The sequence below is a fragment of the Streptomyces sp. RPA4-2 genome, from assembly GCF_012273515.2.
Lineage (GTDB): Bacteria > Actinomycetota > Actinomycetes > Streptomycetales > Streptomycetaceae > Streptomyces > Streptomyces kaempferi.
Genome location: NZ_CP050975.2, coordinates 1,663,473 through 1,776,738, shown reverse-complemented (window position 1 = coordinate 1,776,738; position 113,266 = coordinate 1,663,473). Strand labels below are relative to the sequence as shown.

Sequence of the window (113,266 nt, the reverse complement as noted above, 5' to 3'; positions counted from 1 at the left end):
GGAGCCATCACTTCGAGGTGGACCGGCAGCCCTTCCGAAGCCTTCGCCAGCGCCGTCAGCTGCGTGCGCAGCACGTCGGGGTGGTCGAGCAACGTACGCAGACCCCGCACTCCCAGCGCCGGGTTCGGCTCGTCGGCAGGAGTCAGGAACTCGAGCGGCTTGTCCGCGCCCGCGTCCAGCACACGCACCACGACACGTCCCTCGGGGAACGCCTCGAGCACCTGCCGGTACGCCTCGACCTGCTTCACCTCCGAGGGCGCCTGCTTGCTGTCGTCCAGGAAGAGGAACTCGGTACGGAACAGACCGACACCTTCGGCTCCGGCCTCCACAGCGGCCGGCACGTCGGACGGTCCACCGACGTTGGCCAGCAGCGGCACCTTGTGCCCGTCGGAGGTGGCGCCGGGACCGGTCGACACGGACAGTGCCGCCTTGCGCTCCGCGGCCGCGGCTTGCAGCTGTGCCTTCTTCTCTGCGCTCGGCTCCACGAAGATCTCACCGCTGCTGCCGTCCACGGCGATCACGGTGCCCTCGGCGAGTTCGCCGGCGCCGGGCAGCGCGACCACGGCGGGTACGCCGAGCGCCCGCGCCAGGATCGCGCTGTGGCTGGTCGGCCCGCCCTCCTCGGTGACGAAGCCGAGCACGAGGGTGGGGTCGAGCAGCGCCGTGTCCGCGGGGGCGAGGTCACGGGCGATGAGAACGTAGGGCTCGTCACTGTCCGGTACACCCGGCATGGGCACGCCGAGCAGCCGCGCGACGATACGGTTCCGCACGTCGTCGAGGTCGGCCACACGGCCGGCGAGGTACTCACCGGCACCCGCCAACAGAGCCCGGTACGAGGCGAATGCGTCGTAGACCGCGCGCTCGGCCGTGCTGCCGACGGCGATCCGCCGGTCGACGTCCGCCATCAATTCGGGGTCCTGGGCCATCATGGCCTGCGCCTCGAGCACGTGCTGGGCCTCGCCACCCGCCAGATTGCCGCGCGCAATCAGGTCGGCCGCCACCGCCTCGACGGCCTTGCGGGCGCGCCCCTGTTCGCGCTCCGCGTCCTCCGCGGGGATCTGCTTGGCAGGCGGTTCGAGGACCGCCGTTCCCATGTGCCGAACCTCGCCGATCGCCACACCGTGGCTCACGCCGACGCCTCGCAGCGTTGTCTCCATCTCACCCGTCTCCGATAGTGCGGCGGGTCCCGCCGCCGCGGTGGTTGTGCGATGTGCCGTCGAGGACGGCACGGAGGTCACTGCCAGGCGAAGAGAGTGTCGCCGGACTTCACGTCGCCGTCCTCGCGGACCTCGGAGAGGGAATCGGCCGTGGCCTCGAGCGCCACGACCGGGCAGATCGGCGACTTGCCGGCCTGCTCCACGGCAGCCGGGTTCCAGCGCAACACGGCCTGACCGCGCGTGACGGTGTCTCCCTTGTTGACGAGCAGCTCGAAGCCCTCGCCGTTGAGCTGCACGGTGTCGATGCCCAGGTGCGTGAGCACGCCGTGACCCTGTTCGTCGACGACGACGAAGGCGTGCGGGTGGAGGGAGACAATTACTCCGTCCACGGGAGCGACAGCCTCCGAGGGCTCACGCACGGGATCGATCGCCGTGCCGGGGCCGACCATCGCCCCGGAGAACACGGGATCCGGTACCGCGGCGAGTCCGATGGCGCGTCCTGCAAGAGGGGACGTAACGGTGGTCATGGGAAGCCTCCCAGAGGTGGAGATTCATGAGGGGCCGTCACTGCCTGTCCGGGACGGCGCACTGTTTGAGCAGGGTATGTCATATGAAGTGCCGGTTCTGCACGAGAGGTTCCGGTTGACAGACGTAGAGCACGGCGCAAACGATTTGCGCCCGCTCCGAGGCCCCCTGTACAGTCGTACTCCTGCTTGAGGCTGAGCGGCGCGTCCAAGCGTCGTTGCCTGGCAGCACCCAACTTGTCAGATCCTATCTCGGGGTCTCCTTCTGCATGTCTGCAGGAGGGTGGTCAGAGAGACGGAAAATCACTGATAGAGTTTGGAACCGCCGGAAAGGGAAACGCGAGAGCGGAAACCTGGAAAGCACCGAGGAAATCGGATACGGAAACGGTCTGATAGAGTCGGAAACGCAAGACCGAAGGGAAGCGCCCGGAGGAAAGCCCGAGAGGGTGAGTACAAAGGAAGCGTCCGTTCCTTGAGAACTCAACAGCGTGCCAAAAATCAACGCCAGATATGTTGATACCCCGTCTCCGGCCGATCGGCCGGGACGAGGTTCCTTTGAAAAAGTCCTGCCCCTTGGGGTAGGCGCACAGCGAGGACGCTGTGAACCGGGAGGATTATTCCTCTTCCTTGTTCCGCTCTCGTGGTGTCGTCCCGATTACGGGAAAACATTCACGGAGAGTTTGATCCTGGCTCAGGACGAACGCTGGCGGCGTGCTTAACACATGCAAGTCGAACGATGAAGCCCTTCGGGGTGGATTAGTGGCGAACGGGTGAGTAACACGTGGGCAATCTGCCCTTCACTCTGGGACAAGCCCTGGAAACGGGGTCTAATACCGGATAATACCTGCCTGGGCATCTGGGTGGGTTGAAAGCTCCGGCGGTGAAGGATGAGCCCGCGGCCTATCAGCTTGTTGGTGAGGTAGTGGCTCACCAAGGCGACGACGGGTAGCCGGCCTGAGAGGGCGACCGGCCACACTGGGACTGAGACACGGCCCAGACTCCTACGGGAGGCAGCAGTGGGGAATATTGCACAATGGGCGAAAGCCTGATGCAGCGACGCCGCGTGAGGGATGACGGCCTTCGGGTTGTAAACCTCTTTCAGCAGGGAAGAAGCGAAAGTGACGGTACCTGCAGAAGAAGCGCCGGCTAACTACGTGCCAGCAGCCGCGGTAATACGTAGGGCGCAAGCGTTGTCCGGAATTATTGGGCGTAAAGAGCTCGTAGGCGGCTTGTCACGTCGGTGTGAAAGCCCGGGGCTTAACCCCGGGTCTGCATTCGATACGGGCTAGCTAGAGTGTGGTAGGGGAGATCGGAATTCCTGGTGTAGCGGTGAAATGCGCAGATATCAGGAGGAACACCGGTGGCGAAGGCGGATCTCTGGGCCATTACTGACGCTGAGGAGCGAAAGCGTGGGGAGCGAACAGGATTAGATACCCTGGTAGTCCACGCCGTAAACGGTGGGAACTAGGTGTTGGCGACATTCCACGTCGTCGGTGCCGCAGCTAACGCATTAAGTTCCCCGCCTGGGGAGTACGGCCGCAAGGCTAAAACTCAAAGGAATTGACGGGGGCCCGCACAAGCAGCGGAGCATGTGGCTTAATTCGACGCAACGCGAAGAACCTTACCAAGGCTTGACATACACCGGAAACGGCCAGAGATGGTCGCCCCCTTGTGGTCGGTGTACAGGTGGTGCATGGCTGTCGTCAGCTCGTGTCGTGAGATGTTGGGTTAAGTCCCGCAACGAGCGCAACCCTTGTTCTGTGTTGCCAGCATGCCCTTCGGGGTGATGGGGACTCACAGGAGACTGCCGGGGTCAACTCGGAGGAAGGTGGGGACGACGTCAAGTCATCATGCCCCTTATGTCTTGGGCTGCACACGTGCTACAATGGCAGGTACAATGAGCTGCGAAGCCGTGAGGCGGAGCGAATCTCAAAAAGCCTGTCTCAGTTCGGATTGGGGTCTGCAACTCGACCCCATGAAGTCGGAGTTGCTAGTAATCGCAGATCAGCATTGCTGCGGTGAATACGTTCCCGGGCCTTGTACACACCGCCCGTCACGTCACGAAAGTCGGTAACACCCGAAGCCGGTGGCCCAACCCCTTGTGGGAGGGAGCTGTCGAAGGTGGGACTGGCGATTGGGACGAAGTCGTAACAAGGTAGCCGTACCGGAAGGTGCGGCTGGATCACCTCCTTTCTAAGGAGCATCTAGGCTGCCAGGCTTGCCTGGTGGTCCAGGGCCATTACGTCGGCAAACGTTCGACGATGGTTGCTCATGGGTGGAACGTTGATTATTCGGCCGGTTTCACGGGTCGGAGGCTTGCGAGTACTGCTCTGAGAGGAGCGTGGAAAGCATGATCTCCGGACGGGATCTGGTCGGGCACGCTGTTGGGTGTCTGAAGGTACGGCCGATCGTTGGCTGCCTTCAGTGCCGGCCCCAGTGAACTCCGGTGTGAACCGGGGGTGATGGGTGGTTGGTCGTTGTTTGAGAACTGCACAGTGGACGCGAGCATCTGTGGCCAAGTTTTTAAGGGCGCACGGTGGATGCCTTGGCACCAGGAACCGATGAAGGACGTGGGAGGCCACGATAGTCCCCGGGGAGTCGTCAACCAGGCTTTGATCCGGGGGTTTCCGAATGGGGAAACCCGGCAGTCGTCATGGGCTGTCACCCTTGCCTGAACACATAGGGCAAGTGGAGGGAACGCGGGGAAGTGAAACATCTCAGTACCCGCAGGAAGAGAAAACAACCGTGATTCCGGGAGTAGTGGCGAGCGAAACTGGATGAGGCCAAACCATATACGTGTGAGACCCGGCAGGGGTTGCGTATGTGGGGTTGTGGGATTTCTCTTTCACGGTCTGCCGGCCGTGAGACGAGTCAGAAACCGTTGATGTAGGCGAAGGACATGCGAAAGGTCCGGCGTAGAGGGTAAGACCCCCGTAGTCGAAACATCAACGGCTCGTTTGAGAAACACCCAAGTAGCACGGGGCCCGAGAAATCCCGTGTGAATCTGGCGGGACCACCCGCTAAGCCTAAATATTCCCTGGTGACCGATAGCGGATAGTACCGTGAGGGAATGGTGAAAAGTACCGCGGGAGCGGAGTGAAATAGTACCTGAAACCGTGTGCCTACAAGCCGTGGGAGCGTCGGATATGTGCTTGCACATATCTCGTGACTGCGTGCCTTTTGAAGAATGAGCCTGCGAGTTTGCGGTGTGTTGCGAGGTTAACCCGTGTGGGGAAGCCGTAGCGAAAGCGAGTCCGAATAGGGCGATTTAGTAGCGCGCTCAAGACCCGAAGCGGAGTGATCTAGCCATGGGCAGGTTGAAGCGGCTGTAAGAGGTCGTGGAGGACCGAACCCACCAGGGTTGAAAACCTGGGGGATGACCTGTGGTTAGGGGTGAAAGGCCAATCAAACTCCGTGATAGCTGGTTCTCCCCGAAATGCATTTAGGTGCAGCGTCGTGTGTTTCTTGCCGGAGGTAGAGCACTGGATAGGCGATGGGCCCTACCGGGTTACTGACCTTAGCCAAACTCCGAATGCCGGTAAGTGAGAGCGCGGCAGTGAGACTGTGGGGGATAAGCTCCATGGTCGAGAGGAAACAGCCCAGAGCATCGACTAAGGCCCCTAAGCGTACGCTAAGTGGGAAAGGATGTGGAGTCGCACAGACAACCAGGAGGTTGGCTTAGAAGCAGCCACCCTTGAAAGAGTGCGTAATAGCTCACTGGTCTAGTGATTCCGCGCCGACAATGTAGCGGGGCTCAAGCGTACCGCCGAAGTCGTGTCATTGCAGCAATAGGGCCAACGCCCGCTGTGATGGGTAGGGGAGCGTCGTGTGCCGGGTGAAGCCGCGCCGGAAGGCAGTGGTGGACGGTTCACGAGTGAGAATGCAGGCATGAGTAGCGATACACACGTGAGAAACGTGTGCGCCGATTGACTAAGGGTTCCTGGGTCAAGCTGATCTGCCCAGGGTAAGTCGGGACCTAAGGCGAGGCCGACAGGCGTAGTCGATGGATAACCGGTTGATATTCCGGTACCCGCTGTGAAGCGTCAAACATTGAACCAGGCGATGCTAAGTCCGTGAAGCCGCCCCGGAGCCTTCGGGCAAAGGGGAGTGGTGGAGCCGACGGACCAGACCTGTAGTAGGTGAGTGATGGGGTGACGCAGGAAGGTAGTCCATCCCGGGCGGTGGTTGTCCCGGGGTAAGGGTGTAGGCCGTGTGATAGGTAAATCCGTCGCACATCAAGGCTGAGACCTGATGCCGAGCCGATTGTGGTGAAGTGGATGATCCTATGCTGTCGAGAAAAGCCTCTAGCGAGTTTCATGGCGGCCCGTACCCTAATCCGACTCAGGTGGTCAGGTAGAGAATACCGAGGCGTTCGGGTGAACTATGGTTAAGGAACTCGGCAAAATGCCCCCGTAACTTCGGGAGAAGGGGGGCCATCACTGGTGATCCGATTTACTCGGTGAGCTGGGGGTGGCCGCAGAGACCAGCGAGAAGCGACTGTTTACTAAAAACACAGGTCCGTGCGAAGCCGTAAGGCGATGTATACGGACTGACGCCTGCCCGGTGCTGGAACGTTAAGGGGACCGGTTAGTCACTCTTCGGGGTGGCGAAGCTGAGAACTTAAGCGCCAGTAAACGGCGGTGGTAACTATAACCATCCTAAGGTAGCGAAATTCCTTGTCGGGTAAGTTCCGACCTGCACGAATGGCGTAACGACTTCTCGACTGTCTCAACCATAGGCCCGGTGAAATTGCACTACGAGTAAAGATGCTCGTTTCGCGCAGCAGGACGGAAAGACCCCGGGACCTTTACTACAGTTTGATATTGGTGTTCGGTTCGGCTTGTGTAGGATAGCTGGGAGACTTTGAAGTCATGGCGCCAGCCATGGTGGAGTCGTCGTTGAAATACCAGTCTGGTCGTGCTGGATGTCTAACCTGGGTCCGTGATCCGGATCAGGGACAGTGTCTGATGGGTAGTTTAACTGGGGCGGTTGCCTCCTAAAGAGTAACGGAGGCGCCCAAAGGTTCCCTCAGCCTGGTTGGTAATCAGGTGTTGAGTGTAAGTGCACAAGGGAGCTTGACTGTGAGACCGACGGGTCGAGCAGGGACGAAAGTCGGGACTAGTGATCCGGCGGTGGCTTGTGGAAGCGCCGTCGCTCAACGGATAAAAGGTACCCCGGGGATAACAGGCTGATCTTCCCCAAGAGTCCATATCGACGGGATGGTTTGGCACCTCGATGTCGGCTCGTCGCATCCTGGGGCTGGAGTCGGTCCCAAGGGTTGGGCTGTTCGCCCATTAAAGCGGTACGCGAGCTGGGTTTAGAACGTCGTGAGACAGTTCGGTCCCTATCCGCTGTGCGCGTAGGAATATTGAGAAGGGCTGTCCCTAGTACGAGAGGACCGGGACGGACGAACCTCTGGTGTGCCAGTTGTCCTGCCAAGGGCATGGCTGGTTGGCTACGTTCGGGAGGGATAACCGCTGAAAGCATCTAAGCGGGAAGCCTGCTTCGAGATGAGTATTCCCACCCCCTTTGAGGGGTTAAGGCTCCCAGTAGACGACTGGGTTGATAGGCCGGATCTGGAAGGCGGGCAACCGCTGGAGGTGACCGGTACTAATAGGCCGAGGGCTTGTCCTCAGTTGCTCGCGTCCACTGTGTTGGTTCTGAAACCACGAACAACCGTCGTAGCTATGCCACGGCTCCGGTTGAAAGTTTCATAGTGTTTCGGTGGTCATAGCGTGAGGGAAACGCCCGGTTACATTCCGAACCCGGAAGCTAAGCCTCACAGCGCCGATGGTACTGCAGGGGGGACCCTGTGGGAGAGTAGGACGCCGCCGAACAAATTTTAGAGCTCCGGCTCTCAGGCATTATGCCTGAGAGCCGGAGCTTTTTTGTTTTCCGGGCTTTCCGAGCCGCCCGGCATGGTTGGTTTTCGGCGGGGCGACACCCGCCGCGTCGCGCTGTCAGGGCTGCGGGTAAGGTCAGGGGGCATCGTTGGCACATTTCCCACAGGAGGCCCCCGGGTGGAGGTCCAGGAGACTCGCGTTCAGACGGACCGGGTCCTCACCATCCCGAACATCCTCAGCATGGCACGCCTGGTAGGCGTACCCATCTTCCTGTGGCTGATCCTCAGGCCCGAGTTCGGAGGCCCCAAGAGCGACGGCTGGGCGCTGCTCGTGTTGATGCTGAGCGGCATCAGCGACTATCTCGACGGGAAGCTCGCACGCCGCTGGAACCAGATCAGCAGCCTCGGCCGGCTGCTGGATCCCGCGGCCGACCGCCTCTACATCCTGTCGACTCTCGTGGGCCTCACCTGGCGCGAGATTCTGCCGATCTGGCTGACCGCGGCGCTTGTCGCGCGTGAACTGGTGCTGCTGGTCATGGTGGGCATCCTCCGGCGCCACGGCTATCCGCCGCCGCAGGTGAACTTCCTGGGGAAGGCCGCCACCTTCAACCTGATGTACGCCTTCCCGTTGTTGCTGCTCAGCGACGGACACGGATGGCTCGCGTCCTTCGGTGCGATTTTCGGATGGGCGTTCGCCGGGTGGGGTACAACCCTGTACTGGTGGGCAGGAGTCCTGTACGTGGTGCAGGTCCGCCGGCTTGTCCGGGCGGACACCACGGCCGATTGAGCTCGGCCCGCAGGGGCAGTTGAAGCGCCCCGATGGCCCGCGCTCGAAAACTGCGGGACAATCTGGACGGGTGAAGTCGGCTAGTCCGTCGTCTCTTAAAGGAGGACGCTTCCGACATGAAGGCCGTAGTGATGGCCGGAGGCGAAGGTACTCGCCTTCGTCCCATGACCTCAAGCATGCCCAAGCCGCTCCTGCCCGTGGCGAATCGCCCGATCATGGAGCACGTGCTCAGGCTGCTCAAAAGGCATGGGCTCAACGAGACCGTCGTGACTGTTCAGTTCTTGGCCTCTTTGGTCAAGAACTACTTCGGTGACGGCGAGGAGCTCGGCATGGAGCTCACCTATGCCAATGAGGAGAAGCCACTCGGTACTGCCGGTAGCGTCAAGAACGCCGAGGAGGCGTTGAAGGACGACACCTTCCTGGTGATCTCCGGCGATGCCCTGACCGACTTCGATCTCACCGATCTCATCAATTTCCACAAGGAAAAGGGTGCGCTGGTCACCGTCTGCCTGACGCGTGTCCCCAACCCCCTCGAATTCGGCATCACCATCGTGGACGAAGAGGGCAAGGTCGAGCGCTTCCTGGAGAAGCCGACCTGGGGTCAGGTCTTCTCGGACACCGTGAACACGGGTATCTACGTCATGGAGCCCGAAGTCTTCGACTACGTCGAGGCGGATGTCTCGGTCGACTGGTCGGGCGACGTCTTCCCTCAGCTGATGAAGGAAGGAAAGCCTGTCTTCGGATACATCGCCGAGGGCTACTGGGAGGACGTGGGCACCCACGAGAGCTACGTGAAGGCGCAGGCCGACGTCCTGGAGGGCAAGGTCGACGTCGAGATCGACGGCTTCGAGATCTCCCCGGGCGTATGGGTCGCCGAGGGCGCCGAAGTGCACCCCGACGCCGTGCTGCGCGGCCCGCTCTACATCGGGGACTACGCGAAGGTCGAGGCGGACGCCGAAATCCGCGAACACACGGTCATCGGGTCCAACGTCGTCGTCAAGAGCGGTGCCTTCCTGCACAGAGCCGTCGTGCACGACAACGTGTACGTCGGCCAGCACAGCAACCTTCGGGGCTGTGTCATCGGCAAGAACACCGACATCATGCGGGCCGCCCGCATCGAGGACGGCGCCGTCATCGGCGACGAATGCCTCGTCGGTGAAGAATCGATCATTCAGGGAAACGTACGCGTCTACCCGTTCAAGACCATCGAGGCCGGCGCCTTCGTCAACACCTCGGTGATCTGGGAGTCGCGCGGTCAGGCGCACCTCTTCGGAGCACGCGGTGTGTCCGGCATCCTGAACGTGGAGATCACTCCGGAGTTGGCGGTGCGCCTCGCCGGGGCGTACGCGACGACTCTCAAGAAGGGCTCCACGGTCACCACGGCCCGTGACCACTCCCGAGGCGCGCGGGCGCTGAAAAGGGCGGTCATCTCGGCGTTGCAGGCCAGCGCCATCGACGTACGCGACCTGGAGAACGTACCGCTGCCGGTGGCCAGGCAGCAGACGGCGCGAGGCAGTGCGGGCGGGATCATGATCCGCACGACGCCCGGGGTGCCGGACTCCGTCGACATCATGTTCTTCGACGGGGAGGGCGCCGACCTGTCGCAGGGTGGACAGCGGAAGCTCGACCGGGTGTTCGCGCGACAGGAGTACCGGCGCGCGTTCCCGGGTGAGATCGGGGATCTGTACTTCCCGGCCAGCGTCTTCGACTCGTACACGGGTTCGCTGCTCAGGAATGTGGACACGACGGGTATCGCCGAGTCCGGGCTGAAGGTGGTGGTGGACGCCTCGAACGGCAGTGCCGGTCTGGTGCTTCCCAGCCTCCTGGGCAAGCTCGGTGTCGACTCCCTGACCATCAACCCCGGTCTGGACGAGTCCAGGCCGACGGAGACCGCCGACACACGGCGGGCCGGACTGGTGCGGCTCGGCGAGATCGTCGCGTCCGCGCGGGCCGCGTTCGGCGTGCGCTTCGACCCGGTGGGCGAGCGGCTCTCGCTGGTCGACGAGAAGGGGCGGATCGTCGAGGACGACCGGGCTCTCCTCGTGATGCTCGACCTGGTGGCCGCGGAGCGGCGCAGTGGGCGTGTGGCGTTGCCGGTGACCACCACGCGGATCGCCGAGCAGGTGGCGGCCTACCACGGGACGCAGGTGGAGTGGACGACCACGTCCCCGGACGACCTGACCCGGGTCGGACGGGACGAGTCGACGATCTTCGGTGGTGACGGCCGCGGCGGCTTCATCATTCCGGAGTTCAGCAGTGTGTTCGACGGCGCGGCCGCTTTCGTACGCCTCATCGGGCTGGTGGCGCGGACGCAGCTCACGCTCAGCCAGATCGACGCGCGGATTCCGCGGGCGCATGTCCTCAAGCGGGACCTCGCGACTCCTTGGGCGGTCAAGGGGCTCGTGATGCGCCGGGTCGTGGAGGAGGCGGGGGACCGGTTCGTGGACACCACCGACGGTGTTCGGGTCGTGGAGACCGACGGGCGCTGGGTGATGGTGCTGCCCGACCCCGCCGAGGCCGTGACGCATCTGTGGGCCGAGGGCCCCGACGTCGCGTCGGCGGAGGCCCTGCTCGACGAGTGGGCGGCCGTCGTGGACAGCGCCGGTCGCTAGCGCCGCGACAGGCGACGTTCGCCCCCACGCGCGAACGTCGGCTGTCCCGGGACCTGCACGCGTGCGTGCCGGACAGGTGTCCCCAAGGGGGCCTGTCCGGTACGCGGGTGGGGCCATTCGGAGGTAGCACCCACGACGTGCGACGATGTGCGGCATGCCGCAGCAGCCCCCCGTTCGGAGCACACCTCCGCGCCCCTCGCGCCCGGACGCCTCCATGTCGCTGCTCACCAACGTCATGGACCACAGCCTCGACGACGGATACGCCGAGGCGGCCGCCCGCAAGAAGACCGAGGGCGCCGGCGGCATGCCGAAGACGGTACGGGCGAAGCTCGGTCTCGCCGCCGGTCTCGTGCTCGCCGCCCTGGTCGTGACCGTGGGAGCGGCCAACGCGCGGATCGCCGCGCCGGTCGTGGCCAAGGAGCGCCAGGAGCTCATCGACCGGATCCAGCGCGAGACCTCGTCCGCGGACAAACTCGAGGGCAGTGTCGACACCCTGCGCGACGACGTGAGCGCCCGGCAGCGCGAGGCACTGAAGAAGCAGGGCGGCGGCGACCAGGCCGACCTGGTCGGCATCCTGTCGGGTGCCGTCGCGGTGCACGGCCCCGGCGTGAAGCTGGTCGTGAACGACGCCAAGGAAGCCACCCAGGGCGGCGACGGTGATCCGCGGGAGACCGATGGCTTCTCGGACACCGGCCGGGTCCGCGACCGCGACATGCAGCGGGTCGTCAACGGGCTCTGGGAGTCCGGCGCGGAGGCCGTGTCGATCAACGGACAGCGGCTGACGGCGCTCTCGGCGATCCGGGCCGCGGGAGACGCGATACTGGTCGACAACAAGCCGCTGGTACCGCCCTACACGGTGCTCGCGGTGGGCGACGGCGAGCGGCTCAGCACCAGGTTCCAGAACAGTGCCGACGGGCTGTATCTTCACGCCCTTCAGGAGAACTACGGCATCCGGACCAGCATCTCCGTCGACGACGACGTCCGGTTGTCCGCCGCACCAAGTGTGATCGTACGTACAGCACAGCCGAGCACAGAGAAGGGCACATCGTGATCGCCGTACTGGGCCTCGTCGTGGGAGTCGTGGCCGGATTGTTGGTCCGGCCCGAGGTTCCGGTGATCGTGGAACCCTACCTTCCGATCGCCGTCGTGGCGGCGCTCGACGCCGTCTTCGGAGGCTTGCGCGCGATGCTCGACGGCATCTTCGACGACAAGGTCTTCGTGGTCTCGTTCCTGTCGAACGTGGTCGTCGCCGCGCTGATCGTCTTCCTGGGCGACAAGTTGGGCGTCGGTGCCCAGCTCTCCACCGGGGTCGTGGTCGTCCTCGGTATCCGTATCTTCTCCAACGCCGCGGCGATCCGTCGGCACGTGTTCCGGGCGTGAGGCCGATGAGCAACGAGGGTGAGACCCCCGACAACCGGCTGCGCCGGGAACTTCCCGAAGAGGTTCCGGCCGCCGCCGAGAGTTCCGCGCCCCGGCAGGACGGAACGCCCCCGCCGGACGACACGAACGCCGTCCCGGCGCTGACCGGCCGCCAGCGGCTGGTGAAGGGGGTGTGGCCGCCCAGAGTGTCCCGTGCGCAACTCATCGTCGCGGTGCTGCTGTTCGGCCTCGGCTTCGGTCTGGCCGTCCAGGTGGCGTCCAACAGCGACAGCGGCAGCGCACTGCGTGGCGCACGTCAAGAAGATCTCGTACGTATCCTCGATGAACTCGACAACCGGACTCAGCGTCTTGAGGACGAGAAGCAGGGTCTCGAGGATCAGCGCACCGAGCTGGAGAACAGCTCGAACCAGGCTGCCGAGGCGCGCAAGCAGACGGCCGAGAAGGAGAAGCAACTCGGCATTCTGGCGGGCACGGTGGCGGCGCAGGGACCCGGCATCACGCTGACCATCGACGATACGAAGGGGACGGTCAAGGCGGACATGCTGCTTGACGCGATCCAGGAGCTGCGCGCCGCCGGCGCGGAGGCGATTCAGGTGAACGGTGTGCGCGTCGTCGCCAGCACCTATCTGAGCGACTCCGGCAAGGGTGTGAGCGTGGACGGGAACAAGATCACCCAGCCCTATCGTTTCAAGGTCATCGGCAAACCGCAGGACCTCGAGCCGGCGCTCAACATTCCCGGAGGCGTGGTGCAGACTCTGGAGAAGGAGCAGGCCACCGTCACGGTGGAGCGCGCGACGAAGATCGTTGTGGACGCCTTGCGGGCCGCGAAGCTGCCTGACTACGCTCGGTCCTCCTCCCAGTGAGCCGGGGGCGCATGGGGGTGGTGCGGCGAGGGCATGAGGTTGCGGGGGGTCGGCGCACCGAATGGGTGGTGCGTGGTGGAAACTGTCTGGTGGATACGGACGTTGTGAGGATGTCCGGGTCGACCGGTGTGTGCAATCAGGGTTCGTCCTGCCCCACGGGCGGGTCTGTTTCGGTCAAGGGGAATCGCCCGTGAAGTTGTTTGCGAAGTTGTTCGGCAAGAGCGCACGCGAGGGCGGCGACAACGCCCGGCACCGTGCACCACGCCATGGAGACGTGGAGGGCCAGGGTGGCGAGCGCCCGCTGTTCCGGGACCAGGTGGCTGGTCCGGGCGGCGACATTTCCGGTGGTCAGGGCGCGCCGTCTGTTGACCCTGCCCAGTCCGGCCGCATAGGTTTCGGGGAACCGTCAGCCTCAAGTACGGGTGGAGGGTTCGCCGCCGACCCGTACGCGTCTCATGTCCCTGGGGGGCAGCCGCGGCAGGAGGATCCGATGTCGGCCCTGGTGTGTACGAGGTGCGGTAACCGCAACGCGGAAAACAGCCGCTTCTGTTCGAACTGCGGTGCGCCGCTGCGGCCCGGGGCGGTCCCGGAGCGCCCGTCCGAGACGACGTCGACGATCTCCATCTCTGGCCTCGAGGCCTACGACGCCGAGGTCACCGGTCAGACGCAGATGCCCACGCTCTCCCCGGAGGCGCAGGCCGCCGTCGACGCACTGCCGCTCGGCTCGGCGCTCCTGGTGGTCCGCCGCGGTCCGAACTCGGGCAGCCGCTTCCTCCTGGACGGTGAGCTGACCACGGCCGGGCGCCATCCGCAGAGCGACATCTTCCTCGACGACGTGACCGTGTCGCGCCGGCATGTGGAGTTCCGTCGCGCCGCGGACGGTTCGTTCACGGTCGCCGACGTGGGCAGCCTGAACGGTACGTACGTCAACCGGGAGCGGATCGACTCGGTTCCGCTGTCGAACGGCGACGAGGTGCAGATCGGTAAGTACCGGCTGGTCTTCTACGCGAGCCAGCGAGGTATCTGACCCTTCCCCAGACTCCGTCCGGGGGGACCCCCAGGAAGGTCCATGCTTCGAACACCGAGCGGCGGTGCCGGCAGCGGTACCGCCGCAACGGACAGTGGGCTGATGAGTATCGGCGCGGTGCTGAACGCGCTGCGGGACGAGTTCCCCGAGGTCACCATCTCCAAGATCCGGTTCCTGGAGTCGGAGGGGCTCATCGAGCCTCGGCGGACACCCTCGGGGTATCGCAAGTTCAGCGCGGACGACGTCGAGCGCCTCGGGCACGTCCTGAGGATGCAGCGGGACCACTATCTTCCACTGAAGGTCATCCGCGAGCATCTGGACGCCCTGGAGCGGGGCGAGCCCGTACGGCTGCCGTCCCTGGGGCGTCAGCGCGACGGGGGTGACGGGGAGCCGCTGGAGCCCGACGCGCCCGCGGCGGTCCGGGTGGGCCGTTCGGAGCTGCTGGCCGCCGCCGAGATCGGCGAGCAGGAGCTCCAGGAGTGGGAGTCGTACGGGCTCATCGCCCCACTGGCGGAGGGGACGTACGACGCCGAGGCGGTGACGGTCGCCGCGCTCGTCGTCGAGCTGGGGCGGTTCGGTATCGAGCCGCGCCATCTGCGGGCGATGAAGGCCGCGGCCGAACGGGACGCGGGGCTGGTGGACCAGGTGGTGGCCCCGCTGAGGCGCCACCGCAATCCGCAGACGAGGGCGCACGCGGAGGCGCGTACGAAGGAGCTGGCGGGGCTCACGGTGAGGCTGCACGCCGCACTGGTGCAGACCGCGCTGGGCGTAAGGCTGCCCTGACCTCGGGGCCCTGCCGGCTGTCCGGATCGGCCACCCGTCCTGTGCTCGACTACCCAAACGTCCCGGGCACGGCCTAGGGTTGCTGTGTGAACGAGCTCGATGTCGTAGGTGTCCGGGTCGAAATGCCCTCCAACCAACCGATCGTGCTCCTGCGTGAAGTGGGAGGCGATCGCTACCTCCCCATCTGGATCGGACCGGGGGAGGCGACGGCGATCGCCTTCGCCCAGCAGGGCATGGCCCCCGCACGACCGCTGACCCACGACCTGTTCAAGGACGTGCTGGAAGCCGTCGGCCAGGAGCTCACCGAGGTGCGCATCACCGATCTGCGCGAGGGGGTCTTCTACGCGGAGCTGGTGTTCGCCAGCGGGGTCGAGGTCAGCGCCCGTCCGTCCGATGCCATAGCGCTGGCGCTGCGCACCGGAACGCCGATCTACGGCAGTGACGGGGTGCTCGACGACGCGGGGATCGCGATTCCGGACGAGCAGGAGGACGAGGTGGAGAAGTTCCGGGAGTTCCTCGACCAGATCTCTCCCGAGGACTTCGGGACCAACAGCCAGTGAGGGGCCGGGCGTCCCCGGCGGGCGTCCGGACACCCGTTCCCCGCAGCTGTGCCGCGTCACGGGATCGGAGTACTCCCGGCGGCAATTGCCCGTGGCGACTGTGGCGCGCTGCGGCTCACTCCGAGAGCATTCGGCTAGCCTTTCCCCGCGGTGGGACACGGGAAACCACTCCTTGGGTGATTATCACTCGGCGTGCCGAGTGTGGCGATCGTTGACGCACCCCTGGTGACTGCCTACCGTCGAGAAGGCAGGTCAAGGACGGAGGTCGGCGTGAGAAGCAGCGGCGACGGTACGGCTGGGGGTGCCCCCGGACGCGGTCTGGGGGAGAGCGGCCCGTACCCTCCCCCAAGCTCTCGGCTCGGCTCGAGCAGGGGGTACCCCCATCACGACAGCGCGGCCGACCATGTTCCACAGCGGCCGACAGCGGTGCCGGGCGAGGGCGGGACGGACGCCGAGGAGATCGGCTACCGAGGGCCCACGGCGTGTGCCGCCGCGGGCATCACCTACCGGCAGCTCGACTACTGGGCCAGGACGGGGCTGGTCGAGCCGAGCGTGCGGCCCGCCTACGGGTCGGGGACGCAGCGGTTGTACAGCTTCCGGGACGTGGTGGTCCTGAAGATCGTGAAGCGCTTCCTCGACACGGGTGTGTCGCTGCAGAACATCCGCACCACGGTCCAGCACCTCAGGGAGCGTGGCTTCCGGGACCTGGAGCGGATGACGCTGATGAGCGACGGCGCGACCGTCTACGAGTGTTCCTCGCCCGACGAGGTCCACGCCCTGCTCCAGGGCGGCCAGGGCGTTTTCGGGATCGCCGTCGGCGTGGTGTGGCGGGACGTCGAGAACGCCCTCTCACAGCTGCACGGGGAGCGGGTGGACACGGGCGAGACGCTCGTCGGCCACAACCCCGCGGACGAGCTGGCACGACGGCGCAACCGCGCGGTCTGACGGGCGGCGGCGCGATCCGACGGTCCGCGCGGCCTGGAGGGCCGTGCGGACCGGCGTCGTGGCGCGGTCCGGAATGGGGGTCCGACTCGGCGGACGGCGCGGTTCGGCCCTACGGCCGGAGTCCGGGGGCGATGTCAGTGGCGTAGGGCAGCATCGGGGGTGTGAGAAACGCGCCCACGATCCTGCATCTCGACATGGATGCCTTCTTCGCCTCGGCGGAGCAGGCATCCAAGCCGAGCCTGCGGGGGAAGGCCGTCGTCGTGGGCGGCCTCGGGCTGCGCGGCGTGGTCGCCACCGCCTCGTACGAGGCCCGTGTCTTCGGGGTGCACTCGGCGATGCCGATGGCCCAGGCGCGCAGGCTCGCGCCGAACGCCGCGTATCTCGTGCCGCGTTTCGAGCTCTACCGGGAGATCAGTGACCAGGTGATGGGGCTGCTGCGGACGCTGTCCCCCCTGGTGGAGCCGCTGAGCCTGGACGAGGCGTTCGTCGACCTGGAGGCCGGGGGAACCGCCTGGGACGACGCCTCGGCGCGGCTGGCCGGGGTGAAGCTGCGCGCGGACATCAGGGCTGTCACGGGCCTGACCGGATCCGTGGGGCTCGCGGCCTCCAAGATGCTCGCCAAGATCGCCTCCGAGCAGGCCAAACCCGACGGCCTGGTGGTGATCGAGCCGGGGACGGAGCGCGCGCTGCTCGGGCCGATGCCGGTGCGGACCCTGCCGGGCGTGGGGCCTGCCACCGGGGACCATCTGCGACGGGGCGGGATCAACACGGTCGACGAGATCGCCGAGGCGGGCGAGGACGAGCTCGTACGGCTGCTGGGCAAGGCCCACGGGCACGCGCTGTACGCGATGGCGCTGGCGCGCGACGAGCGGCCCGTGGTGGCCGAGCGGGAGACGAAGTCCGTGTCGGTCGAGGACACCTATGACGTGGACATCCATGACCGGGTGCGGGTCGGGCTCGAGGTGCAGCGGCTCGCCGACCGGTGTGTGCAGCGGCTGCGCAGGGCGGGGTTGTCGGGACGGACCATCGTGCTGAAGGTGCGCAGGTACGACTTCTCGACGCTGACCCGGTCCGAGACGCTCCGGGGGCCCACGGACGACCCCGCGGTCGTACAAGAGGCGGCCGGGCGGCTCCTGGAAGCGGTGGACACGACGGGGGGTGTTCGCCTGCTGGGCGTCGGTGTGTCAGGGCTCGCCGACTACACGCAGGAGGACCTCTTCGCGCAGGCCCAGGCCCAGGCCACGGCGCAGGCCCGGGCCGCTGTGGAGGAGACGGCGGCGCAGGAGCATTCCGATGGGCAGGGGGAGGAGGGGGCGGAGGAGCCGGCCGCCGAACAGGTGCCGGCGGCCGAGCGGCGCTGGCCCGCGGGGCACGACGTGCACCATGCCGAGTACGGGCACGGGTGGGTGCAGGGCAGTGGGCTGGGGAGGGTGACGGTGCGTTTCGAGACGCCCGACTCGGAACCGGGGCGGGTGCGGACGTTCCGTACGGACGACCGGGCCTTGGAGCCCGCGGACCCGCTGCCGTTGGTGCCCCGAAGACCCGAGGATTCGACCGGTGTGTCCGCCGGTGCGCCCGGGAGGGCCTGAGCCCCGTCCGGGCCGGCCGACACAGGAAGGGCTGGGCACCGGAGGCCGTGCGGATGACAGCAAGGGCTGGGCAGGGCACCGGAGGCCGTGCGGGCCGGCCGGTCGCCTGGTTCGCCGTATCCCGGACGCGTTCTCCCGCGCCTCCGCCAGGTTGTCTCAGGTCTCGTCCGTTCCCGCCAGACGGCCGAAGTCGCGGTCCGGCGGGAGGCCCGGGGGCGTCACGTCGAGACCGTAGTGGTGGTAGAGCTGGAGCTCCTGCTCCGGAGAGAGGTGGCGGCCCACGCCGAAGTCGGGGGCGTCCTTGATCAGGGCGCGGTCGAAGGGGACGCGCAGACTGCCCTCGACGAGTTCGCTGGGCTCCAGGGGCACGAAGGCGTCCCTGCTGAACAGGCCCGTACGTATGGCGGCCCACTCCGGTATGCCGGTCGCGTCGTCCAGATAGACCTCGTCGACCGTGCCGATCTTGGCGCCATTGCGGTCGAGCGCCTTGCGGCCGATCAGATTGCGCGGATCGATGTCGGTCTGCACTGGCCCTCCACTCGATTGCAACTCATCCGTAGGCACTACGAAAGAGCACATTCGTGACGGTGGCCACTCGAAAGCCCGTGCGTTGTTCACGCTGGTACCCTGGCAAACGGCTGCTGATCCCGTGCGGGAGAGTCCTCCAGACACCATCGGAGGCGCCGAAGGAGCAAATCCTCCCCGGAATCTCTCAGGCTCACGTACCGCACGGACGAGGTCACTCTGGAAAGCAGGGCGGGGCTGACGCCTTCCGCTCTCACCGACGGTGAAAGCCGGGTCGCAGCGGGCGGGCGGGCCGGTGAAGCTCTCAGGTCAGATGACAGAGGGGGAGGCCGTCGGGGCACCCGCGCCGTGGTGCCCCTCGAAGGTCGTGTGTGACCAGGAGGCCTCCGCAATGACCGCCCATCGCATTCCGCTCTCCGAGCTCGAGCAGGGAATCCCCTTCGAGCAGCGCCACATCGGGCCCGCCCCGGAAGCACGGGCCAAGATGCTCGCGCAGGTCGGGTACGGCTCGCTGGACGAGCTGACGGCCGCCGCCGTGCCGGACGTGATCAAGAACGCCGAGGCGCTCGAGCTCCCGGGCGCGCGCACCGAGGCCGAGGTCCTGGCCGAGCTGCGCTCCCTCGCGGACCGCAATCAGGTCCTCGACCCGATGATCGGCCTCGGTTACTACGGCACCTTCACGCCGCCGGTGATCCTCCGCAACGTCATGGAGAACCCGGCCTGGTACACCGCCTACACGCCCTACCAGCCGGAGATCTCCCAGGGCCGCCTGGAGGCGCTGCTCAACTTCCAGACCGTGGTCGCCGAGCTGACCGGACTGCCCACCTCCGGCGCCTCGCTGCTGGACGAGGGCACCGCAGCCGCCGAGGCGATGGCGCTGTCCCGGCGCATGGGCAAGAACAAGAAGGGCCTCTTCCTGATCGACGCGGACGCCCTGCCGCAGACCGTCGCCGTCATCGAGACCCGCGCCGAGCCCACCGGCGTCGAGGTCGTCGTCGCCGACCTGAGCGAGGGCATCCCGGCCGCGATCGCCGAGCGCGAGATCAACGGCGTGCTCGTCCAGTACCCGGGCGCCTCCGGTGCCGTACGCGACCTCAGGCCCGTCATCGAGCAGGCGCACGAGCTCGGCGCGGTCGTCACCGTCGCGGCCGACCTGCTCGCCCTGACCCTGCTCACCTCGCCCGGCGAGCTCGGCGCCGACATCGCGGTCGGCACGACCCAGCGGTTCGGCGTCCCGATGGGCTTCGGCGGTCCGCACGCCGGATACATGGCGGTGCGCGAGAAGTTCGCGCGCAGCCTGCCCGGCCGGCTGGTCGGCGTCTCCGTCGACGCGGACGGACACAAGGCGTACCGGCTCGCCCTGCAGACGCGCGAGCAGCACATCCGCCGTGAGAAGGCGACCAGCAACATCTGCACCGCGCAGGTGCTGCTCGCCGTGATGGCGGGCATGTACGCGGTCTACCACGGGCCGGACGGGCTGAGGACGATCGCCCGCCGCACCCACCGCTACGCCACGCTCCTCGCCGAGGGGCTGAGGGCCGGCGGCACCGAGGTCGTGCACGGCGCGTACTTCGACACGCTGACCGTCCGGGTGCCGGGCCGGGCCGCCGACATCGTGACGGGCGCGCGCGACCAGGGCGTCAACCTCCACCTCGTCGACGCCGACCACGTGTCGATCGCCTGTGACGAGACCACCGCGCGCAGGCAACTGGGCGCCGTATGGGCCGCGTTCGGCATCGAGAGCGACATCGAGGCGCTGGACGCGAGCACCGAGGACACGCTTCCCGAGGCGCTGCTGCGCACCGACGACTACCTCACGCACCCGGTGTTCCACCAGTACCGCTCCGAGACCGCGATGCTGCGCTACCTGCGCCGGCTCTCCGACCGTGACTACGCGCTGGACCGCGGCATGATCCCGCTGGGTTCCTGCACCATGAAGCTCAACGCGACCACCGAGATGGAGCCGGTCACCTGGCCCGAGTTCGGCCAGCTGCACCCCTTCGTACCCGCCGAGCAGGCGCAGGGCTACCTCACGCTCATCGAGGAGCTGGAGACGCGGCTCGCCGAGGTCACCGGATACGACAAGGTGTCGCTCCAGCCCAACGCCGGTTCGCAGGGCGAGCTGGCCGGTCTGCTCGCCGTCCGCGGCTACCACCGGGCCAACGGGGACGAGCAGCGCACCATCTGCCTGATCCCGTCCTCCGCGCACGGCACGAACGCCGCGAGCGCCGTGATGGCCGGCATGAAGGTCGTCGTCGTGAAGACCGCCGAGGACGGCGAGATCGACATCACGGACCTGCGTGCCAAGATCGAGCAGCACCGCGACGAGCTGGCCGTGCTGATGATCACGTACCCCTCGACGCACGGTGTGTTCGAGGAGCATGTCGCCGACATCTGCGCCCAGGTGCACGAGGCGGGCGGGCAGGTGTACGTCGACGGCGCCAACCTCAACGCGCTGGTGGGCCTCGCCAAGCCGGGCCACTTCGGCGGTGACGTCTCGCACCTCAACCTGCACAAGACGTTCTGCATCCCGCACGGCGGCGGCGGTCCGGGCGTCGGCCCGGTAGGTGTGCGCGCGCACCTGGCGCCGTACCTGCCGAACCACCCGCTGCAGCCCGCCGCCGGTCCCGAGACCGGTGTCGGCCCGATCTCGGCCGCACCCTGGGGCTCCGCGGGCATCCTGCCCATCTCGTGGGCCTACGTCCGGCTGATGGGCGGCGAGGGCCTCAAGCGGGCCACGCAGGTCGCCGTGCTGTCGGCGAACTACATCGCCAAGCGTCTGGAGCCGCACTACCCGGTGCTGTACACCGGCCCCGGCGGGCTCGTCGCCCACGAGTGCATCATCGACCTGCGTCCGCTGACGAAGGCGACCGGCGTCAGCGTCGACGACGTCGCCAAGCGGCTCATCGACTACGGCTTCCACGCGCCCACCATGTCCTTCCCGGTCGCGGGCACGCTGATGATCGAGCCGACCGAGTCCGAGGACCTCGTCGAGATCGACCGGTTCTGCGACGCGATGATCGCCATCCGCGCGGAGATCGAGAAGGTCGGTTCGGGCGACTGGCCGGTGGAGGACAACCCGCTGTGCGGCGCGCCGCACACCGCCGCCGCGCTCGGCGGTGAGTGGAAGCACGCGTACACGCGTGAGGAGGCGGTCTTCCCGGCGGGTGTCGCGGCCGCGGACAAGTACTGGCCGCCGGTGCGCCGGATCGACCAGGCGTACGGCGACCGGAACCTCGTCTGCTCCTGCCCGCCGCTGGACGCCTACGAGGACTGAGGCCGGGGAGGGCCGGCGGGCAGGCCCGGTGACGTGAGGGCCCGCCCGGTGACGTGAGGGATCGGAAGAGGGGACGTGCCCCGGCAAGAGCCGGGGCACGTCCCCTCTTCCGCATATCCGTGCTCGGCCCCTTTTCGGGGTGCGGGGGCCGGTGACGAGCCCTGGGACAGGGCGGCGGCCGGCATTACCGGTCGCCTGGAGCCGCTTTCGTCGGCCGTACCTCCCGGCGCCGTCAGCGGGCGACGGCGAGCCACGGCATCGGATCGGTGTACGCGCCGTCGACGAGCACCTCGAAGTGCAGGTGCGGGCCCGTCGACAGGCCCGTGGAACCGACGAACCCGACCGCGGTTCCGGTCTCGACGCTCTGACCGGCCGTGACCAGCAGGGACGACATGTGGCTGTAGGTGGTCTCCAGCCGCCTGCCGCCGATCGTGCCGTGATCGATCACGACGCGGTTGCCGTACGCCTTGGTCATTCCCGCGAACACGACCTGCCCCTGCCGTGCGGCGGACACCGGCGCGTTCCGGGGAGCGGCGAAGTCGACGCCCGTGTGCAGTTTGGTGACGCCCGTGAGGGGGTGTTTGCGTGATCCGAAGGGGGAGCTGATCACCAGGGTGGTCACCGGTGGGGCCAGTACCCCGCTCGCCTTGCCGGTGCCGGGTTTCGCGTTCTCCTCATGGTCGAAGGTCCTGTACCGCGCCGACAGGTCCTTGACCTCGGTGAGATACGTCCGCGCCGTCGCCGGTACGCGTCCCGCCCGCGTCACGGAGTCCGTGCCCACCGTGTAGGCGGCCAGGGTGAGGTCGAGGAGGTCGCCCGACACGGTGCCACGGGTCCTGAGCCGGGTGACGTCCTCGGCGAGAGCGCAGTCCTGCCGGGCGAGCGCCATGATGGCGTCCACCGGGTCGCGCGGCGAGGACTTCCCGTTGCCGTCGGCGTCCTTGCCCCAGGTCCGCCACTGGCTCTTGGTGAACCCGGCGATCCCCACCGTGCCCGAGAGTGTGGCTGGGTCGGTGTTCCATCCGGAACTCCGGTCGATCTGGGCGGCGAGGACGGACGGTTTCAGGAGGGAGCAGGTCCTGGCCGCCTCGCGCAGCCATGGGACGTACGAGGCGTCGACACGGTCCGTCGCGCTGCTGCCCGCGGTCGCCGGGTGCGCGTCCGAGTCCTCCGACCAGGGCGAGGGCAGACGGCCCGTCGCGGCCATGACCCCCGCGAAGCCCAGCACGACGGTCAGCCCTGGCAGGGCCAGCAGGGTGAACGGTCCGGGGCGGCGACGGCGGCGCGTGTGCTCGGGGCGCTCGTCCGACGGCGCCGGGTCCACCGCGTCGACCCCGACGGGCTCCACGCCGACCGGCTGCGCGCCCGTCAGAGGTGCGTCCGGCGTCGGATCGTTCGGCGGTCCCTCGCGCGCCGCGGGATCCTCCTGGGCCGTGCGGTCACCGGGCGTCGGGTGGTGCCGCCCACGATCGGGGGAGTGCAGGAGTCCCATGACCGCCTTGCTCGCTTCGGGGGAGGTCCGTAGAGGTGAACCGGATGCCGTCGGGGCCGGGTCCGGCAACGGTTCCCCGGACGCCCGGAGGCTCACGAAGGGACGCTAGCGTTTCGTCCGCGGGACTTCAGGAGGTGGAGAGGCAGAGGGGAATGTCCGTTCGGGCAGACCGTAGTAGGCAGGTAGGCAGGTAGGCAGGTAGGCGGGCGGGTATGGGGGTGTTGCGCCGAGTGGGGAGTCGGGGTCGGAGGGTCCTCGGGAAGTTACGCGGAGTGATCACGTGCGGACATGCGTCGGGGCCGGTGCGGAGAGTGTCTCTCCGGCCGGCCCCTCGTTCTGTCCGGGCTGGCGCCCGTGGTGCGTGCGGCTCAGGCGGCCGTCATCACGTGCTCGCTGCCCAGCGGGCGGTGCGGCGCGATGATCTGGCCGTCCGGCAGGAGCTCACCGGTGTCCTCGAAGAGCAGAACGCCGTTGCACAGCAGGCTCCATCCCTGTTCCGGGTGGTGCGCCACGAGACGCGCGGACTCCCGGTCGGCTGATTCGGCTGACGGACAGGGTGGCTGGTGCTGGCACATGGATGGGATCTTTCGCTGGGTTGAGAGGTGTGTGCTGGTCGTGGTGTCTGATTCGCGGCTCGAACTGCTCATGGCCGCCCCCCGTGGTGTGTGTTTGGAACCCAGTGTTGCCCTACGGGCGTCAATCCGCAGGGATTTGGCAGCAGCGCTCCTCACAGGTTGGAGACGCGTCACCCTCGCGGACGGTTCATCGCAACCGCACGGTCCCTTCGGGGGGTTCGCGGTGGTCGGATGGGGCTAGTCCGGCGCGGTCAGGGGCGCGTTTCCCCTCGTACGAGCAGGGATGGGCCCGAACGAGCGGGCCGGTTCGGAGCCGGTTCCGATCCGGTTCCGAGCCGGTTCACGCGAGTCCTGGCGGGCCACCCGCGCGGCGCGACGACGTGCCCCGCGGCCGGAGGAACGGCTGCGGGGCACATGGACGGGTGCGGGTGACCGGGTGCGGGTGGCTATGCGGGGGAGCTGAGCAGCGGGGCGGCGGTCAGACGGTGGGTGAGGACCGGCAGGAACTCGGCGACGCGGTGCGGGCGGTGGGCGGCGATACCGGGCGGCGCGGGCGCCAGTGGCACCAGGAGGTCGGTGGCGGCCGGGTGACCGGTGGCGCCGTCGGCGGCGCAGTCCCCGTGCAGCCAGAGGGTGAGCATGTAGAGCTCGGGCACCGACAGCAGGCGTGCCTGGAACGACTGCTTCATGTTCTCGGCCTGGCGCAGGGCGCGCTCGGTGGCGGTGATGTAGGGGCCTTCGAAGAAGTGCGAGAAGGCCCAGCCGTCCGGGGTGAGCATGGTGTCGGCCGCGGCCACCGAGCGCTCGCCGCAGCGGATCAGGAAACGCCACGCGACGAGTCGTGTGGCGGACGGGCCGGCCGGATCGCTCCGGTCCAGGACGTGTACGGGCAGCGGGAGTTCGGGGTGACCGGCCCTCGGCCATCCGCAGGGTCGGGGTGCGGGCCTCGCGGACTGCGGTGGGGGAACCGAGTGCCGTGAGAACGGTGCGCAGGGCGGGCGCGGGAGCCGGGGGTACGTGCAGCGGCATGGTGGGTCGCCTCTCATTCGACAGGCACAGTGGCGCGAGGGGGCGGGGGCGGACGGCGCTGTCAGCTCTCGGGGTCGGAGGGGCGGGGGTCTGGATCTGCCGACGGGGGTGTCGCCTGCCGCGTGTCACCTCGACGGCAGGACCTGGGACCGCGAGCGCCAACTCTCTGCCTCGTTTGCGGAGTTTATACGACAGGTGTTCAGACGGTGTTTCGTCTAGTCGGTCCGAATATGAAGAGCAAGGCGGTATTCGGTCGACGAAAGGAGAGGTTCATCCCGGTTCCACGGCGATGTGCGACGATGACCTCGGAATACTCCACGCGAGCGGTCGGCCGATTCTCGTCGGCGTTTTTCACGAGATCATGTCAGGCTGAAAACAGGCCGTGGTCCATGCCTCGTGAATGTGCCGCTGGACACCTGCTCACAGCGTAGCGGCCGACGGCGCCCTCCAAGGCGTTATCGATCGGCTTGCCTGGGCATCATCCACCGGGACGGCGGGGGCCCGAGGATCGGCCCGCCCTTCGAGGAGGGACACTTCGATGGGAGAGAAGGTCGTGGCAGGGTCGTTCGACCTGTCCGATCGCCAGCGCTACCGCGGCAAGCTCCGGGAGTGTCTGGCGGGGCTGGCGCGACTGCTGGAGGAGAAGCGGTTCGATCGCCCGAAGAATCTCATGGGCCTGGAGATCGAGCTGAATCTCGCCGGACCCGACGGCATGCCCAGGATGATGAATGCGCAAGTACTCGAAAGGATTGCGAGTCACGATTTCCAAACAGAACTTGCCATGTTCAATCTGGAAGTCAACATAGCTCCACATCGATTGGCCGGCAGGGTATTCGACCAGCTCGCCGAGGAGCTAGGTACTTCACTGGCATATGCGCACCGGAAAGCCGCCGAGGTCGATGCCGGAATCGTGATGATCGGGATTCTGCCGACGATCGACCGTGACGACCTGGTGTCGTCGAACCTGTCGGACGGCGACCGCTACACCCTGCTCAACGACCAGATCGTGGCCGCCCGCGGTGAGGACTTCGTGCTCGACATCGAGGGCGTGGAGCATCTGGTGTGCACGTCGAAGTCCATCGCGCCCGAAGCCGCCTGCACCTCGGTGCAGTTGCACCTCCAGGTCACCCCGGCACGCTTCGCGGACGTGTGGAACGCGGCGCAGGCGGTGGCCGCCGCGCAGGTCGTGGTCGGCGCCAACTCGCCCTTCCTGTTCGGCCGTGAGCTGTGGCGCGAGTCGCGGCCGCCGCTGTTCCAGCAGTCCACCGACACCCGGCCGCCCGAACTGCAGGCCCAGGGGGTGCGGCCGCGCACCTGGTTCGGCGAGCGGTGGGTCTCGTCGGCGTACGACCTCTTCGAGGAGAACCTGCGGTTCTTCCCGCCCCTGCTGCCGATCTGCGACGACGAGGACCCTCTCGAGGTCCTCGACGCCGGAGGCGTTCCCAAGCTCGCCGAACTCGTCCTGCACAACGGCACGGTGTACCGCTGGAACCGGCCCGTGTACGGCATCGCCGACGGGGTCCCGCATCTGCGCGTGGAGAACCGTGTGCTGCCCGCGGGGCCCAGCGTCACCGATGTCGTCGCCAACGCGGCCTTCTACTACGGGCTCGTCCGCGCCCTCGCCGAGGAGGCGCGGCCGGTGTGGACACGGCTGCCGTTCGCGTCCGCCGCCGCGAACTTCGACGCCGCCTGCCGCCACGGCATCGACGCGCGCCTGGAGTGGCCGCGACGGGGCCGGTACGGGGGCGTCGCGGAGGTGGACGCGGTCCACCTGATCCGTGACGAACTGCTGCCGCTCGCCGCCGTGGGACTGGACGCCTGGGGGGTGGAGCCCGTCGACCGCGACTTCTACCTCGGGGTGATCGAGGACCGGTGCCGGCTGCGCGTCAATGGGGCGACCTGGCAGGCGGCCACCTTCCACCAGGCCCTGGAGAAGGGACTGGGCCGGGACGCCGCGCTGGCCGCGACCACCCGGCGCTACGGCGAGTTGATGCACCTCGGGGAGCCGGTGCACACCTGGCCGGTGGGGCTGCCGGAGCCCGTACCCCTCGGGTGAGCACCGCCCGGGTCCCGGCCGTGGGTGTGACCACCGCTCCGGGTGTGAGTACCCCCGGCCGCGGGTGTGAGCGCCGCGTCGGCCTCGCCGCAGGCGTGGGTGCCGTCCTCAGCCCCGGCTGCGGGCGGCCGCTCGCACGATGGCCCTGAGGATCACCGAGTGGATCTGCGAGGGATCGCTGACCTCCTGGCCGGAGCCGCCGGTCGCCTTGGCGATCTCCTCGACCTCCGCCTTGTCCGCGTCCGGGCCCACCGCGATGGCGATCAGCGGCACCGGGTGCCGCGGGTCGGCGAGCTGCCGCAGCCGGGAGACGAGAGCGGCGCGCGAGATGCTTCCCGGGTCCTCGTTGACACCGTCGGTCAGCAGGACCAGCGCGTTGAACCTGCCCTTCGCGTAGCCGGAGGTGACCGCCTTGTACGCGGCGAGGGTGGTGTCGTACAGGCCCGTCGCCCCGTTCGGCACGGGCTTCAGGGCGTTGAAGGCCCCCGCCAGTCTCGCCCGCTGGGCGTTGCCGCCCTCCCGGTCACCGAGGCGCTGCGTCGGCACGAGCACCCGGTAGTCGCGGTCGCCGTCGAGCCGGGTGGAGAACTTCCACAGCCCGATCTCGTCCTCCGTGGTGAAGGTGGCGAGCGCTTGGAGCAGGGCCGCCTTGGTGACGTCCATACGGGTCCGGCCGGTGCCCGGCACCGGCTGCGACATGGACGCGGAGGCGTCGACGACGGCGGTGATCCGGGCGCTCTGTACCGTGATCGTCCACGTGCCCAGCGCCTCTTCGACCGCCTTCTCCGGGAGGGGTTCGGTCGCGGCGCGGTCGAAGGGCTGCGGGGCACGGCCGCCGGCCTTGGCGACCAGCGCGCCGGACACCTCGTCGTCGTCCGTGCGGAACCCGGACCGCTGAAGGATCCGCCGCCCCTCCGGCTCGCCCGAGAGCGTCATGAAGCGCAGCGCGGCCCGGCTCTCGTCGGTGCTCAGCCGCGGCCGGTCGACGAGGGCGAAGGGGTAGTCGAGCCGCGGTGATCCGTCCTTGGGATAGAACAGGTCGAGCCCGAGCCCGCGGCCGGACGAGGAGTTGTGAACGAACGCCGACTGCTCGGAGAGGAACAGCGCCTGGTTGCGCCTCGGGTCGCTCCGCTCGGCACCGGAGGCGTCGCGGGGGAGGGTGTCGAGGACCTGGCGGTCGCTGTCGGACGTGCGCGGCGAGAGCGTCTTGGCCAGCGCCGCGGCCCGGATGCCGCCGCCCTCGGTCCCGTCCGCCGTTCCGCTGAGCCGGGTCAGCGCGAGCAGGCCGGTCGCGCTGCGCGCCGGGTCGGCCGCGCCCAGCCTGAACCGGTCGTCCCGCATCGAGGCGTCGGCCAGTTCGGCCCAGGTGTACGTCTTGGCGGGCCACCCGAGCGACGTGGCGGCGGACGGGACCATCGCGACACCGACCGGTGAGGACGCGACGTTGCCCGCCTTGGTGACCTGGAGCGCCCCGCTGCGTGTGGTGACCCCGTCCACCCACACGTCGGAGTCCGGCACCCACGCCTGGAAGCCGGCCCTCTTGCCCGACCCCAGCGACTGGGCGACCTGGTACGACTCGCGGGCGGTCACGGTGACGTCGATGCAGCGCCCGTCGGACGTGATGTCGCGCTCTCGGGCATGGTCGGCGAGCGCCTTCAGAGCGGGCGCCACGTCGGGTGACGCGGCGACCGTGATGTGCACGGCGCTGTCCCGGCAGGACGAACCGATGGCGAACAGGCCGCCGTTGACCGCGGCCGCCGCGCCCGCGGCGACCGTCACCACCAGTGCCGTCGCGAGGGCCACCGTGCGGCGGCGCGGGCGCGGACGGGGGTCGGCCGTGCCCGCCCCGGACTGGTGGGGCAAGCTGTGACGTCCCATGACGGTGGTGCCCTCCGTGGGTGAGCCGGTGCCGCGAGGCAGACGTATGAAAGCCGGGAGAGGGCGAAAAGGGGAGGCACGCCCGTACGGCGTCCGTCCCCCAACGGCCTGTCGCGCACGATCTTCGCAACTTCTTTCGAGACCCTAGCGGGGCGAAGATGGGGATGAGGCGGGATTACTCAACTGGAGGCGGGAGTGCAGGTGGAGGCGGGGTCACCGGCCGGTTCTTTTCCTGGGGAGCGGCTGACGCGAAGGATTTTCCGGGACGAGACACTGCTCGTCCTGGGGCTCTCGCTCGGGGCCAGCGGGGTGTCCGCGCTGATCAGCTTTGTCGGATCGGTCACCAAACCGGGTGGTCTCAAGGACCAGGCCGCCACGCTGAACGCCTCGGCCGCGCCGGGCCGGCCCTGGCTGGATCTGGCGTGGCAGCTGTTCGGCATCGCGTCGGCCCTGGTGCCGGTCGCGCTGGTCGCGCACCTGCTGCTGCGGGAGGGTCAGGGGCTGCGCGTGATCGGGTTCGACCGCACGCGGCCCTGGCCCGACCTCGGACGCGGGGCCGCCGTCGCGGCGGTGATCGGCAGCACGGGCATCGCCTTCTATCTGCTGGCGCGCGGGTTCGGCGCCAACCTCACGGTCGTGCCGGAGGCGCTGCCCGACGTGTGGTGGAAGTACCCGGTGCTGATCCTGTCAGCCGTGCAGAACGCCGTGCTGGAAGAGGTCATCGTCGTCGGCTATCTGCTGCGCCGGCTGGGCCAGTTGGGCTGGACTCCGGGCACCGCCCTGGTCGCGAGCGCGGTGCTGCGCGGCTCGTACCACCTCTACCAGGGCATCGGCGGCTTCGTCGGCAACATGGTGATGGGCGTCGTCTTCGTCTACCTGTACCGGCGGTGGGGCCGGGTCGGGCCCCTCGTGGTCGCGCACTCGCTGCTCGACATCGGGGCGTTCGTCGGGTACGCGGTGTTGGCGGGGAAGGTGGGGTGGCTGCCCACGGCGTGATCGCCCCGCCGCCGGGCGCCTCGCCGCCGAGCGCGCCGGCGTGCCGCGACGGCTCAGTCCGTACGTTCGTACGCCGCCGTCCGTCCGCCGTCACACGAGCAGCTCGCCCTCGATGACCGTGACCGCGCTGCCGGTCAGGAGGGTACGGTCCCCGCGCAGCCCGGTGCGGACGAGACCGGAGCGCGCGGAGGCCTGCAGACCGGTCAGGTCGGGGCGGCCGAGACGCTCGGACCAGTAGGGCGCGAGGGCCGTGTGGGCGCTGCCGGTGACCGGGTCCTCGTCGATGCCGATGTTCGGGAAGAAACACCGCGAGACGAAGTCGTAGCCCCGGGCGGGGTCCGTCGAGCGGGCCGTCGCGATGATGCCGCGCTCGGAGTACCGGGCCAGGGCCCCGAGGTCGGGAGCCAGCCCGCGCACCGTCTTCTCGTCGGCGACCTCGATCAGCAGGTCTCCGGTGTTCGGGCCCGTGTCGAAGGCCGTGAGCGGCTCGGCGCCGAGCGCCTCCGCGACGCCGTCGGGTACGCCGACGGGGGTCAGCGGCGCGGTCGGGAAGTCCAGTGTGAGGGTGCCGTCCTCCTGGGGCGTGGCGTGGAGTACGCCGCTGTGGGTGGCGAACCGCACCGGTCCCGTGTGGGTGCCCGTCGTGCGCAGGACGTGTGCGGTGGCCAGGGTCGCGTGCCCGCACATCGCGACCTCGCTCGCGGGAGTGAACCAGCGCAGCGCCCAGTCGGCGTCACCGCCCTCGGGCAAGGGGTGCGCGAACGCCGTCTCCGCGTGGTTGACCTCCAGAGCCACGTTCCGCAGCCAGTCGTCCTCGGGGAAGCCGTCGGGGCCGAGGAGGAGGACCCCGGCCGGGTTGCCTGAGAAGGGGCGATCGGTGAAGGCGTCGACGATTCGAATCCGCATGTCCCGACGCTAGCGGCCCCAGGGAGCCGGGGGACAAGGCCAATTCCGGGGTTCTGGCCCGCTTTCGGGCCGCCCCTCGCGGGTTCCCAGCCGTCTCGCCCTGATACCGGCGCGCCTCGCCCGGGTTCCGGCCCCCGCGTGCGGGTTCCAGCCCGTCTCGCCCGGGTTCCGGCGCTCTGGCCCCGCCGGCCGTCGCTCCCGCGTCGTGACCCCGGCCCCCTTCGACCCGGCTGTACGCGGCAGGCGGCTTCCTTCCACCGAGTCTTCGGCAGGCCCGGCATCCGAGAGCCGCCCGGCATCCGGCATCCGAGGGTTGCCCGGCATCCGGCATCCGAGGGTTGCCCGGCCTCCGAGGGTTGCTCAGCGAGCTGTTCCGATATATCGTTGACGCATCGCGACCGATCAACGAAAGATGGGTCGATCAACGGAAAGACGGATGGAGTGATGGCGATGCGTTCCGAAGGACAGGAATTCGGATTCGAACGTGGACACGGCCGGCACGGCGGACCCGGCCCGCGGGGCAGGGGCCGCTTCGAGGGGCGGCGCGGGGCTTTCGGGCCCTTCGGCCCCGGTGGTCCCGGCGGCTTCGGCGGACCGGGCTTCGGCCCGGGCCCCTGGGGTGGCGGGCGCGGAGGCCGGGGCGGCCCCCGGGGCAGGGCGCGGCGCGGTGACGTACGCGCGTCGATCCTGGCGCTGCTCAAGGACCGGCCCATGCACGGCTACGAGATGATCCAGGAGATCGCCGAGCGCAGTGGCGGGGCGTGGAAGCCCAGCCCTGGTTCGGTCTACCCGACCCTCCAGTTGCTGGAGGACGAAGGTCTCATCACGAACACGGCCGAGGGCGGCAAGAAGCTGTTCTCGCTCACCGAGGAAGGCCGCGGCGCGGCCGAGGAGGGGCCCGACGCTCCCTGGGAAGAGGCCGGGCGCGGAGTCGACTGGGAGACGCTGCACGAGATCCGGCAGGCCGGCTTCGGCCTCATGGAGGCCTTCGGTCAGGTCTGGAAGACCGGCAGCAAGGACCAGCGCGACAAGGCCCTGGCGGTCATCAACGAAGCCCGTAAGAAGCTGTACCTGATCCTCGCCGACGAGGACTGACGGGCATGCTGTGGTACCTGACGGCGCCCCGTGGAAGTGTCTTCGCGGGGCGCCTTTCCGCCTACGGCGGCTGGGTGCGGGCCTCGGCGCAGGTGCGGGACTCAGGTCACCAGTCCGCCCAGCTTGCGCAACGACTCGTTGAGGGCGGCCGTCGCCGAGTCCTTGAGCTTGCCGGCCATCAGCGAGACGGCGGCGCCGATGAACTCCCCGTCGATGCGCACCGAGGTGGCGTCGCCGTCGGGGGTCAGCGTGTAGCGGGTGGCGACGGTGACGGCCATCGGTCCCTTTCCGCGGATGGCCAGGACGCGGGCGGGCTCCAGTTCCTCGATGGTCCAGCCGACCTCGGCCGGGAACCCCATGAGCTTCATGTTCTCCTCGAACGTCCCGCCCACCTCGAGTGAGGCGGGGCCGCCCTTGGGGAAGCTGGTGTGGGTCGAGTTCCACTCGCCGTACGAGGAGAAGTCCGTGAGCTGCGCCCACACCTTCTCGGCCGGTGCCTCGATGCGTGCTTCCGCGCTGACTTCGGCCATGCGGCCACCCCTTCGTGTCGGGCGCTGCGCTCGGCGCAGCTACGGTGTCGCGGAAGGTAGCCGCAGGCCCTGGAAGATTCAAGACTGATGAACCGTCAGGAATTGCGGTGTCGGGAAGGCCCGGCGGCCGGGGGAGCGGCGGTGGACCGGGGCCGGTCACTCGTCCGTGGCGCGGTCGCGTGCGGGGCGCGACGCAAGGCGGCGCGCGCCCGGGGGAGAAATCCGTGCGAAGTCATCCCTGAGGAGGAGAACTCGCTCGCGCCTGCCCACCCTGTGTGGGACGTGGAAATGCTGCCCTCCGGGGATGACCCGGATCCCGGGGGCTGATGGGGTGGGAGATGTGCCACCCCGTATCCCCTCGCAGTCGGCCGCCGAGAGCGGTCCCCACCGTACGGAACTCGAGGCCGGGCTCAGTGACGAGCTCGCCTCGGTGGTCTCCGCCGCGCGCAGACGGGCGCTGCGGGACGGGGACCGGCAGATCGACACGGCCCACCTGCTGCACTCGCTGTTGGAGTCCGACCAGGGGGTGCGCGCCGTCTTCGACGGTGCCCCACAGGTCGCCCGGCTGCTCGGCTATCTCGTCCAGCGCAGCATCGGCTACGGGCTGCGCTGGCAGAGCGCCGTGGAGGACTCGGGTGCCGTGCCGGTGGTGGTCGAGGCGGGCTGGTCCCCGGTGGCGGCGGGTGCCATGGAGGGCGCGTGCGCACGCGCCGGACTGCGCGGTGAGGCGCGGGCCCGCTGTCTCGACCTGCTCGCCGCGATCGTCGCCGATCCGCAGGCGCGGGCCGTCGAGGTACTCCGGCGCGCGGGCGCGGACGCCAGAGTGCTGCTCCCGCGGATCGAGAGCGCGCTGCGCAATGAATGCGCGGACGAATGTGCGGACGAATGCGCGGGCGAACAGGCAGACGGGTCCGCAGGCAGGTCCGCAGGCGGGTACCGGACGGTCCCGGGCGCGGAGTCCAGCCGATGAGACAGGAGTCATCGGGGGTGACGCTCATGTCGTCGCCTGTCATCATGTGCCGGTGCATACGTCTCAGGGCAGTCAGGGCAATCGTGGAAAGGGCGTCGGCCTGGGCCTCGCCCTCGTGTCGGCGGTCGCCTTCGGCGGATCGGGTGTCGCGGCGAAACCGCTGATCGAGGCAGGTCTGGACCCGCTCCACGTGGTGTGGCTGAGGGTCACGGGCGCCGCTTTGGTGATGCTGCCGCTGGCCGTACGCCATCGCGCGCTGCTTCGGCGGCGTCCCGCGCTGCTGGCCGGGTTCGGTCTGCTCGCCGTGGCCGGTGTCCAGGCCTGCTACTTCGCGGCGATCTCCCGCATACCCGTCGGCGTCGCCCTGCTCGTCGAGTACCTCGCGCCGGCGCTCGTGCTCGGCTGGGTGCGGTTCGTGCAGCGCAGGCCCGTGACGCGTGCCGCGGCACTCGGTGTCGTCCTCGCGGCGGGCGGACTCGCCTGTGTCGTCGAGGTGTGGTCCGGGCTCGGCTTCGACGCCCTCGGGCTGCTGCTCGCGCTGGGCGCCGCCTGCTGCCAGGTCGGCTACTTCGTACTGTCCGACCAGGGCAGCGACGCGGGGGACGAGGCACCGGACCCGCTCGGCGTCATCGCGTACGGACTGCTCGTCGGCTCGCTCCTGCTGACGCTCGTCGCACGGCCCTGGACGATGGACTGGTCGGTCCTCGGCGGCGGCGCGGACATGAACGGGACGTCCGTTCCGGCCGCCCTGCTCCTGGGCTGGATCGTGCTGATCGCGACCGTCGTCGCGTACGTCACCGGCGTGCTCTCCGTGCGCAGGCTCTCCCCGCAGGTCGCGGGCGTCGTGGCCTGTCTGGAGGCGGTCATCGCCACCGTGCTCGCCTGGGTCCTGCTCGGTGAGCACCTGTCCGCTCCGCAGATCGTCGGCGGTGCCGTCGTGCTGGCCGGCGCCTTCATCGCGCAGTCGTCGGCGCCGGTGAAACCTTCGGAGGGGCCGTTCCTGGGCGGTGCGGCCGGTGTCGAAGCGGGCGATCCCGCAAGGGAGTTGTCCGCCCGGGGCGGCACGGCCCAGGTCCGGAGCTGACGGACGTCACGGACGGGTCGGACGGGTCGGATTCCCGGCCTCGTCCCTCGCTGTTCCTCGCTACCGGGCCGTCAGGTAGTCGGGGACGTCGATGCCGGGGGCGAGGTCGGCGGCGGGGATCGGGGTGCCGTGTCCCTTGGTGACGGGAACGACGCCGGTCCAGTGGGGGAGGGCCAGGTCCTCGGGGTCGTCGTTCGGGCCGCCGGTGCGCAGCTTGGCGGAGACCTCGCGCAGGTCGAGGCCGATCACCGCGGTGGCGGCCAGTTCCTTGGCGTTGGCCGCGCGGGAGTCGCAGGAGCGGCCGGGGACGACCTGGTCGACCAGTGCGTCCAGGGCCTCCCGCTTCTCGTCCGGATCCGTCACCTGGTGGGCGATGCCGTGCACCACCACGGAGCGGTAGTTGATCGAGTGGTGGAAGGCGGACCGGGCCAGGACCAGTCCGTCGACATGGGTGACGGTCACACAGACCGGCAGACCGGGGTCGGTCCCGCCGGCCATCCGCAGGGGCCGCGAGCCCGTCGACCCGTGCAGGTAGAGGCGTCGGCCGACCCGCGCGTAGAGGGTGGGCAGCACCACCGGCGCGCCGTCCCGGACGAAGCCGAGGTGGCAGACGTAGCCCTCGTCGAGTATCGCGTGGACCAGTTCGTGGTCGTACGCGGCGCGCTCCTTGGAACGCGTGGGGACGGTGCGGCCGGTCGGGGTGTAGGCGGCGGCCCGCGCCGTCTCTGGCTGTGTGCTCGTCTCCGACATTGCGCTCCCCATTGCACTAGTGCATAATCTTCTTTGTGCTAGGAGAGTATCCGATCGAAGGGCGCCGCGCAGCCGACATCGCGTCGAGCGTCGAGCGTGCGGTGGGCGCCGGAGCGCTCGAACCGGGACAGCCACTGCCCCCGATGCGGGAGTTGGCCGCGCGGCTGGGGGTGAATCCCAATACCGTGGCCGCCGCGTACCGCGTGCTGCGGGAACGCGGGGTGATCGAGACGGATGGCCGCCGAGGCAGCCGTGTCCGCTCCAAGCCCGTCACCACGGGGCGCGAGTACATCCGGGTCGAGGTGCCGGACGGTGTACGGAACCTGGTGGACGGCAACCCGGACCGCGCTCTGCTGCCCGGCCTCGCGGAGGCGTTCGCCGCGGCGGCGGGACAGTCGGACCGGGACCCCGTGCTGTACGGGGACGCCGCCGTGGAACCGGAACTGTGGCGGCTCGCACGCGCCGATCTCGACGCGGACGGGGTGCCGGAGGGTCCCGTCGTCGTCACGTCCGGGTCCCTCGACGGCATCGAGCGCGTCCTGGCGGCCCATCTCAAGCCGGGTGACGCCGTCGCCGTGGAGGACCCGGGGTGGGGCAGCGTGTTCGATCTCGCGCCGGCGCTGGGACTGCGCACGGTCCCGGTGCGCGTCGACGACGAGGGCCCGCTGCCCGACGACGTACGACGTGCGCTGGAGGGGGGCGCCCGCGCGCTGATCGTCACGGACCGGGCGCAGAACCCGACCGGCGCCGCCGTGACCGCCACACGCGCGCGTGCCCTGCGTTCCGTGCTGGCGCGGTACCCGCGCACCCTGCTCGTCGAGGACGACCACGGACACCGGATCGTCGATCTGCCCCTGCATCCGCTGGCCGGAGTGACCGACCACTGGGCCCTGGTGCGCTCCGTCGCCAAGGCGTACGGCCCCGACCTGCGGCTCGCCGTGCTCACGGGGGACGCCGTCACCATGGACCGTGTGCACGGGCGGCAGCGGCTCGGCCCCGGCTGGGTGAGCCGGCTGCTGCAGCGGGCGGTCGCACATCTGTGGGCGAGCGGTGCGGTGGAAGTGCCGGCGGTGGCGGCCGCGTACGGGCGGCGCCGGGACGCACTGATCACCGCGCTCGCGGAGCGTGGCATCGAGGCCCACGGGCGCAGCGGGATGAACGTCTGGATTCCCGTCCCGGACGAGACCGGAGCGGTCGCGCGGCTGCTGCACGCGGGCTGGGCGGTCGCGCCGGGGGCACGCTTCCGGATGAGCGCGCCGCCCGGCATCCGGATCACCGTCTCGACGCTCACGCCGGACGACATCGGACCGTTGGCGGACGCCGTCGCCTCCGCCGCGGGTCCCGCGCCCGCCCGCCGTTACGTGTGAGTCATCGACGGCTCCTGGTCCGGGTGAGCGCCGCGCCGGCCAGGACGATCACCGCGCCGACCGGTGTCGACCAGGTCAGCGACTCGCCGAGGACGGCGACCCCCGCCGCGGTGGCGATGACCGGGATGAAGTACGTGACCATCTGCGCGGTGGTCGGGCCCACCTCGGCGACCAGGCCGTACTGGACGAGGACGGCCAAGCCCGTGCCGAGGGCGCCCAGGGCGGCCGTGGCCAGCAGCGGGACGAGCGGGAAGTGGCTCGGCACGGTGGTGAACAGCGGGGTGACCAGGGCCAGTTGGGCGGTGGCCAGGAGCAGCTGGGCGCCGGTCATGGACAGGTGCGAGTGGTCGGAGCCGGCCAGGGTGCGACGGACGTATATCCAGCCGACCGGGTAGCTCAGCGAGGCCAGCAGGGCCATCGCCGTACCCGTGGCGTCCAGGCCGTGGAAACCCTGCCAGGCGCCCAGGACCGTCAGGACGCCGAGGAAGCCGAGGCCCAGACCCGCGACTCTGCGCCGGGTCGGCCGGTCCTCGGACAGGGCGACCATGGACAGGCCCATGCCCCACAGGGGCGAGGTCGCGTTGCAGATACCCGCGAGCGTGGAGGGGATCGTCAGCTCCGCGTAGGCGAAGAGCGAGAACGGCAGCGCGTTCAACAGGAGGGCCGCGACCGCGAGATGTCCCCAGGTGCGGGCTCCGCGCGGCAGCCGCTCCCGCTTCACCGCCATCGCGGCCGCGAGCACCGCGGTTCCGAACACCAGCCGCCCGAGGGTGACCTGGAACGGCGCGTAGCTCTCCGTGCCGACCTTGATGAGCAGGAAGCTGAACCCCCAGATGAGCGAGAGCGCGCCGAAGCGGATCCGCCAGTCGAGCGCGGCGCGGCGGCTCGGCCCGTGGTCGGTGGACGCACGGGCGGCGGAGGCCTGGGAGGCGGAGGCTTAAGCTCCGTGGGGATCGGCTCGGCGGGGACCGGCTCGGGGGAAGTCGATTCAGGGGCGGTCGATTCTGGGGCGGTCGGTTCGGGGGAGGGGGTGCCCGGTGCGGCGACGGTGGTCATGGTCGTAACGATGAAGCAGAACGATCTCGTAGCACAAGCGAGATTTCTCGACCGGTATCTCGTAGCATTGCTTACATGTTGAATCTGGAGCGCCTGCGCACCCTCGACGCCCTGGCCCGGCACGGCTCGGTGAGCGGCGCGGCTGACGGGCTGCACGTGACGACCTCGGCCGTCTCCCAGCAGATGTCCAAGCTGGAGCGCGAGGTGGGGCAGCAGCTGCTCGCCAAGAACGGGCGAGGCGTGAGGCTCACGGACGCGGGCCGGCTCCTCGCCGACCACGCGGCGCGCATCCTCTCGCAGGTCGAACTCGCCCAGTCCGACCTGGAGGCACAGCGCGGCCAGGTCGTCGGCGAGCTGCGGCTCTCGGCGTTCCCGACCGCCGCCCGCGGGCTGTTCCCCACCGCGCTCGCCGCACTGCGCGCCGACCACCCCGGGCTGCGGGTGCGCTCGTGCGAGCTGGAGCCGGAGGCCGGGGTCGCGGGAGTGGTGCGCGGCGACCTCGACCTGGCGGTGGTGCTCGACTGGTACAACAAGCCGATGCCGCTGCCCGACGGCCTGGTGAAGGCGTCGATCCTCGACGACCCGGCCGAGGTGGCGATGCCGGTCGGCCACCGGCTCGCTGACCGCGCGGAGGTCGACCTGGCCGAGTTCGCCGAGGACGAGTGGATCACCTGGGGCGAGGGCGAGTTCTGCCACGAGTGGCTGATGTTCACGCTGCGCTCCAAGGGCGTCGAGCCACACGTCGGCCATCGCGCCGCCGAGACGCACACCCAGCTCAGCATGGTCGCCGCGGGGCTCGGCGTCTGCATCGCGCCGGTGCTCGGGCGTCGTCCGATGGCGGAGGGGGTCGTCACGGTGCCGCTGCGCCAGCGTGTACGGCGCCATGTGTACGTCGTCTGGCGGGCGGACGCCGACCGCCGCCCGTCGATCAGGGCGGCGGTGGAGGCACTGCGGGCGGCCGGGGAAGGGGTCCACTGACCCGACCCTCCTGTCCTTGGCGCCGCGCCCGGCCGACCTGAGCGACTTGGCCGACCGGTGTGACGCCTGGTTCACCTGACCGACTTGGCCAACCGGTGTGACGCCTGGTCGACCTGACCGACCGGTGGCGCACCGGCCTGCGTGCCGCCGCCCCGCGTTTCTACAGCGGCGGCAGCTTCCGGAAGTCCCAGGAGGCGATCGCCGTCGGAGTCAGCCGCGCCCACGCGTGGCGGCCGTCGTGCGGCATCTCCTCCAGACCGAAGTTCTTGCGGGCGAACAGGGTCTCCGGGACGTCGAGTTCGGCGCGGAGCTCCCCGGTGCGCGGGACCTCGCCCACGAACTCCACCGTCCCGGACAGCTCGACGCCCCGCAACTGGTCGTACTCCTCCCCGGAGTCGACCACCACCGCGACCCGCGGGTCACGCCGCAACTGGGCCCACCGCTTGCTGCGGACCACGGAGTAGAGCCACAACGAGGTGCCGTCCCAGGCGAACCAGAGGGCGCTCACATGCGGGACGCCGTCCTGCGACACCGTCGCGACGCGGCACGTGCGCTGGGTGGTGAGGAACTCGTCCAGTTCGCCGGGAGTCATCATGATCTTCCGACCCCTGCGCTGAGTGACGGTCATACGGTCACCTCTTCTTCCACGTCGGCCTGGTACGTCGACAGAGATCCTCTGACGTTGCGTCAGAAAAAGCATGAGGCGTCTTCCGTCCCCACGCAATGGTCGTTACGCTCCCCCGCCCCGACCCTCGACGACAAGGGGGAACCGTGCCGTCGTACGAACAGCTCCGTGAACTCCTCGATCCCGCCACCACCGTGCTGCTCACCGTCGAGTGCCAGCAGGGCGTGGTGGGTCCTGGCAGCGCACTGCCCGAACTCGCCGACGAGGCCCGCTCCTCCGGGGCGTTGGCGCAGGTGGCCCGGCTGGTGTCCGCGGCCCATGAGGGCGGGGTGCAGGTGATCCACGCGGTCGCGGAGCGGCGCGCCGACGGGCGCGGCGCCAACCGCAACGCCCGGCTCTTCCGCGCCGCCGAACGGCTTCCCGTGCGCCAGCTGCCGGGGACGGCGGCGGTCCGGGTCGCCGCCCCGATCGAGGTCGCCGAGGAGGACCTCGTCGTACGCCGTCTGCACGGGCTGTCGCCGATCGCGGGGACGGATGTCGACGCGCTGCTGCGCAACCTGGGCTGCCGCACCCTCGTGGTGACCGGTGTCTCCGCCAACGTCGCCGTCCCGAATGCCGTGTTCGATGCCGTGAACCGCGGCTACACCGTCGTGGTGCCCGCGGACGCCATCGCGGGAGTGCCCTCCGACTACACCCCCGCGATGATCCGCAACACGCTCGCCCTCGTCGCCACCGTCACCACCACCGAAGACGTGCTGGCCTGTTTCGCGCGACCGCGCCGCTGACGCCCGCCGGGGTCACGCGAGCTTGATCGAGTCCCCGTCCACGCTGATGTCGGCGGCCGCCAGGGCCTGCGTCGCGGGCCCCTTCTTCACGCTGCCGTCCGTGGCGGAGAACTGGCTGTTGTGGCAGGGGCAGGTGATCACGCCGTTCGAGATGTCCTTCACGGCGCAGCCCTGGTGGGTGCACTTGGACGAGAAGGCCTTGAAGGTGCCCGCCGTCGGCTGCGTGACCACCACGCCCTGGTCGGCGAAGACCTTGCCGCCGCCCTCCGGGATGTCGGCGGTCTTGGCGAGGACCGTGCCGCCCGCGTTCCTGGCCGCGCCGTTGTCGCCGCCGCCCGAACTGCCGCTGCTCGCGCTGGAGGAGGAGACGGAGGACTTGTCCTCCGACCCGCACGCGGTCAGCGCGACGGCGAGTCCCGCCGCGCCGACCGCCGCCACGACGGTGCGGCGTGCCGGGGCCGGGGCGGGGTGAAGCGATTCGCTGGTCATGCTGACTTTCCCTCCGATGGATGTGATGGGTTGATCCGTACAGAAGTACGCTCCACCGCCGTGACCTGTTCAGGGGGTGGCGACTTCTTGACCTGATCGACAGCGGGCCGACAGCTTGTCCGCCCGCTGTCGACAGCCTGCCCCACCGCTGAGATCCTGCGGCACGGCACGCCGACAGGGCCGCGTGACGAGCCCCTGGTGCGTGCTCCCTGGTGCGTGCTGGAATTCGCGTTCGAGCTTCGTGAAACTTCCGTGCCCGTTGCCCGCGCCGGTGTGCGGGCCGATCAAAAGGGTCCCATTCCGTTCCGGGTGATGAAGTGGAATTCGGATAGTGGAATTCTGATATTCGAGTCCTCATCATTCGGGGGGCGGCGTGAAATCCCTTCGGCGCTGCTGTCGGCCCGGCAGGGTCGGGCGGTGACTGCGGTTGCCCCGGATCTCGGTGAGCGGTATTTTTGCATGAGAATGTTTAAACCCTCTCGCGATCAGGCGCGACTTGGCTCGCCGAACCTGTTTGTCGGCTCGTGCGCAAGCCCCTTCGATATTCGAATCCTGAAGGAACGGCAAGCATATGAAAGCCCGTCACTTCATGATGTCCGGCAGGAAAACAGGGGTGGCCGCCGTCGCCGTCCTCGCCGGGCTGGCCGTGGTTCCGGCCCATGCGCCCCATGGCCCCGTCGGTACCATCCCCGGCAGTAAGCCGACCGTGGTGCTCGTGCACGGGGCCTTCGCCGACGGCAGCAGCTGGAACGGGGTGGTGGAGCGTCTCCAGCGCGACGGCTACCAGGTCATCGCTCCGGCCAATCCGTTGCGCGGCATGCCCCAGGACTCGACGTACCTGAACAGCCTCCTGAAGTCCGTCAAGGGCCCGATCGTCCTCGTGGGCCACTCCTACGGCGGCGAAGCGATATCACAGGCCGCGGAGGGCGTGGACCAGGTCAAGGCGCTCGTCTACGTCGATGCGATCATGCCCGACAAAGGTGAGTCCTTTTCCAGCCTGTCCGCCAAATTCCCGCCGACCAAGATCACGGGTTCGTTCCGACAGGTTCCGTTCCGCAATGGCGACGGCAGTACCGGTACGGACGTGTACATTCGAGCCGACAAGATCCGGTCCGTTTTCGCTCAGGACCTCCCCGAGAGGCAGACCAGGATCATGGCGGCCACGCAACGCCCCCTCGCACTGTCGGCGTTCACGGACAAAGTCGGCGCTGTGGCGTGGCGGGAAAAGCCTGTCTATGTACTCGTCGGAAAGCAGGACCGGGCCATCGATCCCCGTCTCGAACGCTTTGAGGCGAAGCGTTCCCACGCGCGCAGGACATGGGAGATCGATTCCTCCCACGTCTCCCTCGTCTCTCACCCGCAGGCCGTCGCGGGCCTGATCGTCGCCGCCGCCGACGACTACCTCCGCCAACAGGCGAACCGGAGTTCGACAGAGCCGAAGATCCCGTGACTCCTTCGACAGTGACGGACTGAATTCGATCAGTGGCGTACTCGCCGCGGACGACGGACCCGGCCGTGCCGACGTGGCCGCCACCTACCGCACGTCCCGCCGAACCCCCATGTGACCACTTCTGCCCGACGCCCGTCCGGCCCGGTTCCCGGTCCTCGGGGCGGGTCCTCGGGCCGGTCCTGGAGGGAGGAACCGATGACCGGTGCCGGACTGTCCTCCGCGCGCCTGAGCAGCGAGCACCTGGCGGACGTCGTGTCCCTGGTGGACGACGAGCAGTGGGAACTGCCGTCCGCCTGTGCGGGCTGGCGCGTCATCGACGTGATCGCCCACCTGGGGGCCCTCGCCCACGAAGCGGTCGAACCCCCGCCCCGGACCCCACCCTGCCCAAGAACCGCGAGCGCTACCACGACCTGCGGGTCGACGAGCGCCGCGGCTGGAGCCACGCCGAAGTCGTGGACGAGTGGCGCGACTTCACCCCCAGGCAGCTGGAGATCCTGGAGTCGGCCCAGGAGCCCGCGCGAGCCGGGCAGCCGGTCGAGGTGCCGGGCCTGGGGACCTACCCGCGACATCTCCTGGCGAACACCGTGGCGTTCAACGTCCTGTGCCACCTGCGCCACGACATGCTCGCCCCGGACGGTCCGCTCCCGTTCGCCGTGCCCGAGGAGACCGACGGCCTGGTCGCACCCGCCGTCGCGTTCATGCTCGCCGGCCTGCCCCAGATGCAGGGGCCCGAACTCGCCGCCACCGTGGCCGAACCCCTCGTCCTCGACCTGACGGGACCGGGCGCCACCACCGTCACCGTCCTCCCCGCCGCCCGGCAGGACGGACCCCTGACCGTGCGACCGGGGGCCCTTGGCGCCACCAGGATCAGCAGCACGGCATCCGACTTCATCGCATGGGGCACCACCCGCACACCCTGGCGCGACCATTGCCGCATCACCGGAGACACGTTCGCCGCGACGCCGTTCCTCGACTGCCTCGACATCATCTGAGCGCGTACACCCGGGCGCCCCGCCGGAGATCAGCGCGCACACCCGGACGGCCCGCTGGAGATCAGCGGGCGTCCGCGGTGCCCACTCAGTCGAAGACGACGACCTGCCGCCCGACGATCTCGCCGCGCCCCAGGGCCTCCAGGTTCTCGTTGACGTCCTCGAGCGCGACCTTGGTGACGTTGTGCTTGACCAGGCCCGCTTCGGAGAGGGAGAGCACCTCGACGAGGTCTGTGGTTGCCCCAGAAGGAACCGAGATAGGACAGCTCCGTCCCCACGAAGGGGAACTGGTTGTGCTCCACACGGTGGCTCATGAGGCCGACGGCCGCCAGCGCGCCCTCGGGGCCCAGCAGGTCGAACCCCATCGAGATGGACGCCTCGCCGCCGACGCAGTCCAGGATGGCGTCGATCGTCCTGCGGCCCGTGAGCCCCTCCAGTTCGTCCTGGACGGCCTCGGTGGACTTGTCCCTGACGTTGACCCCGTGGTCCGCGCCGTTCTCCTTCGCCACGTCCAGCTTGCTGTCCGTGCGCGCGAGGGCCACCACGGTCGCTCCGCTTCCGAGCAGCTTCGCGTACTGGACCGCGTAGCTGCCCAGACCGCCGATGCCCGTGACGGCGACGGTGCGGGCGGGTCCGAGCTTGCCCGCGTCCCGCAGCTTCCTCATTCCCCGGTACGGGGTCATGCCCGCGTCGGTCATGGGAGCGAGGAGTTCGGGCGTCCTCGCGGCCTCCTCCGAGACCGGAACGGCGTGCCGGTACTGCACGGTCATGTACTCGGCGAAGCCTCCCGGAGGGCCGAAGCCCACCCACCTGCCGTTGCCGCTGCACAGCTGTTCGTTGCCCTCGCGGCACTGACGGCATGTGCCGTCACCCCAGCTGGGGTTGACCACGACCATGTCCCCCTCCGAGTAGCCGACCGATTCCGGTACGCCGCTGCCCAGTCCCGCCACCCGGCCTGTGACCTCGTGGCCCGGGATGTAGGGAAAATCCACGGGGAACGGGCCCTTGAAGTAGCCGTCGACGAGCTGGTAGTCGCTTCGGCACATGCCGGTCGCGGCGACCTTCAGCAGAATCTCGTCCGGCGCGGGTTCGGGTACGGGAACCTCTTCGATCCGGAGGGGCTCGTTGTACCCGTGCATCCGGGCTGCTCGCATCCGCATGGGTGGCCTCGCTTCCGCCGGCGGACAAGGGGGCGGGTGCGCGTGACGGGACCCGGATTCCGTCGCCGGTCATCGCGGCCGCCGCTTCCGGCATCACCAGGTTCCTGCGCCTGTCCCGCCCGCGCATCCGGAACCCACCGCGCGGACGCCCGCGCGGTGGTCCGGCCACCGGTGGGAGCCTACGGTTGATCGGTGGGAGTGCTGCGCTGGACGGAGTGGCCGCGGACCCGGGACGCGGGTCTCGCCGCGGCGCGGCGTTCGGCGCGGGTCACCGTGGTGGCGTGCGCCGGGTTCTACGCCGCGCGGTACGGGCTGGGAGACCGGACCGTCGCGATCTACGCCCTGTTCGGTGCTGTCGCGGCGGGCGGGCTGTCGTCGGTGCCGGGGACGCCGCGTCAGCGGGCGCGGACGCTGCTCGTGGTGCTGCCGCTCGCGATGGCGTTGGTGACGCTCGGTACGTGGCTGGCGGTGTACGGGTGGGCGGCGGCCCTGGGGATGCTCGTCGTGGGGTTCCTGGTGACGTACAGCGGGGTCGGCGGCCCGAAAATGGTCGGGCTGGCCAACGGGCTGCAGCTGTTCTACATCCTTCCGTGTTTCCCGCCCTACGCCCCGTCGACGCTCGGGTTGCGGCTCGCGGGCCTGGCGGCCGGAGTGCTGCTCATGGCCGCGGCGGAGGTGTGGCTCTGGCCGGCGCCGTGCCCGGGCCGGTACGAGGACCGGCTCGCACGGGCGGGACGGGTGGCGGCCGACGCGCTGCACGGGCTGGCGGCGGATCCACCCCGGCGCTCCGATCCGGCGTCGTTGCTGGAGGCGTCGCAGGCGCTGCGCATGAGCCAGGTGCCGCCTGACGAACGTCCCGTGTCGGCGTCGGCGCGGGACCGGGCGCTGTCCGAGGGCGCCGGGCACATGCGGCATCTCCTGGCGCAGACGCGGCAGTTGGCCGAGTCGTTGGAGAGGGGGGCGGCCCCGCCCGGACCGGCCGCGCAGGGGTTGCTGATGGCCTCGGCCGCAGCCTGCGAAGACGCCGCACGGGCTCTGAGCGGGAAGGCGCCGCCGCCGACGCGGTCGTGGTGCCGGGCGGCGGTCCGTGCGTTCGAGTCGTATCGTGTGCGGCCGCGCGAGGCGGGCACGTACTCCGCCACGACGGTGCGTGACGGTGCGATCGCCCTGGACATCACGCACACGGCGGATCTGGTGGTGACAGCGGCCCGGATCGCGCTGGGCGCCCCCGTGCCGGCCGGGACGGCGTCGCCGGAGGTGCACGGCGCGTTCTGGTACGCGGGCAGGTCGACCGCGGAGCTGTACTACTGGCGGGTGCGCGCGCATCTGACTCCGCGGTCGGTGTGCTTCCAGAACGCGGTGCGCACCGCGGTGGCGCTGTCGGCGGTGCGGCTGGTGGTGGGCGAGCTGAGCCTGGCACACGGATTCTGGGCGCTGCTCACGACGTTGACCGTGATGCGTACGAGCGCCGCCGACACCCGCACCGCTCTGCGGCCCGCGTTGCGCGGGACGCTCGCGGGGGCGGTCGTGGCCGCGCTGATCCTGCACTTCGCCGTGGACGCGCCGGTGGTGTACGCGGTGATGCTTCCGCCCTGCATGTTCCTGGCGTTCGCATCGGGCTCCGTGCTGGGGCCGGGCTGGGGGCAGGCGTTCTTCACCCTGACCGTGGCGGCCGCCTTTTCGCAGGTGGCCCGCAGCGGGCCCGAGTTGGCGGCCGCGCGGGTGCTGGACGTGCTGGCCGGTGCGTTCATCGGGGCCTTCGTCGGGCTGCTCGCGTGGCCGCACGGCGGCACGGGCGAGTTGCGGCGGGCCTGCGCGGGCGTGCTCGACCAGGGCACCCGCGCGGTCACCGATGTCACCGACACCATCACCGAGGGTGCGCGGGTGACCGACGCCCTGCCCGGGGCGAGGCTCGCCCAGCGGATCGCGGAGGCGAGTTACGCGGAGTTCGCCATCGAGCGGCACGTACGGCGGCCGGAAGGGGTGGCCTCGGACACCGACTTCCAGGTGATCATGCTGGTGGGCAACCGGGTCATCACGATGGGCCAGATCCTGCTGGACAACTGCCCGCCGGGCGCGCTGGCCGCGTGGCCGCTGAGCGCCGCGCACCTGCGCGACGCCGCTCACCGACTACGGCTCAGTACGCTGGAGTTCAGCCACGACCTGCGCTCGGGACAGGGCCGGCCCGCTCCCGTGGACGGCGCCACCGACGACGCGCCGGCCGACAGCACGGTGATCCGCGACGTCTGTGCCGCCTCCGCGGGCCGGGACCCCGACCCCCTGCTGTACTACGCGGTGGACGCGGCCATCTGGCTCGCGAGTCTGCAGCGGGCGATCGGCGCGGCTCGCACGCCACGAGCGGCGACGGGAACGACGACGTCGCCCTGGAGTGAGGGATTGTCATGATCAAACCCTTTGGTCCGTACGACTTCATGCCGCCGATCAGGACCTTCACGTTGACCTCGGAGTCCGTCGCCGACGGCGAGCCACTGGCCCGTGCGCAGGTGAGCGGCATCCTGGGAGCGGGCGGATCGGCATCTCGCCGCAGCTGAGCTGGTCCGGCTTTCCCGAGGAGACACGAAGTTTCACGGTCGCGATGTTCGACCCCGACGTGCCCACCGCCTCGGGCTTCTGGCACTGGGCCGTCGCCAACCTTCCCGCCTCCGTGACCGGCCTTCCGGCCGGGGCGGGAGACGGTGGCGATCTGCCCGGCGGCGCGGTGACCCTGACCAACGACGCCGGCCACAGGAGGTACCTCGGGCCGGCGACACCGCCGGGCAACGGCCCGGACCGCTACTTCCTCGTGGTCCATGCCGTCGACGTGGAAGAACTGGAGGTGTCGGAGGCGACGGCCCCCGCCCTCATGGACTTCCTCCTGTTCACCCACGCGATCGCGCGGGCAACCATGCGCGGCACCTACGAGCGGTGACCGGACGGGGCACTCCGCTTCCCGGAGGACGCGGGCCTGACCGTAGATTGGTACGGCCAGAGAACGAGGGAGCCGGGAACATTGCTCAAAGAAGTCGCCGCCACCCGCTACATCACCCCGCTGCGTGAGGGCGGTTCGCTGCCGGGGCTCGTCGAGGCCGACGATCTCGGGACGTATGTCATGAAGTTCACCGGCGCGGGGCAGGGGCGCAAGACGCTCGTCGCGGAGGTCGTCTGCGGTGAACTCGCCCGTCGGCTGGGCCTGCGCGTCCCCGGACTGGTGACGATCGGCCTCGACCCGGTCCTGGGGCTCGGCGAACCCGACCAGGAGGTCCAGGAACTGCTCAAGTCGAGCGGTGGGCTGAACCTCGGCATGGACTTCCTCTCGCGCGCCGTCGGCTTCGACTCCCTCGCCTTCGAGGTGAGTGCGCGGGAGGCCGGGCGCGTCGTCTGGTTCGACGCGCTGGTCAACAACGTCGACCGCTCCTGGCGCAACCCCAACCTGCTGATGTGGCACGGCGAGCTGTGGCTCATCGACCACGGCGCCACCATGATCTGGCACCACCACTGGCCCGGTGCCCGAGCCTCCGCCGCCAAGCCGTACGACGCCTCCGACCACGCGCTCGCGCCCTTCGGCCCGGACATCGCCTCGGCCGCGGCCGAGCTGGCGCCGCTGGTGACCGCGGAACTGCTCGCCGAGGTGACCGCCGCGATCCCGGAGGAGTGGCTGGCGAACGAGCCGGGCTTCGAGTCCACCGAGGCGCTGCGGCGCGCCTACGCGGAGCCGCTCCTCGCCCGCGCCGCCGTCATCCACGAGCGGGTCAGGGGCATCGAGGGCCCCGAAGCCGGGGCGGCCCGCACGAGCGGCGAGGGTCCCGGTGGCGGCGAAGGAGTCAAGGGCACCAGGGTCACCGAGGGGGACGCGTGAGCGAGCGGGACGTCTTCGAGTACGCGCTGCTGCGGGTGGTGCCGCGCGTCGAACGCGGTGAGTGCTTCAACGCGGGCGTACTGGTGTACTGCCGCGCCAAGTCCTTCGTGGCGGCGCGCACCCATCTGGATGAGACGAAACTGCGGGTACTGGACCCGGAGGCCGACGTGGCGGGCGTACGGGCCGCGCTGCGCGCCGTGGAAGGAGTCTGCGCGGGTGGGAAAGCGGCAGGTCAGGCCGCGGGGGACGATGCGGGCCGGCGTTTTCGCTGGCTGATCGCGCCGCGCTCGACGGTGCTGCAGCCAGGGCCCGTGCACACGGGGCTCACCGCCGATCCGGAGGCGGAGACGGAGCGGTTGCTCGCGCTGCTGGTCAGGTAATGGATCACACCCGCGCCGTGTGCCGTTGACACCGGGTGCCAGGGCTTCTAGCGTCACGTCTGCTGAAGGTACTAAGCGGTCGCTCACCGGACGGGCGTACCGTGTGAGCCGCAGGACATGTCAGGCCGCAGGGCTTTTCAAGGGCGAGGAGAACCAGCAATGTCCACCACTGAGCAGCGCGTCGCCGTAGTCACCGGTGCCGCGCGCGGCATCGGCGCCGCGACCGCCGTACGACTGGCCGCCGAGGGCCGCGCCGTCGCGGTGATCGACCTCGACGAGGCCGCGTGCAAGGACACCGTGGAGAAGATCACCTCCGCCGGCGGCAAGGCCATCGCGGTCGGCTGCGACGTCTCCGACGAGGCCCAGGTCGAGTCCGCGATCGCGCGGATCGCCGAGGAGCTCGGCGCGCCGACGATCCTGGTGAACAACGCGGGCGTGCTCCGCGACAACCTGCTGTTCAAGATGGCCGCGTCCGACTGGGACACCGTCATGAACGTGCACCTGCGCGGTGCCTTCCTGATGGCCAAGGCCTGTCAGAAGTACATGGTGGAAGCGAAGTTCGGCCGGATCGTCAACCTGTCGTCCTCCTCCGCTCTCGGCAATCGCGGCCAGGCCAACTACTCCGCCGCCAAGGCCGGTCTCCAGGGCCTGACCAAGACGCTCGCCATCGAACTCGGCAAGTTCGGCGTCACCGCGAACGCCGTCGCCCCCGGCTTCATCGCCACCGACATGACCGCCGCCACGGCCGCCCGCGTCGGCATGGGCTTCGAGGACTTCCAGGCCGCCGCCGCCACCCAGATCCCCGTGCAGCGCGTCGGCAACCCCGACGACATCGCCAACGCCATCGCCTTCTTCACCGGCGAGGCCGCCGGATTCGTCTCCGGCCAGGTGCTGTACGTGGCCGGCGGACCGCTCAACTAAGGCCGGGGACACAGACATGACCGCACTTCCCGAACTCTCCGGCAAGGTCGCCCTCGTCACCGGCGCGAGCCGTGGCATCGGCTACGGCGTCGCGGAGGCCCTCATCGCCCGCGGTGACCGCGTGTGCATCACCGGCCGCAACGAGGACGCTCTCAAGGAGGCCGTCGAGACACTCGGTGCCGACCGCGTCATCGGTGTCGCGGGCAAGGCGCACGACGAGGCCCACCAGGCCGTCGCCGTCGAGCGCACCATGGAGGCCTTCGGCCGCGTCGACTACCTGGTCAACAACGCGGGCACGAACCCGGTGTTCGGCCCCATGGCCGACCTGGACCTCAATGTGGCGCGCAAGGTCTTCGAGACCAACGTCGTCTCGGCGCTCGGCTTCGCCCAGCTGACCTGGAAGGCCTGGCAGAGCGAGAACGGCGGCGCGATCGTCAACATCGCGTCCGTCGCCGGCATCTCTCCCTCGCCGTTCATCGGCGCGTACGGCATGAGCAAGGCCGCCATGATCAACCTGACCGTGCAGCTGGCGCACGAGTTCGCGCCCAAGGTGCGGGTCAACGCGATCGCGCCCGCCGTCGTCAAGACCAAGTTCGCGCAGGCTCTGTACGAGGGCCGTGAGGCGGAGGCGGCCGCGTCCTACCCGCTCGGCCGGCTCGGCGTGCCCTCCGACATCGGAGGCGCCGCCGCGTTCCTCACCTCGGCACAGTCGGACTGGATCACCGGGCAGACGCTCGTGGTCGACGGCGGCATCTTCCTGAACGCCGGCGTGGGCTGACGGACGCCTCGTCGCTGCCGCGGACGGACCCGCGCGGCGCCCGCGTCCAGGTGCCACGGACGCCCGCCGTCGTGCCCGCGCGGTCACCGACGCGTTGATCAAGTGCCCCGCCGGGACCATGGGTTCCCGGCGGGGCATCGCCGTACGATCCGCCGGCCCTCGGTGAGGGCGGGGCGAGGCCCGGGGAACGGACTGGGGTCAGCGGCCTTCCCAGTGGGGTGAGCGCTTTTCGGCGAAGGCGTGGGCGCCTTCCTGCGCGTCGTGGGACGCGAGGACCGGTGCGACGAGCCGGTCCTGCTGGCGGAACGCCTCCTGGTCGCCGTACGCGGTCCGCTCGTTGACCGCGCGTTTGACGGCAGCGATGGACAGCGGCGCGTTGCGCGCGATGCGGCGAGCCACCTCCACGGCCTTGGCGAGCGCGTGGCCGGAGGGGGTGAGGTGGTTGACGAGGCCGAGTTGATGAGCCCGTTCGGCGGGCAGGGGATCGCCGGTGAGTAGGACCTCGACGGCGATGTTGCGGGGGATGCGTTCGGGCAGGCGCACGATGCCCCCTTCAGGGGGGACCAGGCCGACCGTCACCTCGGTGAGACCGAAGGTGGCGTCCTGGGCCGCGACGATCATGTCGCAGGCGAGGGCCATCTCGGTGCCGCCGCCCAGCGCCCAGCCCTCGACGGCGGCGATGAGGGGGGTGTGGAGTCGGGTCCGGGTGAGTCCCGCGAAGCCCCGCCCGGGGATGATCGGGGTGTCTCCGGCCGCGTACGCCTTGAGGTCCATGCCCGCGCTGAAGGTGCCGCCGGCCCCGGTGAGCACACCGACCAGCAGGTCGTCGCGGGCGTCGAGCCGGTCGAAGGCATCGGCCAGGGCCCGCGCGGTGGCGCCGTCGACAGCGTTGCGTACCCTCGGCCGGTCCATCGTGATCACGAGGACCGCGTCGAGCTCCTCGGTGTGCACGGTGGGAGTGTCGGCCGGGGTGCCGGTGGTGGGTTCGGTGTTCATGTCGGATGTCCCTTGTCTCACCGCCCGTGCCGGGCGGTCGACCGTTGACGGCCCGGGGCGCTCGTGGCGAACCTCCCGGGACCGCGATGGCGGCGCCGGCCGTCCACAGCCGGGCGCAACACGCCCTAGGGCTCCTCGGCGGGAACCAGGGCATGGGCGATCCCGGTGAGGTTGCCCTGCACGATGAGGATCTCCCGGCGGTTCGACCCGTCGAGGTCCGCCGCGTAGACGGTCCCGGCCATGTCGGTGACGAACAGGCGGCCGTCGTCGAGATCGAGAGCGATGCCGATGCCCTCCATCAGGTGCGTCCACAGGATCTCGGGCTCCCGCCGCCCGCCGGGCGGATCCACCGGTGTGCGGTTCACGGAGTTGCCCCGCGGCGGATCCCCGCGGTCGGTCCAGTACAGCGTGCGCTCCGTCAGGTCCAACTGCAGGTCGATCGGCTCCGGGAGCCCCTGGAGCAGCACCTCGACGTCGCTCCGGCCGTCAGCGGATTCGCCTGCGGGCAGATCGATGCCGGCCCGGAGGATCTTCCCCAGTCCCGCGTCGCTCGGTCCCTTCTGCGACCAGTACAGGTGGCCGGCGTCGGGATCCACGGCGACTCCGACGCACCATCTGGTCTCATCGCGGCGGTCGCTGTCCGTCCGTCCCGTCCGGACGAGTGTCTCGATGTTCGTGCCGTCGAGGTCGCAGCGCATGACGCGCATCCCTTCGCGGTCACCCCAGTACAGCTTGCGGCCGACGGCTTCGAGGTGCAGTTGTTTCGGCGTGTGCGTGCCGCCGTCGGGAACGATCGTCGTCCGGTTGCCTCCGTCCAGGTCGACACGCTCGATCGAGCCGTCGTCGAGTGGCGGGGAACCCATGTTCGTCCAGTAGATGTGCCCCGCCTCGGCGTCGACGGCGACACCGTCGGGGAACCTGCATCCCGAGACGAGGAACCGCTTGTCGGTGCCGTCGGGGTTCACCGAGAACACGCGACCGCCACCGCTGATTTCGAGCACGAACAGTCTCTGCCGCCGCTCCGTCACGGTTCCTCCTCCCGGGCGAGGGCCCGCTGCCCCCGGGCCGGCCGGTGCCCCAGGGGTGACCTGTGCCCCAGGGGTGACCTGTGCCGTCTCATGCCGGCCGGCCGGTAGTGTCGTCGCGTGGGCCGGATCCCCGTACGGCCAGCAGGCTGAGCAGCAACGCGTCACGCCGGGCGGCCAGTTCGCCGACGGAGTGGCCGTCCGCCTCCTCCAGGACCCCGCCGACGATCTTCTCCTTGAGTTCGGGCGTGAGTTCCGGGTCGCCCAGTTCGTGCCACATCCCGGCCATCCCCGGCATGAGGGTCTCCATGAAGTGCTGGATGCCGCCCTCGCCTCCGCCGAGATGCCACAGCAGGTTGGGGCCCATCACACCCCACCTGAGTCCTGGGCCCCAGGACACCGCGTCGTCGGAGTCCGCGACGTCCAGCACCCCTTGATCGATCAGGTGGACGACCTCGCGGTACAAAGCGGCCTGGAGGCGGTTGGCGACGTGTCCAGGGAGCTCCTTCTTGAGATGGATCGGCTTCTTGCCGATCGCCGTGTAGAAGGACATGGCGTCCCGGACGGTCTCCGGGGCGGTCTTCGTTCCGCCGACGACCTCGACGAGCGGGATGATGTGCGGGGGGTTGAAGGGATGCCCGATGAGGGTGCGCTGCGGATTCCGGCACTCGGCCTGGATGACGCTCATCGTGATGCCCGACGAGCTCGACGCGATGATCGCGTCCGGCGGCGTCGCGTCGTCGATGTCGGCGAACAGCCTGACCTTCAGCTCCGGGCGCTCCGGCGCGTTCTCCTGGACGAAATCGGCGTCCGCGACGGCCTCTCGCATGTCGGTGGTGAATCGGAGACGGTCGGGTGAGGTTCCGGGTTCGGCGCCGAGCGCGGCCGCCGCGTCCCATGCTTCGGCCACGTACGCCCTGAGCGCCTCCTCCGCGGCGGGGGCGGGGTCGGTCGCCGTGACCTCGAAGCCCCGGGCGAGATAGTGCGTCGCCCAGCTCGCACCGATGGTGCCGGTGCCGACGATCGCTACGCGATGGACGGGTCCGTGTGCGTTCATGGCTCCTCGTTGCTCTTGGTCGCTCCTCGTCGCACCTGAGGTGCCGGGCGGGCCGGGGACGGCGCGGGCCGCGCGGGCGACGACGGTGCGCGGACGGACCGGCTGTACGGCCCGGCCTGTCGGCCGGGCCGCTTAGAAGCACCCGCCCCGCCACGCCAGGTCGGGGGAGAAGCTAGGTGAGACGGCTCTATTCCAGGGTGCGGCGCCTGCTCGCCCGGGGCATCTCGGGGACCGCCGAGGGGCTGTGGCCGAGCGGTTCTCGGAGGCCCCGCGGATCGTCGTCGACGATCATGATGACGGGCGAGCCGAGGCGCGGGACCAGCCCGGTGGCGGGGTGGAGGCGGAAGCGGTGACGGTGGCGGGAAGGGACCGGGGCCAGCGGCCGCGGGGACGGGATCCGCCGGGTGACAGCGGAGGATCCGCTGGTGGCAAGGGGTACGGGGCCGGGTGTCAGTGGTCGCCTGTAGGTTCTGAGGCCTGGAAGTGACCGTACATCGGAGGAAGTTGACGTGACCGACACCGCCATGCTGCCCGAGTCCTGGCGCGGCGTCCTGGGCGACGAACTGCAGCAGCCCTACTTCAAGGAACTCACCGAGTTCGTCGAGGAGGAGCGAGCCAAGGGTCCCGTCTACCCTCCGCGCGAAGAGGTCTTCGCCGCGCTGGACGCGACACCGTACGAGCGGGTGAAGGTGCTGGTCCTCGGCCAGGACCCGTACCACGGCGAGGGCCAGGGACACGGCCTGTGTTTCTCGGTGCGCCCCGGAGTGAGGACTCCGCCCTCCCTGCGGAACATCTACAAGGAGATGAAGGAGGAGCTCGGCACCCCGATCCCGGACAACGGCTATCTGATGCCGTGGGCCGAGCAGGGCGTCCTGCTGCTCAACGCGGTGCTGACCGTGCGCTCCGGTGAGGCCAACTCCCACAAGGGCAAGGGCTGGGAGAGGTTCACGGACGCGGTGATCCGCTCCGTGGCCGACCGGCCCGACCCGGCGGTCTTCGTACTCTGGGGGAACTACGCGCAGAAGAAGCTCCCGCTCATCGACGAGGACCGGCACATCGTGGTGAAGGGCGCGCACCCCTCGCCGCTCTCCGCCAAGAAGTTCTTCGGCTCCCGGCCGTTCACACAGATCAACGAGGCCGTGGCGCAGCAGGGCCATGACCCGATCGACTGGCGGATTCCGGACCTCGGCTGACCCGGGGGTGGGGGACGGCTGGGCCGGGCGGGGGCCAGGTCCTGCCCTCCCCGGCCCGGTCCGGCGGCGTACGGGGGCGCCTGAGCCGGTTTGGCAGTGGCTGCGGTTAGCGTCGGAAGCGACAGTGACGAGCCTGGAGGACGCGGTGGCGGAGCAGCAGGAGCAGACGGCGCCGGACGCCATGATGACCCGGATCGGCCAGGCCGTCATGCTGCACCACGGAGGCGACCGCGAGGAGGCCAGGGGCCGTTTCCTGGACCTCTGGTCGGAGATCGGCGAGGACGGTGACCCGCTGCACCGCTGCACCCTGGCGCACTACATGGCGGACACCCAGGACGACCCCTCGGACGAGCTGGCGTGGGATCTGCGCGCCCTGTCGGCGGCCGACGAACTCGGGGACGACAGGGTCGCGGAGCACCACCAGTCGCTCGCGGTCCGGGCGTTCTACCCGTCGCTGCACCTGAACCTGGCGGCCGACTACGTGAAACTCGGCCGCTCCGACGCAGCCCGCAGCCATCTGCGCCGGGCCCGCGGCGCGGTCGGTTTCCTCGGCGACGACCGCTACGGAGACGGGGTACGCGCGGCGATCGGCCGACTGGAGCTGAGGCTCGACGGGGACGGACCGTCGGAGGGGTCACCGGGGAGGGCCCCGGCCGGTTCGGCGGGCCGGGAGGGGGAGACGCTGGGGCCGCCGAGACAGCGGCCCTGAGGGCTGTCCCGTACTCCCCGCCGGATCAGCGCGTGGCACCGGACGCGGGTGTGCCGCGAGGCGGAGGGCCGGAGGGGCGATGCGACGTCCTCGTACGGGGCGTGTCCGGGCGGTCCGGGACCTCGAGGCCCCGGGCGAGGCGCCGGGCGGGTCAATGCCCGTACGTTCCCTTGCAGATGACCGCCTCGGGGCTGCCTGGCTTCCAGCCGCCGTACTTCCTGCCGAGGGCGCACACGTCCTGGGCCTTCGGTGGCTTCGTCGCAGGGGGGTGGTGCGGCGGCGTGGTGGGCAGGTCGGTGCGGCTTCGGCCTGGGGTGCGGCGCGCCGGGGGCGTGACGTGGGGGTGCGCCTGCGGTGCGGGCTGCGCGGGCGGAGCGGGGTGAGGCCGCGCCGTCGTACGGGACGATCCCGGTGAAGGCTCCCGTGACGGCCCGACGAGTTCCAGCGCCTCCCGCGCCGGAGCCTGCACGACGCGCTCACCGGCCGTGCCGTCCGGACGCGGCGACGGCAGGGCGGGAGCGGGGAGCGGGCCGGGAGCGGATGGCCGCTGGACGGTCACACAGCCGGCTAGGGCGGTGACCGCCACGGTGACCAGGAGCGTCGCGGCCGTCGTCGTCGTTCGATACACGCGGGCAACTCTGCTGTGTCCGGACGGCTTTGGGGAGCCGGCGAGCGCAGGATGCCCCGCACGGGTGATCCTTCCGCTCCTCCGGCGGGTGCCGGCGGACACAGGATGACCCGCGGCCGCCGGCTCGTACCGTCCCCCGCCATGTGCCGCACCGGACCGAGCAGCGGCGCTCGGACGGCTCGAACGAGGCGGGTCCGGGCCGCGCGTCGAAGCCGGGCACGGGGTCCGGCACCGCCGGACGGGGGCCGCCGTGACGCCCGTATGCTTCCGACCAGGCCAGCATCGGCGAACGAAGGAGACCTCGTGAAGGTCGGCTGCATCGGACTCGGCGACATCGCGCAGAAGGCGTATCTGCCGGTGCTCGGGGTTCAGCCGGGGGTCGAGCTGCATCTGCAGACCCGGACGCCCGCGACGCTCGCCCGGGTCGCGGACAGCCTCCGCCTTCCGCAGGGGCAGCGGCACACCGACCTGACGGAGCTGCTGGCCCAGGATCTCGACGCGGCCTTCGTGCACGCGGCCACCGTGGCGCACCCCGAGATCGTCGCGCGGCTCCTGGAAGCGGGCGTACCGACGTTCGTCGACAAGCCGCTCGCCTACGAACTCTCCGCGTCGCAGGAGCTGGTCCGGCTCGCGGAGGAACGCGACGTCAGCCTCGCCGTCGGCTTCAACCGGCGCCACGCACCCGGGTACGCGCAGTGCCTCGAACATCCGCGTGAGCTGATCCTGATGCAGAAGAACCGCACAGGGCTGCCCGAGGTGCCGCGCACGATGATCCTCGACGACTTCATCCACGTCGTGGACACCCTGCGGTTCCTGGTGCCGGGGCCGGTCGACGACGTGACGGTGCGGGCCCGTGTCGAGGGCGGACTGCTCCACCACGTCGTACTCCAGCTCGCGGGCGACGGCTTCACGGCGCTCGGTGTGATGAACCGGCTCAGCGGCTCGGCCGAGGAGATCCTCGAGGTCTCCGGCCAGGACACCAAGCGTCAGGTGCTCAACCTCGCCGAGGTGATCGACCACAAGGGCCAGCCCAGCGTGCGACGGCGCGGGGACTGGGTGCCGGTGGCCCGCCAGCGCGGCATAGAGCAGGGCGTGCTCGTCTTCCTCGACGCCGTACGCGCGGGCAAGGTGCTCAGCGCCCAGGACGCACTGGCGACTCATGAACTGTGCGAGCGGGTGGTGCGAGCGGTCCAGGAGCGGTCCGCCGCAGCCTGAGCGCGCGGACGCCCTCGGTGGCGCACAGGGCCGCCAGTACCAGCAGCGCCACGTGCACCGGCCAGTCGCCGAACCGGACGTACGGGGTGACCCCCCGCGCCAGCGGCACCTCGTACACCGCCGCCTCGCTCGCGTCCGTGCCGAGCCAGGAGCCGAGCCGCTCGCCGCTCGGCCCGTAGACGGCGGACACACCGGTCAGGGTCGCGTGCACCATCGGACGGCCGGTCTCGGCGGCCCGCAGCGCGGCCAGCGAGGCATGCTGCTCGGGCGCCCAGCTGTCCTGGAACGACGAGGTCGACGACTGGGCGAGCAGCACTTCGGCTCCGTCCTGCGCGAGATGCCGGCTCATGTCCGGGAACGCCGTCTCGAAGCAGATCATCGGTCCGACCCGCAGTCCGTGCCCGGCGTCCATCACCACCTGCTCGGTGCCGCGCCTGCGGTCCTCGCCCGCCGCCTTGCCGACCGAGGTCGCCCAGCCGAGAAGGGAACGCGCCGGTATGTACTCACCGAAGGGGACGAGACGCATCTTGTCGTAGCGGGCGCCGGTCGGTCCGTGCGGTCCCACCAGCACCGAACTCTTGTATATCCCCGGCCGGTCGGAGCGCCGCGCGTCGACGTTCACGAGGATGTCGGCGCCGGTCTCGCGGGACAGCGCGGTGATCCGGTCCGCCAGGTCGGGGCGGCCGGCCAGGTCGACGCCGACGCTGCTCTCGCCCCAGACGACGAGGTCGACGTGGCGTCCGGCGAGCGTGCGGGTGAGCGCCTCCTCGCGTGCGAAGCGCTTCTCCGCGCCGGCTCCGGCACCGCCGCCCATGACGCCGGGCTGTACGACGGCGACGCGCACCTGGCCGTCGGTGTCCGGGCGCGGGGACCAGACCCAGGCCGCCGAGGTGGCGGCGGCGGTGGCGACGAGTCCGGTGACGGCGGTGGCGACGGCCGGCCTGCGCGACCGGCGCACGGCCATCAGGACCGCGACGGCGACGTTGACGGCCACCACCAGGAAGCTCAGCAGCCACACCCCGCCGACCGAGGCGAGCCGCAGCGCGGGCGTCACCTGCCACTGGCTCGACCCGAGCAGACCCCACGGTCCACCCAATCCCTGCCAGGACCGGACGAGTTCGACACCCAGCCAGCTCGACGGCAGCACCACGAGCGCGGCTCCGACCTGCCCGGCCGAGGGCACACCGCCGAGGAACCGTCGTACCAGCCAGCCCCAGGGCGCCCACAGCGTCCCGAGCAGTCCCGCGATGACGACCGTGAAGACATTGAGGCTCGGCAGCAGCCAGTGGTGCACGGCCAGCATGAAACCCAGGCCGCCGAACCAGCCGTCGTACGCGGCGCGTTTGCCCGTCGGGGCGGTGCGGGCCAGCAGGATCCAAGGCACGAGGGCGACGTAGGCGAACCACCACCACGACGGGGCGGGGAAGGCGAACACCGGCAGCGCACCCGCCGGCGCGGCGACGATCGCCCGCCGCCAGGGAGAGGTGAGCCAGCGGTCGAACCTCGTCATGGGCGCCTCCCTCCCCGGTGGTCCCTCCAGTGTGCGCTGCGGGGACGATCTCCGACAGGGGGCGTCCGGTCAGGTGACGGCGGGTTCCTGACGCGGCTGCGGCATGCGGCGCCATTTCTCCTGGACGACCACCTCGCGCAGACGCCAGCCGAGGTCCGTACGCACCAGCGCGAAGGCGTACCGCCCGCCGCACACGAAGTCCGGTGCGGTGGATCCGTCGTCGTCGCCCGCGAAGCGCATCGGATTGATGTAGTCGGCCTGCACCCGGGCGGTGTCGCCCCTGTCCTGGTCCAGTACGCCGAACCGCAGGCGTCGGTTGACGATCAGATGCTGGCGCATGGGGAACAGCTCCATGCTCCGCGCGAGCCACCCCGCGACCTGGCCGGCGTCCCCCTCGATACCGCCGGCGGAGCGGTAGTCCGCGCGGCCGTCCGGCGCGAACAGCCGCCGGTAGGCCTCCCAGTCGCCGTCGTCGACCGCCACCGCGTACTCGGTGACGAGTCCGTCCACTGCGAACCGGTCCATCAGGGTCGCGAGCTCCACACGCTGCGTCATCGGCTCAGTGTTGGCCACGGGGCCTGCGCAGCCAAGGGGCGTGCAGCGACATTCGTCGCCCGGACCGTGAGGTGTCCGGGGCGGGCCTCGCGATCTACCGCGGGAGCCGCTCCGCCGGCGTCATGACGTGCTGTCGGACGAGTGCGTAGGACTTCAGACGGTCGGTCAGCGCGTAGACGGGTGTCACCAGCATGAGTTCGTCCGCGCCGGTCGCGTCCGCCAGGTCCGTCAGGTGCGCCGCGACGGTGTCGGGTGTGCCGTGTGCCTGGTGGATGCGGAAGGCCGTCAGGGCCCGCGCCTCCTGGGGGGTGAAGGAGTGGGCGGCTGCCTGCTCGGGCGTGGGGAAGGGGATGTCGCCCTGCCCTTTGAGCAGTCCGGCCTTGACGACATCCATCGGGCCCGAGAGCCGGGCGGCCTCCTCCCGCGTCTCGGCGCACACCGTCTCCACGCAGACCAGCACGCGGGGGCGGTCGCACCAGCGGGAGGGGGAGAAGTGCTCCCGGTAGTGGTGGAGCGCGGCGAGGGTGTTGTCGGGACGGATGTGATGGGCGAAGGCGATCGGCAGCCCGAGTTCCGCCGCGAGCGTGGCACCGGCCGTGCTCGAGGACAGCAGCCACGGCTCCGGGAGCGGGTCGAGCGCGACCTCCTCCACCAGGAACCGCAGGGTCTCCGACACGTCGTCGCGGTACTCGTCGTCCGTCGTCGGTCCCGCCCCACGCCGCAGGGCCCGCGCCGTGGACTCGTCGAAGGTGCCCGGACCGCGGCCGATGCCCAGGTCGATCCGGCCCGCGTGCAGTGCGGCCAGCGTGCCGAACTGCTCCGCGAGCATGATCGGAGCGTGGTTGGGGGCGAGGACGCCACCGGATCCGAGACGGATGGACGAGGTGGACGCGGCCGTGTGGGCGGTCAGGACGACGGGCGGGAACGCTCCGATGGCGGGGGAGTGATGGTGCTCGGCGTACCAGAGCCGCTGGTATCCGAGGTCTTCGATCCGCCGGGCGAACTCGGTGGTGTCGCGTAACGTGTCCGCGGCCGGGGCGCCCGCTTGGACCATGGCTACTTCCAGCGCGCTGAGCGGCACAGTGATCATCCGCCCAGTATAGAAAGCGGTCACGTGCGGCCACCGGCCCCGGCCGGCGTCCGCCCCGGGCCCGCCGGGGCCGAACGGGCGCCGGGGGCGGCCGCGTTCGTACGCGGCCGCCCCGTGGCTCGGGTGAGGTGCGGGACCTGGACGTCGGGTACGGACGACCGGTCCTGACCCCGGATCAGACGGCCGGTACCGGGTAGGTCGGGTACTCGACCCCGGAGACGTGCTGGACGACCCGGATGACCTGGCAGGAGTAGCCGAACTCGTTGTCGTACCAGAGGTAGAGGATCGCGTTGTCCCCGTCGACCTTGGTGGCGCCGGCGTCGACGATCGAGGCGTGGCGTGAACCGATGAAGTCGCTCGACACCGCGTCGGGGGCGGTGGTGAAGTCGATCTGACGCTTGAGCGGCGAGGTCAGCGACACCTCGCGGAGGTGGTCGAGGACCTCCTCGCGGGTGGTCTCGCGGCCCAGCCGCAGGCTGAGGATGGCGATCGAGACGTCCGGCACCGGGACTCGGATCGAGCTGCCGGTGATCGGGGCCTTGAGGTCGGGCAGGGCCTTGGCGACGGCGGAGGCGGCCCCCGTCTCGGTGATGACCATGTTGAGCGGCGCGGAGCGGCCCCGGCGGTCGGAGCTGTGGTAATTGTCCAGCAGGTTCTGGTCGTTGGTGAACGAGTGGACGGTCTCCACATGACCGCGCAGGACGCCGTACTCGTCGGCCATCGCCTTCAGCGGCGGGACGATCGCGTTGGTGGTACAGGAGGCGCAGGACAGGATCTGCTCGTCCGGCTTGATCGTGTCGTGGTTGACGCCGTGCACGATGTTGGGGACGTCGCCCTTGCCGGGCGCGGTGAGCACCACCTTGTCGATCCCGGGGCGCAGGTGCTTCGAGAGTCCCTCGCGGTCACGCCACTTGCCGGTGTTGTCGATGAGGATGGCGTCCTTGATGCCGTACGCCGTGTAGTCGACCTCGCTCGGGTCGCCGGCGTAGATCACCTTGATCGCGTTGCCGTTGGCGATGATCGTGCTGTTCGCCTCGTCGACGGTGATCGTGCCCTGGAACTGGCCGTGGATGGAGTCGCGGCGCAGCAGCGAGGCGCGCTTGACGATGTCCTGTTCCCCGCCCTGGCGGACGACGACGGCGCGCAGCCGCAGTCCGTTGCCGGAGCCGGCCTTCTCGATCAGCAGGCGGGCGACGAGCCTGCCGATGCGGCCGAAACCGTAGAGGACGACGTCGCGCGGCTCGCGGCGCTCGATCTTGTCCGCGCCCGTGGCGCCGGCGACGGCCCTGGCGGTGAACTCCTGTACGGAGAGCCCGAGGTCGTCGCTCCGGTACGTCGCGGCGAGCATGCCGAGGTCGATCTGGGAGGGCCCGAGATCGAGCGTGGTCAGCGCCTGGAGGAACGGCAGTGTCTCGGTGACGGAGAGCTCCGCACCGGCGATCTGCCGGGCGAACCGGTGGGTCTTGAGAAGGCTGACCACCGACTTGTTCACCAAGGAGCGGCTGTGGAGGAGGACCGTGACGTCCCGCTCCCGGTGCAGCTTCCCGATGATCGGGATCATCGACTCCGCGATCTCCTCGCGGGTCTTCCAGTTGGTGAACGCGTCGTCATTGACAGTCACAGGTCTATCTTTCGAGCTAGGCGGCGCTCATATGGTAACCCGAGCGTCGTTTTGATCATCCAGGGGGTGTACGGCCGGGGTCGCGAAGGGATACGAAGGCAGGAGTCATGATCGAGAGCGAGCGCGGAGCGGGAACTGCCCGCCGGAAGGAGGCACGCATGACACGCCCGGTCACTGTGGTCACGGGCGGCAGCCGGGGGATCGGCGCCGCGATCTGTGCCCGCCTGGCGGCGGACGGACACGATGTGGTGGTGGGCTACGTGCGGGACGGCACGGCGGCGGAGTCGACCGCGGCGGCCGTCCGCGCGGCGGGGTCGCGCTGTGTGACGGTACGGGTGGACACCTCCGACGCGGACGACGTGGAGCGCCTCTTCGACACGGCGGCGGACCGTCTCGGGCCCGTCAGCGGGCTGGTGAACAACGCCGGTGTGACCGGTCCGGTCGGGCGGCTCGCGGACACCGACCCCGCCGACCTGCGGCGCGTGGTGGACGTCAACCTGTTGGGTACGCTGCTGTGTTCGCGGCGGGCCGCCCGGTCCATGGCGGCCCGGGGGAGCGGCGTCATCGTGAACGTGTCCTCGGCGGCGGCGACGCTGGGCAGCCCCGGGGAGTTCGTCCACTACGCGGCCACGAAGGCCGCCGTCGACGCCCTGACGGTGGGCCTCGCCAAGGAACTCGGCCCGGACGGCATCCGGGTCAACGCGGTCGCGCCCGGCATGATCGACACCGAGATGCACGCGGCCATGGGCGACCCGGGCCGCGCCGAGCGCGCCGCCTCCTCGATTCCGCTGCGCCGGGTCGGCCGCGCGGAGGGCGTTCGGGCGTCAGTCGCCGCCGCCGTCTTCAGGGGCCGTCCGAAGGGTTGATCGTCCGCCCTGCGACGCACAGTCGTGGGCGCCGAGTCGTGGGGAAGCGGTGACCGAAGACCGGATGAAGACCGTACGGACGGGGTGACCACAGCCCTTGGGGCCGCAACTCTGCCCCTGCGGCCCTGGGAACGTGGCCGTCCTCCGTGCGACGGTGTGGGGCTTGGTCGTCTTTGATGCCGGAGGAAGACGTATGGGACTGGCCCGCGACGAGAACACCACGACGGGGAATGGGCTGGCACCTCGGCGCCCGCGAGCGAGTCCGGCATTCGCCGGAACGGCCGTGCAACGGATGCTCGCTCTGCAGAGCCGTACCGGGAACAAGGCCGTTGCCGAGATGCTGCGGCGGGCCGGGCACCCGGGAGCGCAGGACCAGCATCAGCACGGTCTTGGCTGCGGGCACCAGTCGCAGGAACCTCCGGTACAGCGGTCCTCGGACGGTGCCACCGTCGCGCGCGCCGAGGAGGAGGACGGACACGTCCGGGGCGGGGCGCGGGACGCCGGCCCGGAAGGGCAGGCCGCCCTGCTGGCCGCCGCCATGAACTCGTCGAGCGAGTCGTTGCCTTCGTCGGTGGTGGCGAAGGCCGGGGCGTTCTATCGGAACGAGGGGCTCGCCTCCACCCGCGTCCACCGTGGCGCGGTGGCCCAACGTGCCACGGCGGCGCTGGGGGCCCAGGCCATGACCGTCGGTAACCACATCTTCCTCTCTGCCGGGACAGTGGGCGACGAGAAGCTGATCGGCCACGAGCTCAGCCACGTCGACAAGAACCTCAGAGGCCTGCCCGAGACGGGCCACGGCAACGGCGCCGGAGTCACCGTCACCGACCCGAAGCAGGACTCCGAACGAGCGGCGGAGAAGGACGGCCACGCCTTCGCCGCGGGTGAGACGACGGCCCCCTCCGTCACCGTCCCGCGCGACGCGGCGAACGGCTCGCACGAACCCGTCCAGCGGATGCACGAACCCGTCCAGCGGATGATGGAAACGGGGGAACAGTCGGAGGGCTCGCAGGCGGGGAGGCGGATCGCTCTGCAGGATCAGCCTCTGGAACTCAGCGCCGAAGACCACATCGCGGCGCTGCCCGAAGACAGCGAGCAGGAAGTTCTTCTGAAGCGCGGTGTGACGCCCACGCAGAGGAAGCATCTCCAGAAGGAGGTGATTCGCGGCTCCTTCGTCAGCCTCCCGAAGATGGTCCGGAAACCTGACGAGCACGCTACGAAGCCCGAGCGTGAGCACGTCGAGGGATACGTGAGTCAGCACCGTAACGAGGAGACCGCGAGCCTGATCGAATTTTCCACGGATGCTGAAATAGCTAACAAATTCGCGTCGGAGGCCCGGTTCGGATACGTGCTCACCATCCGGATCAAGAGAAAGTACCTGGCGAAGGGCGCTACCGGCTCCGAGCACGGCTGGATCGCGAAGCAGGGCGCACCCTACGACATCGTCGGGATCGAGCGAAAGGATTCGTTGGCGGAGGGGGTGGCCCCGCTGACCGAGAATGAGTTCCGCGAAGCGGTCAAGAAAGAGGAAATGGCCGAGTATCTGCTCGAGGTTCAGGACCCGGCCGCAATGGCGGCCCATATGAGTCAGTTCGAGGGGGGAAAGAAGAAGGACGAGGCCATGAAGATTCTCGGGTACAAGAGGTCGGTGTTCCAGGACTGATGGTCCGGCCGTGGAATGTGAGTTCCGTCGCCGTGTCGCGGCAGCGGGAACCTCAGAAGCGCAGCAAGATGCGCGTGCCGCTCCTGTTGCATCCGCGGACAGTGCGAGCCGACCAGCACGACGTCCCGCGGAGTGGAGCGGGTCAGGCCGCCTCGATGACCTCTCCGCGGATCGCTTCCGCCCATTTCACGACGAGCAGCTCGTACTCCGCACGCTCCTGGGCGGACAGGGAGCCGCCCGAGCGCATCCACAGGGCGCGGATCTGCTCGTTTAACGCGGCAGCGGACCGCACGGAACCAGAGAACGTGAAGTCGGGGGACATGCGCACCAGCCTAGGGGCATGGGCTGACACTGCGCTACCGGTCGGCTACGCGCGCCGTATGCGGTTCGTCACGGGCCCCGACGCGCCGCCGCCGGGCTGGGGCGAGAACCGGGCCGACCCTGCTCCTGGACGACCCCGACGGACGGACCCGCTCGGCTGGGAGGCGCGCATCGCGAGGAGCCCGGGGCGCTCGCCGGCTGAGGTTCCCTGATCGTGCCGGACCGCTGGCGGGCCACGCTCGTCCGCTCGCGGGAGACCGGGGCGCCCGAGACATTGTCGGTGGACAGCCGGGCGGCCGTGGTGGTGGCACTCGCGGGGTGCCGTCCGACGGGCCGCCGTCGCGCTGGTCCGGCCGGCCCGGCGTCCCGCCTTGCGCCCGCCCCGAGCCGGGGCGGGCACTGGCGCGTCCGGCAGCGCGTTCCTGATGGATGCCCGCGCGACCCGGCCTACTTGTAGAAGACGGCCACGCCGCCATGGTGCGAGCAGGCGCCCTGATGGTGCGCGGCGAAGGAGTAAGTGCCGTCATTGCAGCGAGCGGTGGCGCCGTTCCCGGCAACGGCTGAGCCGCCGGAGGAACTTGAGTCGCCGCTCCCGGACGATCCGCCGGACGAACCGCTGCCGGAGCCGCTGACGGAGGCGGCTTTCGCGGTGACGGTCACCTTCACCTTGACCGTCTTCGTGGCGGTCACCGTGGGCGCGGGTTCCGGTGTCGCGGTCTCCGTCGCTGTGGCTGTCGCGGTGACGGTGGCGGCGGGCCGGACCTTGTCGGCCGCGGCCTTGGTGGTAGTGCCGTCCTGACCGCCCCCGCCGGCGGCGGTGCCGAGGGCGAAGGCGAGGCCGATGGCGGGCAGCACGTACCGCTTCCGGGCCCACTTCGGTCTGGCCGGCTGCGGGGCGGGTGTGAACGGCGCGGGCGGCCCGTATCCGGGCGGCGGCGGAGGCTGGTGGTACGACATGGTCCCCCCAAGGACGGTTCGTGGTGGGGCGACCGTAACGGGAGGTGTGAAGAAAATGTGAGTGTCCTGCGGGGGCGGTGACACAGTTGTGACCGTTCACGGCCCGGCGGGTGAGTCGGGACGGGCTGCTTCGGCGCACGTCACCGCGGGTGCGGGAGCTTCCCGGGCTCGCCCGGCGCGACCTTCACATCCGTGCGTCCGTCACCCTCGAAAGCGCCGACGGAACGACCGCCTCAGCCCGCGGACTCCGCCGCATGAGGGCTGAGGACATCCGCGCCGACCAGGGCGATGATGACGACGCCGAGCGCGATCCGGTACCAGACGAACGGCATGAAGCTCTTGTGGGAGATGAACTTCATGAACCACGCGATCACGGCGTACCCGACCACGAACGCGATGACCGTCGCGAAGAGGGTCGGCCCCCAGGAGACGTGACCGCTCTCGGTGGCGTCCTTCACCTCGAAGGTTCCCGAGGCGAGCACGGCCGGCATGGCGAGGAGGAAGGAGTAACGGGCCGCCGCCTCGCGGGTGTAGCCCATGAAGAGGCCGCCGCTGATGGTCGCTCCGGACCGGGAGACACCGGGGACCAGGGCCATCGCCTGGCAGAGGCCGAAGAGCAGGCCGTCCTTGGTGTTCAGGTTCTCGATGGTCTTGCGCTGCTTGGGAGCCCGGTGCTTGCCGCCCGACTCGTCGCGCGCCGCGAGCCGGTCCGCGACACCGATGACCACGCCCACCACGATCAGCATGGTCGCGGTGACCCGCAGGTCGCGGAACGGACCCTCGATCTGGTCCTTGAGGGTCACTCCGAGCACGCCGATCGGTATGGAGCCGACGATGACGAGCCAGCCCATCTGGGCGTCGTGGTTCTGGCGCATCGCCTTGCTCGTGAGCGAGCGGAACCACGCCGCGAGGATCCGGCCCACGTCCTTGCGGAAGTAGATCAGCACCGCGGCCTCCGTGCCGAGCTGCGTGATCGCGGTGAAGGCCGCTCCGGGATCGTGCCAGCCGGAGAACGCCGCGGTCAGGCGCAGATGCGCGCTGGAGGAGACGGGGAGGAACTCGGTCAGCCCCTGGACGAGTCCGAGGATGAGGGATTCAAACCAAGACATGAAGTGAGGTGGTCCAAGCGCTGATCGAGGACGGGCCGAGGGACACGCCGTGCCGCGGTTCGCGGTGCGCGCTGATCACGGGTGTTGCAGGCAGCGTAGCGCCCCACAGGGACCGTCCGGCCACGGGGGTTTGCCTTTACTAGAGGAACTGTTCGATTGGTCGTACGAACGTGGGAGGGTCCCGGGCGCGAGGTGACCTCGCCGGTCCCGGTGGCCGGGGTGTTGACCGGCCGCCGCGCCGCCGCCTACGTTTCCTCGGAGGGGAAAGCGCTTGCCGTCGCCCCGTTCCGCCCGGGTGACACCACGCGTTGGCCATCGTCCGACGGCACGTCCGATGGAGCGCTGATCAGGTACATGAGCACATCCCGCCACGCGACCGCCGGCCCCGAGACCTCCTCGAACGGGCCCGAAGCCTCCCCGAACCGCCCCGCGACCCCGCTCGACGGCCGCCGAATCAGGGTCGCCGTCATCGGTACGGGCGCCATCGCCCGCGGGAGTCATGTGCCCGCGCTCGCCCGGCTCGCCGAGGAGGGGGAGACGGAGCTGGTGGCCGCGGCCGACATCGCCGAGGACTCCGTCCGGGAGTTCTGTGCCGAGGCCGGCATCCCGCACGCGTACACCGACGCTGACCGGATGCTCGCCGAGCAACGGCCCGACCTGGTCGCCGTCTGCACCCCGCCGGCCCTGCACCGCGACCAGACCGTCGCCGCGCTGCGCGCGGGGGCCTGGGTCTGGTGCGAGAAGCCGCCGGTGCTCAGCCTGGCCGACTTCGACGCCGTCGAGGCGGCGGAGGGCGGGGACGGCGGTCCGTACGCGGCCGTCGTCTTCCAGCACCGGTTCGGCTCCGGCGCCCGGCACGTGAAGCGGCTGCTAGCGCGTGTAGGCGAGCGGGCCATGGGCCGCCCACTGGTCGCGCACTGCCAGACCACGTGGTACCGCGACGCCGGCTACTACGCGGTGCCCTGGCGCGGCCGCTGGGGGACGGAGGGCGGCGGCCCCGCGATGGGGCACGGTATCCATCAGATGGACCTGCTGCTCCATCTCCTGGGGCCGTGGAGCGAGGTGCGGGCGATGGCCGGCCGCCTGGTGCACGACGTGGAGACCGAGGACGTCTCGACCGCACTCGTCCGTTTCGGGAGCGGCGCCCTGGCCACCGTCGTCAACAGTGTCCTGAGCCCGGACGAAGTGAGCCGCATCCGTATCGACTGCGAGCGCGCCACCGTCGAACTCACCCATCTGTACGGGCACGGCAACGCCGACTGGCGCATCACCCCGGCGCCGGACGTGCCGCGGGACGACGTGGCGGTCTGGCGGGACTTCGGGGCGGACGTGCCGAGTTCGCATCTCGCCCAGCTGCGTGACCTGGTCGCGAGCATGCGCGCGGGCGAGCGGCCGCGCGGCAGCGGCACCGACGGACGCGCCTGCCTGGAGCTGATCACCGCGCTCTACAAGTCGGCGTTCACGGACACGACCGTCCGCGCGGGCGAGGTCGGGCCCGGCGATCCCTACTACAGGGCGCTGCACGGCGGCGCCCCCGGCTGGGCGCCGCCCGACGCGGCGGCTGCCTCGCCGTCCACCGGGGCGTCCGTGCCCACCGCGAGCCAGGAGGCAACGGCATGACCACGTCCGTACGGGAGGGCCTGCGGATCGTCCACGCGCACGGCGACCGCGTCACGATCGCCGACGCCACCACCGGAGTCGAGCTGCTGAGCTACGTCTACCGTGCCGAGGCGGCGTGGGAGGCTCCGAAACCGTATCTGCACCCGCTCAGGACGCCGTCGGGCGCCGTCGTCACGGACTACCGCCCCAACGACCACCGTTGGCACAAGGGCCTGCAGATGACGGCCTCGCACCTGTCCGGCCAGAACCTGTGGGGCGGCAACACCTACGTCCACGGGCGGGGATACCTCGAACTCCCCGGACGGGTCGGGTCGATGGCGCACGCGGGCTTCGACGAGGTCGGGTCCGACGGCGCCCGCGCGGTCATCGCGGAGCGCCTCACCTGGCATCCGCACGACGGCGAACTGTGGGCCGAGGAGGAGCGCCGGGTCGAGGCGCACGACCTCGACCCCGTGTCGGGCTCCTGGGCGCTCACCTGGACCACCGCGGTCACCAACCGGCGGAACGAACCGCTGCGCTTCGGCAGCCCGACCACCGCGGGGCGGGAGATGGCCGGCTACACGGGGCTGTTCTGGCGCGGACCCCGCGCCTTCCGCAACGGACGGATCGTCGGGCCCGACTCCGAAGGGCCCGGACTGATGGGACGGCAGGCGCCCTGGCTCGCGTACTCGGGCGAGCACGACGGGGCCGACGGCCACGCGACCCTCGTCTTCGCGCACGCCCCGGAGAACGACCACGCGGGGGAGTCCGGCGGCCACCCGGCCCACTGGTTCGTCCGTGACGAGCCGTTCGCCGCCGTCGCCCCGTCGTTCGCCTTCTTCGACGAACTGGAACTCGCCCCCGGGGACACCCTCACCCGGCGCTACCGGGTCGTCGTGGCGGACGGGGCCTGGGAACGCGAGGAGATCGCCGAGTACCTGGACGAGCACCCGTGGTGAACGGCTCCCAGGAGACGCCGGGCTTCACCGGGCTGCCCGGTGCCGTCGCGGTCTCGCACCTCCGTGTCTACGACTGGCCCGCCGCCGACGGCGTGTCCGGCGGAACCCCGCACATGCACCTCACCTGCTCGGAGGCGTATGTCGTCACCGGCGGCCGGGGCGCCGTCCAGACGCTGACGGCGTCCGGGTACGAGGTCACGCCGCTCACGCCGGGCACGGTCGCCTGGTTCACGCCCGGCACCGTCCACCGGCTCGTCGACGAAGACGGTCTGCGCATCACCGTCCTGATGCAGAACAGCGGGCTTCCGGAGGCGGGCGACGCCGTGCTCACCCTGCCCCCGGAGTATCTGACCGACCCCGACACGTACGCCGCCGCGACGGCCGTCCCCGGCGACGCGCCCGAGGAGGAGCGCGAGCGGATCGTCCGGGCCCGGCGCGATCTGGCCGTCGAGGGCTACCGCACGCTGCGCGCCGCGGACGGCCCCGAGCGGCTCGCCGCGTTCCACCGGGCGGCGGCCGCGCTGGTGCGGCCCCGGCTCGCCGAGTGGCGCGAGCGGTGGCGGCGCGGTGCCGAGGCCGCCGCCGCGGTCACGGGTGAGCAGCTCGCCCGGCTGGAGCGGGGCGACACGGCCCACCTCGGCGAGGCCCTCGTACGGGCCGAACAGCCCGCCGCGTACGGTCGGTTCGGCATGTGCGGACGCCTGGAGGTCTACAGGGGGAACGAGTAGGCGGGGAGGGGAGAGGGAGGCAGAGCGCAGGGAGTAGGGAGCAGGTAGGAGCAAGGGCCCCGCATCGCGAGGGAACCCGCGCCTGGGCGACCGCGGGTCGCGCGTCTGCGTCACCGCGGGTCCTGCGCCCGCGCCACCGCGGGCCCTGTGTCCACGTCCCCGAGGGGTCCCGTGTCTACGCCCCCGAGGGTCCCGTCACCGTCCAGCCCGGGGACTGCGGGTGGGCCGTCAGGTCGCCGTGCTCGATCTCATGGCCGCACTCCCAGCAGACCACCCGCGGGACCAGCTCATGGCCGCACGTGTGCTCCATCACCATCGGGCGGAAACCGTCCTCCTGGAGATGACGGTCGCCCCACGCCATCAGCGTCAGCAGCACCGGTTGCAGCTCCAGCCCGGCCCGCGTGGGCCGGTACTCGTAGCGCTTCGGGCGGTCGCTGTACTCGGCCTTCTCCAGCACACCGATGTCGACGAGTCGCTTCAGACGCGCGGTGAGCACATCGCGCGGTGCGCCGATGTTGCGGGCGAGCTGGTCGAAGCGGGTGGCGCCGAGCATCACCTCCCGCATGACCAGCAGGGAGTACTTCTCGCCGACGAGGGCCAGGGTCTCGGCGATCGAGCAGGGGCGGGCGTCCTTCATGCCCTCAGTCTAACGGGTGGGTTGGAATGTCCAACTGACTCGGTTACTCTTGAGTCACTTAGCGAGTTTGGAAAGCAAACTCCTTGACCTCGGAGAGCAGACATGCGTGATGCCGTGATCGTCGAAGCCGTCCGCACGCCCGTCGGCAAGGGCAAGCCGAACGGCTCTCTCGCCCATGTCCACCCGGTGGAACTCCTCGCCCACACGCTTCGGACCCTCGTCGAACGTTCCGGGATCGACCCGGCGCTGATCGACGACGTCATCGGCGGCACCGTCACCCAGGTCGGGGAGCAGGCCGCGAACCTCACGCGGTACGCGGTGCTCTCGGCCGGCTTCCCGGAGACGGTGCCCGCGACCACCGTGGACCGGCAGTGCGGCTCCTCCCAGCAGGCCGTGCACTTCGCGGCGCAGGGGGTTCTGTCGGGGGCGTACGACATCGCGGTGGCGTGCGGAGTGGAATCCATGAGCCGTGTACCGATGGGGTCGAACGTCCGCGGTACCGAAGGGCCGTTCGGCCCCGGGATCGCCGAGCGCTACCCCGAGGGCCTGGTGCCGCAGGGCATCAGTGCCGAACTGATCAACGCGAAGTGGGGCCTGTCGCGCGAGCAGCTGGACACGTACGCGGTGGGTTCGCACCAGAAGGCGGCCGCGGCCTGGGCCAACGGCCTCTTCGACGCGGAGGTCGCTCCCCTTCTGGGTGTGACCCGCGACGAGAGCGTCCGCCCCGCCAGCACCACGGAGACACTCGCCGGGCTCAAGCCCGCCTACTACCACCCGGCCGTCGCCGAGCGCTTCCCGCAGATCGACTGGTCCGTCACGGCGGGCAACGCGAGCCCCATCAACGACGGCGCGTCGGCCGTGCTCATCATGTCGAGCGAGACCGCCGCCCGTCTCGGCCTGCGCCCGCTGGCGCGCCTGCACAGCTTCGCGGTCACCGGATCCGACCCCCTGCTGATGCTCACGGGCGTCATTCCGGCCACCGAGAAGGTGCTCCGCAGGGCTGGGCTCTCACTCGGTGACATCGACCTCTTCGAGGTCAACGAGGCCTTCGCGAGCGTCGTCCTGGCCTGGCAGCAGGAGACGGGCGCCGACCTCTCCCGGGTCAACGTGCACGGCGGGGCGATCGCGCTCGGACACCCGCTCGGCGCGAGCGGCACCCGGCTGACGACCACCCTCGTGCACGCCCTGCGCGCCCGCGGCGCCCGCTACGGACTGCAGACGATGTGCGAGGCGGGCGGCCTCGCCAACGCGATGGTGCTGGAGGCGATGTAGCGCGGAGCGGACGGCGTAGCACGGAGGGGCCGGCTCGGCTGGGTACAGACCGCGGGATCCTGGCCGGTCGGTGCTGTCCGTGCAGGTCCCGTATCCAGGGCCGGTCGGCGCTGTCCGTGCAGGTCCTGGATCCCGGGCGGTCGGCGGTGTCCGCGGACGTCCCGGGACCGTGGTGTCAGCGTCCGCGCAGGTGGTGACGCTTGCGCCAGGCCACGACGGCGCCGGCCAGCGCGGGCAGCGCGATGAAGCCCATCGCGATCAGGAAGGCGGGCGAGGTCGGTGCCGAGGCCCGGGCGCCGGCGACGGCGTACGCGGCGGTGTTCGGGATCGAGCCCAGGGCCGTGGCGAGGAGGAACGGCAGCCAGCCCATACGGGACACGGCAGCGCAGTAGTTCGCCGCCCAGAAGGGCACTCCGGGGAACAGGCGGGCCATCATCATCGTGCGGAAGCCGTGCCGGCTGAGCTGCCCGTCGGCCGCCTTCAGCCAGCGGGCGCGCAGCAGCGGGCGCAGCGCGTCCTGTCCGAGGATCCGGCCGAGCCCGAAGGCGATCCCGGCGCCGAGCACCGTACCCGCGAGCGCCGTGGTGAGACCGAGCTGGGAGCCGAACAGGGCGCCGGCGGCGAGGTTGAGGAGCGGCCGGGGCACGAACGCGACCGTGCACAGCCCGTACGCCAGCCCGAAGACCATGGCGGCCGCGGCACCGCTGAGCTGTGGTGGCCAGCCGTCCGAGAGCAGTCGCTGCGGTTCGAAGAGCAGGACGCTCGCCGCGGACGCCGCGAGCAGCACCAGCAACAGGGAGAGCCGGGACCAGGGCGAGAGCATCACTCTCGTGCACCGGGCGGTGAGGCCCGTGGGAGTGGAGACGGCGAGCTCCGCGGCGAGGGAGAGCTCCGTGGCGGGGGCCGCGGGGACGGCCGTGGCGGTGCCCCCAGAGCGGGTGGTGGCATCGAGCATTCGGCGACAGTAACCGACCCGTGTGTGTGATCGCCGTATGGTTCGTCTCATGGGCGTCACAGCTTCCGGAACGCCGCCCGCCCGGTTCGAGATGCCGGACGGCGCCCTCGAAGACACGGGCCCGGTACGGCTCACCGCCAGGGAGCTCCGCGGCGGCCGATCCGCAACAGGCCGCGGTCAAGGGACCGTACAGGAACGACACCGTCCCTTCCGCGGTCTGACCACGCCCGATCGCCACGTGCCGTCCCGCACCGTCCTTCCCTGAACCGCGGCCCCGGTGGACGCGGACCGCACCACCGTGGACCCGCGCCGCCGGCCGTCGGCCGGAGCATCGGTTCCCGCGCCACGCCGGTGACCGGCCCTGCCGCCGTGTGAGGCAACTCTCCTCCGGACGCCCGCCGGTGGCCCCTCGCCCCCGCACCGGCCCCTGGGGCGTGCGCCCCTGACGCACCGGCAGCAGCACGCGCCGTCGGGCGGTCCGGTGGCGCGGAAAACCATTCGACGTGGCCGGACATGTCGGCGATGATCGCCTCATGTTCCGGCACGCCTTCCTCCTCGCAGCATCCGCAGTCGCGGATGCGCCGAAGGCTGCCGTCCCGATCATCGTGGCAGCCGTCGACGGCGCCCGAAGCTGACCCTTCCCGGATTGTCCGGCGGACCCCGCAGGGGGAGGGTCGGCAGATCCTCGGGGTCCCCGTCCCGGCCATGAGCGCCGGGACCCTCACTCAGCTCCGCTGACATCCAAGAGGCTTCGAGGTACAGCCATGCCCAAGACGGCTTACGTGCGCACCAAGCCGCACCTGAACATCGGCACCATGGGTCACGTCGACCACGGCAAGACCACCCTGACCGCCGCCATCACGAAGGTTCTCGCCGAGCGCGGCTCCGGCACGTTCGTGCCCTTCGACCGCATCGACCGCGCCCCGGAGGAGGCCGCGCGCGGCATCACCATCAACATCGCGCACGTCGAGTACGAGACCGACACCCGGCACTACGCGCATGTCGACATGCCGGGCCACGCCGACTACGTCAAGAACATGGTCACCGGCGCGGCGCAGCTCGACGGGGCGATCCTCGTCGTCTCCGCGCTCGACGGGATCATGCCGCAGACCGCCGAGCACGTGCTGCTCGCCCGGCAGGTGGGCGTCGACCACATCGTCGTCGCCCTGAACAAGGCCGACGCGGGGGACGAGGAGCTCACCGACCTCGTGGAGCTGGAGGTCCGCGACCTGCTCTCCGCGCACGGCTACGGAGGCGAGTCCGTCCCCGTCGTCCGGGTGTCCGGTCTCAAGGCGCTGGAGGGGGACCCCCGCTGGACCGCGGCGATCGACGCGTTGCTCGACGCGGTGGACACGTACGTGCCGATGCCCGAGCGGTACATCGACGCGCCGTTCCTGCTGCCGGTCGAGAACGTGCTCACCATCACCGGGCGCGGGACCGTCGTCACGGGCGCCATCGAGCGCGGCACGATCCGGGTCGGCGACCGTGTCGACGTGCTCGGCGCCACCGTCGACACGGTGGTCACGGGTCTGGAGACCTTCGGCAAGCCCATGGCGGAGGCACAGGCCGGGGACAATGTGGCGCTGCTGCTGCGCGGGGTGCCCCGGGACGCCGTACGACGCGGGCACATCGTCGCCGCGCCCGGCAGCGTCGTGCCCAGCCGCCGCTTCTCGGCGCAGGTGTACGTCCTGTCGTCCGGCGAGGGCGGACGGTCGACGCCCGTCGCCACCGGGTACCGGCCGCAGTTCTACATCCGCACCGCGGACGTGGTCGGCGACGTCGACCTCGGCGAGCGGGCGGTCGCCCGGCCCGGCGACACCGTCACGATGACGGTCGAGCTGGGACGCGAGGTGCCACTGGAGCCCGGCCTGGGGTTCGCCATCCGTGAGGGCGGCCGGACGGTCGGCGCGGGCACGGTGACCTCGGTCGGCTGACGGCCGGGGGAGCGGTACGGGGGACACGGGTGCCCGTCGCGAAAGCGGCGGGCACCCGTTCGTCCGGCGCCCTGCGCGAGGCCGGGGCGGCACAATGGACGCGTGGACGAGCCGATACCCGTGATGCGGGCCGTGGATCACGGGACCGCCAAGCTGATGCCGGACGTCGACCGGAAGCGGGCCTGGCTCTTGACGGTCGACGGGGCACCGCAGTCGTACGTGGACCTCGACGAGCCCACGCATCTGGAGTTCGAGTACGCGCGACGGCTCGGGCACGTACTGGACACGGTCGTCGCGCCGGGACGGAGACCGGACGTGCTGCACCTCGGCGGCGGCGCGCTGACACTGCCCCGCTATGTGGCCGCGACCCGGCCGGGCGCACGTCAGGACGTGGTCGAGGCCGACCTGGGTCTGCTGGCCCTGATCGGCGAGCACCTGCCCATGGCCGACGGCGCCGGTGTCACCGTGCACGGCGCGGACGCCCGGGAGTGGCTCGAAGCCGCGGCGCCCGCCTCCGTCGACATCGTGATCGCGGATGTCTTCGGCGGCTCGCGTGTCCCCGCGCACCTGACGTCCACGGCGTACGCCCATGCCGCCGGGCGGGTCCTGCGCGACGACGGCGTCTACCTGGCCAACCTCGCCGACTCCGCCCCCTTCACCTTCCTGCGCTCCCAACTCGCCACGTTCTCGACGGTGTTCGAGGAACTGGCGGTGATCGCCGAACCTGGCGTGCTGCGCGGACGGCGTTTCGGCAACGCGGTGCTGGTGGCCTCCCACCACCCGTTCGACACGGCCGCCCTCGCCCGTCGTACCGCCTCCGACGCGTTCCCGGCGCGGGTGGAACACGGTCCCGCGCTGCGCAGGTTCATCGGCGGTGCCGTACCCGTCCGCGACGAGGACGCGGTCCCCTCACCCGAGCCGCCCGGCGGAGCCTTCGGCATCGGCTGACGCACGCAGGACGTCCGCCGGAGGCGATGACGCGCGCCGTACGTCCGCCGACGGCGATCCCTGTGCCACGGGCTTGGTCCGCCGGGTCAGATTCCGTACGTCCGGTACGAACAGCACCGCCGCGGTGACCAGGACGACCAGCGCCGAACAGCTCCACAGGGCGGCCGTCCGGCCGAAGGCCTGCTCCGCCGGGCCCGCCAGGGCCGTGGCGAGCGGGACCATCGCGATCGAGCCGAACCAGTCGTACGCCGAGACGCGCGAGAGTTTGTCCTCGGGGATCTCCTGGTGCAGCGCGGTCATCCACGAGACGCCGAACACCTCTATCGCCGCCCCGCTGACGAACATCACGGCGCACAGCGGCACCACCGCCACCGGCACCGCGAGCGCGGCGGCCGGCGCGGCGAGCGGGAACACACAGAGGGTGCCGGCGAGCAGCAGTCGGCGCGGCTTCCAGCGGGTCATCAGCAGCGCGCCGCCGACCGTGCCCGCACCGAACGCGCCGAGGGCCAGACCCCAGGGCCCGGGCCCGCCGAGGCTGTCCCGGGCGACCAGCGGACCGTAGACCGCGTCGGCGGCGCCCACGACCGCGACCACCACGGAGAACTGGGCGACGACCGTCCACAGCCAGGGCCGTGCGACGAACTCCTGCCAGCCCTCGCGGAGATCGGCGAGCAGCCCGCCGCCGGGCCGGCGCGGCGGTATGTGGCTCACGTCCAGGAACGAGCGCAGCGCCCCGGCGACGGCGAACGCCACCGCGTCCACCGCGAGCACCCAGCCCGGCCCGATCACCGCCACCATCGCCCCGCCGAGGGCCGCCCCGCCGAGTCCCGCGCCCTGCATCGCCATCCGGAACATGGCGAAGGCGCGACTCGCCTGCTCTCCGTCGACCGAGGACATCAGCATGCCCTCGGCGGCCGGACTGAAGAACGCCTGACCGGTACCGCCGAGCGCGGACAGCAGCAGCATCTGCCACAGCCGCGGTTCGCCGGACAGCACCAGAAGCGCGAACGCCGCCTGCGAGACGCAGTTGAGGGCGTTGGCCGCGACCATCACCCGATGGCGCGGCAGCCGGTCCGCGACCGCGCCGCCGATCAGCAGGAAGAGGACCAGCGGCAGTGTCCGCGCCGCCGCCACCAGGCCGACGTCGCCTCCGTCGCCGCCCGTTTCGAGCACCGCGAACGCCGCGGCGATCAGCGCGCCCTGGCTGCCCAGGTTGGTGACGACCGCGGCGGCGGTCAGCAAGGTGTAGTTCCGGCCCGCCCAGGAAGGACGGCGCGGGTGTCGACGGAGGTCGGCGGCAGAGGTCACCGGGCCACTTTCGCCGCCCGGTGCCCGACTTGCCAAACCCGGTGCGCGCCCTCCGCGCACCGCTCACGTCTCCGAACGGCGGCTCAGGACTCCCCGGGGTCGCTCACGAGCCCGTCGGCTCACCGCGCACCGCTCAGGACCCCGTCGGCTCACCGTGCAACCGGACCGTGCTCAATATCTTCTGGACCGTGGCGTCCGGCACCTCCTCGCCGACCCCCTTCGCGCCGTAGAGCGTCCAGGACACGAAGTCGCCCGCCGAGTTCTTGAAGGCGAACGTGGTCGCCTTGCCGTCCGAGTCGCACTTGCCCTTCTTCGGGACGCCGCTCGAATACGTCTTGGCGACGCTGCCCGTGATGCCGGAAGCCGTCGTGTACGCCGTCGGTTTGCCGATCCTGAGCAGCTTCTTCGACGCGTCCTTCTGGTCGGTGTAGCCGCCGAAGACCCACCAGGCCGAGTCGTTGCGGGCTACGTCGCCGGTGTTCTTGGCGCCGCTCTGCCCCTTGGTGCCCGCGGCGGCCAGCGCCGTGTCGTCCGTACGACCGTCCTTGTCGTCGTCGGACGTGCACCACTTCTCCTTGAGGAAGGCGGGCGCGGACATGCCGATGATCGCGGAACCGTCGCCCTTCTTCTCGTCCTCGAAGCCGATGAAGGTGCCGGGCGTGCTGACGTTCCAGTCCGCCGGGACGTCGAACGCGGTGCCCCACTTGGGGTTGACGACGACCTTCCAGCCCGCGACGGTCGCCTTCTCGTCGTCGGTGCCGCGCGGGTTGTCGCCGCTCCCGCTCGCGCTCGGGGACGTCGAGGCGGACGCTTTCGGGGACGTGGACGGATCGCCGCCCGCCTTGTCGTCCTTGTCCTTGCCGCCCAGGACGAGGAAGCCGGTGACGCCCGCCGCGATCACGACGGCCGAGGCCGCGACGATGGCGGTGATCTTCGTCCTGTTGCCGCCGCCCCCTTCCCTCCCCCCGGACCGCCGGGCACCTGAGGCGCCCCGGGCGACTCCGGGACGGTCCCCCACTGCGGCTGCCCGTACGGATTGGACTGCTGGTATCCGGGCTGCTGATACGGATTCGGCTGCTGGTACCCCGGCTGCTGATACGGGTTGGGCTGCTGAGGATTCTGGTTCTGCGGGTTCTGCTCGCCCCCGGGCGGCTGCTGTCCTGGCCACATGGGCAGTAACCCTAGTAGTGGCTGTGACACGTTTCGGTCACTGCTCCTCTTCAGGCATGTACCGGTCAGAGATCGGGTCCGGATTTTTTCGTTTTCTTCACATGCCCGGGTGCTGGCCAAGATTTTCTACTCATGGGTAACATTCGGGTATGAGCGCAGACCAGATGACGATCGGCGAGATGCTCGCCGCCACGGTCCCGATGGCCCGGACCCTCAATCTCGAGTTCGTGGAGACCACGCCGGAGAAGGCCGTGGTGAGCCTCCCGGACCAGAGCGACTATCACAACCACGTCGGCGGCCCGCACGCCGGAGCGATGTTCACCCTCGGCGAGTCGGCGAGCGGGGCGATCGTCCTCGCCGCCTTCGGGGAGCAGCTCTCGCGTGCCGTGCCGCTCGCGGTGAGGGCGGAGATCGCCTACAAGAAGCTGGCGATGGGGCCGGTCACCGCCACCGCGACCCTCGGCCGCCCGGCCGCCGACGTCGTGGCCGAACTCGACGCGGGGCAGCGCCCCGAGTTCCCCGTCTCCATCGCGATCCAGCGCGCGGACGGCGCCGTCACCGGAGAGATGACCGTCGTGTGGACCCTGCGGCCGAACGGCTGAGCGAATCACTCGCAACGGCGGACGGCCCCTCCGGCACCTGACCGGACGGGGCCGTCCGCCGTTCTCGGCACCATTGTCAGAGAATGAGCGTTCTCCTAGGCTGGCCCGACGTGTCGACGTCGTTCTCCAGGAACGGAGATGTGCATGCTCAGCAAGCGTGAAGCCGCCGAAGCCGTCCGTCAGGCCAAGGTGAATACAGGGGTCACCTGGGCACAGTTGGCCGAAGCGGTCGGCAAACCGCTCGCGTGGACGACGGCCGCGCTGCTCGGGCAGCACCCCATGCGCGAGGAGGAGGCGGCGACGGCCGCGGCGCTTCTCGAACTCGGCGACGACGCCGTCCTCGCCTTCCAGCTCCAGCCGACCCGCGGCGCCCTGGACACCGCGGTCCCCGTGGACCCCACGATCTACCGGCTCTACGAAGTCGTCCAGGTCTACGGTCCGACGATCAAGGAGCTGATCCACGAGCAGTGTGGTGACGGCATCATGAGCGCGATCAACTTCCGCCTCGACGTGCGGCGCGTGCCCGACCCCCAGGGTGACCGGGTCGTCATCACCCTCGACGGGAAGTACCTGCCCTATCAGTGGTAGCGAGCCCGCTGCCGGGGGAGCGCGGCTGTACAGCGGGAACACCGGTGCCAACTGTCGGACTCCGCCGCGCTCGGCCGAGCGGTAGGCTTCCCGGCATGCGCTCGCACGAGCGCATGCCGGGAGACACATGACGGGGAGGAACCGGCGTTGCACGTCCAGGATTGGCTCGAGACGGTGCCCGCGGTCAGCATCTACGCGCTGGTGGCCCTCGTCATCGGCCTGGAGAGCCTGGGTATACCCCTGCCCGGCGAGATCGTCCTGGTCTCGGCGGCGCTGTTGTCCTCGCAGCACTCGGGGATCAACCCCGTCATCCTCGGGGCGTGCGCCAGCCTCGGCGCGGTCGTCGGCGACTCGATCGGCTACGCGATCGGCCGCAAGGGCGGACGGCCCCTGCTGGCCTGGCTCGGCCGGAAGTTCCCCCGGCACTTCGGTCCGGGACACATCGCGACGGCCGAGCGGTCCTTCCAGAAATGGGGCATGTGGGCCGTCTTCTTCGGCCGCTTCATCGCCCTACTGCGCATCTTCGCGGGGCCGCTCGCCGGTGTGCTGAAGATGCCGTACTGGAAGTTCCTGATCGCCAACGTGCTCGGCGGGATCATCTGGGCCGGGGGCACCACGGCGGTCATCTACTACGTCGGTGTCGTCGCCGAGTCCTGGCTGAAGCGGTTCTCGTGGGTCGGACTGGCGCTGGCGGTGCTCATCGGGCTCGCCTCGATGCTGGTCGTCAGGCGCCGGGCGAAGCGGGTGTCCGCCGAGGTGGACGAGGCACAGCCGGAGCCGGTCGCCGCCGAGTAGGACCCGTCAGCGGGACCGGTGCCGCGGCATCGGCGGGCCGGCCGCGACCGGTCACGCGGTTCCGTGCACCTCCGAGGGGATTTCAGCTCCCGGCGTTCTCCGTCGCGTCCTTGTGGGCCTTCGCCAGCTCCACGTAGAAGGTGCCGTTGAGCGTGAGGCCCTGGCGCTCCTCCTCCGTCAGCGGGCGCTTGACCTTCGCGGGTACGCCCGCCACCAGCGAGCCGGGCGGGACCCGCATCCCCTGCGGGACCAGGGCCTGGGCCGCGACCAGCGAACCGGCGCCGATCACCGCCCCGTTGAGGACGGTGGCCCCCATCCCGATCAGGCAGTCGTCCTCGACGGTGGCCCCGTGCAGCACGGCGTTGTGCCCGACCGAGACCCGCTCGCCCACGGTGACGGCGAAGCCGGGATCCACGTGCAGGGTGCAGTTGTCCTGGATGTTGCTGTCGGCGCCGATGACGATCGGCCCGCAGTCGGCCCGCAGCACCGCGCCGTACCAGACGCTCGCGCCCGCCCGCAGGGTGACGTCCCCGACGAGTACCGCCGTGCGCGCCGTGAACGCCTCCGGGTCCACCCGCGGATCCTTGCCGCCGATCCCCATGATCAGCGCCTGCTGCGTCATCGCCGCCTCCTCGTCGTCGGTACACCGGCACCGTATGCCATGATCCGCGACCCGGTGGGGCGAAGATCACAGCCGGGTTCTCTGCTGGCCCCTTCTTCCCCTGAGTACCGTGAGCGAGTGCCCAGCAACAGGAACGCGTTCTCGTCATGGCGGCGCCGTCTCGTGCAGCGCGCCGTCCACGCGGGCTGGGCCTGGGTGCAGCGCACGGCCTCGGTCACGGCCGAGCACCCGGGGCGGCTGCGCTTCGGGGCGATCGGAACAGGTACCAGACTCGCCTTCCCGCTCGGCACCGTCTTCGGCGAACCCTGGATCCACCTCGGCGACCACTGCATCGTCGGCGAGCAGGTCACCCTCACCGCGGGACTGATGCCCGACCTCGACCTCGGCCCCGACCCGATCCTGCGCCTCGGCGACGGCGTGGTGCTCGGCCGCGGCAGCCACGTCATCGCCGACACGACGGTCACCATCGGCAGCGACTGCTACTTCGGGCCGTACGTGTACGTGACGTCCACCAACCACTCCTACGACGATCCGCACGAGCCCATCGGCAAGCAGTGGCCCCGGATGGAGCCGGTGGAGATCGGTCCCGGCTGCTGGATCGGCACCGGGGCGGTGATCCTGCCGGGGGCGCGGATCGGACGGAACGTCGTGGTGGCGGCCGGCGCGGTGGTGCGTGGCGCGGTGCCCGACCACGCGGTCGTGGCGGGCGCTCCGGCCCGGGTCGTACGGCGCTGGGATCCGGCGGCCGGATGGCAGCCGCCGTTGCGGACGCCGGCGCCCGTGCCGATCCCCGACGGTGTCACCCCGGAGCAGTTGCTCGCGCTGTCGGGGCTGGACGAGGAGGCCGTGGCCCGGCTCGCGGAGCTGGACCTCGCGGCCGGAGAACCGGCCGCGGACGTACGCGCCGAGTCCTGACCCGACCCGACCCGTCGTGAGCGTGACCGTGCCGACTCAACCCGTCGCGAGCATGACCGAGCCGACCAGCGCCAGGCCCGCGCCCGCCGCCTGGACTCCGCGGAGCCGCTCGCTGAGGAAGCCGCGCGCGGCCAGGGCCGTGACCACCGGGTAGAGGGAGGCGAGCACGGCGGCCACCGTCACCGGACCGTGGTGGGCGGCGACGGAGTAGGTGCCGTTGGCCGCCACGTCGGCGAGGCCGACGAAGGCGAACGCCGGGAGAGCGCGCCAGGGGAAGCCGCCGTCGGGAAGCTCGGCGGAGCCGTGCCGCACCGAGGCCCACAGCGCCGTGCCGCCCGCGACCACGTTGGTCACCCGCTGCACGAACAGGGCGAGGAACAGTCCCGTGACCGACGAGGACGCCTCCGCGATCAGGACGAACACCGTGCCGAAACCGAGCGCCGCGAGCAGCGTCAGCAGGATCGCCTGCCGCTGCACGGGGGCGCCCCTGAACTGCGGACCGCCCGCGAGGACCACACCGGCGACGGCGACCGCGATGCCCGCGAACTGCAGCGGGCCGGGCCGCTCACCGAGGGCGAGGCCCACGGTGAGCGGGACGGCGACGCCCAGGGAGCCGAGGGGTGAGACCACGCCCATCGGACCCAGGGCGAGGGCCTTGTAGAACGAGAACAGCGCGACCGGTCCCACCAGGCCGGCGGCGGCCGCGAACCACAGCCGTGGTCCCGCCTCGCTCCAGGCGCCGGTCGCGACCACGATCACGCCGAGAACGGCGGCCGCGACCGCCTGCGAGACGACGACCACGGTGAGGGCGGGGGTCCGCCGGGTCAGCAGGCCCCCGCCGAAGTCGGCCAGGCCCCACAGGAGGCTGGTGGCCAGGGCGAAGAGCGCTGTCATGAGTCGCCTCGCAGTACAGTTCGGTGAACGATCGGGTGCACCACACCATAGTTCACTTTATTGAACTCTGTCATTCATAATATTGGACGGAACGTGTCGGATCTCGACCTGCTGACCCAGTCCCTGGCGCGCAACGTGAAGCGCTGGCGCACCGAGCGCGGCTTCACCCTGGAAGCGCTCGCGGGCCGCGCCGGAGTCAGCCGCGGCATGCTCATCCAGATCGAGCAGGCCAGGACCAACCCCAGCCTCGGAACCGTCGTCAAGATCGGCGACGCCCTGGGTGTCAGCATCACCACGCTCCTCGACTACGAACAGGGCCCCAAGGTCCGTATCGTCCCGGCGGAGCAGGCCGTACGGCTGTGGCACACCGACGCGGGCAGCTACAACCGCTTGCTCGCGGGCACCGAGGCCCCCGGCCCGCTGGAGATGTGGGACTGGCGCCTGATGCCGGGCGAGGGCAGCCCCTCCGACCCGCACCCCACGGGCACCGTGGAGCTCGTCCATGTCATGGTGGGCGATCTGACCCTCACTGTCGACGGTGTGGCCCACCGTGTGCCGGCGGGGGCGAGCGCCTCCTTCGAGGCCAACACCGCGCACCGGTACGGCAATGACGGCGACGTACCCGTGGAAATGGTCATGGCGGTATCGGTCCCGCTCGTGCACTGAGACGCCCGACCGGGCGCCCCTGAGCGGCTGTTACCGTGCGGCCATGCGCGCTCCCATCGGACACTTCGACCACGCCACGCCCGCTCCCGAGTGCCTCGGCGAACTCGTCGGCCCGGTCGCCGACGCCGTACGCGCCTGGCGAGGCACCGTCCCCGCCGAGCGGATCGTGTACGTCGACACGGACCCCGCCTGGGCCGACACCGCGACCTTCGTCGAGCACTACGGCAAGGAACTGCTCGAACAGTCCGCCAACTGCGTGGTCGTCGCGGGCAGGCGTGGCGGGGAGAACACGCTCGCCGCGTGTCTGGTCCTCTCCACCACCCGGGTCGACGTCAACGGAGTCGTCCGTCGCCAACTCGGTGCCCGCAAGGCCTCGTTCGCCTCCATGGACACGGCGACCGGGGAGACCGGCATGGAGTACGGCGGCATCACACCCGTCGGACTGCCCGGTGACTGGCCCGTGTTGGTGGACCAGGCGGTCGTCGAACTGCCGTACGTCCTCGTCGGCAGCGGCCGGCGGCGCGGCAAACTGCTGGTGCCGGGCAAGGCGTTCGGGGAACTGCCGAACGCCGTGGTGATCGAGGGGCTCGGAGTCGCCTGACGGGTCGGACCCCCGGGGGTGTAGATCGGTCAACCGGTTGTGGTGGTCCGCGTGCGGTCACGAGGATGTCGTCATGCCGACCTTCACCGCCCCCGACGGAACCACGCTCGCCTACCACGTCGTGGGGGAGGGCGAGCCGCTGGTCTGTCTGCCCGGCGGCCCCATGCGGGCCTCCGCCTACCTCGGTGATCTCGGCGGGCTGGCACGGCACCGCCGGCTGTACCTGCTCGATCCGCGCGGAACCGGCGACTCCGCCGTCCCGGCCGACCCGGCGACGTACCGCTGCGACCGGCAGGTCGGGGACGTCGAGGCCCTCCGCGCACATCTCGGGCTGGACCGCGTCGATCTCCTCGCCCACTCGGCGGCCGGCGACCTCGCGCTGCTCCACGCGGCCGCGCATCCGCACCGGGTGCGCACCCTCACCCTGGTGACCGCCCGTGCGCGAGCCCTCGGTGTCGACTTCACCCTGGAACACCGCCGGGAGGCGGCCGCGCTGCGCGGGGCGGAGCCGTGGTTCGAGGAGGCGTACGAGGCCTTCGAGAGGATCTGGGCCGGGTCGGTGGCCGACGCCGACTGGGACGCCGCCGCCCCCTTCTTCTACGGCCGCTGGGACGCCACCGCGCGGGCGCACTCGGCGGCCGAGGTCGGACAGACCAATGAGGAGGCCGCGGACCTGTACGCCTCGGCCGGTGCCTTCCAGCCCGTCGCGGCCCGCGCCGCCGTCGCCCCGCCGACCGGCAGGGTCCTGCTGCTCGCGGGGGAACTGGACGGCGGACCACTGCCGCGGGTCGCCGCCGGCGTCGCGGAGCTGATCCCCGGGGCCCGCCTGGTCGTCCAGCCGGGTGCCGGGCACTTCCCGTGGCTCGACGACCCGCGGTTCTTCACGGAGACCGTCGTGGCCTTTCTCGACCAGGAGCGGTGACGTCCGAAGGATTTGCCGGCCGGCCCGTCGGATCAGGTCAGCCGCAGGTCGACCCACTCCGCGGTGTCGCCCGGCAGGACGTAGCGCTCGGTCTCGGCGAATCCGTGCTTCAGGGCGAAGCGCAGCCCGTCCGCGTTCGAGGCGAGGACGACCGTCTCGATCACCTCGGCGCCCAGCGTTCGCGCCTGCTCCAGCCCACGCTCGTACAGCTCCCCGCCGAATCCCCGCCCCCGGTGCTCGGGCAGCACCCGGGCGATCACCGTCGCCGTCGAGGAGTCCTCCTTCGGCGGGCGCACGGTCGTGCAGCCCACCAGGACGTCGCCGAGGTGGACGACCTCCAGGAGGTTGCGGCCGGCCCGCTCCCGGACCTCGTCGAGCGACAGGGCGGCGGGAGGGACGATCACGTTGTGGACGTGACGCCAGGCTTCGAGGCCGGGTTCGTCGGCCGGCCGCCGGAAGAGAAGAGTCGACACCGCAGCAGCAAACCCGGCCGACGCGCGCGGCGTCAACCAAGTGGGGCGCACGGGTCCGCGGCGGTGCGGGGGACCCGGTCAGCCCAGGCGGGGGATCTCGATGGCGGGGCAGCGGTCCATGACCATGTCGAGCCCGGCGGCGCGCGTACGGTCGTACGCGGCCTCGTCGACGACGCCGAGCTGGAACCAGACGGCCTTGGCGCCGATCGCGACGGCTTCGTCGGCCACCGTCCCGGCGAGGTCGCTGTTGACGAAGACGTCGACGACATCGACGTCGAACGGGATCGCGTCGAGCGACGGATAGCCCTTCTCGCCGTGGACGGTCTCGGCCTTCGGGTGCACGGGGACGATCCGCTTGCCGTGACGCCGCAGGACGTCGGCGACTCCGTACGCCGCACGCCCCTCGTTCGACGAGAGGCCGACGATCGCCCAGGTGTCGCCGAGTTCGTTCAGGATCTTGCGGATCGTCGCAGGGTCGCCGTACACGGTCGTCCTCCGGGGTGCCTGTCGGGGAATGTCATCGGTGTTCAGCCGGGGAACAGCGGACGGCACACGGTGATTCCCCGATTCCCCGATTCCCCGATTCTCTGGTTCCCCGGTGAAGTGCGCAGACGTCGGCCCGGGGTCGGCCGGTACCGATCCCCGCCGGCAGCCGCCTGCTGCCGCCTCAGCCGCTCACGGTCCGCGGACCGCGCCGGTCCGCCCTCGTGTCGAGCAGGGTCATCGCGTCGTACCCGGGAGTGCCGGGCTCGGCGTAGTACGCGACGAGCCGGTGGCCGGGGGTGCCTTCGAGGTGCATGGACTGGTAGCCCAGGGTCAGGTCGCCCACCTCCGGATGGTGGAACGTCCTGTGCCCGTGAGAGCGCAGCCGTACGTCGTAGTGGTCCCACAGGCGTGCGAAATCGGGACTCTTGACGAGGAGTTCGTCCACGAGTTCCGCCAGGTCGGGAGCGTCCGGGTCGGTGCCGGCGAGGGCGCGCATCCGGCCGACGCAGGCACGGACCTGTTCGTCCCAGTCGTCGAACAGTGAGGGCGCGTCCGGGTGCAGGAGCACATAGCGTGCCACGTTGCGCTCGCGCACCGGCCACTTGTCCAGGCCGGCGAGGAGCCGCATCCCGCCCGGGTTGCAGGCGAGCACGTCCGCCGTACGGCTGATCACGTGCGCGGGGTTGGGCCGCAGGTTCTCCAGGAGCAGCCTGACACCGGGCCGCACGGACCGGCTGGGGGTCACCGGTGCCCGGGGCGCACCACGGACGGCGCCCGCGACGAGGTCGCGCAGGTGCTCGTGCTCCTGCGCGTCCAGACGGAGGGCACCGGCGAGGGCGTCCACGACCGCGGGGCTGGGACGGGTCTCCCGGCCGCGCTCCAGGCGTGTGTAGTAGTCGATGCTCACCCCGGCGAGCGAGGCCAGCTCCTCGCGGCGCAGACCGGGCGCGCGGCGCAGGGCGGGGCCGATCCTGAGACCGGCCTCCTCCGGGGACACATGGGTACGGCGGGCGCGCAGGAAGCTCCCCAGATCCGTGCCGCCGCTGCTGCCGTTCTGCCGCTCGCGTGCCATGGGCACCAGTGTGGCAGCCCTGTGACCTGCACGGCAGGAGAGCGGGGGACCGTGTCACCCCCCGTACGCCCTTCCTGGTGCAGCGGGGTCCGCCGGGATGCGCTACCGGTTCGTCATCGACACACTGGGCTGATCGCCCGCCCGGATCGGTACGCCCGCCCCGAAACCGCAACCACCCGAGGAAGACCATGACCACCATCGCCATCGTCGGAGCCGGACCGGGCCTCGGAGCCGCGGTCGCGCGGCGGTTCGGCCGCGCGGGCTTCGACGTCGCCCTCATCTCGCGCGACGCGGACCGGACGCGTGCGTTCGCCGCCGAGCTGGCCGGCGAGGGTCTGACGGCGAGTGGTTTCGCCGCCGACGTCCGCGACCCGGCCGCCCTGGAGGCGGCTCTCGACGCCGCCACCGCGACGCTGGGACCCATCGAGGTCCTGCAGTACAGCCCGGTCCCGCACCGGGACTTCATGCGGCCCGTCCTGGAGACCGACGTCGCCGACCTCGTCGGCCCGATCGAGTTCTCGGTGTACGGTCCCGTCGTCGCCGTGCGCCAGGTGCTGCCCGGCATGCGGGAACTCGGCCGTGGCACCGTCCTGTTCGTGAACGGCGGCACCGCCGCGATTCCGCACACCGAACGCGCCGGCACCTCCATCGCCTTCGCCGCCGAAAGCGCCTACGGCCATCTGCTGCACGAGGCGCTCGCCCCCGACGGCATTCACGTCGCGCAGTTCGTCATCCCCGGCGCGATCATCCCCGGGCACCCGAGGAAGGACCCCGACGCCCTCGCGGAGGCCCTGTGGACCATCCACCGGGACCGGCACGGATACCGGCACTTCGCCGACGACCTCGACGCCTGACCCGGCGCCTCGCCCGGCCGGGGGGCGCCCTCCCCGCCCACCGCCGTCCTCCCGATGCGCCCGGCGCTCAGCGTGCCGACTGTCCGGAATGCGGGCCACCTTCCTGCGCCCGGCCCTCCGGCCGCCTACGCTCACCTCGTGCTGCGTATCACCGACGCCCGAACGGGCGAGACCGTCGACGCCGTCCGCGCCCGCCGGGGCCTGACCCGCGTCGAGGCGCACGTGGAGCGTGACGACCTGTCCGCGCTGCGGGTCCTGCTGGTCGCCGACGTGCTCGCCAGAGCCCTGGAACTCGGCGGCACCCCCGTCGCCACGGTGGCCGACCCGCCAGCGGCGCTCAGGGCGCGCGCGGATGCGCTCGGCATCCGCCGGGCCGAGGGCGAGCGGGGCGGCGCGGGTCCGGCCCTGCACGTGCTCGCCTCCGCGAGCGGAGCCCCCGAGGGCCCGGCCCCAGGACGCTCGGCCTCCGAGGAGGCGGCCCCTATGGACGCGACCACCATGGGCGCGACCTCCATGGGTTCGACCTCCATGGGCGAGAACTCCACCGACCCGACGTCCACGGACCCGACGCCCACGGACACGGCCCCCGCCGGCCAGGGCCCCGTGATCCCGGCGCCTTCGGACGCCGACCTCGACGGCGTCCGTATCGAGGTCGCCCCGGTGAGCGGCACCGCCGATCCCTCGCTGCTGCGGATGATCCTGCTCGCGGCCCCGCGCCGGCAGTCCCTCGACCTCGCCGCCGCCGACCTCGACGGCGCCCGCGAGACGCTCGGCCGCTGGCGCGAGGCCGTCGCCGGCTGGGCCACCCGGCCGTCCAAGCCCGTTCCCGAGCACGTACGCCAGGAGCTGCGCGCCGCATGGGAGGACGACCTCGACGTACCCGCCGTGCTGGAGGTGCTGCGGCGCGTCGAGCATGCCGAGGACGTGCCGGACGGCGCCCGCTTCGAGACGTACGCCTACGCGGACCGGTTGCTCGGACTCGAACTCACCCGGGACATCGGGACGCAGTGGTGATCGCACGCGCCGGAGCCGGCCCGCTGCGCAGACTGGTCGTGCTCAGACACGCCAAGTCCGCCTGGCCCACGGGCATCGGCGACCACGACCGGCCCCTCGCCCCTCGTGGCCGCCGCGACGCGCCAGCGGCCGGGCGGGCCCTCGCGGACGCCGACTGCCTGCCCGACCTCGCCCTGTGCTCCACCGCCGTGCGCGCCCGCCAGACATGGGAGCTGGCGGCGCAGCAGTGGGGCACCCCGCCGCCCGCGCGGTTCGACCGGCGCCTGTACGGCGCAGGCGCACCGGAGTTGCTCGCGGCCGTGCACGAAGTCCCCGACCAGATGATGACGTTGCTCCTGATCGGGCACAATCCGGGGCTTCAGGAACTGGTCCTCGAACTGGCCGAGGACAGTCTCGACGACGCGCTGGACGACGTACGGACCAAGTTCCCGACCTCCGCCATGGCCGTCCTGGCCTGGCACGGAGCTTCCTGGGAAGCGCTCACCCCGGGCGTGGCCCTGCTGACGGACATGATCGTGCCGCGGGGCCGGAAGAAGCCCTGAAAGTCCTGAGGATCAGCCCACGTGGACGCGCGGCCGCCGTTCCGGGTCGGGCTCGGCGCGGCGGAGCACTTCGCGGGTGACGGGGGCGACCTCGCCGTCGCCGAAGACGAGGAAACGGACCAGGTGGCTCAGCGGGTTGCCCTCGGTCCAGTTGAAGTAGGCGTGCGGGACCTGGCCGGTGCGGTCGCGCAACCGCATCATGACGGCCGCGATGGTGTTGGGCACCGTGGCGCCCTCGACGCGCAGCCTGCGCACCCCGTGCTTCTCGTCGCCGTGCACGGCGACGTCGGCCGTGAAGTCCGAGGAGTCGGTCACGAAGATCTCGAGGAACAGCACGGGACGGCCGTCCGGTATGTGCGTCTGCTCGCGCTGGCTGTACTCCTTGGCGCGGTACTCCCGCGTGCTGTGCTCGTGCGGTTCGTTCGCTATCAGCAGCAGCGGCCCGCTCGCCGCGGCCTCGTCGACGAACCGCGCCGCCGCCTCGTCGAAGGTGACCTCGGCGGCGCGGAGTTCGAAGGCGCGGCGCACGCGGGAGGCGAACGAGGTGAGCAGGATCGCCAGGATGAAGATCAGCGCGATCTTGATGCCGTCGGGCCGCTCGATGACGTTGGTGACCAGCGTGTAGCCGAACACCGCGGTGATCGCGCCGAAGCCGATCGCCGCGGCGCGGTGGCCGCGCTGGTGCACGGCGACCGCCGAGGCGAACGACGCGGAGAGCATCAGGACCAGCACACCGGTCGCGTACGCGCCGCTCTGGTCGTCGACGTTCGCGTCGAACCAGAGGGTGATGAGCACCGCGGCCGCCATGAAGACGAGCACCAGGGGACGGACGGCGCGCGTCCACTCGGGAGCCATGCCGTAACGGGGCAGATAGCGCGGGACGAGGTTGAGGAGGCCGGCCAGCGCGGAGGCTCCGGCGAACCACAGGATCGCGATGGTCGATATGTCGTAGACCGTGCCGAAGCCCTCGCCCAGGTACTGGTGCGCGAGGTAGGCGAGCGCGCGGCCGTTCGCCGAGCCGCCGCTCTCGAACTCGCCCTGCGGGATCAGGATCGTCGTCGCCAGGCTGGACAGCAGCAGGAAACAGCTCATGATCACGGCGGCCGTGGTGAGCAGTCGGCGGGTCTCACGGATCCGGCCCGCCGGCTTCGCGTACGTGTCCGTGGGATCGCCCTTGACCTGCGGCATCACCGCCACACCGGTCTCGAAGCCGGACATGCCGAGCGCCAGCTTGGGGAAGACCAGAAGCGCCACACCGACCATCGCGAGCGGCGAGGAGTGCTCCGTCGTCATCGCGTCGGTCCAGTCGCCGACCTTGTGCGGGTGACTCAGCACCTGCCAGGCGGCGGTGACCAGGACGACGACGTTGAGCGTGAGATACGTGGCCACGAGCGCCACGGCGATACCCATGGCCTCCTTGAAGCCCTTCAGGAAGACCGCGCCCAGCGCGGCCACCAGCAGAAGGGTGATCCACACGTTCGCGCCGTGCGTCCAGTGCGGGGCGAAGGGGTTCTCCACGACGTGCGCGGAGGCGTCCGCCGCGGACAGGGTGATCGTGATCAGGAAGTCGGTGGCCGCGAAACCGAGCAGCACCAGGACGAAGACCTTCCCCGCCCACCAGGGAAGCAGCCGTTCCAGCATCGCGATCGAGCCCTCGCCGTGCGGGCTCTCCTTGGCGACGCGGCGGTAGACCGGCAGCGCGCCGAGCAGGGTCAGCGCGATCAGGACGAGCGTGGCGAGCGGGGAGAGCAGTCCGGCCGCGAGGGCGGCGATGCCCGGCTGGTAGCCGAGCGTGGAGAAGTAGTCGACGCCGGTGAGACACATCACCCGCCACCAGGTGTGGCCCTGGTGTTCGCTGTCCGGGGTGGCGTGCGGGCCCGGGTGCCGGGCCGACTGCGCACTGAGGCCCTCCAGGAGCCACGCCCGCCAGCGGGGCGCGGCGACGGAGGGCCCGCGATCCGCGGGTTGGGCAGGGTCTGCGTTGTTTGCGTTGTCCACCTGGGTGCCGGTCATGCTGCGATCTCCCTGCGATCGATCGGGCCGGCGGTCCGGCTTCGGGCAACGAGGAGCGAGTATCCACCACGGCGTCGCGAGGGCCCGCGCCGGGGCGACCGCGCCGGAAGGCGGCGCCTCCGGGCTCCGCCGTCCGCCGCGCGCGCCCGCAGCGCATACGCTGGCCGGATGCAGGACGAGTACCGCACAGTGGCCCGCGCGGGTGTGCACGAGACCGAGATCAACCGCTCCCGCTTCCTGTGCGCCCTCGCCCCGGCGGCCACCGAGCAGGAGGCCCAGGACTTCGTCGCGAGCGTCCGCAGACAGCACACGGACGCCACCCACAACTGTTTCGCGTACGTCATCGGAGCCGACGCCGCCGTCCAGCGGGCGAGCGACGACGGCGAACCCGGCGGCACCGCGGGCGTCCCCATGCTCCAGATGCTGCTGCGCCGCGACATGCGGTACGTCGTCGCCGTCGTCACCCGCTACTACGGCGGGGTCAAGCTCGGCGCGGGCGGACTGATCAGGGCGTACGGCGGATCGGTGGGCGAGGCGCTGGACGCGCTCGGCACCCTGACGCGCAGACGCTTCCGGCTGGCCACCGTCACCGTGGACCACCAGCGCGCGGGCAAAGTACAGAACGACCTGCGCGCCACCGGGCGCGAGGTGCGCGACGTGCGCTACGGCGAGGCCGTCACGATCGAGATCGGACTGCCGGACGCCGACGTGACGGCGTTCCGGGCCTGGCTCGCGGACGCGACGGCGGGGACGGCCGGGTTCGAACTGGGCGGAGAGGCGTACGGGGACGCATAGGCGGGCGGTGCGGGCCGATACGGGAGTAGCCGCCCGTGATGTCCGACCCGCCCGTTAGTCTCGGGGATTATGAGGCTTCTGCACACGTCCGACTGGCACCTCGGCCGGGCATTCCACCGGGTGACGATGCTCGGGGCCCAGGCCGAGTTCATCGGCCATCTCGTCACGACCGTGCGCGAGCGCGGTGTCGACGCGGTGGTCGTGTCCGGGGACGTGTACGACCGTGCGGTCCCGCCGCTCGCGGCCGTCGAGCTCTTCGACGACGCCCTGCACCGGCTGGCCGACCTCGGGGTGCCCACGGTGATGATCTCCGGGAACCACGACTCGGCGCGCCGACTCGGCGTCGGGGCCGGGCTGATCGGGCGGGCCGGAATCCACCTGCGGACCGAGCCCTCGGCGTCCGGCACGCCCGTGGTCCTCGCCGACGCGCACGGCGACGTCGCCCTCTACGGCCTGCCCTACCTCGAACCGGCCCTGGTGAAGGACGAGTTCGCAGTGGACAGGGCGGGACACGAGTCCGTGCTCGCCGCCGCCATGGACCGGGTCCGCGCCGACCTCGCCGCGCGGCCGCCAGGCACCCGCTCCGTGGTCCTCGCCCACGCCTTCGTCACCGGAGGAGCGGCCAGCGACAGCGAGCGGGACATCACCGTCGGTGGTGTCGCCGCCGTCCCGGCCGGGGTCTTCGACGGAGTCGACTACGTGGCGCTGGGCCATCTGCACGGCAGCCAGACCATCACCGAGCGGGTCCGCTACTCCGGCTCGCCGCTGCCGTACTCCTTCTCCGAGGCGGACCACCGCAAGAGCATGTGGCTGGTCGACCTGGGCCCGGACGGCTCGCTCGACGCCGAGCGGGTCGACTGCCCCGTACCCCGGGCACTCGCCCGCGTCCGGGGGCGGCTGGAGGACCTGCTCGCCGACCCGGAGCTGACGCGTCACGAGGAGGCGTGGGTCGAGGCCACCCTCACCGATCCGGTGCGCCCGGCCGAGCCGATGGCCCGGCTGACCGAGCGCTTCCCGCACACCCTCAGCCTGGTCTTCGACCCCGAGCGGACTCCCGAGGACCCGGACGTGTCGTACGCCCGACGGCTGGCGGGCCGCAGCGAACAGCAGATCGCCGAGGACTTCGTGGCCCATGTGCGCGGCACGGGTCCCGACGCCCGGGAACAGGCCGTGCTGCGGGAGGCGTTCGACGCCGTCCACGCCGACGAGGCCGTACGGGAGGTCGCCCGGTGACACCACCGGCACGCGGGCCCGGCGCCGCCGCCCGTCTCACCGCCGCCCGCCCCACCACCGTCCGCACCGGCCGGGACGACTTCGGCGGGGACCGCTTCGACGGGAACTGTCCTGAGGGGAACTGCCGCGACGTGGACTGCCACGACGTGGACCGCTTCGACGACAGCGAGGGGGGCCGATGAGGCTGCACCGTCTGGACATCACCGCCTTCGGGCCCTTCGGGACCACCCAGAAGGTCGACTTCGACGAGCTGTCGGCCGCCGGACTCTTCCTGCTGCACGGACCGACGGGCGCGGGCAAGACGTCCGTCCTCGACGCCGTCTGCTACGCGCTGTACGGAGCGGTCCCGGGCGCCCGCCAGAGCGGCCAGGGTCTCACCCTGCGCAGCGACCACGCGGCCCCCGCCACCCGCACCGAGATCCGCCTCGAACTCACCGTCGCCGGACGCCGGCTGGAGATCACCCGGCAGCCCCCCTGGGCCCGTCCGAAGAAGCGCGGCACGGGCACGACCACCGAAAAGGCCCAGAGCTGGCTGCGCGAGTACGAGGGTCCGGCGGGCTCCTGGAAGGACCTCAGCCGTTCCCACCAGGAGATCGGCGAGGAGATCACCCAGCTGCTCGGCATGAGCCGTGAACAGTTCTGTCAGGTCGTACTGCTGCCTCAGGGCGACTTCGCCCGCTTCCTGCGGGCCGACGCCGAGGCCCGCGGCAAGCTCCTCGGGCGCCTCTTCGACACCCACCGCTTCGCCGAGGTCGAGAAGCGCCTCAGCGAACGCCGGCGCGCAGCCGAGGCCGAGGTGCGCGACGGGGACGCCGCGCTGCTCGCCGACGCCCACCGCATGCAGCAGGCCGCCGGGGACATCGCCGAGGTGCCGCTGCCCGACCTCGCGCCCGGCGACCCGGGCCTCGCCGAGGCCGTCCTGGCCTGGGCCGCCGTCGCCCGCGGCACGGCCCGCGAGCGGCTGACCGTCGCGCACAGCGCGGTCTCGGCCGCCGAGTCCGCGCAGGCCGCCGCCGACCGCGAACTCGACGACGTACGGGAAGTGGCCCGGCTGCAGCGCAGGTTCACCGAGGCGCGGGAGCGCGCCGCGCGGCTGGAGGAGCGCTCGGACTCCCACCGCGAGGCACTGACCCGCATGGAGCGGGGCCGCAAGGCCGAGGCGGTGGCACCCGCACTCGACCTGCGCGACGCCGGCGAGGCCGAGCACCGGCGTGCTGTCATGGCCGAGGCGCACGCGCGTGCCGCCCTCCCGGCGTCCTTCGCCGACGCCGGCGCACCCGGGCTCGCGGCGGACGCGCGCAGGGCGGCCGAGGAACTGGGCGGCCTGGCCTCGGCCCGCCGGGCCGAGCGCCGGCTCGGTGAACTCACCGAGGAGCGCGCCGGCCTGGACCGCCAGGAGCGCGCCGACGAGGACGTCCTGCAGGACGCCGAGAGCTGGCTCGCCACCTGGGAGACCACCCGCACCGGTCTCCAGGAGCGCATCGGGACCGCGCAGGAGGCCGCGACCCGCGCCGAGCAGCTGGCCGTGCGGCGCGACCCCGCGCGGGCCCGGCTGCGGGCCGCCCGCGAGCGCGACCAGTTCGCCCGGGACACGGACGACGCCCACGAGCGCGCCCTCGCCTCCCGCGCGCACGCGACGGACACACGCGCTCGCTGGCTCGACCTGAAGGAACAGCGACTCAACGGCATCGCCGCGGAACTCGCCGCCGGACTCGTCGACGGAGATCCCTGCGCCGTCTGCGGCGCCACCGAACACCCGGCGCCCGCACGGAAGATCGCCGGACACGTCGACCGGGAGACGGAGGAGCGCGCCCTCGCCGTCCACCAGCGCGCCGACGCGAAGGCGACCGAGGACGAGCGCCGCCTCGGTGTCGTACGCGAGGCGCTCGCCGCAGCCTCCGCCGAGGCGGGCGACACACCGACCGACCGACTCGCCGAGCAGGAAGCGGAACTGGAGCGGGAGCACGGCGAGGCCCACGCCGCCGCTTCCGGGCTGCACGCCGCCCGCGAGCGTCTCGCCCAGGCCGAACTCGAACACGAACGACGGGTCGCCGCCCGGCAGAAGGCCGAACTACGGGCCGCGGCCCGGGTCTCCCACCGTGACACCCTCGACCGCGAAAGGGCCCTGCTGGAGGAGGAGTTGACGCAGGCCCGGGGCGCCGCCGAGAGTGTCGCCGCGCGCGCCGCGCAACTGGAGCGACGGGCCGCCCTGCTCACCGAGGCCGCGGACGCCGTCCGGGTGGCCGAGGACGCCGCGCAGCGGCTCAAGGACGCCGACGCGCGACTGGCCGACGCGGCCTTCCGCGCCGGGTTCTCCACACCGCAGGCCGCGGCCGCCGCGCTGCTCGACAACGCGGCCCACCGTGAGCTGCAACGCCACCTCGACGCCTGGCAGTCGGAGGAGGCCGCGGTCCGCGCCGTGCTCGCCGAGGCGGACACGACCGCCGCGGCCCAGCGGCCGGCCGTCGATCTGCGGGCGGCCGAACAGTCCGCCGAGTCCGGCGCCCGGCGGCTGCGGGACGCAGCCTCCGCCCAGGACGCGGCCGCCCGGCGCTGCGCCGAACTGGACCGGCTCTCCGCGCGCGCGACCACGTCCGTACGCCGCCTGGGACCGCTGCGCGAGGAGTACGACCGGGTGGCGCGCATGGCGGGGCTCGCGGCGGGCACCTCGGCGGAGAACGAACGCAGGATGCGCCTGGAGTCGTACGTCCTCGCCGCCCGCCTGGAACAGGTCGCCGCCGCCGCGACGGTACGGCTCGAGCGCATGTCCTCCGGGCGCTACACCCTCGTCCACTCCGACGACCGAGCGGGCCGCGGCCGCAGCGGGCTCGGACTGCACGTCGTGGACGCCTGGACCGGCCGGGAGCGGGACACGGCGACGCTCTCCGGGGGCGAGACGTTCTTCGCCTCGCTGGCGCTGGCCCTCGGCCTCGCGGACGTCGTCACGGACGAGGCCGGCGGGGTGCGGCTCGACACGCTCTTCATCGACGAGGGCTTCGGCAGCCTCGACGACCAGACCCTCGACGAGGTCCTCGACGTGCTCGACTCGCTGCGGGAGCGTGACCGCAGCGTCGGCATCGTCAGTCATGTCGCCGACCTGCGGCGCCGTATCCACGCCCAGTTGGAGGTCGTGAAGGGGAGAACGGGATCGGTCGTACGGCAGCGGGGCGTCCCGGACTGAGACGCCGGGTCAGTGCCCCAGAGGGCGCCGGGGCAGCGGCGAGGAGTAGACGACGCTCGTCGTCACGGAGCCCAGCGTGCCGATCCTGCCCGAGATCTCCTCCAGGTGACGCATCGAGCGGGCCGCGACCTTGATGACGAAGCAGTCGTCGCCGGTGACGTGGTGGGCCTCCAGAATCTGGGGCGTCGCGTCGACGAGATCATGGAACGGCTTGTAGTTGCCGTTCGGGTAGCGCAGCCGGACGAAGGCGAGGATCGGCAGGCCGATGTTCTCCGGGGCGACGACGGCCGCGTACCCCTGGATGACGCCGGCCTCCTCCAGCCGCCGCACCCGCTCGGTGACCGCGCTCGCGGACATCGAGACGGCGCGGGCCAGCTCGGCGAAACTGACCCTCCCCTCGCGCTGGAGGACGTCGAGGATGCGCCAGTCGGTGGTGTCCGGGGAATACGTGGTCATGGGCGAGGAATAGCAGGGAATTCCCCGGCGGATCAAGAGGGAAGCCGTGGATCGCCCCTTCAGGAGCGGGACCACCGCCCGTAGATTTTCGGCCATGACACCCATGACACCCATGACACCCATGACGCCTATGAAGCCCATAACGCCCGCGGCACCCATGGCATCCATGACGAGTGACCCGCCGGCCGTGACGAACGCCGTACTGCGTGTCGCCCCGGCCTCTCCGGCCGCGGCCGTCGCCCACTTCGGCGCGAGCCTCGCCTTCCACGCCGACGTGTCCGACGTCGCCGCCGCGCTCGCGGCCGGCGGGGACCCCGGATTCGTCGTCCTCGACTCCCGTTCCACCCAGTCGTGGGACCAGGGGCACGTGCCCGGTGCGATCCATCTGCCGACCGCGCTCGTCGCCGAACAGGCCGAGCGGCTCCTCGACAGGTCGGTGCCGGTCGTCACCTACTGCTGGGGACCCGGCTGCAACGGCGCGACCCGCGCCGCACTCGCCCTCGCCGAACTCGGCTTCCGAGTCAAGGAGATGCTCGGCGGCTTCGAGTACTGGGTGCGTGAGGGCTTCGAGTTCGAGACCTGGGAGGGGCGGGAGCGGCGCGGGCCGGACCCGTTGACAGCGCCCGTGAACGCGGAGGACTGCGGCTGCTGAGCGGGGGGCGGATCCGCCAGGCCCGCGGGGGACCGCCGACGGCGGCCGGGCCCCGGCGGCGGGACCCGGCTGCCGTCGGGGGCGGTCAGAGCCGGGACAACTCGTCCACCAGGTCGTCCAGGCCCAGGGAACCCTGCGACAGAGCCGCCATGTGCCACGCCTTCGCGTCGAAGCCGTCCCCGTGACGCCGCTGCGCGTTCGCGCGACCCTGCAGCCAGGCCCGCTCACCGAGCTTGTAGCCGATGGCCTGACCGGGGATCGAGAGATAGCGGGTCAGCTCGCTCTCGACGAAGTCCGCGGGCCGGCTGCTGTGCGCGCCGAAGAACTCCTCCGCCAGTTCGGGCGTCCAGCGCTCGCCGGGGTGGAAGGGCGAGTCCGCCGGGATCTCCAGCTCGAGGTGCATACCGATGTCGACGATCACCCGGGCGGCGCGCATCATCTGCGCGTCCAGGTAGCCGAGTCGCTGCTCGGCGTCCGCGAGGAAGCCCAGCTCGTCCATCAGCCGCTCCGCGTACAGCGCCCAGCCCTCGCAGTTGGCGCTCACGAGGCCCACGGTCGCCTGGTAGCGGGAGAGGTCCTCGACGACGTGCACCCACTGCGCGAGCTGGAGGTGATGCCCGGGAACGCCCTCGTGGTACCAGGTCGAGACGAGGTCGTACACGGGGAACCTGGTCTGCCCCATCGTGGGCAGCCAGGTCTGGCCGGGCCGGGAGAAGTCCGACGACGGCGCGGTGTAGTAGGGAGCCGCGGCACCGCCCGGCGGCGCGATCCGGGACTCCACCCGCCGTACCGGCTCGGCGAGTTCGAAGTGCGTGCCGTCCAGGGCGTCGATCGCCCGGTCCATCAGACCCTGCAACCATGTCTGGACCTCGTCGACACCCTCGATGTGCCGGCCGTGCTCGTCCAGGTACGCGAGCGCCACCCAGGGCGTCTCGGCGCCGGGCAGGATCTTCTCGGCCTCGGTCCTCATCTCGGCGAGCAGCCGGTGGTACTCGGCCCAGCCGTACGCGTACGCCTCGTCGAGATCGAGATCCGTACCGTTGAAGTAACGCGCCCAGCGCGCGTACCGCTCCCGGCCCACCGTGTTCGGCGCGCCCTGGATCGTGGGCGCGTACACGTCGCGCATCCAGTCGCGCAGCTCCACCAGGGCCCGGGTGGCCGTCCGCGCGGCGGTGTCCAGTTCGTCGCGCCGGGAGTCGGGGCCCGCGGTCACGAAGTCCTCGAACCAGGCGCGGCCGTGCGCGTCCGGGGCGGACCACTCGGTGAGCTGGTCGACGAAGGTCGCGGTGGGGCGTGGACCCGCGTAGAGCTTGCGCTCCAGGCCGAGGGCGAGGGACTCGCGGTACCCCGCCAGCGCGGCCGGCACGGCGCGCAGCCGCTCGGCGATCGCGGCCCAGTCCTCGTCCGTCCCGGTCGGCGCGATGCTGAACACCTGCCGGACGGCGTGCGCGGCGGTGTGCATGTTGCCGACGGCCCGCAGCCCCTCCTCGGCGTCGTGGACGGCCAGTTCGGCGGTCAGTCGTTCGCGCAGCAGTCGCGCGCAACGGCGCTCGGTGTCGCTGTCCGCGCCCGGCTGCCGCTCCGCCTCGTCGAGTCGGGCGAGGGTCGCCCGTGCCAGCTCCGCGAGGGCCTGCTGTCCCGCGGGCGAGGTGTCCGGGAGCCTGCCGGCACTCTCCTTCACACCGAGGTACGTACCGAGGACCGGGTCGAGGGCGACGAGGTCGTCGACGTACGCGTCGGCGACCTCGCGGGGCATCGGGTTCTTCGTCTCTGACATGCCGACATCCTCATACGGGAAGAGGTGCCGCGTCAGCCCGTCAAAGCGGGCTTTTGGCCCGCATCAGCCCGATTTCGCTGTGGGCGTCGCGCCCGGCCCGGCAGGGGGCAGGAGCGGACCGCAGTCCCACTGCTGGAAGATCAACCGGGTCTCCACACGGGCCACTTCACGCTGGGAGGTGAACTCGTCGAGAACCAGCCGCTGGAGGTCGGCCATGTCCGCGACCGCGACCAGCACGAGGTAGTCGTCGGGGCCGGTGAGATGGAAGACCGTCCGGGATTCCGGCAGTGCCCTGATCCGGTCCACGAACGGACCCACCAGCTCCCTGCGGTGCGGCCTGACCTGCACGGACAGCAGCGCCTCCAGGCCCCGGCCGAGCTTCGCCGGATCGAGCCGCAGCTGATGGCCGAGAATGACTCCCGCGCGGCGCAGCCGTGTCACCCGGTCCAGGCAGGTCGAGGGCGCGACTCCGACCTGCGCGGCGAGATCGCGGTACGTCGTCCGGGCGTCGTTCTGCAGCAGTCGCAGCAGATGAAGATCCACCGGATCGAGTACGACGGAATCGGCCATGGCCCGAACGTAACACGGGTTCTGGTGCCATGACCCCGGCCGGTGTTCAGGCTGCTGTGCATGGACTTCGGCGGAGATGACATGGACGCGGACATACGCGGCACACGCGACACCGGTATCGGTTCCGGCAGCGGCAGCGGCAGCGGCAGCGGTAGCGGCAACGAGCGCGGGCGGACGGCCCCGGGCGGCTACGGGCCGGACGCCGGTACTGCGAGTACACCTGGTACCGCGAGTACACCCGGTACTGCCGGTGTCGGCGGTACCGGTCTCACCGGCACCGCCGACACCAGGATCCCCGACCCGCGGGGCGAATCCCGTTCCCGCGCTCTCGCCACCGAGGCCGTGCACGCGGGGCGGGAGGATCTCGCCCGCAGCGGGCTGCACGCCGCACCGATCGACCTGTCGACCACCTATCCCTCGTACGACAGCCGGGGCGAAGCCGCCCGCATCGACGCGTTCGCGGCCGACGGCGCCGAACCGGAGGGCCCGCCCGTCTACGGGCGCCTCGGCAATCCGACCGTCGCGCGCTTCGAGACCGCCCTCGCCCGGCTCGAAGGGACCGAGAGCGCGGTCGCGTTCGCCAGCGGTATGGCCGCGCTGAGCGCGGTCCTGCTCGTACGCAACGCGATGGGCCTGCGTCACGTCGTCGCCGTGCGGCCCCTGTACGGATGCAGCGACCACCTGCTCACCGCCGGGCTGCTCGGCTCCGAGGTGACCTGGGTCGACCCGGCGGGCATCGAGGACGCCCTGCGCCCCGACACCGGACTGGTCATGGTCGAGTCCCCGGCCAACCCGACGCTCGCCGAGATCGACCTGCGCGCCGTCGCGCACGCCTGCGGCTCCGTACCGCTGCTCGCCGACAACACCTTCGCCACGCCGGTGCTGCAACGCCCCGCGGAGCAGGGGGCGCGCCTGGTCCTGCACAGCGCCACCAAGTACCTGGGCGGGCACGGGGACGTCATGGCCGGAGTGGTCGCCTGCGACGAGGAGTTCGCCGGGCGGCTGCGCCAGGTGCGGTTCGCCACCGGTGGCGTCCTGCACCCGCTGGCCGGATATCTGCTGCTGCGGGGGCTGTCGACCCTGCCGGTACGGGTGACGGCCGCGTCCGCGGGCGCCGCGGAACTCGCCGGCCGGCTCGCCGCCGACCCGCGCGTCACCCGCGTCCACTACCCGCGGATCGGCGGCGCCATGATCGCCTTCGAGGTGCACGGGGACCCGCACGAGGTCATCGCCGGAGTCCGTCTGATCACCCCCGCGGTCAGTCTCGGCAGCGTCGACAGCCTGATCCAGCATCCGGCGTCCATCAGCCACCGCATCGTCGCCGAGGGCGACCGTCGCGGTGCGGGCGTGAGCGACCGCCTGCTGCGCCTGTCGGTGGGACTGGAGGACGTCGAGGACCTGTGGGCCGACCTGGACGGCGCCCTGGGACGCGCGACGGAGGTACGTGCGGCGGAGGGAGGGGGCCGGAACCTGCGGGAGGAACACGCGGGTTCGGCCACCGTCTGACCGGGGGAGGCCCCGGGCAAGGTGCCCAGGGCCTCCTGAGACGTGGGGCGGACGTGAACCGGTGACGTACGTGGCCTTGTCGGGGCCTCAGTCCCGCCTGACCCGCTCACCGCGCGGCGACCCGTGCCGGCCCTGCTCCTGCCCTTGGGCGTACGGGAGCGGGGACGCCGCCGGTGTCGTGTCCAGGCGCGCGGTGATCACGAGGGTGCCCTCCTCGATCTGGTAGTCGAGAGGGAGGTCCAGGCCGCGCATCGCGGCGACCATCCCGGTGTTGGAGGCCTGCGTGACGGCGTACACGCTCTCGCACCCCGCCTCGACCGCCATCGCCACCAGACGGCCCAGCAGCTCGCCGCCGATACCGCGCCGCTGCCAGTCGTCCTCGACGAGCAGCGCGATCTCCGTCTCGTCACCGTCCCAGAGGAGGTGGCCGAGCCCGACCATGCGCCCCGACGGTGTCCGGACGGCGAGAGTGCGGCCGAAGCGCGGACTGAGCAGGTGGTTCAGATAGCGGTCCGCGTCCCCGACCGGCCCGTGGTACCGCATGTTCAGCGTGCGCGACGAGCAGCGCTCGTGCATCGCCTTCGCGGCCGGCAGGTCGGACACGTCGACGCGGCGCACGGTGATCTCGTTGCCCTCCGGCAGCGTCAGCATGTCCTGGCCCCGGGGGATGCGCGGACCCAGGCGCGCGTCCAGCTCGACCAAGGCCCGCGCCCGCGCGAACTCGGTCGGCGTGAACGGCAGGTACGGCCGCTCCACCGTGATCACTCCACCCTCCGGTGCGCGCAGCCGCATCACCGTGTCTTCCAGCGCTCCTTCGACCGGCGCGCCCTCTTCCGCCCGGCCCGATCCAGGGGACCTGGCGGGCAGCGAACGAATGGTGCACCGACCGAGCAACTGCCGGAGGGCCAGCGGAAGTTCCGCCGCGTCCAGAGCCGTTCGCGTGGCCAGGCCGAGGACGCGGGTGGGCGCGTCCACCAGGTCGTGGGCGTCGGCCCGCTCGATCCAGGTGCCGGAGCCGCCCGCCAGCGAGAGCGCGCGGGTGATCCCGGAGGCGGCCAGCCCCGCGGGTGCGCGGAGCAGGAACTCGTCCACCGTTCCCTCCGCGAGCGGGTGTGTCTGCAGGCTGAGGATGTCGACCCGCAGGTGCGCCAGCGCCGTGCACAGCGCGGCCAGCGAACCCGGCTCGTCCCTGACCGTCGTCCGCATCCGCCACAGCACCGTCGCCCCGGCGGCGGTCTCCCCGGTTTCCTCGGTCTCCTCGGGCCGCCCGGACTGCCGCCCGTCGGCGAGTGTCCGGGCACCGGTATGGTCCGGCGGGGGAGCGTGACCGTGGCGGCGTGCCCACCATGTGTGGAATCCGGCCGTGGCGACCAGGACGGCGGCCGAGATCACCAGCAGAGTCGCCCCGTCCGGGCCGTGCCCGATCAGGTTGGCGACGGCGTCCGCGACCGCGACGGCTGTGAACAGTGCGGCGAGCTCCACGAGGTCCCGCCGCCAGTGATGAACAGGACGACCGTGCCTCGCACGGGTCACATCAGACATGTCTGGAGTCATGGAGCCACTGTGAAGGAGTGGTGTTGCGTGATCACGAACGGTCTGTGACTGATCGGTAAAGTGTCCTTCTATCCCTTTTGTAGTTCTTTTTGCGGTTGTTTTGCCTCCTTCGGAGCGCCTGAGTTACGTGCCTGGTCAGGCGCCCTCCCACGGCGGCGGTGCGGTCCGGAGCCGACGAGCCTGTGTCACCACTTTGGACGAGTTACGTCGGTCAGCCGTCCGCGCGAGAGGGACGGGATCACCACGCCTCCCGGACCGCTCGGCCGCCCGCCGAAGCACGCGTCGGCGCGTGCGGCCACGCGGGCGCGCACCGGGGGATGACTCCGGTGCGCGACCCGACATGTCGAGGGTACGGGAGTCGGGAGAGGCCGTGGAGCTACTGACCCACACGTCCCGGCTGGAGCACCTGGGTGAACAGCACGCTGCCGTCCTGTTCCCGCAGACGCACCGTCAACTCCCCGCTGTCGCCGTCGATGTCGACCTCGCCGAAGAACTGGTAGCCCTCGGCCGGCGAGACGTTGGAGGCCGTGGGCGCCTTGACGAAGACCCGGTCCGGTCCGAAGGTGCCGTCGAGGGCGCTCGCCGGGAACGCACCCGCGTTGAGCGGTCCGGAGACGAACTCCCAGAAGGGCTCGAAGTCCTTGAACGCGGCCCGCGACGGGTGGTAGTGCTGTGCCGAGGTGTGGTGCACGTCGGCCGTCAGCCACACCGTGCCGGTGATCCTCCGGTGCTTGACGAACCGCAGCAGTTCCGCGATCTGCAGTTCGCGGCCGAGCGGAGCGCCCGGGTCGCCCTGGGCGACGGCCTCGAAGTTCGGCTTGCCCTCACCCGGGTCGGGCACGACCAGCCCGAGCGGCATGTCGTTGGCGATCACCTTCCACACCGCGCGCGACGCGGCCAACTCGCGCTTGAGCCACTCCAGTTGTTCACGCCCGAGGATGCCCTGCGGGTCGGTGGTCTGGTCGTCGGCCGAGTTGGCGTTCCGGTAGGTACGCATGTCCAGCACGAACACGTCCAGCAGCGGGCCGTGGTGGACGGTCCGGTAGATCCTGCCGTCCGGGCGCCCGCTGATCGTGGAGATCGGGAAGTACTCGGAGAAGGCACGCCGGGAGCGGACCGCCAGGTCGTCGAGTGCCGTACCGGCCGGGTAGGGCGTGCCGGTCCCGATGACCTCTCCGGGGTACCAGTTGTTGCGGACCTCGTGGTCGTCCCACTGGATGATGTTCGGCACCTGGGCGTTGAACCGGCGCAGCGCGGAATCCAGCAGGTTGTAGCGGAAGTTGCCCCGGTAGTCGGCCAGGGTGACCGCGACGTGCGACTTCTCCTCGGTGGTGAGGCTCCGGTAGACGCCGCCGTCCGGAAGCGACGCGGTGGCCGCGATCGGGCCGTCGGCGTAGATGTTGTCGCCGCTGCACAGGAAGAAGTCCGGGTCCACCTTCGCCATGGCGTCGAAGATCCGGTAGCCGCCGATCGACTCGTTGATGCCCCAGCCCTGTCCGGCCAGGTCACCGGACCAGACGAACCGCACGTCCCGACGCCGTTTCGCGGGCGCGGTGCGGAAGGTGCCCGTCACCGGCTCGCCGGTACGCCGGGGGTCGTCGGCGTCGGCGAGCAGGACGCGGTAGTGGATCTGCTCGCCCGCCGGCAGCCCGCGCAGCCGTGTCGTACCGGTGAAGTCCGTGTCCGCGCCGAGCAACGGTCCGTGCCACCTGCGCGGGTTGCGGAACGACTCGGTCGCGGACGTCTCGACGATCATCCGGGCGGGACGGTCGGAACGGACCCACACCAGACCGGAGTCCGCGGTCACGTCGCCGGCCTGGACGCCCCAGCCGGCCTTCGGCCGTCCGGACAGGGCCAGCGCCGGGGCGGCCCCGAGCGCGGTGGGCAGCGCCAGCGCGGCCGAGGCGGCCAGCGTGCCGCGCAGCACGCCGCGGCGGCCGGGGAGCGGGAGGGGGCCTTGCGGACGGTGTGACATGAATGCGCCTCCAGGGACGGATCCGGCCGGTGTGCAAGGCCACAACTACTGGTGCGCCGCAGCGCGTACGGAAACCGAAAGTGAACAACTGGCCCCGCGGGCAGCGGAATCGGCGGCCACCTCCCGAGTCACGTGCGTCCTCCCGCGCCCGCACGGGTGGGTGAGCCGGGCGTCTCACGCGCTCCCCGGTAGGTTCCTCACCCGGGCCGCTCACCCGGCCGGCTCGGCCCGTACCGCCTCCGCCAGCAGCCGTACCCCTTCGCGGATCCGCGCGGGCGACCGGTGCGCGTATCCGAGGACCAGACGCACGCCGCCCGCGCTTACGGCCCGCTCGTAGTCCGTCAGCGGACGCACCGTCACCCCGGCCGCGGTGGCCCGCAGCAGGAAGTCGTCCCGAGGCCCATACCGTTCGGGCAGCGTGGCGATGACGTGCAGACCCGCCGCGATCCCGGACACCTCCGTGCCGGGGAAGTACTCCGCGAGGGCGGCGACGAGGGCGTCCCGCCGTTCCCGGTAGGCGCGCCGGCAACGGCGCAACTGCCGGTCGTAGTCGCCCCGTTCCACGAAACGCGCCAGGAGCGCCTGGTCGACGACGGGGTTCCCCAGATCCATGGTCCGCTTGCGCGCGACGACCTCCGGGGCGAGTGACGCCGGTACGAGCAGCCAGCCGAGCCGCAGACCGGGCGCGAGCGACTTGCTGACCGACCCCGTGTAGGCGACGCACTCGGGATCGAGCCCCTGAAGCGCCCCTACGGGAGCCCGGTCGTAGCGGAAGTCCCCGTCGTAGTCGTCCTCGATCACCAGCCCGTCCACCGAGCGTGCCCAGTCGAGGAGTTCGGTGCGGCGCCGCGCGGAGTACGCGATCCCCGAAGGGAACTGATGGGCGGGCGTCGTCACCACCGCCCGTACGCCTGACTCCAGCAGCGGTCCCATGGCGAGCCCCTCCCCGTCCAGGGGCAGCGGTACGGTGCCGACCGCGGCCGAGGCGTACAGGGCCTCGTGCTCCGGACTGCCGGGGTCCTCGACGCCGACGGCGCGCATCCCGCGCGCGCGGAGCACGAATCCGAGCAGCGTCATCGCCTGCGCGACCCCGGAGACCACGACCACGCGCTCCGGTTCCGCGACCACGCCACGGCGTCGCACGAGCAGTTCCGCCACAGCGGTGCGCAGCCGGGGCAGACCACGCGGATCCGGGTAACCCAGTGCGTGGTGCGGCAGTTCGGCGAGCACCCCGCGCTGGGTGGCGGCCCAGGCGGCGCGCGGGAACAGGGACAGGTCCGGTGTCCCGGGAAGGAAGTCGGCGCCGGCCCCGGTCGGCCGCGGGGCGAGATCGCGGGCGGCCGGGCGGCCCGCTCGAACGGCGTCGCCGACCCAGGTCCCCGCACCCCGGTCGCTGCGCAGATACCCCTCAGCGGTCAACTGCTCGTACGTCTCGGTGACCAGCCCCCGCGACACACCGAGATCGACGGCCAGTTCGCGGCTGGACGGCAGCCGGGTGCCCGGCGCCAGCCGGCCCGTACGGACCGCCTCCCGCAGCGCGGCCTGAAGCGCGCGGCCACGCGCGCGAGCCGGCGCCGAAGCGGCCGGCAGGAGCAGTTCCCAGGCCGCGCTCCACAGAGCGGGGCCCGCCGGGCCGGGACCGCTCGCGTCGCTTGCGGCCGGGGGACCCGGGGCGGCGTCGTCCGGCTCGCCGTGACTGGTCCCCGATGACGTCATGGAAGTGGACCTTAAACCGGACGGCGGCGCTTCGTAGCGTCACCGTCATGAACGCCACCACCCGGGGGTCGCTGCTCGCCGCCCTCGCCTGTGTTCTCGTCGGAGGCTCCTTCACCGCCAACAGTGTCCTGGGCCACTACCCGTACGCGGGGGGCCAGTTCCTGCGCTACGGCCTCGCCTGCGCGCTGCTGCTGCCGCTGGCCGGCCGCGACGGCGCGGCACCGCTGCGCCGGCTCGCGCCCCGCCAGTGGGCGCGGCTCGCGCTGCTCGCGGCCGTGGGCATGGTCGGGTTCAACCTCGCCGTGCTCGCGGCGGAACGCACGGCGGAACCGGCCGTCCCAGGGGTCTTCGTGGGCTGTGCGCCGGTCGTCGTGGCCGTGTTCCTCCCCCTCACCGAGGGGCGCCGCCCGCGGCGCCGGGTCCTGTACGGGGCGACGCTCGTCGCGCTGGGCGCCTGCACCGTCCAGGGCTGGGGCCGCACCGACGGGGCGGGCATCGTGTGCTCCGTGTGCGCGCTGGCCGGCGAGGTGGGCTTCGCGGTCCTCGCCGTGCCGGTGCTGCGCCCCCTGGGCCCACGGCTCCTGTCGGCCACCGTGTGCGGGATCGCCGCGCTCGAGTCCGCGGCGGCCGGGATCCTCGCCGACGGCCGCGGATGGCTGCGGACGCCGGACGCCGCCGAGGCCACCGCGCTGCTGTGGCAGGCGGTGGTGGTCACGGTGGTCGGCTTCGTGGCCTGGTACATGGGCGTGCAGCGCATCGGCGCGGAGCGCGCCACGCTCTTCTCCGGCCTCATCCCCGTCGCGGCGGCCTGGACGGCGCCGCTCGTCGGCACGGGCACGTACGGCGCCGCGCAGGCCGTCGGCAGTGTGCTGGTCGGTACGGGAGTGGCCCTCGGCTCCGGAGCACGAGGGCTCCGTGCCGCGAAACGCGCCCCTGCCGCCGGCGCGCCGTGTTCAGCGGCTGCCGTCCAGGATGACGCGGGCGACGAGCGCGGGGTCGTCGTTCATCGGGACGTGCCCGCAGCCGGGCAGCCGCACCAGCCGGGCCCGCGGAATGATCTGCTTGGCGCGGATGCCCTGACGGCGCACCAGCAGCCGGTCCCGGGTGCCCCAGGCCACGGTGACGGGCAGTCCCGGGACGTCGTCCGTGAACTGGACGTTGATACCGGCCCGCAGCGTCTCGGCGAATCCCTCGGCGTGGGCCAGCGCGAGGGTCTCGGCGACGACGGCCTCGGGTGAACGACGGCCGGGCCGGGCGTAGATGGTGCTGGTCAGAGCGGCCCGTCCGACCATGGTGCGCGAGAGACGTTCGACCGCGGGAAGCGGCAGGCGTCGCGCGCCCTGCCGCATCGCCAGCAGCACTCCGAACGCGTACCGTCGCTCGGCCGTCGTCCAGAATCCCGCGGGCGACAGCGCGGTGACGGACCGTACGAGCTTCTCGCGGCCCAGTTCCAGGGCCAGGAGTCCGCCCAGCGAGTTGCCCGCCACATGCGGCCGGTCGAGCTCCAGCGCCTCGCACAGCGCGCCGAGCACGGGCACCACCGTGCCGAGGTCGTGCGTGAGCCCGTCGGGCAGCGCCGGGGACGCGCCGAATCCGGGCAGGTCGACGGCTATCACCTCGCGCTCGGCGGCCAGGATGTGGACGACCGGGTCCCAGGCCTGCCGGTGGTGACCGATGCCGTGCAGCAGGAGCAGCGGTTCGCCGGTGCCCACGCGCGCGTAGGACATGGTCACGGTCTTCGGGCCGTGCGCGGAGGGGAGGCTGAAGGAGACCGTGGCGGACATGATGCTGCTCCTCGTCTGGTGGCACGCTGTCGGAACCAACGTCGTAGACAGCTTGTCAGCAACCGCTACCGACGGGTAGCCCCCGGTGGCCGGGAACCGCGCGACGTCCACGCGCGTGCCCGGCCCGCACGCCGCGCCCGCCCCGTACGCCCGTCAACTCGCCCCGCATGCCCTCGGATCGACCTCCCGTCGCTCCGCGCGGGGCGGAGCACGTGCCGCCTGGACAGGACGGGACGCGTCGGCTGGGATGGAGCCGTGACCACCGACACCGCGACCGAGGTCTTCGAAGAACACCGCTCCGTCCTCATGGGCGTCGCCTACCGCATGCTGGGGCGGGTGGCCGACGCGGAGGACGTGGTCCAGGAGGCCTGGCTCCGCTGGTCGGGCGCGGACCGGAGCGAGGTCCGCGAACCGCGCGGCTATCTGGTGCGCGTCACCACCCGGCTCGCCATCGACCGGCTGCGCCAGGTGCAGTCGCGCAACGAGGCCTACGTGGGCCCGTGGCTCCCCGAGCCGTACGTCACCGACTTCGGGGACACCGTCGCGGACACCGCCGAGCGGGCCGTGCTCGCCGACTCCGTTTCGCTCGCCGTCCTCGTCGTCCTGGAATCCTTGTCCCCCCTGGAACGCGCGGTGTTCGTGCTCAGGGAGGCCTTCGGCTTCCCGTACGCGGAGATCGCCGCCGTTCTGGACCGCGGCGAGCCGGCGGTGCGCCAGCTCGCCGGGCGGGCCCGCAAGCACGTCGGGGAAAGGCGCCCGCGCTACGAGGTCGACCCGGCCGAACGCCGTGATCTGACCGAACGGTTCCTCGCCGCGGCGGCGGAGGGGGACCTGGCGGGGCTCATGTCCCTGCTGGCCCCGGACGTCCGGCTGGTCGGCGACAGCGGCGGTCTGTCCAAGGCGCCGCTGCGGGTCATCGAAACGGCCGACAAGGTGGGCCGCTTCCTCCTCGGCGCCGCGCGGAAGGGCGCCCCCGACCTCTCCTTCCGCCTCCTGGAGCTCAACGGCGGCGCGGCGCTGCTGGCGCTGTCCGGGGACAAGCCCGACAGCGTCTTCCAACTCGATGTCGTGGACGGCCGGATCCAGTGCGTCTACATCGTGCGCAACCCGGAGAAGCTGGTGTCCCTGGGCAACCAGTAGTCGCACCGGCCCCTTACCAGCCGAAAGCCCCCGTCCTGAGGACGGGGGCTTTCGGCGTCATGTCACGAACATCGCCCAGCGCGAACGGTCCGTGAACGCTCCGCGGCACCCGCCTATGCAATGCGTAAGGGATCGAGGATTGGTCTTGACCAAGGGTGAGGGCGGCTTTATGGTCGCAGAGATAGTGCAGGAACCTTTAATAAACAAGGGCGCTAAACGCCGCCGGGCCACGGCGATTGCGGAGGACAGGGTGGGGACCACGCAGCTGGAAACGGTGCCGGAGCCTAAGTACTGGCATCTCAGGACAGTGCTCACCGAGGCACTGGACTCCGAGTTCTCGGTGGGGGAGATCCTGCCGAACGAGCGCGACCTCGCGGCCAGGTTCGGGGTCGCCCGGGCCACTCTGCGCCAGGCACTCGAACAGCTTGAGCTGGAAGGGCGTCTGCAGCGGCGCCGCGGAGTGGGCACCACGGTGGCCCCGCCGCGCGTGGGCGTGGCCGTCGGATCCGAGCAGCACGTGTGGCCGGGTGCGGTCGGCGACGCCTGGCAGCCCACGGACTGCGCGACGGCGGTTCCGCCCGCCTCGGTGGCCGACGCCCTGGAGACGGGCCACGACGTCGCGGTGCACACCGTCCGCCGTTCCCGGGGTACGCACGGCCAGCCGGTGGCCGCCGAGCTGCTCTACGTCCCGGCGTCCTCGGTGCCCGACCTCTCGGCGATAGACGCGCCCGCGGGGGCGGCACGCGCGCGTGCCGTGCTGCGCGAACTGCAGCGCCTCGACCTGGACGGCCAGGACCGCGCCGTCGAGCTCGGCTCGGCCCGCGCGGACGACGCCAAGGAGCTGGACCGGCTGCCCGGAGCACCCGTCCTCGTCGTCACGACCCGGTTCCACGCGCGGGGTCGTACCGCGGCGGTCTCCGTGGCCACGTACCGCGCGGACACCTGCCGGCTGACCTTCGGGGACTCCGGCGGCGTGGAGATCCACCACGACCCGGAGCGCCAAGCCTCCTGAACCCTGAAGCTCGGGCTGCCGCCGAGCCGCAGCCGTCGCGCCCCGGACACTCCGGGGCGCGACGGCTTTTCGCCAACCGGCCCTCGCCGGCCGCTCTTTGGCGTGGGGCCCACGTCGTAAGGACCGGCGTACGGCCCGGTGTGCGGTCTTCGTCGTAGGGCCCGGCGTGCGGTCCCCGGCGTCGAGCCGGGCCCCGCCGAGCGACCTTCAGTGGCGCGCCGTCACGGTCCCCTCCACCGCGAACAGCTCCTCCTCCACATGGTCGAGGGCCAGCCGCAGGGCACCCGTCGCGATGGCGGCCTCGCCCAGGAGGGAGAGCGTCACCTTGGGCGGCCGCAGACAGTAGCGGGCCAACTCGCGCCGCAGCGGCTCCAGTACGCCGTCCAGACCGGCCGCCCAGCCGCCGATCACGACGAGTTCGGGATCGAGGGCGAGGGCCAGCGCCGCCACGTCGTGCACGAGCCGCTGGATGAAGCGGTCGACCGCCGCGCGGGCCCGCTGGTCGCCGCCCTTGGCGAGCGCGAAGACCTCGGCGACGGCCTGCTCGTCGAGCGGGTGCAGCGGCTCGTCCGTGGTCGACAGCAGCGTCTCGGGGGTCGCCTCGCTGCCCAGCAGATGCAGCGCCCCGATCTCTCCGGCGGCGCCCCCGTATCCCCGGTGCAGCCGCCCGCCGATCAGCGAACCCGCGCCGGGGCTCAGCCCGGCCAGCACGAACACCACGTCGTCCGACTCGGTCGCCGAACCCTTCCAGTGCTCGGCGACCGCCGCCGCGTTGGCGTCGTTCTCCACCAGCACCGGGCACTTGAAGGAACGGCTCAGCCGCTCGCCCAGCCGCAGCCCCGTCCACTCCGGCAACGCCGTGCCCAGCCGTACGGTGCCGTCCGCCTCGACGATCCCGGGGCTTCCCACGCCCACCGCGCGCAGCGAGCTGCGGGCGACGCCGGCCCGGCGCAGCAGCTCGGCGACCGCCGTGCGCAGCCGGTCGAGCCGCTCGTCCGCCGGCGCCGCCTCGTCGACCTCCTTGGAGAGCGCGCCCAGGACACGTCCGTCCAGATCGGCCAGGAGCACGCTGACGCGGTGCGGACCGATCTCGAGACCCAGCAGATGGCCCGCCTCGGCCCGGAACCTGAACCGGCGTGCCGGGCGCCCCTGGCGCCGTGCGGCGCCCTCCTCGGCCGCCTTCTCGACCACGAGTCCGGCCTCGATCAGCCCTTCGACGACACCCTCGACCGTGGGCCGCGACAGCCCGGTCACCCGGGTGACCTCGGTGAGGGTCGCGCACTCAGTGGCCCGCAGCGCGTGCAGCACCACCGCGGAATTGATCCTTCGCAGCAGAGAAGGGTCCCCGCCGGTCAACCGCCCCAACGTCCGTCCTCCCAGCTAGCGCGCGTGTTGGCCGGATCGTACTCGCCGCGGAGCGCTCCGGCGAGGGCCGGGGACCCCTTCTTCACCGGCGGGTCGTTCTCAGCCCGGAGCCACGAACCCCGACTCGTACGCCGCGATCACCGCTTGAGTGCGGTCCCGGGCGCCCAGTTTCGCCAGTACGGCGCTGACGTGTGACTTCACCGTCTCCGTGCCGACCACCAGCCGCGCCGCGATCTCCGCGTTCGACAGCCCCCGCGCCATCAGCCGCAGCACGTCCGTCTCCCGCTCGGTCAGCGCGGCCCGCTCCATGGCCGCCCGTGCCACGGGACTGCCCGCGTCGTTTCCGTACGCGGCGGCCAACTGCCGTAAGGACGCGGGGAAGAGCAGGGACTCGCCCTCGGCGACCAGCCGTACGGCGTGCACGATCTCGGCGGGCCGTGCCCGCTTCAGCAGGAATCCGTCGGCACCCGCGCGCAGCGCCTCGTAGACGTACTCGTCGTTCTCGAACGTCGTCACCACGAGGATCTTCGGTGGATCGCTGACGGTCCGCAGCACCGCGCGGGTGGCCTCGATGCCGTCCATGAGGGGCATGCGGACGTCCATGGCGACCACGTCCGGCCGCAGCCGCCGTACCAGGGGGATCACCGCGGCGCCGTCGGCCGCCTCCCCGACGACCTCGATGTCCGGCTGCGACTCCAGGACGGCACGCAGCCCGGCCCGTACGAGGGGTTCGTCGTCGACGAGGAGAACGGTGACCGGCATCGGGCCAGCGTAGATCACGTCCTACGGACCGTCAGGGGCGCGGCCCGGCACCCGTCCGGACCACTGTGCGCGGCCGGTGCCGGCGGCATGGGTCAACCGGTGCCGTCCGGCACGGTTCCGTGGGTGCCGCCCGGCGGGGATCAGCGCAGCGGTAGGTCCACGCGCACCTGCCAGTCGCCCTCGTCGGGTCCGGTTCGCGCCCGTCCGCCGAGCAGCGCCGCCCGCTCCCGTATCCCGCGCAGACCGCTGCCGCGGCCCGGCCCCGGTACCTCCCCGTTCAGCGGGCTGCGGACCTCCAGGCCGAGGCTGCCGCCGTCGACCGCGATGCGCACCCGGACCGGCACACCGCCCGCGTGCCGCAGCACATTGGTGAGCGACTCCTGCAGGATGCGGTACCCCTCGCGGGACACCGGCCCCGGCACGGTCTCCAGTGGACCCGTCACCTCGGCGTCCACCGCCGCCCCCGAGGCGCGCGCCGAGTCCAGGAGCCGGTCGGCCTCGGTCAGCGTCGGTCTGCCGCTCGCCGGCCGCCCCGGCTCGCGCAGCACACCGAGCACCCGTTCGAGATCCTCCAGGGCGGCCCGGCCGGTGTCCTCGATGGCGCCGAGGGCCCGGTCGGTGAACGCGGGGTCGCCGGCCGC

97 protein-coding genes, 3 rRNA genes, 6 pseudogenes and 1 riboswitch (2 of these 107 only partly in view) are annotated in these 113,266 nt (G+C 71.0%); of the genes and pseudogenes, 61 read left to right on the top strand and 45 right to left on the bottom strand.

What is annotated here, in order from left to right:
- On the bottom strand, positions 1 to 1,157 hold the 5' portion of the coding sequence (gene ptsP / locus HEP85_RS07440) for a phosphoenolpyruvate--protein phosphotransferase (RefSeq protein WP_168527092.1). It extends 514 nt beyond the left edge of the window; the window shows 1,157 of its 1,671 coding nt (coding positions 1-1,157); the start codon lies at positions 1,155 to 1,157; its stop codon lies beyond the left edge, outside the window.
- Positions 1,158 to 1,234: 77 nt separating this feature from the next.
- Entirely contained in the window at positions 1,235 to 1,684 is a 450-nt protein-coding gene (locus HEP85_RS07435; protein WP_153291774.1) for a PTS glucose transporter subunit IIA, read from the bottom strand.
- 665 nt (positions 1,685 to 2,349) lie between these two features.
- On the opposite strand from HEP85_RS07435, the gene HEP85_RS07430 reads away from it, so the two are divergent.
- The 13 genes from HEP85_RS07430 to HEP85_RS07370 all read left to right on the top strand — a co-directional run bounded on the left by HEP85_RS07430 (position 2,350) and on the right by HEP85_RS07370 (position 18,069).
- A 16S ribosomal RNA gene (locus tag HEP85_RS07430) occupies positions 2,350 to 3,874 on the top strand.
- 320 nt (positions 3,875 to 4,194) lie between these two features.
- A 23S ribosomal RNA gene (locus HEP85_RS07425) occupies positions 4,195 to 7,315 on the top strand.
- 86 nt (positions 7,316 to 7,401) lie between these two features.
- Positions 7,402 to 7,518, top strand: a 5S ribosomal RNA gene (gene rrf, locus HEP85_RS07420).
- The 16S, 23S and 5S rRNA genes sit together here, the layout of an rRNA operon.
- A gap of 183 nt (positions 7,519 to 7,701) precedes the next feature.
- Positions 7,702 to 8,310, top strand: a complete 609-nt coding sequence (locus HEP85_RS07415; RefSeq protein ID WP_168527091.1) for a CDP-alcohol phosphatidyltransferase family protein — start codon at positions 7,702 to 7,704, stop codon at positions 8,308 to 8,310.
- A gap of 116 nt (positions 8,311 to 8,426) precedes the next feature.
- Complete coding sequence (locus HEP85_RS07410) at positions 8,427 to 10,922, top strand: mannose-1-phosphate guanyltransferase (RefSeq protein ID WP_168527090.1); 2,496 nt, start codon at positions 8,427 to 8,429, stop codon at positions 10,920 to 10,922.
- Between the two features lie 154 nt (positions 10,923 to 11,076).
- A complete protein-coding gene (locus HEP85_RS07405) occupies positions 11,077 to 11,973 on the top strand; it encodes a DUF881 domain-containing protein (RefSeq protein ID WP_248001866.1) in 897 nt (298 codons plus the stop codon).
- A complete protein-coding gene (locus HEP85_RS07400; protein WP_148007916.1) occupies positions 11,970 to 12,302 on the top strand; it encodes a small basic family protein in 333 nt (110 codons plus the stop codon). Before HEP85_RS07405 ends, HEP85_RS07400 begins: the two co-directional genes overlap by 4 nt.
- A gap of 5 nt (positions 12,303 to 12,307) precedes the next feature.
- Complete coding sequence (locus tag HEP85_RS07395; RefSeq protein WP_168527089.1) at positions 12,308 to 13,165, top strand: DUF881 domain-containing protein; 858 nt, start codon at positions 12,308 to 12,310, stop codon at positions 13,163 to 13,165.
- Positions 13,166 to 13,226: 61 nt separating this feature from the next.
- Positions 13,227 to 14,192: an FHA domain-containing protein gene (locus HEP85_RS07390; RefSeq protein WP_168527088.1), complete on the top strand. Its 966-nt coding sequence runs from the start codon at positions 13,227 to 13,229 to the stop codon at positions 14,190 to 14,192.
- Between the two features lie 42 nt (positions 14,193 to 14,234).
- Positions 14,235 to 14,975, top strand: coding sequence for a MerR family transcriptional regulator (locus HEP85_RS07385; RefSeq protein WP_168527087.1), 741 nt, complete (start codon positions 14,235 to 14,237; stop codon positions 14,973 to 14,975).
- An 86-nt stretch (positions 14,976 to 15,061) separates the two neighbouring features.
- Entirely contained in the window at positions 15,062 to 15,535 is a 474-nt protein-coding gene (locus tag HEP85_RS07380) for a bifunctional nuclease family protein (protein WP_006123076.1), read from the top strand.
- Positions 15,536 to 15,805: 270 nt separating this feature from the next.
- Positions 15,806 to 16,480, top strand: a complete 675-nt coding sequence (locus tag HEP85_RS07375; RefSeq protein ID WP_168527086.1) for a MerR family transcriptional regulator — start codon at positions 15,806 to 15,808, stop codon at positions 16,478 to 16,480.
- Positions 16,481 to 16,641: 161 nt separating this feature from the next.
- On the top strand, positions 16,642 to 18,069 hold the full coding sequence (locus HEP85_RS07370) for a DNA polymerase IV (RefSeq protein WP_168527085.1): 1,428 nt from the start codon (positions 16,642 to 16,644) through the stop codon (positions 18,067 to 18,069).
- 156 nt (positions 18,070 to 18,225) lie between these two features.
- Here HEP85_RS07370 and HEP85_RS07365 read toward each other — a convergent pair whose 3' ends face one another.
- Entirely contained in the window at positions 18,226 to 18,597 is a 372-nt protein-coding gene (locus HEP85_RS07365; protein ID WP_211117865.1) for a PRC-barrel domain-containing protein, read from the bottom strand.
- Positions 18,598 to 18,711: 114 nt separating this feature from the next.
- Positions 18,712 to 18,807: riboswitch (glycine riboswitch) on the top strand.
- A 178-nt stretch (positions 18,808 to 18,985) separates the two neighbouring features.
- Between HEP85_RS07365 and gcvP the strand changes: the two genes are divergently transcribed.
- Positions 18,986 to 21,871, top strand: a complete 2,886-nt coding sequence (gcvP, locus tag HEP85_RS07360) for an aminomethyl-transferring glycine dehydrogenase (RefSeq protein ID WP_168527083.1) — start codon at positions 18,986 to 18,988, stop codon at positions 21,869 to 21,871.
- Between the two features lie 232 nt (positions 21,872 to 22,103).
- On the opposite strand, the gene HEP85_RS07355 is transcribed toward gcvP, so the two are convergent.
- The 3 genes and pseudogenes from HEP85_RS07355 to HEP85_RS07345 all read right to left on the bottom strand — a co-directional run bounded on the left by HEP85_RS07355 (position 22,104) and on the right by HEP85_RS07345 (position 24,967).
- On the bottom strand, positions 22,104 to 23,363 hold the full coding sequence (locus HEP85_RS07355) for a M23 family metallopeptidase (RefSeq protein ID WP_168527082.1): 1,260 nt from the start codon (positions 23,361 to 23,363) through the stop codon (positions 22,104 to 22,106).
- 368 nt (positions 23,364 to 23,731) lie between these two features.
- Positions 23,732 to 23,938 carry a DUF5999 family protein gene (locus HEP85_RS07350; protein ID WP_148007936.1) on the bottom strand — a complete coding sequence of 69 codons (207 nt, stop codon included), beginning with the start codon at positions 23,936 to 23,938 and terminating at the stop codon, positions 23,732 to 23,734.
- A gap of 446 nt (positions 23,939 to 24,384) precedes the next feature.
- Positions 24,385 to 24,967, bottom strand: a pseudogene (locus HEP85_RS07345) (hypothetical protein).
- A gap of 538 nt (positions 24,968 to 25,505) precedes the next feature.
- On the opposite strand from HEP85_RS07345, the gene HEP85_RS07340 reads away from it, so the two are divergent.
- Positions 25,506 to 27,023 carry a glutamate--cysteine ligase gene (locus HEP85_RS07340; RefSeq protein ID WP_168527080.1) on the top strand — a complete coding sequence of 506 codons (1,518 nt, stop codon included), beginning with the start codon at positions 25,506 to 25,508 and terminating at the stop codon, positions 27,021 to 27,023.
- Positions 27,024 to 27,131: 108 nt separating this feature from the next.
- Here the strand turns inward: HEP85_RS07340 and HEP85_RS07335 are convergent, their stop codons facing one another.
- Positions 27,132 to 28,901 (bottom strand): substrate-binding and VWA domain-containing protein, encoded by a 1,770-nt coding sequence (locus HEP85_RS07335; RefSeq protein WP_168527079.1) that lies wholly within the window; start codon positions 28,899 to 28,901, stop codon positions 27,132 to 27,134.
- A 195-nt stretch (positions 28,902 to 29,096) separates the two neighbouring features.
- Here HEP85_RS07335 and HEP85_RS07330 point away from each other — a divergent pair, with 195 nt between their 5' ends.
- Positions 29,097 to 29,897, top strand: coding sequence for a CPBP family intramembrane glutamic endopeptidase (locus HEP85_RS07330; RefSeq protein ID WP_168527078.1), 801 nt, complete (start codon positions 29,097 to 29,099; stop codon positions 29,895 to 29,897).
- A gap of 90 nt (positions 29,898 to 29,987) precedes the next feature.
- Here HEP85_RS07330 and HEP85_RS07325 read toward each other — a convergent pair whose 3' ends face one another.
- Complete coding sequence (locus HEP85_RS07325) at positions 29,988 to 30,803, bottom strand: PhzF family phenazine biosynthesis protein (protein ID WP_168527077.1); 816 nt, start codon at positions 30,801 to 30,803, stop codon at positions 29,988 to 29,990.
- Positions 30,804 to 31,253: 450 nt separating this feature from the next.
- On the opposite strand from HEP85_RS07325, the gene HEP85_RS07320 reads away from it, so the two are divergent.
- A complete protein-coding gene (locus HEP85_RS07320; RefSeq protein WP_168527076.1) occupies positions 31,254 to 31,898 on the top strand; it encodes a PadR family transcriptional regulator in 645 nt (214 codons plus the stop codon).
- 101 nt (positions 31,899 to 31,999) lie between these two features.
- On the opposite strand, the gene HEP85_RS07315 is transcribed toward HEP85_RS07320, so the two are convergent.
- Positions 32,000 to 32,428, bottom strand: coding sequence for an SRPBCC family protein (locus HEP85_RS07315; protein ID WP_168527075.1), 429 nt, complete (start codon positions 32,426 to 32,428; stop codon positions 32,000 to 32,002).
- 304 nt (positions 32,429 to 32,732) lie between these two features.
- Here HEP85_RS07315 and HEP85_RS07310 point away from each other — a divergent pair, with 304 nt between their 5' ends.
- Both HEP85_RS07310 and HEP85_RS07305 read left to right on the top strand, forming a co-directional pair.
- The gene (locus HEP85_RS07310; RefSeq protein ID WP_168527074.1) at positions 32,733 to 33,398 is read left to right on the top strand and encodes a Clp protease N-terminal domain-containing protein; all 666 of its coding nucleotides are present in this window, start codon (positions 32,733 to 32,735) and stop codon (positions 33,396 to 33,398) included.
- 46 nt (positions 33,399 to 33,444) lie between these two features.
- Positions 33,445 to 34,482, top strand: coding sequence for a DMT family transporter (locus HEP85_RS07305; RefSeq protein WP_168527073.1), 1,038 nt, complete (start codon positions 33,445 to 33,447; stop codon positions 34,480 to 34,482).
- 60 nt (positions 34,483 to 34,542) lie between these two features.
- On the opposite strand, the gene HEP85_RS07300 is transcribed toward HEP85_RS07305, so the two are convergent.
- Positions 34,543 to 35,232: a pyridoxamine 5'-phosphate oxidase family protein gene (locus HEP85_RS07300; RefSeq protein WP_248001864.1), complete on the bottom strand. Its 690-nt coding sequence runs from the start codon at positions 35,230 to 35,232 to the stop codon at positions 34,543 to 34,545.
- Positions 35,233 to 35,267: 35 nt separating this feature from the next.
- Between HEP85_RS07300 and HEP85_RS07295 the strand changes: the two genes are divergently transcribed.
- Positions 35,268 to 36,599: an aminotransferase class I/II-fold pyridoxal phosphate-dependent enzyme gene (locus HEP85_RS07295; protein ID WP_369657635.1), complete on the top strand. Its 1,332-nt coding sequence runs from the start codon at positions 35,268 to 35,270 to the stop codon at positions 36,597 to 36,599.
- A gap of 1 nt (position 36,600) precedes the next feature.
- On the opposite strand, the pseudogene HEP85_RS07290 reads toward HEP85_RS07295, so the two are convergent.
- Positions 36,601 to 37,482: pseudogene (locus HEP85_RS07290) on the bottom strand (DMT family transporter); the annotation flags it as partial.
- Positions 37,483 to 37,730: 248 nt separating this feature from the next.
- Here HEP85_RS07290 and HEP85_RS07285 point away from each other — a divergent pair.
- Positions 37,731 to 38,633: a LysR family transcriptional regulator gene (locus HEP85_RS07285; RefSeq protein ID WP_168527070.1), complete on the top strand. Its 903-nt coding sequence runs from the start codon at positions 37,731 to 37,733 to the stop codon at positions 38,631 to 38,633.
- Positions 38,634 to 38,793: 160 nt separating this feature from the next.
- Here HEP85_RS07285 and HEP85_RS07280 read toward each other — a convergent pair whose 3' ends face one another.
- Complete coding sequence (locus HEP85_RS07280) at positions 38,794 to 39,261, bottom strand: pyridoxamine 5'-phosphate oxidase family protein (RefSeq protein WP_168527069.1); 468 nt, start codon at positions 39,259 to 39,261, stop codon at positions 38,794 to 38,796.
- Positions 39,262 to 39,404: 143 nt separating this feature from the next.
- On the opposite strand from HEP85_RS07280, the gene HEP85_RS07275 reads away from it, so the two are divergent.
- Complete coding sequence (locus HEP85_RS07275; protein WP_168527068.1) at positions 39,405 to 40,043, top strand: cysteine hydrolase; 639 nt, start codon at positions 39,405 to 39,407, stop codon at positions 40,041 to 40,043.
- Positions 40,044 to 40,055: 12 nt separating this feature from the next.
- Here the strand turns inward: HEP85_RS07275 and HEP85_RS07270 are convergent, their stop codons facing one another.
- On the bottom strand, positions 40,056 to 40,532 hold the full coding sequence (locus tag HEP85_RS07270; protein WP_168527067.1) for a Rieske (2Fe-2S) protein: 477 nt from the start codon (positions 40,530 to 40,532) through the stop codon (positions 40,056 to 40,058).
- Between the two features lie 571 nt (positions 40,533 to 41,103).
- On the opposite strand from HEP85_RS07270, the gene HEP85_RS07265 reads away from it, so the two are divergent.
- The 3 genes and pseudogenes from HEP85_RS07265 (at position 41,104) to HEP85_RS07255 (ending at position 42,974) form a co-directional block, all read left to right on the top strand.
- On the top strand, positions 41,104 to 41,982 hold the full coding sequence (locus HEP85_RS07265) for an alpha/beta fold hydrolase (protein ID WP_168527066.1): 879 nt from the start codon (positions 41,104 to 41,106) through the stop codon (positions 41,980 to 41,982).
- 195 nt (positions 41,983 to 42,177) lie between these two features.
- Positions 42,178 to 42,333, top strand: a pseudogene (locus HEP85_RS07260) (maleylpyruvate isomerase N-terminal domain-containing protein); the annotation flags it as partial.
- 101 nt (positions 42,334 to 42,434) lie between these two features.
- On the top strand, positions 42,435 to 42,974 hold the full coding sequence (locus HEP85_RS07255; protein WP_369658168.1) for a hypothetical protein: 540 nt from the start codon (positions 42,435 to 42,437) through the stop codon (positions 42,972 to 42,974).
- Between the two features lie 29 nt (positions 42,975 to 43,003).
- Here HEP85_RS07255 and HEP85_RS07250 read toward each other — a convergent pair whose 3' ends face one another.
- Positions 43,004 to 44,131 (bottom strand): alcohol dehydrogenase catalytic domain-containing protein, encoded by a 1,128-nt coding sequence (locus HEP85_RS07250; RefSeq protein ID WP_211117863.1) that lies wholly within the window; start codon positions 44,129 to 44,131, stop codon positions 43,004 to 43,006.
- A 192-nt stretch (positions 44,132 to 44,323) separates the two neighbouring features.
- Here HEP85_RS07250 and HEP85_RS07245 point away from each other — a divergent pair, with 192 nt between their 5' ends.
- The 6 genes and pseudogenes from HEP85_RS07245 to HEP85_RS07220 all read left to right on the top strand — a co-directional run bounded on the left by HEP85_RS07245 (position 44,324) and on the right by HEP85_RS07220 (position 50,066).
- Positions 44,324 to 46,537 (top strand): FUSC family protein, encoded by a 2,214-nt coding sequence (locus HEP85_RS07245; protein ID WP_365225475.1) that lies wholly within the window; start codon positions 44,324 to 44,326, stop codon positions 46,535 to 46,537.
- Positions 46,534 to 47,060 (top strand): annotated as a pseudogene (locus HEP85_RS07240) (YbhB/YbcL family Raf kinase inhibitor-like protein). Before HEP85_RS07245 ends, HEP85_RS07240 begins: the two are co-directional and overlap by 4 nt.
- A gap of 81 nt (positions 47,061 to 47,141) precedes the next feature.
- Entirely contained in the window at positions 47,142 to 47,987 is an 846-nt protein-coding gene (locus HEP85_RS07235; protein WP_168527062.1) for a HipA family kinase, read from the top strand.
- On the top strand, positions 47,984 to 48,367 hold the full coding sequence (locus tag HEP85_RS07230) for a DUF3037 domain-containing protein (protein WP_168527061.1): 384 nt from the start codon (positions 47,984 to 47,986) through the stop codon (positions 48,365 to 48,367). The genes HEP85_RS07235 and HEP85_RS07230 overlap by 4 nt, the downstream gene beginning before the upstream one ends.
- A 159-nt stretch (positions 48,368 to 48,526) precedes the next feature.
- The gene (fabG, locus tag HEP85_RS07225) at positions 48,527 to 49,288 is read left to right on the top strand and encodes a 3-oxoacyl-ACP reductase FabG (protein WP_168527060.1); all 762 of its coding nucleotides are present in this window, start codon (positions 48,527 to 48,529) and stop codon (positions 49,286 to 49,288) included.
- A gap of 16 nt (positions 49,289 to 49,304) precedes the next feature.
- Positions 49,305 to 50,066, top strand: coding sequence for an SDR family oxidoreductase (locus HEP85_RS07220; protein WP_168527059.1), 762 nt, complete (start codon positions 49,305 to 49,307; stop codon positions 50,064 to 50,066).
- A 198-nt stretch (positions 50,067 to 50,264) separates the two neighbouring features.
- On the opposite strand, the gene HEP85_RS07215 is transcribed toward HEP85_RS07220, so the two are convergent.
- The 3 genes from HEP85_RS07215 to HEP85_RS07205 all read right to left on the bottom strand — a co-directional run bounded on the left by HEP85_RS07215 (position 50,265) and on the right by HEP85_RS07205 (position 53,144).
- Entirely contained in the window at positions 50,265 to 51,062 is a 798-nt protein-coding gene (locus tag HEP85_RS07215; RefSeq protein WP_168527058.1) for a crotonase/enoyl-CoA hydratase family protein, read from the bottom strand.
- A gap of 125 nt (positions 51,063 to 51,187) precedes the next feature.
- Positions 51,188 to 52,090, bottom strand: a complete 903-nt coding sequence (locus HEP85_RS07210; RefSeq protein ID WP_168527057.1) for a 3-hydroxyacyl-CoA dehydrogenase — start codon at positions 52,088 to 52,090, stop codon at positions 51,188 to 51,190.
- Positions 52,091 to 52,178: 88 nt separating this feature from the next.
- Positions 52,179 to 53,144 (bottom strand): 3-hydroxyacyl-CoA dehydrogenase NAD-binding domain-containing protein, encoded by a 966-nt coding sequence (locus HEP85_RS07205; RefSeq protein WP_168527056.1) that lies wholly within the window; start codon positions 53,142 to 53,144, stop codon positions 52,179 to 52,181.
- A 509-nt stretch (positions 53,145 to 53,653) separates the two neighbouring features.
- Between HEP85_RS07205 and ung the strand changes: the two genes are divergently transcribed.
- Together ung and HEP85_RS07195 are read left to right on the top strand one after the other, a co-directional pair.
- Positions 53,654 to 54,337, top strand: a complete 684-nt coding sequence (ung, locus tag HEP85_RS07200) for a uracil-DNA glycosylase (protein ID WP_168527055.1) — start codon at positions 53,654 to 53,656, stop codon at positions 54,335 to 54,337.
- A 145-nt stretch (positions 54,338 to 54,482) separates the two neighbouring features.
- Positions 54,483 to 55,046: a hypothetical protein gene (locus HEP85_RS07195; RefSeq protein ID WP_369658112.1), complete on the top strand. Its 564-nt coding sequence runs from the start codon at positions 54,483 to 54,485 to the stop codon at positions 55,044 to 55,046.
- 151 nt (positions 55,047 to 55,197) lie between these two features.
- Here the strand turns inward: HEP85_RS07195 and HEP85_RS07190 are convergent, their stop codons facing one another.
- Positions 55,198 to 55,674 carry a hypothetical protein gene (locus HEP85_RS07190; RefSeq protein WP_369657634.1) on the bottom strand — a complete coding sequence of 159 codons (477 nt, stop codon included), beginning with the start codon at positions 55,672 to 55,674 and terminating at the stop codon, positions 55,198 to 55,200.
- Positions 55,675 to 55,977: 303 nt separating this feature from the next.
- Here HEP85_RS07190 and HEP85_RS07185 point away from each other — a divergent pair, with 303 nt between their 5' ends.
- The gene (locus HEP85_RS07185) at positions 55,978 to 56,889 is read left to right on the top strand and encodes a Gfo/Idh/MocA family protein (protein ID WP_168527053.1); all 912 of its coding nucleotides are present in this window, start codon (positions 55,978 to 55,980) and stop codon (positions 56,887 to 56,889) included.
- Here HEP85_RS07185 and lnt read toward each other — a convergent pair.
- From lnt to HEP85_RS07165, 4 genes are all read right to left on the bottom strand, one after another.
- Positions 56,807 to 58,399, bottom strand: a complete 1,593-nt coding sequence (gene lnt, locus HEP85_RS07180; protein ID WP_168527052.1) for an apolipoprotein N-acyltransferase — start codon at positions 58,397 to 58,399, stop codon at positions 56,807 to 56,809. The genes HEP85_RS07185 and lnt overlap by 83 nt on opposite strands.
- A 69-nt stretch (positions 58,400 to 58,468) precedes the next feature.
- A complete protein-coding gene (locus tag HEP85_RS07175; RefSeq protein WP_168527051.1) occupies positions 58,469 to 58,954 on the bottom strand; it encodes a nuclear transport factor 2 family protein in 486 nt (161 codons plus the stop codon).
- Between the two features lie 94 nt (positions 58,955 to 59,048).
- Complete coding sequence (locus tag HEP85_RS07170; RefSeq protein WP_168527050.1) at positions 59,049 to 60,044, bottom strand: LLM class flavin-dependent oxidoreductase; 996 nt, start codon at positions 60,042 to 60,044, stop codon at positions 59,049 to 59,051.
- A gap of 175 nt (positions 60,045 to 60,219) precedes the next feature.
- Positions 60,220 to 61,665 carry a glyceraldehyde-3-phosphate dehydrogenase gene (locus tag HEP85_RS07165; protein WP_168527049.1) on the bottom strand — a complete coding sequence of 482 codons (1,446 nt, stop codon included), beginning with the start codon at positions 61,663 to 61,665 and terminating at the stop codon, positions 60,220 to 60,222.
- A 158-nt stretch (positions 61,666 to 61,823) separates the two neighbouring features.
- Between HEP85_RS07165 and HEP85_RS07160 the strand changes: the two genes are divergently transcribed.
- Both HEP85_RS07160 and HEP85_RS07155 read left to right on the top strand, forming a co-directional pair.
- Positions 61,824 to 62,531: an SDR family NAD(P)-dependent oxidoreductase gene (locus tag HEP85_RS07160; protein WP_168527048.1), complete on the top strand. Its 708-nt coding sequence runs from the start codon at positions 61,824 to 61,826 to the stop codon at positions 62,529 to 62,531.
- Between the two features lie 193 nt (positions 62,532 to 62,724).
- Entirely contained in the window at positions 62,725 to 64,191 is a 1,467-nt protein-coding gene (locus HEP85_RS07155) for a DUF4157 domain-containing protein (RefSeq protein ID WP_168527047.1), read from the top strand.
- A 142-nt stretch (positions 64,192 to 64,333) separates the two neighbouring features.
- Here the strand turns inward: HEP85_RS07155 and HEP85_RS07150 are convergent, their stop codons facing one another.
- The 3 genes from HEP85_RS07150 to HEP85_RS07140 form a co-directional block, all read right to left on the bottom strand.
- Complete coding sequence (locus tag HEP85_RS07150; RefSeq protein ID WP_153291819.1) at positions 64,334 to 64,513, bottom strand: hypothetical protein; 180 nt, start codon at positions 64,511 to 64,513, stop codon at positions 64,334 to 64,336.
- A gap of 446 nt (positions 64,514 to 64,959) precedes the next feature.
- A complete protein-coding gene (locus HEP85_RS07145) occupies positions 64,960 to 65,469 on the bottom strand; it encodes a DUF3761 domain-containing protein (protein ID WP_168527046.1) in 510 nt (169 codons plus the stop codon).
- 233 nt (positions 65,470 to 65,702) lie between these two features.
- Positions 65,703 to 66,578, bottom strand: coding sequence for an undecaprenyl-diphosphate phosphatase (locus tag HEP85_RS07140; protein WP_168527045.1), 876 nt, complete (start codon positions 66,576 to 66,578; stop codon positions 65,703 to 65,705).
- Positions 66,579 to 66,932: 354 nt separating this feature from the next.
- Here HEP85_RS07140 and HEP85_RS07135 point away from each other — a divergent pair, with 354 nt between their 5' ends.
- Genes HEP85_RS07135 through HEP85_RS07125 form a run of 3 tightly spaced genes read left to right on the top strand, consistent with a single transcriptional unit; the run spans position 66,933 to position 69,864 of the window.
- The gene (locus HEP85_RS07135; RefSeq protein WP_168527044.1) at positions 66,933 to 68,198 is read left to right on the top strand and encodes a Gfo/Idh/MocA family protein; all 1,266 of its coding nucleotides are present in this window, start codon (positions 66,933 to 66,935) and stop codon (positions 68,196 to 68,198) included.
- Positions 68,195 to 69,136: a PmoA family protein gene (locus HEP85_RS07130; protein WP_168527043.1), complete on the top strand. Its 942-nt coding sequence runs from the start codon at positions 68,195 to 68,197 to the stop codon at positions 69,134 to 69,136. Before HEP85_RS07135 ends, HEP85_RS07130 begins: the two co-directional genes overlap by 4 nt.
- Positions 69,133 to 69,864, top strand: coding sequence for a cupin (locus HEP85_RS07125; RefSeq protein ID WP_168527042.1), 732 nt, complete (start codon positions 69,133 to 69,135; stop codon positions 69,862 to 69,864). The genes HEP85_RS07130 and HEP85_RS07125 overlap by 4 nt, the downstream gene beginning before the upstream one ends.
- Positions 69,865 to 70,039: 175 nt before the next feature.
- Here HEP85_RS07125 and HEP85_RS07120 read toward each other — a convergent pair whose 3' ends face one another.
- The gene (locus HEP85_RS07120) at positions 70,040 to 70,501 is read right to left on the bottom strand and encodes a helix-turn-helix domain-containing protein (RefSeq protein WP_168527041.1); all 462 of its coding nucleotides are present in this window, start codon (positions 70,499 to 70,501) and stop codon (positions 70,040 to 70,042) included.
- A gap of 102 nt (positions 70,502 to 70,603) precedes the next feature.
- Here HEP85_RS07120 and HEP85_RS07115 point away from each other — a divergent pair, with 102 nt between their 5' ends.
- Positions 70,604 to 71,773 (top strand): thiolase family protein, encoded by a 1,170-nt coding sequence (locus HEP85_RS07115; RefSeq protein ID WP_168527040.1) that lies wholly within the window; start codon positions 70,604 to 70,606, stop codon positions 71,771 to 71,773.
- 175 nt (positions 71,774 to 71,948) lie between these two features.
- On the opposite strand, the gene HEP85_RS07110 is transcribed toward HEP85_RS07115, so the two are convergent.
- Positions 71,949 to 72,728: a TVP38/TMEM64 family protein gene (locus tag HEP85_RS07110; RefSeq protein ID WP_168527039.1), complete on the bottom strand. Its 780-nt coding sequence runs from the start codon at positions 72,726 to 72,728 to the stop codon at positions 71,949 to 71,951.
- Between the two features lie 764 nt (positions 72,729 to 73,492).
- Here HEP85_RS07110 and tuf point away from each other — a divergent pair.
- Both tuf and HEP85_RS07100 read left to right on the top strand, forming a co-directional pair.
- On the top strand, positions 73,493 to 74,662 hold the full coding sequence (tuf, locus tag HEP85_RS07105; RefSeq protein ID WP_168527038.1) for an elongation factor Tu: 1,170 nt from the start codon (positions 73,493 to 73,495) through the stop codon (positions 74,660 to 74,662).
- 102 nt (positions 74,663 to 74,764) lie between these two features.
- Positions 74,765 to 75,610, top strand: coding sequence for a spermidine synthase (locus HEP85_RS07100; protein WP_211117862.1), 846 nt, complete (start codon positions 74,765 to 74,767; stop codon positions 75,608 to 75,610).
- Here the strand turns inward: HEP85_RS07100 and HEP85_RS07095 are convergent.
- Positions 75,572 to 76,918, bottom strand: coding sequence for an MFS transporter (locus tag HEP85_RS07095; protein WP_168527037.1), 1,347 nt, complete (start codon positions 76,916 to 76,918; stop codon positions 75,572 to 75,574). The genes HEP85_RS07100 and HEP85_RS07095 overlap by 39 nt on opposite strands.
- A 133-nt stretch (positions 76,919 to 77,051) precedes the next feature.
- Positions 77,052 to 78,088, bottom strand: a pseudogene (locus HEP85_RS07090) (hypothetical protein).
- A gap of 149 nt (positions 78,089 to 78,237) precedes the next feature.
- Here HEP85_RS07090 and HEP85_RS07085 point away from each other — a divergent pair.
- The 3 genes from HEP85_RS07085 (at position 78,238) to HEP85_RS07075 (ending at position 80,073) form a co-directional block, all read left to right on the top strand.
- Positions 78,238 to 78,690: a DUF4442 domain-containing protein gene (locus tag HEP85_RS07085; RefSeq protein ID WP_211117861.1), complete on the top strand. Its 453-nt coding sequence runs from the start codon at positions 78,238 to 78,240 to the stop codon at positions 78,688 to 78,690.
- Positions 78,691 to 78,834: 144 nt separating this feature from the next.
- Positions 78,835 to 79,278: a cyanase gene (cynS, locus tag HEP85_RS07080; protein ID WP_168527035.1), complete on the top strand. Its 444-nt coding sequence runs from the start codon at positions 78,835 to 78,837 to the stop codon at positions 79,276 to 79,278.
- Positions 79,279 to 79,425: 147 nt separating this feature from the next.
- Positions 79,426 to 80,073, top strand: a complete 648-nt coding sequence (locus HEP85_RS07075; protein ID WP_168527034.1) for a DedA family protein — start codon at positions 79,426 to 79,428, stop codon at positions 80,071 to 80,073.
- A gap of 82 nt (positions 80,074 to 80,155) precedes the next feature.
- Here HEP85_RS07075 and HEP85_RS07070 read toward each other — a convergent pair whose 3' ends face one another.
- Positions 80,156 to 80,695, bottom strand: coding sequence for a gamma carbonic anhydrase family protein (locus HEP85_RS07070; RefSeq protein WP_168527033.1), 540 nt, complete (start codon positions 80,693 to 80,695; stop codon positions 80,156 to 80,158).
- A 117-nt stretch (positions 80,696 to 80,812) separates the two neighbouring features.
- Between HEP85_RS07070 and HEP85_RS07065 the strand changes: the two genes are divergently transcribed.
- Positions 80,813 to 81,610 carry an acyltransferase gene (locus HEP85_RS07065; RefSeq protein WP_168527032.1) on the top strand — a complete coding sequence of 266 codons (798 nt, stop codon included), beginning with the start codon at positions 80,813 to 80,815 and terminating at the stop codon, positions 81,608 to 81,610.
- Between the two features lie 36 nt (positions 81,611 to 81,646).
- Here HEP85_RS07065 and HEP85_RS07060 read toward each other — a convergent pair whose 3' ends face one another.
- The gene (locus HEP85_RS07060) at positions 81,647 to 82,504 is read right to left on the bottom strand and encodes an EamA family transporter (protein WP_168527031.1); all 858 of its coding nucleotides are present in this window, start codon (positions 82,502 to 82,504) and stop codon (positions 81,647 to 81,649) included.
- A 93-nt stretch (positions 82,505 to 82,597) separates the two neighbouring features.
- On the opposite strand from HEP85_RS07060, the gene HEP85_RS07055 reads away from it, so the two are divergent.
- The 3 genes from HEP85_RS07055 (at position 82,598) to HEP85_RS07045 (ending at position 84,693) form a co-directional block, all read left to right on the top strand.
- Entirely contained in the window at positions 82,598 to 83,170 is a 573-nt protein-coding gene (locus HEP85_RS07055; RefSeq protein ID WP_168527030.1) for a helix-turn-helix domain-containing protein, read from the top strand.
- A gap of 43 nt (positions 83,171 to 83,213) precedes the next feature.
- Complete coding sequence (locus HEP85_RS07050; RefSeq protein WP_168527029.1) at positions 83,214 to 83,771, top strand: YbaK/EbsC family protein; 558 nt, start codon at positions 83,214 to 83,216, stop codon at positions 83,769 to 83,771.
- Positions 83,772 to 83,844: 73 nt separating this feature from the next.
- Positions 83,845 to 84,693, top strand: coding sequence for an alpha/beta fold hydrolase (locus HEP85_RS07045; protein ID WP_168527028.1), 849 nt, complete (start codon positions 83,845 to 83,847; stop codon positions 84,691 to 84,693).
- A gap of 32 nt (positions 84,694 to 84,725) precedes the next feature.
- Here the strand turns inward: HEP85_RS07045 and HEP85_RS07040 are convergent, their stop codons facing one another.
- The 3 genes from HEP85_RS07040 to HEP85_RS07030 all read right to left on the bottom strand — a co-directional run bounded on the left by HEP85_RS07040 (position 84,726) and on the right by HEP85_RS07030 (position 86,724).
- Positions 84,726 to 85,166, bottom strand: a complete 441-nt coding sequence (locus tag HEP85_RS07040) for a GNAT family N-acetyltransferase (protein ID WP_168527027.1) — start codon at positions 85,164 to 85,166, stop codon at positions 84,726 to 84,728.
- 78 nt (positions 85,167 to 85,244) lie between these two features.
- Positions 85,245 to 85,652 (bottom strand): CoA-binding protein, encoded by a 408-nt coding sequence (locus HEP85_RS07035; RefSeq protein ID WP_168527026.1) that lies wholly within the window; start codon positions 85,650 to 85,652, stop codon positions 85,245 to 85,247.
- Between the two features lie 181 nt (positions 85,653 to 85,833).
- A complete protein-coding gene (locus HEP85_RS07030) occupies positions 85,834 to 86,724 on the bottom strand; it encodes a helix-turn-helix transcriptional regulator (RefSeq protein WP_168527025.1) in 891 nt (296 codons plus the stop codon).
- A gap of 188 nt (positions 86,725 to 86,912) precedes the next feature.
- Between HEP85_RS07030 and HEP85_RS07025 the strand changes: the two genes are divergently transcribed.
- The 3 genes from HEP85_RS07025 (at position 86,913) to HEP85_RS07015 (ending at position 89,134) form a co-directional block, all read left to right on the top strand.
- Positions 86,913 to 87,578 (top strand): SDR family NAD(P)-dependent oxidoreductase, encoded by a 666-nt coding sequence (locus tag HEP85_RS07025; protein ID WP_168527024.1) that lies wholly within the window; start codon positions 86,913 to 86,915, stop codon positions 87,576 to 87,578.
- Between the two features lie 138 nt (positions 87,579 to 87,716).
- Complete coding sequence (locus tag HEP85_RS07020) at positions 87,717 to 88,592, top strand: hypothetical protein (protein ID WP_168527023.1); 876 nt, start codon at positions 87,717 to 87,719, stop codon at positions 88,590 to 88,592.
- Positions 88,589 to 89,134, top strand: a complete 546-nt coding sequence (locus HEP85_RS07015) for a histidine phosphatase family protein (protein WP_168527022.1) — start codon at positions 88,589 to 88,591, stop codon at positions 89,132 to 89,134. Before HEP85_RS07020 ends, HEP85_RS07015 begins: the two co-directional genes overlap by 4 nt.
- A 12-nt stretch (positions 89,135 to 89,146) precedes the next feature.
- Here HEP85_RS07015 and HEP85_RS07010 read toward each other — a convergent pair whose 3' ends face one another.
- Positions 89,147 to 91,147, bottom strand: a complete 2,001-nt coding sequence (locus HEP85_RS07010; RefSeq protein ID WP_248001862.1) for an APC family permease — start codon at positions 91,145 to 91,147, stop codon at positions 89,147 to 89,149.
- 168 nt (positions 91,148 to 91,315) lie between these two features.
- Here HEP85_RS07010 and HEP85_RS07005 point away from each other — a divergent pair, with 168 nt between their 5' ends.
- The 4 genes from HEP85_RS07005 to HEP85_RS06990 all read left to right on the top strand — a co-directional run bounded on the left by HEP85_RS07005 (position 91,316) and on the right by HEP85_RS06990 (position 96,356).
- Entirely contained in the window at positions 91,316 to 91,942 is a 627-nt protein-coding gene (locus HEP85_RS07005; RefSeq protein WP_168527021.1) for a YigZ family protein, read from the top strand.
- Between the two features lie 69 nt (positions 91,943 to 92,011).
- Positions 92,012 to 93,175, top strand: coding sequence for an exonuclease SbcCD subunit D (locus tag HEP85_RS07000; RefSeq protein WP_168527020.1), 1,164 nt, complete (start codon positions 92,012 to 92,014; stop codon positions 93,173 to 93,175).
- Complete coding sequence (locus HEP85_RS06995; protein ID WP_168527019.1) at positions 93,172 to 93,357, top strand: hypothetical protein; 186 nt, start codon at positions 93,172 to 93,174, stop codon at positions 93,355 to 93,357. The genes HEP85_RS07000 and HEP85_RS06995 overlap by 4 nt, the downstream gene beginning before the upstream one ends.
- A complete protein-coding gene (locus HEP85_RS06990; RefSeq protein ID WP_369657633.1) occupies positions 93,354 to 96,356 on the top strand; it encodes an AAA family ATPase in 3,003 nt (1,000 codons plus the stop codon). The genes HEP85_RS06995 and HEP85_RS06990 overlap by 4 nt, the downstream gene beginning before the upstream one ends.
- A 9-nt stretch (positions 96,357 to 96,365) precedes the next feature.
- Here HEP85_RS06990 and HEP85_RS06985 read toward each other — a convergent pair whose 3' ends face one another.
- Positions 96,366 to 96,812 carry an Lrp/AsnC family transcriptional regulator gene (locus HEP85_RS06985; RefSeq protein ID WP_168527018.1) on the bottom strand — a complete coding sequence of 149 codons (447 nt, stop codon included), beginning with the start codon at positions 96,810 to 96,812 and terminating at the stop codon, positions 96,366 to 96,368.
- Between the two features lie 166 nt (positions 96,813 to 96,978).
- On the opposite strand from HEP85_RS06985, the gene HEP85_RS06980 reads away from it, so the two are divergent.
- Positions 96,979 to 97,464, top strand: a complete 486-nt coding sequence (locus HEP85_RS06980; RefSeq protein WP_168527017.1) for a rhodanese-like domain-containing protein — start codon at positions 96,979 to 96,981, stop codon at positions 97,462 to 97,464.
- An 85-nt stretch (positions 97,465 to 97,549) separates the two neighbouring features.
- On the opposite strand, the gene HEP85_RS06975 is transcribed toward HEP85_RS06980, so the two are convergent.
- Together HEP85_RS06975 and HEP85_RS06970 are read right to left on the bottom strand one after the other, a co-directional pair.
- Positions 97,550 to 99,241 (bottom strand): DUF885 domain-containing protein, encoded by a 1,692-nt coding sequence (locus HEP85_RS06975; protein WP_168527016.1) that lies wholly within the window; start codon positions 99,239 to 99,241, stop codon positions 97,550 to 97,552.
- A gap of 63 nt (positions 99,242 to 99,304) precedes the next feature.
- Positions 99,305 to 99,811 carry an Lrp/AsnC family transcriptional regulator gene (locus HEP85_RS06970; protein ID WP_168527015.1) on the bottom strand — a complete coding sequence of 169 codons (507 nt, stop codon included), beginning with the start codon at positions 99,809 to 99,811 and terminating at the stop codon, positions 99,305 to 99,307.
- Positions 99,812 to 99,871: 60 nt separating this feature from the next.
- On the opposite strand from HEP85_RS06970, the gene HEP85_RS06965 reads away from it, so the two are divergent.
- Positions 99,872 to 101,317: a PLP-dependent aspartate aminotransferase family protein gene (locus tag HEP85_RS06965; RefSeq protein ID WP_369657632.1), complete on the top strand. Its 1,446-nt coding sequence runs from the start codon at positions 99,872 to 99,874 to the stop codon at positions 101,315 to 101,317.
- An 87-nt stretch (positions 101,318 to 101,404) separates the two neighbouring features.
- On the opposite strand, the gene HEP85_RS06960 is transcribed toward HEP85_RS06965, so the two are convergent.
- From HEP85_RS06960 to HEP85_RS06950, 3 genes are all read right to left on the bottom strand, one after another.
- Positions 101,405 to 102,859, bottom strand: coding sequence for a GNAT family N-acetyltransferase (locus HEP85_RS06960; RefSeq protein WP_248001860.1), 1,455 nt, complete (start codon positions 102,857 to 102,859; stop codon positions 101,405 to 101,407).
- 388 nt (positions 102,860 to 103,247) lie between these two features.
- On the bottom strand, positions 103,248 to 104,846 hold the full coding sequence (locus tag HEP85_RS06955) for an alkaline phosphatase (protein WP_168527013.1): 1,599 nt from the start codon (positions 104,844 to 104,846) through the stop codon (positions 103,248 to 103,250).
- A 210-nt stretch (positions 104,847 to 105,056) separates the two neighbouring features.
- Positions 105,057 to 106,562: a PLP-dependent aminotransferase family protein gene (locus HEP85_RS06950; RefSeq protein ID WP_329286052.1), complete on the bottom strand. Its 1,506-nt coding sequence runs from the start codon at positions 106,560 to 106,562 to the stop codon at positions 105,057 to 105,059.
- Between HEP85_RS06950 and HEP85_RS06945 the strand changes: the two are divergent.
- Positions 106,553 to 107,443, top strand: a pseudogene (locus HEP85_RS06945) (DMT family transporter); the annotation flags it as partial. The gene HEP85_RS06950 and the pseudogene HEP85_RS06945 sit on opposite strands and share 10 nt — an antisense overlap.
- A gap of 72 nt (positions 107,444 to 107,515) precedes the next feature.
- Here the strand turns inward: HEP85_RS06945 and HEP85_RS06940 are convergent.
- Positions 107,516 to 108,346 carry an alpha/beta fold hydrolase gene (locus HEP85_RS06940; protein WP_168527012.1) on the bottom strand — a complete coding sequence of 277 codons (831 nt, stop codon included), beginning with the start codon at positions 108,344 to 108,346 and terminating at the stop codon, positions 107,516 to 107,518.
- A gap of 255 nt (positions 108,347 to 108,601) precedes the next feature.
- Here HEP85_RS06940 and HEP85_RS06935 point away from each other — a divergent pair, with 255 nt between their 5' ends.
- Positions 108,602 to 109,486: an RNA polymerase sigma-70 factor gene (locus HEP85_RS06935; protein ID WP_329286048.1), complete on the top strand. Its 885-nt coding sequence runs from the start codon at positions 108,602 to 108,604 to the stop codon at positions 109,484 to 109,486.
- Between the two features lie 250 nt (positions 109,487 to 109,736).
- Positions 109,737 to 110,498: a GntR family transcriptional regulator gene (locus HEP85_RS06930; protein WP_168533399.1), complete on the top strand. Its 762-nt coding sequence runs from the start codon at positions 109,737 to 109,739 to the stop codon at positions 110,496 to 110,498.
- Between the two features lie 207 nt (positions 110,499 to 110,705).
- Here HEP85_RS06930 and HEP85_RS06925 read toward each other — a convergent pair whose 3' ends face one another.
- From HEP85_RS06925 to HEP85_RS06915, 3 genes are all read right to left on the bottom strand, one after another.
- Positions 110,706 to 111,863 carry an ROK family transcriptional regulator gene (locus HEP85_RS06925; protein ID WP_168527010.1) on the bottom strand — a complete coding sequence of 386 codons (1,158 nt, stop codon included), beginning with the start codon at positions 111,861 to 111,863 and terminating at the stop codon, positions 110,706 to 110,708.
- A 99-nt stretch (positions 111,864 to 111,962) separates the two neighbouring features.
- Positions 111,963 to 112,625: a response regulator transcription factor gene (locus HEP85_RS06920; RefSeq protein WP_168527009.1), complete on the bottom strand. Its 663-nt coding sequence runs from the start codon at positions 112,623 to 112,625 to the stop codon at positions 111,963 to 111,965.
- A 140-nt stretch (positions 112,626 to 112,765) separates the two neighbouring features.
- Positions 112,766 to 113,266 carry the end of a sensor histidine kinase gene (locus HEP85_RS06915; protein WP_168527008.1) on the bottom strand. Its footprint extends 648 nt past the window's final position, so only the last 501 of its 1,149 coding nucleotides appear in the window; its start codon lies off the right edge, out of view — the gene reads right to left on this strand; it ends in the stop codon at positions 112,766 to 112,768.

Coding starts and splice junctions, on each gene's coding strand:
- HEP85_RS07435 (WP_153291774.1), bottom strand. CDS start 1,684: ATGACCACCGTTACGTCCCCTCTTGCAGGACGCGCCATCGGACTCGCC.
- HEP85_RS07410 (WP_168527090.1), top strand. CDS start 8,427: ATGAAGGCCGTAGTGATGGCCGGAGGCGAAGGTACTCGCCTTCGTCCC.
- HEP85_RS07405 (WP_248001866.1), top strand. CDS start 11,077: ATGCCGCAGCAGCCCCCCGTTCGGAGCACACCTCCGCGCCCCTCGCGC.
- HEP85_RS07395 (WP_168527089.1), top strand. CDS start 12,308: ATGAGCAACGAGGGTGAGACCCCCGACAACCGGCTGCGCCGGGAACTT.
- HEP85_RS07390 (WP_168527088.1), top strand. CDS start 13,227: ATGGGTGGTGCGTGGTGGAAACTGTCTGGTGGATACGGACGTTGTGAG.
- HEP85_RS07385 (WP_168527087.1), top strand. CDS start 14,235: ATGCTTCGAACACCGAGCGGCGGTGCCGGCAGCGGTACCGCCGCAACG.
- gcvP (WP_168527083.1), top strand. CDS start 18,986: ATGACCGCCCATCGCATTCCGCTCTCCGAGCTCGAGCAGGGAATCCCC.
- HEP85_RS07355 (WP_168527082.1), bottom strand. CDS start 23,363: ATGGGACTCCTGCACTCCCCCGATCGTGGGCGGCACCACCCGACGCCC.
- HEP85_RS07350 (WP_148007936.1), bottom strand. CDS start 23,938: ATGTGCCAGCACCAGCCACCCTGTCCGTCAGCCGAATCAGCCGACCGG.
- HEP85_RS07340 (WP_168527080.1), top strand. CDS start 25,506: ATGGGAGAGAAGGTCGTGGCAGGGTCGTTCGACCTGTCCGATCGCCAG.
- HEP85_RS07335 (WP_168527079.1), bottom strand. CDS start 28,901: ATGGGACGTCACAGCTTGCCCCACCAGTCCGGGGCGGGCACGGCCGAC.
- HEP85_RS07325 (WP_168527077.1), bottom strand. CDS start 30,803: ATGCGGATTCGAATCGTCGACGCCTTCACCGATCGCCCCTTCTCAGGC.
- HEP85_RS07320 (WP_168527076.1), top strand. CDS start 31,254: ATGCGTTCCGAAGGACAGGAATTCGGATTCGAACGTGGACACGGCCGG.
- HEP85_RS07315 (WP_168527075.1), bottom strand. CDS start 32,428: ATGGCCGAAGTCAGCGCGGAAGCACGCATCGAGGCACCGGCCGAGAAG.
- HEP85_RS07310 (WP_168527074.1), top strand. CDS start 32,733: ATGACCCGGATCCCGGGGGCTGATGGGGTGGGAGATGTGCCACCCCGT.
- HEP85_RS07300 (WP_248001864.1), bottom strand. CDS start 35,232: ATGTCGGAGACGAGCACACAGCCAGAGACGGCGCGGGCCGCCGCCTAC.
- HEP85_RS07285 (WP_168527070.1), top strand. CDS start 37,731: ATGTTGAATCTGGAGCGCCTGCGCACCCTCGACGCCCTGGCCCGGCAC.
- HEP85_RS07280 (WP_168527069.1), bottom strand. CDS start 39,261: ATGACCGTCACTCAGCGCAGGGGTCGGAAGATCATGATGACTCCCGGC.
- HEP85_RS07270 (WP_168527067.1), bottom strand. CDS start 40,532: ATGACCAGCGAATCGCTTCACCCCGCCCCGGCCCCGGCACGCCGCACC.
- HEP85_RS07265 (WP_168527066.1), top strand. CDS start 41,104: ATGAAAGCCCGTCACTTCATGATGTCCGGCAGGAAAACAGGGGTGGCC.
- HEP85_RS07250 (WP_211117863.1), bottom strand. CDS start 44,131: ATGCGGATGCGAGCAGCCCGGATGCACGGGTACAACGAGCCCCTCCGG.
- fabG (WP_168527060.1), top strand. CDS start 48,527: ATGTCCACCACTGAGCAGCGCGTCGCCGTAGTCACCGGTGCCGCGCGC.
- HEP85_RS07220 (WP_168527059.1), top strand. CDS start 49,305: ATGACCGCACTTCCCGAACTCTCCGGCAAGGTCGCCCTCGTCACCGGC.
- HEP85_RS07215 (WP_168527058.1), bottom strand. CDS start 51,062: ATGAACACCGAACCCACCACCGGCACCCCGGCCGACACTCCCACCGTG.
- HEP85_RS07205 (WP_168527056.1), bottom strand. CDS start 53,144: ATGAACGCACACGGACCCGTCCATCGCGTAGCGATCGTCGGCACCGGC.
- lnt (WP_168527052.1), bottom strand. CDS start 58,399: ATGACGAGGTTCGACCGCTGGCTCACCTCTCCCTGGCGGCGGGCGATC.
- HEP85_RS07175 (WP_168527051.1), bottom strand. CDS start 58,954: ATGACGCAGCGTGTGGAGCTCGCGACCCTGATGGACCGGTTCGCAGTG.
- HEP85_RS07170 (WP_168527050.1), bottom strand. CDS start 60,044: ATGATCACTGTGCCGCTCAGCGCGCTGGAAGTAGCCATGGTCCAAGCG.
- HEP85_RS07160 (WP_168527048.1), top strand. CDS start 61,824: ATGACACGCCCGGTCACTGTGGTCACGGGCGGCAGCCGGGGGATCGGC.
- HEP85_RS07155 (WP_168527047.1), top strand. CDS start 62,725: ATGGGACTGGCCCGCGACGAGAACACCACGACGGGGAATGGGCTGGCA.
- HEP85_RS07150 (WP_153291819.1), bottom strand. CDS start 64,513: ATGTCCCCCGACTTCACGTTCTCTGGTTCCGTGCGGTCCGCTGCCGCG.
- HEP85_RS07145 (WP_168527046.1), bottom strand. CDS start 65,469: ATGTCGTACCACCAGCCTCCGCCGCCGCCCGGATACGGGCCGCCCGCG.
- HEP85_RS07140 (WP_168527045.1), bottom strand. CDS start 66,578: ATGTCTTGGTTTGAATCCCTCATCCTCGGACTCGTCCAGGGGCTGACC.
- HEP85_RS07135 (WP_168527044.1), top strand. CDS start 66,933: ATGAGCACATCCCGCCACGCGACCGCCGGCCCCGAGACCTCCTCGAAC.
- HEP85_RS07130 (WP_168527043.1), top strand. CDS start 68,195: ATGACCACGTCCGTACGGGAGGGCCTGCGGATCGTCCACGCGCACGGC.
- HEP85_RS07120 (WP_168527041.1), bottom strand. CDS start 70,501: ATGAAGGACGCCCGCCCCTGCTCGATCGCCGAGACCCTGGCCCTCGTC.
- HEP85_RS07115 (WP_168527040.1), top strand. CDS start 70,604: ATGCGTGATGCCGTGATCGTCGAAGCCGTCCGCACGCCCGTCGGCAAG.
- HEP85_RS07110 (WP_168527039.1), bottom strand. CDS start 72,728: ATGCTCGATGCCACCACCCGCTCTGGGGGCACCGCCACGGCCGTCCCC.
- tuf (WP_168527038.1), top strand. CDS start 73,493: ATGCCCAAGACGGCTTACGTGCGCACCAAGCCGCACCTGAACATCGGC.
- HEP85_RS07085 (WP_211117861.1), top strand. CDS start 78,238: ATGAGCGCAGACCAGATGACGATCGGCGAGATGCTCGCCGCCACGGTC.
- cynS (WP_168527035.1), top strand. CDS start 78,835: ATGCTCAGCAAGCGTGAAGCCGCCGAAGCCGTCCGTCAGGCCAAGGTG.
- HEP85_RS07070 (WP_168527033.1), bottom strand. CDS start 80,695: ATGACGCAGCAGGCGCTGATCATGGGGATCGGCGGCAAGGATCCGCGG.
- HEP85_RS07060 (WP_168527031.1), bottom strand. CDS start 82,504: ATGACAGCGCTCTTCGCCCTGGCCACCAGCCTCCTGTGGGGCCTGGCC.
- HEP85_RS07050 (WP_168527029.1), top strand. CDS start 83,214: ATGCGCGCTCCCATCGGACACTTCGACCACGCCACGCCCGCTCCCGAG.
- HEP85_RS07045 (WP_168527028.1), top strand. CDS start 83,845: ATGCCGACCTTCACCGCCCCCGACGGAACCACGCTCGCCTACCACGTC.
- HEP85_RS07030 (WP_168527025.1), bottom strand. CDS start 86,724: ATGGCACGCGAGCGGCAGAACGGCAGCAGCGGCGGCACGGATCTGGGG.
- HEP85_RS07025 (WP_168527024.1), top strand. CDS start 86,913: ATGACCACCATCGCCATCGTCGGAGCCGGACCGGGCCTCGGAGCCGCG.
- HEP85_RS07010 (WP_248001862.1), bottom strand. CDS start 91,147: ATGACCGGCACCCAGGTGGACAACGCAAACAACGCAGACCCTGCCCAA.
- HEP85_RS07005 (WP_168527021.1), top strand. CDS start 91,316: ATGCAGGACGAGTACCGCACAGTGGCCCGCGCGGGTGTGCACGAGACC.
- HEP85_RS07000 (WP_168527020.1), top strand. CDS start 92,012: ATGAGGCTTCTGCACACGTCCGACTGGCACCTCGGCCGGGCATTCCAC.
- HEP85_RS06990 (WP_369657633.1), top strand. CDS start 93,354: ATGAGGCTGCACCGTCTGGACATCACCGCCTTCGGGCCCTTCGGGACC.
- HEP85_RS06985 (WP_168527018.1), bottom strand. CDS start 96,812: ATGACCACGTATTCCCCGGACACCACCGACTGGCGCATCCTCGACGTC.
- HEP85_RS06980 (WP_168527017.1), top strand. CDS start 96,979: ATGACGAGTGACCCGCCGGCCGTGACGAACGCCGTACTGCGTGTCGCC.
- HEP85_RS06975 (WP_168527016.1), bottom strand. CDS start 99,241: ATGTCAGAGACGAAGAACCCGATGCCCCGCGAGGTCGCCGACGCGTAC.
- HEP85_RS06970 (WP_168527015.1), bottom strand. CDS start 99,811: ATGGCCGATTCCGTCGTACTCGATCCGGTGGATCTTCATCTGCTGCGA.
- HEP85_RS06965 (WP_369657632.1), top strand. CDS start 99,872: ATGGACTTCGGCGGAGATGACATGGACGCGGACATACGCGGCACACGC.
- HEP85_RS06960 (WP_248001860.1), bottom strand. CDS start 102,859: ATGTCTGATGTGACCCGTGCGAGGCACGGTCGTCCTGTTCATCACTGG.
- HEP85_RS06955 (WP_168527013.1), bottom strand. CDS start 104,846: ATGTCACACCGTCCGCAAGGCCCCCTCCCGCTCCCCGGCCGCCGCGGC.
- HEP85_RS06950 (WP_329286052.1), bottom strand. CDS start 106,562: ATGACGTCATCGGGGACCAGTCACGGCGAGCCGGACGACGCCGCCCCG.
- HEP85_RS06940 (WP_168527012.1), bottom strand. CDS start 108,346: ATGTCCGCCACGGTCTCCTTCAGCCTCCCCTCCGCGCACGGCCCGAAG.
- HEP85_RS06920 (WP_168527009.1), bottom strand. CDS start 112,625: ATGCCGGTCACCGTTCTCCTCGTCGACGACGAACCCCTCGTACGGGCC.